100 protein-coding genes, 1 tRNA gene and 3 pseudogenes (2 of these 104 cut by a window edge) are annotated in these 111,583 nt (G+C 70.4%); 59 read left to right on the top strand and 45 right to left on the bottom strand.

All coding sequences use genetic code 11. The features are described 5' to 3' along the window. The 6 genes from paaC to ENE75_RS07220 all read left to right on the top strand — a co-directional run. A protein-coding gene (paaC, locus tag ENE75_RS07245) for a 1,2-phenylacetyl-CoA epoxidase subunit PaaC (protein ID WP_128197326.1) crosses the window boundary here: on the top strand, nucleotides 1-717 show its 3' portion. The gene continues 57 nt to the left of window position 1, outside the view; 717 of the gene's 774 nt are visible here — the last part of the coding sequence; its start codon lies off the left edge, out of view; its stop codon occupies nucleotides 715-717. A 5-nt stretch (nucleotides 718-722) separates the two neighbouring features. Next, nucleotides 723-1,235 carry a 1,2-phenylacetyl-CoA epoxidase subunit PaaD gene (gene paaD / locus ENE75_RS07240; RefSeq protein WP_128197323.1) on the top strand — a complete coding sequence of 171 codons (513 nt, stop codon included), beginning with the start codon at nucleotides 723-725 and terminating at the stop codon, nucleotides 1,233-1,235. Nucleotides 1,236-1,242: 7 nt separating this feature from the next. Beyond that, nucleotides 1,243-2,322 (top strand): 1,2-phenylacetyl-CoA epoxidase subunit PaaE, encoded by a 1,080-nt coding sequence (gene paaE, locus ENE75_RS07235; protein WP_128197321.1) that lies wholly within the window; start codon nucleotides 1,243-1,245, stop codon nucleotides 2,320-2,322. Between the two features lie 502 nt (nucleotides 2,323-2,824). Beyond that, on the top strand, nucleotides 2,825-3,439 hold the full coding sequence (locus ENE75_RS07230) for a TetR/AcrR family transcriptional regulator (protein ID WP_128197319.1): 615 nt from the start codon (nucleotides 2,825-2,827) through the stop codon (nucleotides 3,437-3,439). Then, entirely contained in the window at nucleotides 3,436-5,475 is a 2,040-nt protein-coding gene (gene paaZ, locus ENE75_RS07225) for a phenylacetic acid degradation bifunctional protein PaaZ (protein WP_128197317.1), read from the top strand. Before ENE75_RS07230 ends, paaZ begins: the two co-directional genes overlap by 4 nt. Before the next feature lie 98 nt (nucleotides 5,476-5,573). Further along, a complete protein-coding gene (locus ENE75_RS07220; RefSeq protein WP_233258974.1) occupies nucleotides 5,574-7,103 on the top strand; it encodes a methyl-accepting chemotaxis protein in 1,530 nt (509 codons plus the stop codon). 9 nt (nucleotides 7,104-7,112) lie between these two features. Here ENE75_RS07220 and ENE75_RS07215 read toward each other — a convergent pair whose 3' ends face one another. The 4 genes from ENE75_RS07215 to ENE75_RS07200 form a co-directional block, all read right to left on the bottom strand. Beyond that, nucleotides 7,113-8,036 (bottom strand): DMT family transporter, encoded by a 924-nt coding sequence (locus ENE75_RS07215; protein ID WP_128197314.1) that lies wholly within the window; start codon nucleotides 8,034-8,036, stop codon nucleotides 7,113-7,115. 56 nt (nucleotides 8,037-8,092) lie between these two features. Beyond that, entirely contained in the window at nucleotides 8,093-11,470 is a 3,378-nt protein-coding gene (locus ENE75_RS07210) for a BTAD domain-containing putative transcriptional regulator (RefSeq protein WP_128197312.1), read from the bottom strand. A gap of 113 nt (nucleotides 11,471-11,583) precedes the next feature. Next, entirely contained in the window at nucleotides 11,584-12,435 is an 852-nt protein-coding gene (locus ENE75_RS07205) for a PEP-CTERM sorting domain-containing protein (protein ID WP_128197310.1), read from the bottom strand. 122 nt (nucleotides 12,436-12,557) lie between these two features. Next, a complete protein-coding gene (locus tag ENE75_RS07200) occupies nucleotides 12,558-13,037 on the bottom strand; it encodes a hypothetical protein (RefSeq protein ID WP_128197307.1) in 480 nt (159 codons plus the stop codon). Nucleotides 13,038-13,289: 252 nt separating this feature from the next. Here ENE75_RS07200 and ENE75_RS07195 point away from each other — a divergent pair, with 252 nt between their 5' ends. The 5 genes and pseudogenes from ENE75_RS07195 to ENE75_RS07175 form a co-directional block, all read left to right on the top strand. After that, on the top strand, nucleotides 13,290-13,544 hold the full coding sequence (locus ENE75_RS07195; protein ID WP_128197305.1) for a DUF4212 domain-containing protein: 255 nt from the start codon (nucleotides 13,290-13,292) through the stop codon (nucleotides 13,542-13,544). A 4-nt stretch (nucleotides 13,545-13,548) separates the two neighbouring features. Then, nucleotides 13,549-15,357 carry a sodium:solute symporter family protein gene (locus ENE75_RS07190; protein WP_128197303.1) on the top strand — a complete coding sequence of 603 codons (1,809 nt, stop codon included), beginning with the start codon at nucleotides 13,549-13,551 and terminating at the stop codon, nucleotides 15,355-15,357. Nucleotides 15,358-15,466: 109 nt separating this feature from the next. Next, nucleotides 15,467-15,868, top strand: coding sequence for a hypothetical protein (locus ENE75_RS07185; RefSeq protein ID WP_128197301.1), 402 nt, complete (start codon nucleotides 15,467-15,469; stop codon nucleotides 15,866-15,868). Nucleotides 15,869-15,870: 2 nt separating this feature from the next. Beyond that, entirely contained in the window at nucleotides 15,871-16,065 is a 195-nt protein-coding gene (locus ENE75_RS07180; protein WP_128197298.1) for a hypothetical protein, read from the top strand. A gap of 22 nt (nucleotides 16,066-16,087) precedes the next feature. Further along, a pseudogene (locus ENE75_RS07175) lies at nucleotides 16,088-18,763 on the top strand (ATP-binding protein); the annotation flags it as partial. Nucleotides 18,764-18,817: 54 nt separating this feature from the next. Here the strand turns inward: ENE75_RS07175 and ENE75_RS25790 are convergent. Continuing rightward, nucleotides 18,818-18,877: pseudogene (locus tag ENE75_RS25790) on the bottom strand (hypothetical protein); the annotation flags it as partial. Nucleotides 18,878-18,990: 113 nt separating this feature from the next. Here ENE75_RS25790 and ENE75_RS07170 point away from each other — a divergent pair. After that, nucleotides 18,991-19,362 (top strand): response regulator transcription factor, encoded by a 372-nt coding sequence (locus tag ENE75_RS07170; RefSeq protein ID WP_128197293.1) that lies wholly within the window; start codon nucleotides 18,991-18,993, stop codon nucleotides 19,360-19,362. Between the two features lie 13 nt (nucleotides 19,363-19,375). Continuing rightward, nucleotides 19,376-21,571, top strand: coding sequence for a 3'-5' exonuclease (locus tag ENE75_RS07165; protein WP_128197290.1), 2,196 nt, complete (start codon nucleotides 19,376-19,378; stop codon nucleotides 21,569-21,571). Nucleotides 21,572-21,644: 73 nt separating this feature from the next. On the opposite strand, the gene infA is transcribed toward ENE75_RS07165, so the two are convergent. Then, entirely contained in the window at nucleotides 21,645-21,872 is a 228-nt protein-coding gene (gene infA / locus ENE75_RS07160) for a translation initiation factor IF-1 (protein ID WP_128197288.1), read from the bottom strand. 614 nt (nucleotides 21,873-22,486) lie between these two features. Between infA and ENE75_RS07155 the strand changes: the two genes are divergently transcribed. Both ENE75_RS07155 and ENE75_RS07150 read left to right on the top strand, forming a co-directional pair. Continuing rightward, on the top strand, nucleotides 22,487-23,065 hold the full coding sequence (locus tag ENE75_RS07155; RefSeq protein ID WP_233258973.1) for a spondin domain-containing protein: 579 nt from the start codon (nucleotides 22,487-22,489) through the stop codon (nucleotides 23,063-23,065). 56 nt (nucleotides 23,066-23,121) lie between these two features. Beyond that, nucleotides 23,122-23,832, top strand: a complete 711-nt coding sequence (locus tag ENE75_RS07150) for a response regulator transcription factor (protein WP_128197285.1) — start codon at nucleotides 23,122-23,124, stop codon at nucleotides 23,830-23,832. Between the two features lie 19 nt (nucleotides 23,833-23,851). On the opposite strand, the gene ENE75_RS07145 is transcribed toward ENE75_RS07150, so the two are convergent. After that, nucleotides 23,852-24,664, bottom strand: coding sequence for an AraC family transcriptional regulator (locus ENE75_RS07145; RefSeq protein ID WP_128197282.1), 813 nt, complete (start codon nucleotides 24,662-24,664; stop codon nucleotides 23,852-23,854). Nucleotides 24,665-24,753: 89 nt separating this feature from the next. Here ENE75_RS07145 and ENE75_RS07140 point away from each other — a divergent pair, with 89 nt between their 5' ends. Together ENE75_RS07140 and ENE75_RS07135 are read left to right on the top strand one after the other, a co-directional pair. Then, nucleotides 24,754-25,290 carry a peroxiredoxin-like family protein gene (locus ENE75_RS07140; RefSeq protein ID WP_128197280.1) on the top strand — a complete coding sequence of 179 codons (537 nt, stop codon included), beginning with the start codon at nucleotides 24,754-24,756 and terminating at the stop codon, nucleotides 25,288-25,290. 1 nt (nucleotide 25,291) lies between these two features. After that, nucleotides 25,292-25,768, top strand: coding sequence for a DM13 domain-containing protein (locus ENE75_RS07135; protein WP_128197278.1), 477 nt, complete (start codon nucleotides 25,292-25,294; stop codon nucleotides 25,766-25,768). An 18-nt stretch (nucleotides 25,769-25,786) separates the two neighbouring features. Here the strand turns inward: ENE75_RS07135 and ENE75_RS07130 are convergent, their stop codons facing one another. Genes ENE75_RS07130 through ENE75_RS07110 form a run of 5 tightly spaced genes read right to left on the bottom strand, consistent with a single transcriptional unit; the run spans nucleotide 25,787 to nucleotide 29,789 of the window. Next, a complete protein-coding gene (locus tag ENE75_RS07130; protein WP_128197275.1) occupies nucleotides 25,787-26,431 on the bottom strand; it encodes a TRAP transporter TatT component family protein in 645 nt (214 codons plus the stop codon). Beyond that, nucleotides 26,428-27,186 (bottom strand): SDR family oxidoreductase, encoded by a 759-nt coding sequence (locus ENE75_RS07125; protein ID WP_128197273.1) that lies wholly within the window; start codon nucleotides 27,184-27,186, stop codon nucleotides 26,428-26,430. Before ENE75_RS07125 ends, ENE75_RS07130 begins: the two co-directional genes overlap by 4 nt. Further along, on the bottom strand, nucleotides 27,183-27,872 hold the full coding sequence (locus tag ENE75_RS07120) for an iron-containing redox enzyme family protein (RefSeq protein WP_128197271.1): 690 nt from the start codon (nucleotides 27,870-27,872) through the stop codon (nucleotides 27,183-27,185). The genes ENE75_RS07125 and ENE75_RS07120 overlap by 4 nt, the downstream gene beginning before the upstream one ends. Nucleotides 27,873-27,903: 31 nt before the next feature. Further along, nucleotides 27,904-29,193: an AMP-binding protein gene (locus ENE75_RS07115; RefSeq protein ID WP_128197268.1), complete on the bottom strand. Its 1,290-nt coding sequence runs from the start codon at nucleotides 29,191-29,193 to the stop codon at nucleotides 27,904-27,906. Continuing rightward, nucleotides 29,190-29,789: a thermostable hemolysin gene (locus tag ENE75_RS07110; RefSeq protein ID WP_128197266.1), complete on the bottom strand. Its 600-nt coding sequence runs from the start codon at nucleotides 29,787-29,789 to the stop codon at nucleotides 29,190-29,192. The genes ENE75_RS07115 and ENE75_RS07110 overlap by 4 nt, the downstream gene beginning before the upstream one ends. Nucleotides 29,790-29,926: 137 nt before the next feature. Here ENE75_RS07110 and ENE75_RS07105 point away from each other — a divergent pair, with 137 nt between their 5' ends. Next, the gene (locus ENE75_RS07105) at nucleotides 29,927-30,862 is read left to right on the top strand and encodes a transglycosylase SLT domain-containing protein (protein ID WP_233258972.1); all 936 of its coding nucleotides are present in this window, start codon (nucleotides 29,927-29,929) and stop codon (nucleotides 30,860-30,862) included. A 13-nt stretch (nucleotides 30,863-30,875) separates the two neighbouring features. On the opposite strand, the gene ENE75_RS07100 is transcribed toward ENE75_RS07105, so the two are convergent. Next, complete coding sequence (locus tag ENE75_RS07100; protein ID WP_128197261.1) at nucleotides 30,876-31,754, bottom strand: endo alpha-1,4 polygalactosaminidase; 879 nt, start codon at nucleotides 31,752-31,754, stop codon at nucleotides 30,876-30,878. Nucleotides 31,755-31,864: 110 nt separating this feature from the next. Beyond that, nucleotides 31,865-32,398: a fasciclin domain-containing protein gene (locus tag ENE75_RS07095; protein WP_128197259.1), complete on the bottom strand. Its 534-nt coding sequence runs from the start codon at nucleotides 32,396-32,398 to the stop codon at nucleotides 31,865-31,867. A gap of 324 nt (nucleotides 32,399-32,722) precedes the next feature. On the opposite strand from ENE75_RS07095, the gene ENE75_RS07090 reads away from it, so the two are divergent. From ENE75_RS07090 to ENE75_RS07080, 3 genes are read left to right on the top strand one after another with little or no spacing between them, the layout of a single operon-like run. Continuing rightward, nucleotides 32,723-33,811 carry an extracellular solute-binding protein gene (locus ENE75_RS07090; RefSeq protein WP_158288878.1) on the top strand — a complete coding sequence of 363 codons (1,089 nt, stop codon included), beginning with the start codon at nucleotides 32,723-32,725 and terminating at the stop codon, nucleotides 33,809-33,811. 15 nt (nucleotides 33,812-33,826) lie between these two features. Next, complete coding sequence (locus tag ENE75_RS07085; RefSeq protein WP_128197253.1) at nucleotides 33,827-35,383, top strand: ABC transporter permease; 1,557 nt, start codon at nucleotides 33,827-33,829, stop codon at nucleotides 35,381-35,383. A 10-nt stretch (nucleotides 35,384-35,393) separates the two neighbouring features. Beyond that, nucleotides 35,394-36,131 carry an ATP-binding cassette domain-containing protein gene (locus ENE75_RS07080; RefSeq protein WP_158288877.1) on the top strand — a complete coding sequence of 246 codons (738 nt, stop codon included), beginning with the start codon at nucleotides 35,394-35,396 and terminating at the stop codon, nucleotides 36,129-36,131. 22 nt (nucleotides 36,132-36,153) lie between these two features. Here the strand turns inward: ENE75_RS07080 and ENE75_RS07075 are convergent, their stop codons facing one another. Next, a complete protein-coding gene (locus ENE75_RS07075; protein WP_128197248.1) occupies nucleotides 36,154-38,049 on the bottom strand; it encodes a putative nucleotidyltransferase substrate binding domain-containing protein in 1,896 nt (631 codons plus the stop codon). A 71-nt stretch (nucleotides 38,050-38,120) separates the two neighbouring features. On the opposite strand from ENE75_RS07075, the gene ENE75_RS07070 reads away from it, so the two are divergent. Continuing rightward, on the top strand, nucleotides 38,121-38,903 hold the full coding sequence (locus ENE75_RS07070) for an SDR family oxidoreductase (RefSeq protein ID WP_199232263.1): 783 nt from the start codon (nucleotides 38,121-38,123) through the stop codon (nucleotides 38,901-38,903). Between the two features lie 88 nt (nucleotides 38,904-38,991). Here ENE75_RS07070 and ENE75_RS07065 read toward each other — a convergent pair whose 3' ends face one another. From ENE75_RS07065 to dctP, 6 genes are all read right to left on the bottom strand, one after another. Next, nucleotides 38,992-39,387: an iron-sulfur cluster assembly protein gene (locus ENE75_RS07065; RefSeq protein WP_128197244.1), complete on the bottom strand. Its 396-nt coding sequence runs from the start codon at nucleotides 39,385-39,387 to the stop codon at nucleotides 38,992-38,994. A 64-nt stretch (nucleotides 39,388-39,451) separates the two neighbouring features. Next, nucleotides 39,452-41,002, bottom strand: coding sequence for a malonate--CoA ligase (locus ENE75_RS07060; RefSeq protein ID WP_128197242.1), 1,551 nt, complete (start codon nucleotides 41,000-41,002; stop codon nucleotides 39,452-39,454). 7 nt (nucleotides 41,003-41,009) lie between these two features. Beyond that, a complete protein-coding gene (locus ENE75_RS07055; protein ID WP_233258971.1) occupies nucleotides 41,010-42,314 on the bottom strand; it encodes a malonyl-CoA decarboxylase in 1,305 nt (434 codons plus the stop codon). A gap of 4 nt (nucleotides 42,315-42,318) precedes the next feature. Further along, nucleotides 42,319-43,626 (bottom strand): TRAP transporter large permease, encoded by a 1,308-nt coding sequence (locus ENE75_RS07050; RefSeq protein WP_128197240.1) that lies wholly within the window; start codon nucleotides 43,624-43,626, stop codon nucleotides 42,319-42,321. A gap of 19 nt (nucleotides 43,627-43,645) precedes the next feature. Next, nucleotides 43,646-44,194, bottom strand: coding sequence for a TRAP transporter small permease (locus ENE75_RS07045; protein WP_128197238.1), 549 nt, complete (start codon nucleotides 44,192-44,194; stop codon nucleotides 43,646-43,648). Nucleotides 44,195-44,232: 38 nt separating this feature from the next. Further along, nucleotides 44,233-45,237 carry a TRAP transporter substrate-binding protein DctP gene (gene dctP, locus ENE75_RS07040; protein WP_128197235.1) on the bottom strand — a complete coding sequence of 335 codons (1,005 nt, stop codon included), beginning with the start codon at nucleotides 45,235-45,237 and terminating at the stop codon, nucleotides 44,233-44,235. Between the two features lie 162 nt (nucleotides 45,238-45,399). On the opposite strand from dctP, the gene ENE75_RS07035 reads away from it, so the two are divergent. The 11 genes from ENE75_RS07035 (at nucleotide 45,400) to ENE75_RS06985 (ending at nucleotide 56,671) form a co-directional block, all read left to right on the top strand. Then, complete coding sequence (locus ENE75_RS07035; protein ID WP_128197233.1) at nucleotides 45,400-46,044, top strand: GntR family transcriptional regulator; 645 nt, start codon at nucleotides 45,400-45,402, stop codon at nucleotides 46,042-46,044. After that, a complete protein-coding gene (locus tag ENE75_RS07030; RefSeq protein WP_128197231.1) occupies nucleotides 46,034-47,608 on the top strand; it encodes a sigma-54 interaction domain-containing protein in 1,575 nt (524 codons plus the stop codon). The genes ENE75_RS07035 and ENE75_RS07030 overlap by 11 nt, the downstream gene beginning before the upstream one ends. After that, nucleotides 47,605-48,336, top strand: a complete 732-nt coding sequence (locus ENE75_RS07025) for an alpha/beta fold hydrolase (RefSeq protein ID WP_128197229.1) — start codon at nucleotides 47,605-47,607, stop codon at nucleotides 48,334-48,336. Before ENE75_RS07030 ends, ENE75_RS07025 begins: the two co-directional genes overlap by 4 nt. Before the next feature lie 171 nt (nucleotides 48,337-48,507). Beyond that, a complete protein-coding gene (locus ENE75_RS07020) occupies nucleotides 48,508-49,704 on the top strand; it encodes a substrate-binding domain-containing protein (RefSeq protein WP_128197227.1) in 1,197 nt (398 codons plus the stop codon). Between the two features lie 163 nt (nucleotides 49,705-49,867). Then, entirely contained in the window at nucleotides 49,868-50,632 is a 765-nt protein-coding gene (locus ENE75_RS07015; protein ID WP_128197225.1) for an ABC transporter ATP-binding protein, read from the top strand. Next, entirely contained in the window at nucleotides 50,629-51,363 is a 735-nt protein-coding gene (locus tag ENE75_RS07010) for an ABC transporter ATP-binding protein (RefSeq protein ID WP_128197223.1), read from the top strand. The genes ENE75_RS07015 and ENE75_RS07010 overlap by 4 nt, the downstream gene beginning before the upstream one ends. Then, nucleotides 51,360-52,376, top strand: a complete 1,017-nt coding sequence (locus ENE75_RS07005) for a branched-chain amino acid ABC transporter permease (protein ID WP_199232238.1) — start codon at nucleotides 51,360-51,362, stop codon at nucleotides 52,374-52,376. Before ENE75_RS07010 ends, ENE75_RS07005 begins: the two co-directional genes overlap by 4 nt. A gap of 5 nt (nucleotides 52,377-52,381) precedes the next feature. Further along, the gene (locus tag ENE75_RS07000; RefSeq protein ID WP_128197221.1) at nucleotides 52,382-53,467 is read left to right on the top strand and encodes a branched-chain amino acid ABC transporter permease; all 1,086 of its coding nucleotides are present in this window, start codon (nucleotides 52,382-52,384) and stop codon (nucleotides 53,465-53,467) included. Beyond that, on the top strand, nucleotides 53,464-54,306 hold the full coding sequence (locus ENE75_RS06995) for an alpha/beta fold hydrolase (protein ID WP_128197219.1): 843 nt from the start codon (nucleotides 53,464-53,466) through the stop codon (nucleotides 54,304-54,306). Before ENE75_RS07000 ends, ENE75_RS06995 begins: the two co-directional genes overlap by 4 nt. Before the next feature lie 32 nt (nucleotides 54,307-54,338). Then, nucleotides 54,339-55,298: an esterase/lipase family protein gene (locus ENE75_RS06990; RefSeq protein ID WP_128197217.1), complete on the top strand. Its 960-nt coding sequence runs from the start codon at nucleotides 54,339-54,341 to the stop codon at nucleotides 55,296-55,298. 125 nt (nucleotides 55,299-55,423) lie between these two features. Beyond that, nucleotides 55,424-56,671 carry a hypothetical protein gene (locus tag ENE75_RS06985; protein ID WP_128197214.1) on the top strand — a complete coding sequence of 416 codons (1,248 nt, stop codon included), beginning with the start codon at nucleotides 55,424-55,426 and terminating at the stop codon, nucleotides 56,669-56,671. Here ENE75_RS06985 and ENE75_RS06980 read toward each other — a convergent pair. From ENE75_RS06980 to ENE75_RS06970, 3 genes are all read right to left on the bottom strand, one after another. Beyond that, nucleotides 56,668-57,786, bottom strand: a complete 1,119-nt coding sequence (locus ENE75_RS06980; protein WP_128197212.1) for an ABC transporter substrate-binding protein — start codon at nucleotides 57,784-57,786, stop codon at nucleotides 56,668-56,670. The two genes, ENE75_RS06985 and ENE75_RS06980, sit on opposite strands and share 4 nt — an antisense overlap. Before the next feature lie 142 nt (nucleotides 57,787-57,928). After that, nucleotides 57,929-59,119, bottom strand: coding sequence for a CaiB/BaiF CoA transferase family protein (locus ENE75_RS06975; protein WP_128197210.1), 1,191 nt, complete (start codon nucleotides 59,117-59,119; stop codon nucleotides 57,929-57,931). Then, nucleotides 59,116-60,042 (bottom strand): hydroxymethylglutaryl-CoA lyase, encoded by a 927-nt coding sequence (locus tag ENE75_RS06970; protein WP_128197208.1) that lies wholly within the window; start codon nucleotides 60,040-60,042, stop codon nucleotides 59,116-59,118. The genes ENE75_RS06975 and ENE75_RS06970 overlap by 4 nt, the downstream gene beginning before the upstream one ends. Here ENE75_RS06970 and ENE75_RS25265 point away from each other — a divergent pair. The 6 genes and pseudogenes from ENE75_RS25265 to uvrA all read left to right on the top strand — a co-directional run bounded on the left by ENE75_RS25265 (nucleotide 59,969) and on the right by uvrA (nucleotide 71,448). Next, a pseudogene (locus ENE75_RS25265) lies at nucleotides 59,969-61,021 on the top strand (LysR family transcriptional regulator). The gene ENE75_RS06970 and the pseudogene ENE75_RS25265 overlap by 74 nt on opposite strands. A 154-nt stretch (nucleotides 61,022-61,175) precedes the next feature. Then, nucleotides 61,176-62,204, top strand: a complete 1,029-nt coding sequence (locus ENE75_RS06955; protein ID WP_128197202.1) for a sensor histidine kinase — start codon at nucleotides 61,176-61,178, stop codon at nucleotides 62,202-62,204. 768 nt (nucleotides 62,205-62,972) lie between these two features. Further along, nucleotides 62,973-63,344 (top strand): response regulator transcription factor, encoded by a 372-nt coding sequence (locus tag ENE75_RS06950; RefSeq protein ID WP_128197200.1) that lies wholly within the window; start codon nucleotides 62,973-62,975, stop codon nucleotides 63,342-63,344. Nucleotides 63,345-63,614: 270 nt separating this feature from the next. Next, nucleotides 63,615-64,166, top strand: coding sequence for a heme NO-binding domain-containing protein (locus ENE75_RS06945; RefSeq protein ID WP_128197198.1), 552 nt, complete (start codon nucleotides 63,615-63,617; stop codon nucleotides 64,164-64,166). A gap of 11 nt (nucleotides 64,167-64,177) precedes the next feature. Next, entirely contained in the window at nucleotides 64,178-65,692 is a 1,515-nt protein-coding gene (locus ENE75_RS06940; protein ID WP_128197196.1) for an ATP-binding protein, read from the top strand. 53 nt (nucleotides 65,693-65,745) lie between these two features. Beyond that, entirely contained in the window at nucleotides 65,746-71,448 is a 5,703-nt protein-coding gene (gene uvrA / locus ENE75_RS06935) for an excinuclease ABC subunit UvrA (RefSeq protein WP_128197194.1), read from the top strand. Between the two features lie 12 nt (nucleotides 71,449-71,460). Here the strand turns inward: uvrA and ENE75_RS06930 are convergent, their stop codons facing one another. From ENE75_RS06930 to ENE75_RS06895, 8 genes are all read right to left on the bottom strand, one after another. After that, a complete protein-coding gene (locus ENE75_RS06930) occupies nucleotides 71,461-72,666 on the bottom strand; it encodes an FG-GAP repeat domain-containing protein (RefSeq protein ID WP_128197192.1) in 1,206 nt (401 codons plus the stop codon). 118 nt (nucleotides 72,667-72,784) lie between these two features. Further along, entirely contained in the window at nucleotides 72,785-73,333 is a 549-nt protein-coding gene (locus ENE75_RS06925; RefSeq protein WP_158288875.1) for a hypothetical protein, read from the bottom strand. A gap of 94 nt (nucleotides 73,334-73,427) precedes the next feature. Then, nucleotides 73,428-74,720 carry a TRAP transporter large permease gene (locus ENE75_RS06920; protein ID WP_128197187.1) on the bottom strand — a complete coding sequence of 431 codons (1,293 nt, stop codon included), beginning with the start codon at nucleotides 74,718-74,720 and terminating at the stop codon, nucleotides 73,428-73,430. After that, nucleotides 74,717-75,217: a TRAP transporter small permease gene (locus tag ENE75_RS06915; protein WP_128197185.1), complete on the bottom strand. Its 501-nt coding sequence runs from the start codon at nucleotides 75,215-75,217 to the stop codon at nucleotides 74,717-74,719. The genes ENE75_RS06920 and ENE75_RS06915 overlap by 4 nt, the downstream gene beginning before the upstream one ends. A gap of 84 nt (nucleotides 75,218-75,301) precedes the next feature. Further along, nucleotides 75,302-76,324 carry a TRAP transporter substrate-binding protein gene (locus ENE75_RS06910; RefSeq protein WP_128197182.1) on the bottom strand — a complete coding sequence of 341 codons (1,023 nt, stop codon included), beginning with the start codon at nucleotides 76,322-76,324 and terminating at the stop codon, nucleotides 75,302-75,304. Nucleotides 76,325-76,410: 86 nt separating this feature from the next. Next, a complete protein-coding gene (gene msrQ / locus ENE75_RS06905; protein ID WP_128197180.1) occupies nucleotides 76,411-77,049 on the bottom strand; it encodes a protein-methionine-sulfoxide reductase heme-binding subunit MsrQ in 639 nt (212 codons plus the stop codon). Between the two features lie 13 nt (nucleotides 77,050-77,062). Beyond that, a complete protein-coding gene (gene msrP, locus ENE75_RS06900; protein WP_128197178.1) occupies nucleotides 77,063-78,058 on the bottom strand; it encodes a protein-methionine-sulfoxide reductase catalytic subunit MsrP in 996 nt (331 codons plus the stop codon). Between the two features lie 113 nt (nucleotides 78,059-78,171). After that, nucleotides 78,172-78,804: a c-type cytochrome gene (locus tag ENE75_RS06895; RefSeq protein ID WP_128197176.1), complete on the bottom strand. Its 633-nt coding sequence runs from the start codon at nucleotides 78,802-78,804 to the stop codon at nucleotides 78,172-78,174. An 82-nt stretch (nucleotides 78,805-78,886) separates the two neighbouring features. Here ENE75_RS06895 and yihA point away from each other — a divergent pair, with 82 nt between their 5' ends. Next, on the top strand, nucleotides 78,887-79,576 hold the full coding sequence (yihA, locus tag ENE75_RS06890; RefSeq protein WP_199232237.1) for a ribosome biogenesis GTP-binding protein YihA/YsxC: 690 nt from the start codon (nucleotides 78,887-78,889) through the stop codon (nucleotides 79,574-79,576). 28 nt (nucleotides 79,577-79,604) lie between these two features. Here the strand turns inward: yihA and ENE75_RS06885 are convergent, their stop codons facing one another. The 11 genes from ENE75_RS06885 to ENE75_RS06835 form a co-directional block, all read right to left on the bottom strand. Next, entirely contained in the window at nucleotides 79,605-81,293 is a 1,689-nt protein-coding gene (locus tag ENE75_RS06885; protein ID WP_128197171.1) for a DUF1631 family protein, read from the bottom strand. A 118-nt stretch (nucleotides 81,294-81,411) separates the two neighbouring features. Beyond that, on the bottom strand, nucleotides 81,412-83,064 hold the full coding sequence (groL, locus tag ENE75_RS06880; RefSeq protein ID WP_128197169.1) for a chaperonin GroEL: 1,653 nt from the start codon (nucleotides 83,062-83,064) through the stop codon (nucleotides 81,412-81,414). 129 nt (nucleotides 83,065-83,193) lie between these two features. Beyond that, a complete protein-coding gene (gene groES, locus ENE75_RS06875) occupies nucleotides 83,194-83,484 on the bottom strand; it encodes a co-chaperone GroES (RefSeq protein WP_128197167.1) in 291 nt (96 codons plus the stop codon). A gap of 210 nt (nucleotides 83,485-83,694) precedes the next feature. Further along, a complete protein-coding gene (locus ENE75_RS06870) occupies nucleotides 83,695-83,913 on the bottom strand; it encodes a DNA gyrase inhibitor YacG (RefSeq protein WP_128197164.1) in 219 nt (72 codons plus the stop codon). Nucleotides 83,914-83,962: 49 nt separating this feature from the next. Further along, nucleotides 83,963-84,724 (bottom strand): cell division protein ZapD, encoded by a 762-nt coding sequence (gene zapD / locus ENE75_RS06865; protein ID WP_259371703.1) that lies wholly within the window; start codon nucleotides 84,722-84,724, stop codon nucleotides 83,963-83,965. 5 nt (nucleotides 84,725-84,729) lie between these two features. Further along, entirely contained in the window at nucleotides 84,730-85,350 is a 621-nt protein-coding gene (gene coaE, locus ENE75_RS06860) for a dephospho-CoA kinase (RefSeq protein ID WP_233258970.1), read from the bottom strand. A gap of 13 nt (nucleotides 85,351-85,363) precedes the next feature. Continuing rightward, the gene (locus ENE75_RS06855; protein ID WP_128198215.1) at nucleotides 85,364-86,275 is read right to left on the bottom strand and encodes a prepilin peptidase; all 912 of its coding nucleotides are present in this window, start codon (nucleotides 86,273-86,275) and stop codon (nucleotides 85,364-85,366) included. A gap of 13 nt (nucleotides 86,276-86,288) precedes the next feature. Further along, the gene (locus tag ENE75_RS06850) at nucleotides 86,289-87,512 is read right to left on the bottom strand and encodes a type II secretion system F family protein (protein ID WP_128197162.1); all 1,224 of its coding nucleotides are present in this window, start codon (nucleotides 87,510-87,512) and stop codon (nucleotides 86,289-86,291) included. Between the two features lie 6 nt (nucleotides 87,513-87,518). Continuing rightward, nucleotides 87,519-89,246, bottom strand: coding sequence for a type IV-A pilus assembly ATPase PilB (gene pilB, locus ENE75_RS06845; protein ID WP_128197159.1), 1,728 nt, complete (start codon nucleotides 89,244-89,246; stop codon nucleotides 87,519-87,521). A 111-nt stretch (nucleotides 89,247-89,357) separates the two neighbouring features. Continuing rightward, a tRNA-Pro gene (locus ENE75_RS06840) sits at nucleotides 89,358-89,434 on the bottom strand. A 19-nt stretch (nucleotides 89,435-89,453) separates the two neighbouring features. Continuing rightward, the gene (locus tag ENE75_RS06835) at nucleotides 89,454-90,395 is read right to left on the bottom strand and encodes a polyprenyl synthetase family protein (RefSeq protein ID WP_128198214.1); all 942 of its coding nucleotides are present in this window, start codon (nucleotides 90,393-90,395) and stop codon (nucleotides 89,454-89,456) included. Between the two features lie 229 nt (nucleotides 90,396-90,624). Between ENE75_RS06835 and rplU the strand changes: the two genes are divergently transcribed. From rplU to proB, 4 genes are all read left to right on the top strand, one after another. Beyond that, the gene (rplU, locus tag ENE75_RS06830) at nucleotides 90,625-90,936 is read left to right on the top strand and encodes a 50S ribosomal protein L21 (protein WP_128197157.1); all 312 of its coding nucleotides are present in this window, start codon (nucleotides 90,625-90,627) and stop codon (nucleotides 90,934-90,936) included. A 14-nt stretch (nucleotides 90,937-90,950) separates the two neighbouring features. Further along, complete coding sequence (gene rpmA / locus ENE75_RS06825) at nucleotides 90,951-91,208, top strand: 50S ribosomal protein L27 (protein WP_128197155.1); 258 nt, start codon at nucleotides 90,951-90,953, stop codon at nucleotides 91,206-91,208. A 69-nt stretch (nucleotides 91,209-91,277) separates the two neighbouring features. Next, complete coding sequence (cgtA, locus tag ENE75_RS06820) at nucleotides 91,278-92,339, top strand: Obg family GTPase CgtA (RefSeq protein WP_128197152.1); 1,062 nt, start codon at nucleotides 91,278-91,280, stop codon at nucleotides 92,337-92,339. Further along, complete coding sequence (gene proB, locus ENE75_RS06815; RefSeq protein ID WP_128197150.1) at nucleotides 92,336-93,451, top strand: glutamate 5-kinase; 1,116 nt, start codon at nucleotides 92,336-92,338, stop codon at nucleotides 93,449-93,451. The genes cgtA and proB overlap by 4 nt, the downstream gene beginning before the upstream one ends. Before the next feature lie 18 nt (nucleotides 93,452-93,469). Here the strand turns inward: proB and ENE75_RS06810 are convergent, their stop codons facing one another. Continuing rightward, nucleotides 93,470-94,051: an RNA pyrophosphohydrolase gene (locus ENE75_RS06810; protein ID WP_128197148.1), complete on the bottom strand. Its 582-nt coding sequence runs from the start codon at nucleotides 94,049-94,051 to the stop codon at nucleotides 93,470-93,472. A gap of 134 nt (nucleotides 94,052-94,185) precedes the next feature. Between ENE75_RS06810 and ENE75_RS06805 the strand changes: the two genes are divergently transcribed. Genes ENE75_RS06805 through mpl form a run of 3 tightly spaced genes read left to right on the top strand, consistent with a single transcriptional unit; the run spans nucleotide 94,186 to nucleotide 97,960 of the window. After that, the gene (locus ENE75_RS06805; protein WP_128197146.1) at nucleotides 94,186-95,931 is read left to right on the top strand and encodes a proline--tRNA ligase; all 1,746 of its coding nucleotides are present in this window, start codon (nucleotides 94,186-94,188) and stop codon (nucleotides 95,929-95,931) included. Beyond that, the gene (locus tag ENE75_RS06800; RefSeq protein ID WP_128197144.1) at nucleotides 95,928-96,539 is read left to right on the top strand and encodes a lytic transglycosylase domain-containing protein; all 612 of its coding nucleotides are present in this window, start codon (nucleotides 95,928-95,930) and stop codon (nucleotides 96,537-96,539) included. The genes ENE75_RS06805 and ENE75_RS06800 overlap by 4 nt, the downstream gene beginning before the upstream one ends. A gap of 41 nt (nucleotides 96,540-96,580) precedes the next feature. Then, nucleotides 96,581-97,960, top strand: coding sequence for a UDP-N-acetylmuramate:L-alanyl-gamma-D-glutamyl-meso-diaminopimelate ligase (gene mpl, locus ENE75_RS06795; protein ID WP_128197141.1), 1,380 nt, complete (start codon nucleotides 96,581-96,583; stop codon nucleotides 97,958-97,960). Nucleotides 97,961-98,026: 66 nt separating this feature from the next. Here the strand turns inward: mpl and ENE75_RS06790 are convergent, their stop codons facing one another. Beyond that, the gene (locus ENE75_RS06790) at nucleotides 98,027-100,744 is read right to left on the bottom strand and encodes a zinc-dependent metalloprotease (RefSeq protein WP_128197139.1); all 2,718 of its coding nucleotides are present in this window, start codon (nucleotides 100,742-100,744) and stop codon (nucleotides 98,027-98,029) included. An 81-nt stretch (nucleotides 100,745-100,825) separates the two neighbouring features. On the opposite strand from ENE75_RS06790, the gene ENE75_RS06785 reads away from it, so the two are divergent. The 12 genes from ENE75_RS06785 to prmA all read left to right on the top strand — a co-directional run. Next, the gene (locus ENE75_RS06785) at nucleotides 100,826-101,428 is read left to right on the top strand and encodes a YqiA/YcfP family alpha/beta fold hydrolase (RefSeq protein WP_128197137.1); all 603 of its coding nucleotides are present in this window, start codon (nucleotides 100,826-100,828) and stop codon (nucleotides 101,426-101,428) included. After that, on the top strand, nucleotides 101,419-102,129 hold the full coding sequence (locus ENE75_RS06780) for a beta-ketoacyl-ACP reductase (RefSeq protein WP_128197135.1): 711 nt from the start codon (nucleotides 101,419-101,421) through the stop codon (nucleotides 102,127-102,129). Before ENE75_RS06785 ends, ENE75_RS06780 begins: the two co-directional genes overlap by 10 nt. Before the next feature lie 105 nt (nucleotides 102,130-102,234). Next, the gene (locus ENE75_RS06775; RefSeq protein ID WP_128197132.1) at nucleotides 102,235-103,686 is read left to right on the top strand and encodes a hypothetical protein; all 1,452 of its coding nucleotides are present in this window, start codon (nucleotides 102,235-102,237) and stop codon (nucleotides 103,684-103,686) included. 66 nt (nucleotides 103,687-103,752) lie between these two features. Beyond that, nucleotides 103,753-105,765, top strand: coding sequence for a ribonuclease catalytic domain-containing protein (locus ENE75_RS06770; protein ID WP_128198213.1), 2,013 nt, complete (start codon nucleotides 103,753-103,755; stop codon nucleotides 105,763-105,765). A gap of 41 nt (nucleotides 105,766-105,806) precedes the next feature. After that, on the top strand, nucleotides 105,807-106,658 hold the full coding sequence (locus tag ENE75_RS06765; protein ID WP_128198212.1) for an energy transducer TonB: 852 nt from the start codon (nucleotides 105,807-105,809) through the stop codon (nucleotides 106,656-106,658). Between the two features lie 19 nt (nucleotides 106,659-106,677). After that, on the top strand, nucleotides 106,678-107,541 hold the full coding sequence (aroE, locus tag ENE75_RS06760; protein WP_128197131.1) for a shikimate dehydrogenase: 864 nt from the start codon (nucleotides 106,678-106,680) through the stop codon (nucleotides 107,539-107,541). A 35-nt stretch (nucleotides 107,542-107,576) separates the two neighbouring features. After that, nucleotides 107,577-108,284 (top strand): monofunctional biosynthetic peptidoglycan transglycosylase, encoded by a 708-nt coding sequence (gene mtgA / locus ENE75_RS06755; RefSeq protein ID WP_128198211.1) that lies wholly within the window; start codon nucleotides 107,577-107,579, stop codon nucleotides 108,282-108,284. 84 nt (nucleotides 108,285-108,368) lie between these two features. After that, nucleotides 108,369-108,962, top strand: coding sequence for a hypothetical protein (locus ENE75_RS06750; protein WP_128197129.1), 594 nt, complete (start codon nucleotides 108,369-108,371; stop codon nucleotides 108,960-108,962). After that, on the top strand, nucleotides 108,959-109,468 hold the full coding sequence (locus ENE75_RS06745; protein ID WP_233258969.1) for a TlpA family protein disulfide reductase: 510 nt from the start codon (nucleotides 108,959-108,961) through the stop codon (nucleotides 109,466-109,468). Before ENE75_RS06750 ends, ENE75_RS06745 begins: the two co-directional genes overlap by 4 nt. Before the next feature lie 175 nt (nucleotides 109,469-109,643). Further along, complete coding sequence (accB, locus tag ENE75_RS06740; RefSeq protein ID WP_128197126.1) at nucleotides 109,644-110,099, top strand: acetyl-CoA carboxylase biotin carboxyl carrier protein; 456 nt, start codon at nucleotides 109,644-109,646, stop codon at nucleotides 110,097-110,099. A 9-nt stretch (nucleotides 110,100-110,108) separates the two neighbouring features. Next, entirely contained in the window at nucleotides 110,109-111,458 is a 1,350-nt protein-coding gene (accC, locus tag ENE75_RS06735) for an acetyl-CoA carboxylase biotin carboxylase subunit (protein ID WP_128197124.1), read from the top strand. Then, nucleotides 111,455-111,583, top strand: partial view of a 50S ribosomal protein L11 methyltransferase gene (prmA, locus tag ENE75_RS06730; protein WP_128197121.1) — the 5' portion only. It continues 774 nt past the right edge of the window; only the first 129 of its 903 coding nucleotides appear in the window; it begins with the start codon at nucleotides 111,455-111,457; its stop codon lies off the right edge, out of view. The genes accC and prmA overlap by 4 nt, the downstream gene beginning before the upstream one ends.

Here is a 111,583-nt window from a genome sequence, read left to right as displayed (position 1 = left end):
GGTGACACCACGCTGATCCTGGGCCAGCGCCTGGGCGAGTGGTGCGGCCATGCGCCTATCCTGGAAGAGGACATCGCGCTGGCCAACGTGGCGCTGGACCTGATCGGCCAGACGCGCGCCGTGCTCACGCGGGCCGGCGAGATGGAAGACCAGGGTTTCGATGAAGACCAGCTGGCCTACCTCCGCGAGGAGCGTGACTACCGCAACCTGACGATGGTGGAGCTCCCGCGCGGCGACTTCGCCTTCACCGTGCTGCGCAACCTGTTCGTCTCGACCTGGCTGAAGCTGCACTGGGAGCGCCTGCAGGACTCGGCCGACGCCGAACTGCCCGGCATCGCCGGCAAGGCGCTGAAGGAGGCGCGCTACCACCAGCAGCACGCTGCCGACTGGGTGCTGCGCCTGGCCGACGGCACCGACGAGAGCCGCGCCCGCATCGACACGGCGCTGGCCGAGCTGGCGCGCTACGTGCCCGAGATGTTCACCGCCGATGCCGTGGACGCCGCGGCCGAGGCGGGCAAGCTCGGCCCGTCGCGCGCCGCGCTGCGCGAGGCCTGGGAGGCCGAGATCGCGTCCGTCTTCGGCGAGTGCGGCCTGACGCTGCCGGCTGCCGGCGCCTTCGTCAGCACCGGCACGCAGGGCGTGCACACCGAGCACCTGGGCCGCATCCTGGCCGAGATGCAGTACCTGCAGCGCGCCTACCCCGGCGGCGTCTGGTAACGGCCATGTGCGGCGCCGAAGTGGTCGATCGCGAGCGCGCCGCCTGGCGTGTGCTGGAGACCGTGCTCGACCCGGAGGTGCCGGCGCTGTCGCTGGTGGACCTGGGCATCGTGCGCGAGGTGCACGCGCTGGAGGACGGCCTGCAGGTGGTGCTGACGCCCACCTACAGTGGCTGCCCGGCCACCGAGGTCATCGAGCAGAGCGTGGTCGACGCGCTGGCCGAGGCCGGCTTCGGCCCAGTGACCGTGGTCACCCGCCGCGCACCGGCCTGGACCACCGACTGGATCAGCGACGACGGCCGGCGAAAGCTGCGCGAGTACGGCATCGCGCCGCCGGGCCCGGTGCAGGCCAGTGAAGGCGTGGCGATCCGCATCGTGCGCAAGACGGCCGCCGTGGCCTGCCCGCGCTGCGGCAGCACGAACACCGAGCGCCTGTCGGCCTTCGGCTCCACCGCCTGCAAGTCGCTCTACCGCTGCGTGGCCTGCCGCGAACCCTTCGAACACTTCAAACCCATCTGAGCTGCGCATGAGCACTCCGCTGTTCCACGACCTGACGGTGCGCGCCATCGAACCCGACACCGCCGAGGCGGTGATCGTCAGCTTCGACGTGCCGCCGCCGCTGCGCGAGACGTACGCCTTCACGCAGGGCCAGTACCTCACGCTGCGCAAGACCATCGACGGCGAGGACCTGCGCCGCAGCTACAGCATCTGCGCCGGCGTGGACGACGGCGAGCTGCGCGTGGGCGTGCGCAAGGTCGCCGGCGGGCGCTTCTCGAACTGGATCAACGAGAGCCTGAAGCCCGGCGACAGCATCGCGGTGATGGCGCCGCAGGGCCGCTTCTTCGTGCCGCTGGACGCGAGCGCGCGGCGGCATCACGTGGGCATCGCCGGTGGCAGCGGCATCACGCCCATCCTGTCGATCATGAAGACGGTGCTGGCGCGTGAGCCGCAGTCGCGCTTCACGCTGCTCTACGCCAACCGCAAGCTGGCCTCCACCATGTTCAAGGAAGAGCTGGAGGACCTGAAGAACCGCTACATGACGCGGCTGGTGCTGCACCACGTGTTCAGCGACGAACCCACCGACGCCGACCTGAACCACGGCCTGATGAACCGCGACAAGCTGGCGCAGTTCCTGTCCGGCCCGGTGCCTGCGGCCGGCATCGCCCACGCCTACATCTGCGGCCCGTTCCAGATGAACGACGAGGCCGAGGCCGCGCTGCTGGCCGCCGGCGTGCCGGAGGACCGTGTGCACATCGAGCGCTTCGGTGTGGCGCCGCAGGCCGGCGGTGCGGTGGTGCACGAAGCCAGGCCGGGCGATGCCGAGCAGGCCAAGGTGGTCATCATCCGCGACGGCCTGAAGCGCGAGATCGACTTCCACAAGGACCAGCCGAGCATCCTCGACGCCGCCAGCGCCGCCGGCCTGGAAGTGCCCTTCAGCTGCACCAGCGGCGTCTGCGGCACCTGCCGCGCCAAGCTGATCGAAGGCCAGGTGCGCATGGAGCGCAACTTCGCGCTCGACAAGGCCGAGGTGGCGGGCGGTTTCGTGCTCACCTGCCAGGCGCACCCGACGACCGAGCGGGTGGTGCTGTCGTTCGACGAGCGTTGATGGTGTGACGGCTATCGACCCGGAGCGGACGTTGGACCTTTGTCCCTTTGCATTGGCGCGGGCCTCGGAGGGCGGGCCTGGCCTGGCGCTCCTGTCCCCCGGCTCTCGCAGGGCGCTCGCCTCCTCCTTGACCTCGCGCCAGGCCAGACCCGCCCTCCGAGGCCGGACACAGCGGCGGTCCCTTCGCGTGGCGCCTGTGCCGTTCTGCAAGGCGGCGGCGGGTTGGCCTGTGGCGCGCATGAGAGCGCCGAGCATCGCAGGGCTCATGGCCGCGCGCGCCAGCGCGCTTCGTGAACTGACTCGCGGACGCCGTCCGAACGCAGCGAACGCAGTGAGCGAAGTGAGTTCGGCCGCGGGCCATGAGACCGAGAAGCGCAGGGGAGTCGGAGCGCAGCGGAGACCGCTCGACCTAAGCGCCACAGGCCAACCCGTCGTCGCCTTGCCGCCTCGGCCGTCGAGCGCGGCATCCAACGTCCGCTCCGGGTCGACAGGCGCCTGACCCTTGGCCCGAGGACGCGCCGCCACCTACGACGACCAGCGCAGCCTGATCCTGCAGCGGGCTGCGGAGCTGTTCGCGCGCCAGGGCTATGCCGCCACGTCGATGAACGCCGTGGCCGAGGCCTGCGGCTTCACCAAGCCCACGCTCTACCACTACTTCCGCGACAAGGATGCCCTGCTGGCCAGCATTTGCGACGAGCACGTGCTGCGCCTGCATGCCATGGCCACCGAGACGCTGGCGCTGAAGCTGCCGCCGGCCGACCTGCTGCGCGAACTCATCCACCGCATCCTGGCCGAGTACGCCGACGCCCAGCACGCCCACCGCGTGCTCACCGAGGACGTGCGCTTCCTCGGCCCCGACGACCAGGCCCGCATCCTGGGCCGGGAACGCGAGGTGGTGAAATGTTTTGCAGATGTGGTCGGCAAGTTACGGCCAGATATGCATAATAGTGCATTGTCCAAGCCCCTGACCATGCTGCTGTTCGGCATGATCAACTGGATGTTCACCTGGATGAAACCGGGTGGCGGCCTTGATCACGCCACGATGGCGCCCATCGTGGCCGACCTGTTCATCGGCGGCCTGGCGGCCGTCCACGTCCCGGAAAAGACCCTCGCATGAAGACCCTGCAGAGCTACATCGGCGGCCGCTGGCTCGGCGCCACGCCCGCCCAGACCCTGGCCAGCGCGCTTGACGGCAAGCCGGTGGCGGCCACGCACCTCGAGGCGCTGGACTTCGCCGAGGCCGTGGACCACGCCCGCCGCGTCGGCGTGCCGGCGCTGATGAAGACCGACTTCCAGCAGCGTGCCGCCATCCTCAAGGCGGTGGCCAAGCTGCTCATCGAGCGCAAGGAAGAGCTCTACGCCATCTCCGCCCACACCGGGGCCACGCGCACCGACAGCTGGATCGACATCGAAGGCGGCAGCGGCACGCTGTTCGCGTACGCCGGCGTGGGCAGCAACGAGCTGCCGTCGGGCAACCTGGTGCACGAGGGCCCGGCCATCCCGCTGGGCAAGCAGGGCCGCTTTGCCGGCACCCACGTGCTGGTGCCGCGCGGCGGCGTGGCGGTGCACATCAACGCCTTCAACTTCCCGGTCTGGGGGCTGCTGGAAAAGTTCGCGCCCACCTTCCTGGCCGGCATGCCCTGCATCGGCAAGCCCGCCACCGCCACCAGCTACCTCACCGAGGCGGCCGTGCGCATCATGCTCGACAGCGGCCTGCTGCCCGAGGGTGCGCTGCAGCTGGTCATCGGCGGCACTGGCGACCTGCTGGACCGCCTGGGCGGGCCCGACGTCGTCACCTTCACCGGCAGCGCTGACACGGCCGCCAAGCTGCGCGTGCACCCCAACCTGGTGAAGCACTCGGTGCCCTTCAACGCCGAGGCCGACAGCCTGAACTGCGCCATCCTGGCGCCCGACGTGACGCCGGACTCGCCCGAGTTCGATCTCTTCGTCAAGGAAGTGGCGCGCGAGATGACGGTCAAGGCAGGCCAGAAGTGCACCGCCATCCGCCGCGCCATCGTGCCGCGCCAGCACCTGGACGCCGTGGCGCAGGCGCTGCGCGCGCGCCTGGCCAAGACCACCGTGGGCAACCCGGCGATCGAGGGCGTGAAGATGGGCGCGCTGGCGCACCGCGGCCAGCAGGCCGACGTGGCCGAGAAGGTGGCCGCGCTGATGCAGGGCGCTGAGCTGGTCTACGGCGAGCGTGACGGTTTCAGCCCGGTGGGCGAGGGCGCGGCCGATGGCGCCTTCTTCTGCCCCACGCTGCTGCTGGCGCGCGACCCGATGGCCAGCGCCGCGCACGACGTGGAGGCCTTCGGCCCGGTCAGCACGCTGATGCCCTACGACGACCTGGACGAGGCGCTGGCGCTGGCCGCGCGCGGCCAGGGCAGCCTGGTGGGCACCCTGGTCACGCACGACCCGGCCACCGCCGCGCGGGCCATTCCGGTGGCCGCGGCGCACCACGGCCGGATGCTGGTGCTGGACCGCGAGGCGGCGCCGGAGTCCACCGGCCACGGCAGCCCGTTGCCGCTGCTCAAGCACGGCGGCCCGGGCCGCGCTGGCGGCGGCGAGGAACTCGGCGGCCTGCGCGCCGTGAAGCACTTCCTGCAGCGCTGCGCGGTGCAGGGCTCGCCGACGATGCTGGCCGCCGTCACTGGCGAGTACGTGCGCGGTGCAGCCCGCATCGAGACCGAGGTGCACCCCTTCCGCCGCCACTTCGAGGACCTGCGCATCGGCGAGAGCCTGACCACGCACCGGCGCACCGTCACCGAGGCCGACATCGTCGCCTTCGGCGGCATCAGCGGCGACTACTTCTACATGCACTTCGACGAGGTGGCGGCCAAGGACTCGGCCTTCGGCCAGCGCATCGCGCACGGCTACTTCGTGCTGTCGGCCGCCGCAGGGCTGTTCGTCTCGCCGGCACCGGGCCCGGTGCTGGCCAACTACGGGCTGGACACGCTGCGCTTCGTCAAGCCGGTGGCCATCGGCGACACCATCCAGGCCCGGCTGACGGCCAAGCGCAAGGTGGACCGGCAGAAGAAGGGCGCGGACGGTGTCGGCCAGGGCGTGGTGGCCTGGGACGTGGAGGTCAGCAACCAGCACGGCGAGCTGGTGGCGAGCTACGACATCCTCACGCTGGTGGAAAAGCGCGGCTGACTCCGGCGCGTGGCGTAGCGTTTGCCGCACCCGGCGCTCAAGTTCGCCGACGAGCGGGTCGATACGCTGAGACAACTGTCTCGGCTGGAGTGCGACCCATGCGTCTGCTACAACAAATCTTGGCCCTGGGCATCGTCGGTGCCGTGCTGACCGGCGTGGCCGGTGCCATCGGCATCGTGGCCTCCAGCCACATGGGCGATGCCCTGGGCGATGCCCTGGGCGCCGGCCATGCGCTGCAGGCCAGCCAAGCGGCAGACATGATGCACGACGCCATCCGTGGCGACGCGCAACTGGCGCTGCTGGGTTCCATTCAGAACCAGCCCGACGATGTGGCCGCCGCACGCGATGGCCTGAAGGACCACGCCGAGACGATGCGCAGTCAGCTGGATCGCCTGGCCTCGCTGCCCATCGACGGCACCGTCCGGGAGATCCTGGACAAGACCCGGCCGGCGGTCGAGGACTACGTGCAGACGGCGCAGTCGATGATCGACGCCGCCGGCTCCGGTGGCCCGGAGGCCGTCATCCTGATGCAGCCCCGCATGCAGGCGAGCTTCGAGGTGCTGGAGGAGGACCTCGAGGCCCTGTCCGACGCGCTGGTGGCCACCGGCACCGCGATGTCCGCGGCGGCGCAGGCCAGCGTGGACCGCACGCGCCTGGCCATCGGCGTGGCGATGGCGGTGTCCACGCTGGCACTGCTGGGCGCGGCGATGTGGCTGGCAGGCCTGCTGGTGCGCCCGATGCGGCATGCGGTGGACGCCGCCGAGCGACTGGCCCAGGGTGACCTGACCGCGCCCATCCAGCCACAGGGCAATGACGAGACGAAGGCGCTGCTGACGGCCTTCGCCCGCATGCAGGCCCAACTGGCCGGCATCGTGCGCGAGGTCCAGGGCAACGCCGACCAGGTGGCTGGCGCCAGCACGCAGATCGCGCAGGGCAACATGGACCTGTCCAACCGCACCGAAAGCCAGGCCAGCGCGCTGCAGCAGACCGCGGCCACGATGAGCCAGCTGGGTGACACGGTGCGCCACAACGCCGAGAACGCCGAGCAGGCGCGGCAACTGGCCGACGGTGCCGTCGAGGTCGCCGACCGCGGCGGTGCCGTGATGGCACGCGTGGTGGAGACCATGTCCGGCATCGACCAGAGCTCGCGCCGCATCGCCGACATCATCGGCACCATCGACGGCATCGCCTTCCAGACGAATATCCTGGCGCTGAACGCCGCGGTGGAAGCCGCGCGTGCCGGCGAGCAGGGCCGCGGCTTCGCGGTCGTGGCCGGCGAGGTACGCCAACTGGCGCAGCGCAGCGCAGAGGCGGCTCGCGAGATCAAGAGCCTGGTCACCGCTAGCGTCGAGCGCGTACAGGCTGGCACCGGTCAGGTCGACGAGGCGGGCCGCACCGTCAGCGACATCGTCACGGCGATCAAGCGCGTCAACGACCTGGTCGGCGAGATCAGCGCCGCCAGCCGTTCGCAGAGCGGCAGTGTGTCGGAGGTCGGCGCGGCAGTGGCCGAGATGGACCGCGGCACGCAGCAAAGCGCGGCGCTGGTGGAGGAAACCGCCGCGGCGGCCGCGGCGCTGAAGAATCAGGCCGAGTCGCTGGTGCGGGCGGTGGGTGCCTTCCGCGTCTGAAGCCGAGTCTCAGCCGCGGCGCGTGAGCAGCACGCGCACCGCGCCGAAGGCCACGCCCAGCCCCAGCACCACGGCCAGGATCCCGGCCACCTGAAGCCCACTGGGGATCTCGCCCAGCACCGGAATCCCCAGCACCGACGCCGCCGCCGGCACCATGGCGCCGAAGAAGCCGGCGCGTCCGCTGCCCAGCAGCGCCGCGGCGCGGCTGTAGGCCAGCAGCGCCACCAGCCCGGCGCCGAAGCCCTGCGCCAGCAGCTGCACGACGAGCAAGCCCGGGTCGGCCTCGCGCAGGCGCGACAGGTCGGCCAGCAGCAGGTAGGGTGGCGCGAACAGCGCCAGCGACAGCACGGCCACCACCGCGGTGACCTGCATCGGCTCCACCTGCCAGCGCCGTGACAGCGCCCCGAACAGGCCCCAGGACGTGCCGGCCAGCAGGAACATGACGTCGCCCAGCAGCGTGGCCCCGCCGCCGCCGTGCAGCAGGCCGTCGCCGCCGACGAAGACTAGGCCCAGGGTGACCATCGCCGCACCGATGGCGCTCTCGCGGCTCCAGCGCTGGCCCGCCAGCCACCAGCCCAGCGCCAGGCTGGCCAGCATCTGGCAGGCCGGTGCGATGACCACGCCATGCACCAGCGGCGCATGCACGAAGCCGCCCATGATCAAGAGGCTGAACCCCGGGCCGGCGAGCATGGTCAGCACCAGGCCGCGCTGCCAACCGAGCCCGCCCAGGTCGCGCCAGCCGCGGCGCCAGAGCCAGGGCAGCAGCAGCACGCCGCCCGGCAGGAAGCGCAGCAGCGTGAGATCGGTGGGGCTCAGCCCGGCCTTGACCGCAAAGCGTGCCAGCACGCTGTAGGCCGACCAGATCACCGCCGCCAGCAGGCCCCAGGCCAGCCCGGCAACGAAGGCCGGGCGGGCCGGGGTGTCGACGTTCATGCCCCGAGGCTATCAGCCGGCGCCAGCCGCCGCAGCGGCCCGCGCCTCGCCCGCGCTCAGGCCAGGCGGCGGTGGACCGGATGCGCGGCCATGAAGGCCAACCGGGCCTCGGCGCTGTCCAACGGCAGGCGAGCGGCCACCACCCAGGCCCGCCCCTGGGCACGCGCCGCGTCGGCCGCCGCCGCGTCGCCGGCCCGTCGCAGCGCCTCGGCCACCGCGGCCCAGGCCTCGCTCGGCAATTGCCCGGGGTGCAGGCCCAGGGCCAGCACCGGCTGCAGGGCCCGCGCGCGGGCCGGTGCCTGCGGATCGTCGAGCGCCAGCGCCACCTGCAGGGCCGCGACGGCCAGGGAGCGCGCCATGCCTGCGGCACCCGCCTCGTGCTCGCGGGCCGCCAGCCGGTCCAGCCGCGCCAGCGCGTCGGCCGGCGGGTCGAACGGCGCCCAGGCACGGTAGTAGTGGGCGTCGTCGCGCAGCGCCGGGTGCGTGCGGCCGATGGCGTCCAGCGCCGCGCGCTCGGCGCGGTCGTCCGCTCCGGTCCAGGCGCACCAGCGCAGGCGTGCCAACAGGCCGGTCAGGCGCACGCTCAGCGGTGCGTCGTCGTCCAGCGGCGGCAGCAGTGCGGCGGCCGCGTCGAACTGGCCCTGCCACAGGACCACGGTGGCCATCGTGTTGCGCAGGTTGCGCCGCACCGGGCTGTCCGGACCGTCCAGCAGCGGCATCGCCGCGGCATGGGCCAGGTCGAAGCGGCCGTGATGGGCGGCCGAGATCGCGTACACGCCAGCGCACATCAGCCGGTTGACGTGTGCGATGCCCATGGTGTCGAAGGCATCCAGCGCCTGCCCGGACGCCGACAGCGCGCCTCCGGCATCGCCCGTGAGCAGGGCGTAGACGGCCAGGTTGGAGGCGGCGACGGCGAGTTCGAAGCGGTCACCGAGGCGGCGCGCCAGCGTCAGCGTGCGCGCCTGCACCGCCGCGCTCTCCACACGCCGCCCGGCAGCGGCCAGCACATCGGCGAGCGTGCCCTGGGCGTGGATGCGGCGGCGCAGGTCGCCGTCGGCTTCCGCGCGCTCGCAGGCGGCCTGCAGCAGGTGCACACCGGCATGGGTGCGGCCCGTCCAGGCCAGGGTGCGGCCGTGCATCAGGGTCGCATCGGCGAGCAGCAGCGCGTCGTCGTCATCGATGCCGCCATCACCCCCGTCGTCACCCGCGCCGGCGCTGCCCTCGGCGAGGGCGTCGCACAGCGCTAGCGCCTCGGCGGCGGCGGCATCGGCAGCCTCGGCCCGCATCCGGCTCATCTCGAGCTCCGCCAGCAGCAGCAGAAGCCGCGCGCGCTGGGCCGGTGCGTGCACCTGCGCCAGCAAGGGCTGCAGGCCCGCTGCCACGGTGTCGGGGCCCTGGCGCAGCAGGCGCGTGGGCTGCGCGGCCACCATGACCGCCACATGCAGGCCTGGGTCGCCGGCGGACTCGGCGGCCGCCTGTGCGCGGTCGAAGAGTGCCAGCGCTTCGGTCAGCCGCCCGGTGCGCACCGCCGCCCGCGCGGCCTGCTGCCAGGCGCCGGCGGCCTCGTGCGCGGCGCCGGCCGCGTCCCAGTGCGGCGCCAGGCGGGTGGCGTCGACGCCCGGCTGCGTGGCCAGGGCGCGCGCCAGCGCCAGGTGCAGGGCCTGGCGTGCCGGCTGCGGCAGGCCCGTGAGCACGGCCTCGCGCACCAGGTCGTGGGCCAGGCCATCGTCGCGTACCAGCTGCGCCGCGGCCAGGGCCTCCCAGTCGGCGGCCAGGTCGACCAGCCCGCGGTCGAGTGCGCTGCAGGCCAGGGGCAGCGGCGCCGGGCCGCCGGCCACGGCCAGCAGCTGCAGCAGCCGACGCGCCGGCTCGGCCAGGCGCGCGATGCGCCGGGCCACCATGGCGTCGACGGCGGGCGCCGGCGCGGGGGCCGCGCCCGTGGCCTGGGCCATCGCCAGCGTCTTCAGCGTCTCCAGCACGAAGAAGGGCTGGCCGCCGGTGTGGCGGAGCAGGTGCGTCGGCAGCGAGGCGTCGGCCGCCAGGGCCGGCGGCAGGTCCAGCGTGGGCAGCAGGCAGCGCAGGTCGTCTTCGCGCCAGGCGTCCAGGCGCAGCGGCTGTACACGCAGGGAGTCACCCAGCCACCGCGGCAGCGCGCTGTCCGCCGGCGTGCCTTCGTCGGGCCGGGCCGCGAACACCTGGCGCAGCGCCGCCAACGCCGGGTCGGCCAGCTGTGCATGCAGGAGCTCCAGCGTGGCCGGGTCAGCCCAGTGCAGGTCGTCCCACACGAGGGCCGCCAGGCCGCGTTCCATGGCGGCCCGCCAGGCTGCGCCGACCGCAGCGTGCAGGGCCGGTTCGTGGGCCGGCGCGGCGGTCGGCGGGCCCAGGCGCGGGAGCATGCGGGCCAGCTCGGACTGGGTCTCGGCCGCCAGCGTCGGGGCAAAGCGCGTCAGCGCGTCGTCGAGCGCATGCGCCAGCGTGGCGTAGGGCCGCGTGGCATCACCGGGCCGGGCCCGCACCCGCAGCACGCCGGCGCGGCCGGCCACGAAGGCGTCCAGCAGGCGCGTCTTGCCCATGCCGCCCGCTGCCAGCAGCAGGCTGGCGCGGCCGTCGGCCCAGGCGGCGGCCAGCGCGGCCAGCGCCGCCTCGCGGCCGATCAGCACCGGCGGGTCCAGCAGGCTGGGCGGCAACGCGGGTGGCGGTCCGCCGGTCGGCGCGGTGCCACGGGTGTCGTGCCGGGCGTCGTCCCGTTCGATACGGGCGAGCAGGGCGAGGGTCTCGGCCGAGGGGCGCAACCCCCACTCATGGCAAACCTGCTGCTCGAAACGCTCGAACGTGGCCACCGCCGCCGCGCGGTCGGCACGCTGCCAGTGCAGCCGCATCAGGCGCCGCCAGGCGTGTTCGGTGGCGGGCCAGGTGGCGACCAGGCGCTCGGTCAGGTCGATGGCCTCGGCGACGGCGCCACGCTCCTCCAGCGCCTCGGCCTGGCCGGACAAGGCCTCCGCCTGGCGTGCACCGAGCGCGGCGCGCGCCTGGCGCAGCCAGTCGTCGAAGGCCTCGAAGGCGCTGAAGTCGGTGCCGGCCAGCAGCACGCCTTCGGCCGCCAGCGGTTGTGCATGCACGTCCACGCGCACACCGGGCTGCAGGGACAGCGTCTGGCCGGCCTCCACCAGGGCATGCCCGCATTCACGCCGCAGCCGGAACAGGCGCTGGCGCAGGCTGAGGTTGGCATGCGCCTGGCTCACCGCATCGGGCCACAGCCAGGCCGCGGCCCGGTCGCGCGCCACGCTGCCGTCGATGGCCAGCAGGGCCAGCAGCGCTGCATCCCGCGGGGCCAGCGGCCGGGGCGGGCCGTCGTCGCGCGCCCACTGCGGGGTGCCGAGCAGGGTGATCCGTATCTCGTCCGAAGGAGGCGGCGCCGTGGGTGACCCGGGCATGCCGGGATGATCCCACGGGCTCCGCGGGCCGCCGTTGTTGCGCCGCGTGTCAGGTCGACCCGGCGCGGCGGCGCGTGCTGCCTGTCACGGCCAGACCCGGGCCTGGCCGGCGGTCAGGCCTCTCGGCGGCGCGCGCGTGCGCGCAACGCGACCAGCCCCAGCGTCATCAGGACCAGCGCCTCCGGTTCCGGCACCGCGGCCACGGTGTCGTGGAAGCGCATCGTGTAGGCCCAGCCGTAGGCGTAGCTGTCCTGAAAGTCGCTCTGCACGAAGTCGAAGTTGCTCAGGCGGTAGCGGCCGGCGGCGAGCACGCCACCGAAGCTGTACGGCGAGAGCGCCGTGATGCCGGGCAGACCGACCCCGACGTAGACGCCGGTGCCGTCGTCCCGCGCCAGGGTCAGCGGCATGTACTCGCCAAAGCTCGAGCCCGACAGGGTGTAGGCCGTGGTCTGGTCGAGCGTGAAGAAGACGTTCTGCAGGTTCCAGACGCGGACCTCGCGGGTGCCCGGCGTGCCCGGCGCGATGGCCGGGCCATAGACCTCGGACCAGAGCGTCGAGCCGTGCCCGCCGGCACCCGTCAGCACGGCGTCCCCGGAGTCGTTGGCGACGCCGTGTTCCTGCCAAGTGTGCCAGTCCAGCATGAGGGCGGCGGCCCACTGGCTTTCCGCCGCGTCGGCGCGGCCGCTCCCGGCGATCTCGAGCCGGCCCGGCGTCAGCGCCACCTGCACCGTCGCCGGGTCGCCCAGGCTGCCATCGAAGCTGCATTGCTCGAAAGTGTCGGGAAACGGCAGGCCGGCGCAGGGCAGGTTGGCGTCGACGACGGCAACGCCGGCGTAGGCCGTCACGGCCAGCGTGGCCGTGCGCTGCTCGACCTGCAGCGTGCTGGCGGCCCACGCCGGCATGGCGGCCAGTGCAAGGGCGGCGGTGAGTGTGGTGGCGAAGGCCGGAGAGCGTTGCGCGGGCATAGGGCTCCGAAGCTGGGGCAGACGATGGCCGCGTTGTACGGCCGGGCCGGTTAGATCCCGGTTAGATCCGGCCTCGCCCGGTCGCGCCTGCCAGGGTGCCGAACCTGCCGCGCCCTGACGCTTCAGCGCACCGCCAACGCCTTCACCTGCTCGCCCGGGGCCAGCGTGCCGCTCAGCGTCTCGGCCACGCCGGGCTCGGACAGGCGGGACGCCTGCAGCTCGAACTGCCCGGTCTGGCGCAGGTCGGTCCGGTAGGCCACGCTGCGCCCATCACTGGCGACGGCAAAATCGGCCTGCACGGTGGCGCCGGCGATGTCTGGCGAGCGCGCGCTCACCCCCGGCGTGGCGGCCTGGAGGACCTGGCCGAGGTTGGCGGTCTGCAGGTCGCCACGGAAAGCGACCGTGACGCCGTCCGGCGACAGCACCATGGGGTCGACGCCCTGGGGGCCGGCCGGTCCATCCGGGCTCAGGCGATCGCGGGTGGTGGGTGTGTCGACCTCGACGCCGAACAGCGTCGACGGGCTCGCCGGGTCGTCGCCGGCCAGCACCAGCACGCGCGTGGCGTCAGGCGCCAGCCAACGGGCGCCGATGAAGGAGGTCAAAGCAGGAAACGCAGGTGCAGGCCCCGATCGCCGAGGTGGTCACGCGATCGGCAGCCCCACCGTTTCAGGCTCAGGAAAACCCGCCCCGCCCGCCGAATGCCGCATGGCGGAATCAAAACCAAGGGTTTTGATCTAGTTTGTCAGTATTTGTTGGGAATCAGTCAGAAGTCGGTCAGACGTGCTCCCCACAGTCGCGCCCCAAGGCTGCCGCAATCCGGCGGTGGCCTCACGCATCTCGCGAGGAGGCACTTCATGCAACACGACAGCAATGGCTACTGGAAGGCCACGCTGGGGCTGCTGACCAAGATCCTGGTGATCTGGTTCGTCGTCAGCTTCGGCGCCGGCATCATGTTTGCCGACGCCCTGAACGGCATCAAGCTCGGCGGCTACCCGCTGGGCTTCTGGTTCGCCCAACAGGGTTCCATCTACATCTTCATCGCGCTGATCTTCTACTACGCGAAGAAGATGGGCGACATCGACCGTCAGTTCGACGTGCACGAGGATTGACGCCATGAGCCTTCAAGCAACCATCTACCTCGTCGTCGGCCTGAGCTTCGCGCTCTACATCGGCATCGCCATCTGGGCGCGTGCCGGGTCGACGAGCGAGTTCTACGCCGCCGGCGGCCAGGTCAACCCGGTCATGAACGGCATGGCGACGGCCGCGGACTGGATGTCTGCCGCGTCCTTCATCTCCATGGCCGGCCTGATCAGCAACATGGGCTACGGCGGTGGCCTGTTCCTGATGGGCTGGACCGGTGGCTACGTGCTGCTGGCCATGCTGCTGGCCCCGTACCTGCGCAAGTTCGGCAAGTTCACGGTGCCGCAGTTCATCGGTGACCGCTTCTACTCGAAGTCGGCCTCCACCGTGGCCGTGGTCTGCCTGCTGGTGGCGTCGCTGACGTACATCATCGGCCAGATGACGGGCGTGGGCGTGGCCTTCAGCCGCTTCCTGGGCGTGTCCAGCGACATGGGTATCTACATCGGCATGGGCATCGTGTTCGCCTACGCCGTGTTCGGTGGCATGAAGGGCATCACCTACACCCAGGTGGCGCAGTACATCGTGCTGATCCTGGCCTACACGGTGCCGGCGATCTTCATCTCGCTGCAGCTCACCGGCATGCCGCTGCCGCAGCTGGGCCTGGGCGCCGACCTCAAGGGCACGGACGTCTCGCTGCTGATGAAGCTCGACCAGATCGTCACCGACCTGGGCTTCGGCAAGTACACGACGTCGGTTCCCGGCAGCACGCTCAACATGTTCGTCTACACGATGAGCCTGATGATCGGCACCGCCGGCCTGCCGCACGTGATCATGCGATTCTTCACCGTGCCGAAGGTCAAGGACGCGCGTTCGTCCGCCGGTTGGGCGCTGGTCTTCATCGCCATCCTGTACACCACGGCCCCCGCCGTGGCTGCGATGGCCAAGACCAACCTGATCAAGACGATCACGCCGGGCGTGGTGATGCAGAACGCCGACCCGTACGGTGCCGAGTCGCAGATCAAGTACGAAGAGCGTCCGGACTGGATGAAGCGCTGGGAAGCCACCGGCCTGCTGAAGTTCGCCGACAAGAACGGTGACGGCCGCATTCAGTACTACAACGATGCGACCAAGAACGCCGAGACCAAGGCCAAGTTCGACGCGGCCGGCTGGAAGGGCAACGAGCTGACGGTGAACGCCGACATCATCGTGCTGGCCAACCCGGAGATCGCGCTGCTGCCCGACTGGGTGATCGCGCTGGTCGCCGCGGGTGGTCTGGCAGCGGCGCTGTCGACGGCTGCGGGCCTGCTGATGGCGATCTCCTCGGCCGTCTCGCACGACCTGATCAAGAACGTCTTCGTGCCGGACATCTCCGAGAAGGGTGAACTGCTGGCCGGCAAGATCTCGATGGCGATCGCGATCGTGGTGGCCGGCTGGCTGGGCCTGAACCCGCCGGGCTTCGCGGCCGGTACCGTGGCGCTGGCCTTCGGTATCGCGGCCTCCTCGCTGTTCCCGGCGATCATGATGGGCATCTTCAGCAAGAAGATGAACAAGGAAGGTGCCATCGCCGGCATGCTGGCAGGCTTGGCGGTGACGCTGTTCTACGTGTTCGCGCACAAGGGCATCTTCTTCATCAAGGGCACCGAGTACCTGGACGTGATCGGTGGCGCCAACAGCTTCTTCGGCATCACGCCGGAAGCCTTCGGTGCGATCGGCGCGCTGGTGAACTTCGTCGTCGCGTTCGCGGTGGACAAGGTCACGGCCGCCCCGCCGCAGCACATCCAGAACATGGTCGAGGCCGTGCGCATCCCGCGCGGTTCGAAGGCCGTGGACGGCGCGCACTGAGTCCAGGCGCAACGCAAGCCCAGCCCGGGCCAATACCGGGCTTGTCTTTCCGGGGCCCGGCCTGCACGATGCGGGCCGGGCCCCTTCTCATTGCCTGCGGACCTCCTCCATGGCCTTCGACATCAGCACCGCGCTGAACATCATCCTGTTCCTCGCGCTCATCCCGATCTCCTTCTTCTGGCTGCGCCGCGCCTGGCGCATCCTGTTCCAGCGCGACTTCTCCGAAGTGGCGCTCAAGCACGGCGAGGCGCCGCCCAACGCCGAACGGTTCGCGCCCTGGGTGGGCCTGCTGAACCTGGTGGCTGGGGGCATCACCGCCACCGTGGTCGTGCTCGTGGTCGCGGTGCAGCTGCCGTTCGACACCTGGACGGCCATCGCCGGCTCCACCATCTGGTGCAAGTTCATGATGGACTTCGGCATCAGCCGGCACGCTCACGGTCAGGCCAAGCGCGACGCGAAGCGGGCCGAGAAGGCCGCCCGGGCAGCGCAGGCCGGCACCACGAGGCCCTAGCCATGCGCACCCGCCTGGCCCGCCAGCGTCTGCTGGCGCTGTTCGTGGCCGGGCTGCTGGGGCTGAACTTTCCGCTGCTGGCGCTGTGGGACCGCGACCTGCTCGTCGCCGGCCTGCCGCTGTTCCCGCTGGCGCTGTTCGTCATCTGGGGTGCCCTGATCGCGGCATTGGCATGGCTGGGGGCGTCTGCCGATTGACGGTGCCGCAGACGATGCCGTCATGCTGAGCCCGGCCCTCGTCCTCGGCGCCTCGGCCGCCTACCTGCTGCTGCTGTTCGGCGTGGCCGCCTGGGGTGACCGCCGGGCCCTGGCCGGCCGCTCGGTGGTGGCCAACCCCTGGGCCTACGCGCTGTCGATGGCGGTGTACTGCACCGCCTGGACCTACTTCGGCAGCGTGGGCCGCGCGGCGACCACCGGCGTGTGGTTCCTGCCCATCTACCTGGGGCCAACGCTGGCCATGGTGCTGGCGCTGCTGCTGCTGCGCAAGATGATCCGCATCGCGCGGCGCGGGCGCATCACGTCGATCGCCGACTTCATCGCCAGCCGCCACGGCCACAGCCCGCTGCTGGCGGGGCTGGTGACGCTGATCACAGTGGTCGGCATCGTCCCCTACATCGCGCTGCAGCTCAAGGCCATCGACACCGGCTACGCGCTGCTGGTCGGCACGCCGGCGGCCAGCACCTGGTGGCACGACGGCACCTTCTGGGCCACGCTGCTGCTGGCCGGTTTCACGATGATGTTCGGCACCCGCCAGCCCGGCGGCGCGGAACGCCACGAAGGCATGGTGGCCGCCATCGTCTTCGAGTCGGTGGTCAAGCTGCTGGCCTTCCTGGCTGTGGGCGTGTTCGCCACCTGGGTGCTGCACGACGGGCCGGCGGCGCTGTTCGCCCGCGCGCTGGCCCACCCCGAGTGGCGTCATCTCCTGAGCCTCGGTGGGGCCGAAGGCGGTGGCGCATTCGCCTGGAGCCAGTGGTTCGCGCTGACGCTGCTGGCCGGGCTGTCGGTGGTCTTCCTGCCGCGGCAGTTCCAGGTCATCGTGGTCGAGAACGTCGACGAGCGTCACCTGAAGCAGGCGGCCTGGCTGTTCCCCGCCTACCTGTGGCTGATCAACCTCTTCGTCCTGCCCATCGCACTGGCCGGGCTGCTGCACTTCGGCAGCGCCGACGGCGCCGACGCCTTCGTGCTGTCGTTGCCACTGGCGCACGAGGCCCGGGCACTGGCGCTGCTGGTGTTCATCGGCGGGCTGTCGGCGGCCACCGGGATGATCGTGGTCGAGACCATCGCCGTGTCCACCATGGTGTGCAACGACCTGGTGATGCCGCTGCTGCTGCGCACGCGGCGGCTGCGCGCGCGCCTGGACAGCAACCGCGGCGACCTGACGCCACTGCTGCTGGCCGTGCGCCGGGCCGCCATCGTCGGCGTGCTGCTGCTGGGCTACCTGTACTTCCACCTCGCCGGCGAGGCCTATGCGCTGGTCAGCATCGGGTTGATCAGCTTTGCCGCGGTGGCGCAGTTCGCGCCGGCGGCACTGCTGGGCATGGTGTGGAAGGGCGGCACCCAGCGCGGCGCGCTGGCCGGGCTGAGCGCCGGCTTCGTGCTCTGGGCCTACACGCTGATGCTGCCGTCGATCGCCAAGTCAGGCTGGTGGCCGGACGCCTTCCTGCAGCACGGCCCCTGGGGCATCGGCTGGCTCAAGCCCGAGGCGCTGTTCGGCCTGACCGGCTTCGACGGCCTGACGCACGCGCTGTTCTGGAGCCTGCTGGCCAACATCGGGCTGTACGTGGGCGTGTCGCTGTGGCGCGCGCCGACGCCGCGCGAGGCCAGCCAGGCGGCGCTGTTCGTCGACGTGGGCGACGCCACGCAGGCCGGCCCGGCCTTCTGGCGCGGCGAGGCCTCGGTGGCCGAGCTGCTGCCGCTGGCCTCACGCTTCCTGGGCGCGGCGCGTGCGCGCGCCCTGTTCGCCGACTGGGCACGCCGCCAGGGCGTGGCCCGGTTGGAGGACATCCGCGCCGACGCGCCCTTCGTGCAGTTCGTCGAGACCCAGCTGGCCGGCGCCATCGGCAGCGCGTCGGCGCGCGCGCTGGTGGCCTCCAGCGTGCGCGAGGAGCCGCTGGGCATGGACGACGTGATGCGCATCCTCGACGAGGCCACGCAACTGCGCGCCTACTCGCGGCTGCTGGAGGACCAGCGCGCCTCGCTGCAGCGCGCCAGCGCCGAGCTGCGCGCGGCCAACCAGCGGCTGGAGAGCCTGGACCGGCTGAAGGACGACTTCATGTCCAGCGTCACCCACGAGCTTCGCACGCCACTGACGTCCATCCGCGCGCTGGCGGAGCTGATGGCCGATGACCCCGACATGGCGCGCGACCAGCGCCAGCAGTTCGTGGGCATCATCGTCAGCGAGACCGAGCGGCTCAGCCGGCTGGTCAACCAGGTGCTCGACCTGGCCAAGATCGAGTCGGGCCATGCCGAGTGGCACCCCAGCGCCGTGGACATGGCGGCGCTGATCCGCCAGGCCGCCGGCTCGATGGCCGAATTGCTGCGCGAGCAGGGCACGGCGCTGGTGCTCGACCTGCAGGAGCCGGTGCCCACGCTGCAGGCCGATGCCGACCGCCTGACGCAGGTGCTGCTGAACCTGCTGGGCAACGCGGCGAAGTTCGTGCCTCGACGTGGCGGCGAGATCCGTGTCACGCTGCGCCACGACAAGCAGGGCCTGACCGTTTGCGTGCAGGACAACGGCCCCGGCGTGCCCGAGGCGCACCGCGCACACGTGTTCGACCGCTTCCACCAGGCCGGCGACGCCAGCAACCGCAGCGCCGGCACCGGCCTGGGCCTGCCGATCAGCCGCCAGATCGTCGAGCACTACGGTGGTCGCATCACGCTTGATCAGAATGACGCCGGTGGAACCAGGACTGACCGGCATGACGCCGGTGGACCCGGGACTGACCGGCATGACGCCGGTGGACCCGGGGCTGACCGGCATGACGCCGGTGGAACCAGGGCTGACCGGCATGACGCCGGTGGAACCAGGACTGACCGGCATGACGCCGGTCAAGGCGCCTCGTTCAGCTTCTGGCTACCGTGGCAGGCTGCGGGGACCACCCACCCGACACAAGGAGACAACACATGACGGTGGCCATCCTCATCGCCGACGACGAGCCCAACATCCTGATGTCGCTCGAGTACCTGATGAAGCGCGAGGGCTACACGGTTCACCTGGCGCGCGACGGCGACGAGACGCTGGCCGTGCTGCGACGCGAGCGCCCGCGGCTGGTGCTGCTGGACGTGATGATGCCTGGCAAGACCGGCTTCGAGGTCTGCCAGGAGGTGCGCCACGACGATGCGATCAAGGACACGCTGATCCTGATGCTCACCGCCAAGGGCCGCGAGACCGACGTCGTCAAGGGCCTGGCCCTGGGCGCGAACGCCTACATGACCAAGCCCTTCTCCACCCGCGAGCTGGTGGACAAGGTGCGCGAGCTGCTCGGCGCGGCGTGATCGGGGGGTGGGCATGGCGGTGAGGCGCGACAAGCGGCTGCTGCGCTGGGTGGGTGTCTCGGCACTGGCGCTGGCGGTGGTGCTGGTGCTGTGGCTGGGCGTCAGCGCGGCGCTGATCGGCTCCACGATGGCGGCCGACGAGCGCGCCGCGCTGTGGGACCTGCTGGGCCCGCGCCTGCCGCTGCTGGTGCTCTCCGGCGCGCTGCTGGTGGCCGGCGGTGCGGCGCTGGTGCAGACGGCCTACCAACGCTGGATCGCCGCGCCGGCACGCCTGCTGGAGCAGGCCAAGGCGCAGATGACGGTGGACCGGCCGGCGCCGCTGAAGCCGCTGGGTCAGGGCCTGGGCGACCCGACGCTGCGCGAGCTGGGCATCCTCGTCGACGCCCTGCTGCAGAACCGGCGCCGCCTGCGCGATGACGTGGCGGCGCAGGTGGCCGAAGGCAGCCGGCGCGTCGAACAGGAGCGCGCGCGCCTGGCGGCGCTGATGTCCGAACTCACGCAGAGCGTGGTCGTGTGCAACCTCGACGGCCGCGTGCTGCTCTACAACAACCGCGCGCGGCTGCAGTTCAAGACGCTGTCGGACGCGCCCCAGCTGGCCGGCGGTGCCGAGCTGATCGGCTTGGGCCGCAGCATCTACGCCGTGTTCGACCGCCAGCTCGTGGCCCATGCGCTGGACAACATCCGCCAGCGCCTGGCGCGCGGCGCGCAGTCGCCGTCGGCGCAGTTCGTCACCGTCACCAAGAGCGGCCAGCTGCTGCGCGCGCAGATGGCCGCGGTGCGCGACCCCGGTGACAACCAGACCCCGTTGGGCGGTTTCGTGCTGCTGCTCGACAACATCACGCGCGACTACGAACGTGATGCCGCGCAGGACACGCTGCTGCTGGGCCTGACCGAAGGCCAGCGCGCGTCGCTGGGCAACCTGCAGGCCGCGGTGGAGATCCTGGACGACGACACGCTGGAGCCCGCGGCGCGCGAGCGCTTCCTGCGGGTGGTGCGCGACGAGGCGGCCCGGATGAGCGCGCAGTTGCAGGCCCTGGCCACGCGCAGTGCCGAGGGCCTGAAGACGCGCTGGCCGCTGGAGGACATGCTGGGCAGCGACTTCGTGGCCGCGGCCCTGCGCCGCATCGGCCCGCTGGGCGTGCGCACCGGCACGCTGGACGTGGACCCGGCGCTTTGGCTGAAGGTGGACAGCTTCGCACTGCTGCAGGCCGTGGCCACGCTGGCACAGCGGCTGATCGACGAGTTCGAGGTCAAGGCGCTGCAGCTGCGCCTGCAGCCGCACACCGGAGCCCGTGGGCGGGCGCAGCTGGACCTCGTCTGGAGCGGCCAGGTCATGAGCACCGAGACCGTGATGGCCTGGGAGAGCGAGCCGATGAAGGCCGCCGGCAGCGCCAGCGCGCTGAGCGTGCGCGACGTGATGCAGCGCCACGGCGGCGAGTTCTGGTTCGAGCGCGACCGCGCTCGCCACCAGGCGTTCTTCCGCTTCCTGCTGCCGCTGGCCGACGTGGATACCGAACCGGACGCCGAGGCCGACCTGCACGCCGAGAGCCGGCCCGAGTACTACGACTTCGACCTCTTCGCCGCCGCCGAGAGCCAGCACGCGCTGGACGACCGCCGGCTGGTGGAACTGGCCTACACGGTGTTCGACACCGAGACCACCGGCCTGCAGCCGGCCGAGGGAGACGAGATCATCCAGATCGGCGCGGCGCGCATCGTCAACGGCAAGCTGCTGCGCCAGGAGTCCTTCGAGCAGCTGGTGGACCCGCAGCGCAGCATCCCCGAGGCCGGCATCCCGATCCACGGCATCCGCCCGGAGATGGTAAAGGGCCAGCCCACCATCACCGAGGTGTTGCCGGCCTTCCATACCTACGCGCGCGACACCGTGCTGGTGGCGCACAACGCCGCCTTCGACATGCGCTTCCTGCAGCTCAAGGAACAGGCCACCGGCCTGCGCTTCGACCAGCCGGTGCTCGACACGCTGCTGCTGTCGGCCGTGGTGCACCCGAACCAGGAGAGCCACCGCCTGGAGCACATCGCCGAGCGTTTCGGCATCACCGTGGTCGGCCGCCACACGGCGCTGGGGGATGCGATGGTGACGGCCGAGGTGTTCCTGAAGCTGATCCCGCTGCTGGCCGACCAGGGCATCCATACCCTGGGGCAGGCGCGCGAGGCGGCGCAGAAGACCTGGTTCGCGCGGCTGAAGTACTGAAGCACCGCAGAACGGCGAAGGGGCCCAACGGGCCCCTTCGATGCATTGCGGCGCCAGGCGCCCGCAAGTGAGGCTACTGCCGACCCAGGTGGCGGAAGGTGATGCGGCCCTTGCTGAGATCGTAGGGCGACATCTCGAGCGAGACGCTGTCCCCCGCGATGATCCGGATACGGAACTTCTTCATCCGGCCGGCGCTGTACGCAACCAGCTGGTGGCCGTTTTCCAGCGTCACCTTGTAGCGGGAGTCGGGCAGCACCTCGTCGACGGTGCCGCGCATCTCGATCAGTTCTTCCTTGGCCATGAAGGGGGTCGTTTCCTTTCGTGTGAAGGGAATGCCGCCCGTGGAAATGCACCGAGGAGCGGCCGGGGTCGCCTGGAGGGCCTGCCGTGGCGGACACCGTGTGGTGCGCGGGCAGGGGCCGAAGAGGCGGTCTGCAAAGCTTTCGGAGTTTAGCACATTTCATGGGCTATTGATACGGATCCATCAATAGGCAAAGCCATGCCGCGATGTTCACCGCGCCGTGAGCAAACGGGGAGGTTCCGGCGAGGGGGGCTGCCTAGCATGGGCTGAACGGTCGGTCCGGGGCCTGCGGTGCGCAGGCCGGCCTCCGTTGCATCGAACCCGTCACACCGGAACCAGGAAGGAGCCTCCATGTCCACTGAAACCCGATCGGCTGCGGCCAGCGCCGTCACCGCCACGTCGTTGCCCCGTGCCCGCCGGAAGATCGGCGCCCTGGGCTGCCTGGCCGTGGCCGGCGCCTTTGCCTCGCCGGCTTCGGCCCTGGGCATCGACATCACGGTCGAGAACCTCGCCGCGGTCAACGGCATCGCCTTCGCGCCGCTGCACGTGGGCTTCCACAGCGGCGGCTTCGACGCCTTCGACATCGGGGCCGTGGCCCGCACGCCATCATCTCGGTGGCCGAAGGCGGTGCCGGCGGCGCCTGGCAGGCGGCCTTTGCGGCGGCCGACCCGGGCGCCAACCGCGGCACCGTGGGCGGCCTGCTGCTGCCCGGGCAGACGGCGACGCTGCGCCTCGACGTCGACCCGCTGGCCAACCCGTACTTCACCTTTGCCGCGATGGTGGTCCCGAGCAACGACTTCTTCATCGGCAACGACAGCCCGACGCGCTACCAGGTCTTCGATGCCGGCGGCCAACTGCAACTCGGCAGCATCTCGCAGTTCGCGCAGCAGATCTGGGACGCCGGCAGCGAGGTCTTCGACCCCGCCGCCGCGGCCTTCGTGGGCGACAACGGCCTGCGTAGCCCGCAGAACTCGGTGGTCGCCTTCAACTTCGCTGAACTGGCGGCCTTCAACGGCCTGACCACTGGCGCCGGCTATGTGTTCGACAGCGGCCTGGCCGCCGGCACTGAGGTCTACCGCATCAGCTTCGCCGTCGCCGCGGTGCCGGAGCCGGAGAGCTACGCGATGATGCTGGCCGGCCTGGCCGCGGTGGGCGGCCTGGCGCGCCGCCGGCAGCGCCGGCAGGCGATGTGATCGCAACGTGACCTGTACGTGAGGTCGGCGGCCGCTGGCGCTGCTGCAATGCCCGCATGGCCGCCGAGTTGCTGCTCGTCGAGGACGACGATGCCACCGCCGATGCGCTGCGCCACCACCTGACGCAGGCCGGGTGGCGGCTGCACCGCGTGGCCGACGTGCCGCAGGCGCGTGCAGCGCTGGCCGCCCGGGCCTGGGCCGTGGTGCTGCTGGACCTGTCGCTGCCCGACGGCGACGGTCTGGCGCTGTGCCGCGAGCTGCGGATGCGATACCCCGCGCTGTCGCTGATCGCGCTCGGCGGCGCGGGGCCGCTGGACGCGGCCGCGCAGCGTGTGCTGGGCCTCGAACTCGGTGCCGACGACGTGATGGCCAAGCCGGCACCGCTGCACGAACCCTCTTCGCTGCGCGAGCTGGTGGCGCGTGTGCGGGCCTTGCTGCGCCGCGCGCAGGTGGTCGACACGGCCGACTGGCACTGCGGCCCCTACCGGATCGACCTGGTGCACCGGCGCCTGGAACGCGACGGCCAGGCGCTGGCGCTGTCGGGGCGCGAGTTCGAGTTGCTGGCCTGCCTGCTGCGCCACCGCGGCCAGGCCATCCGCCGCAGCGAGCTGCTGCGCGAGGTGTGGGGCCAGGGGTTCGCCGGCCTGACCCACACCGTCGACGCCCACGTGCACCGGCTGCGGGCCAAGCTCGAGCCCGACCCGAGGCGGCCCAGACACCTCGTGACGGTGCGCGGTATCGGCTACCGATTCGAGGTGCCAGACTGATCGCTCACGGCGTTGGCGCTCAGCCCGCAGCCTGCAACGGCGTCGTACCCAGCCGCTGGCGGAACACCCGTGCCAGTGCGCTGGCGCTCCCATAGCCCACCTCGGCCGCCACCCGCTTCACCGGTTCGCCCCGTTGCAGCAAGGTGCGCGCCAGGCCCAGACGCCACTGGGTCAGGTACTCCCCTGGCGGCAGACCCACGGTGGTGGTGAAGCGCTCGGCAAATCGCGCGCGCGACATGCCGGCGGCAGCGGCCATCCGCGTCAGTGTCCAGCCGTGTGCGGGGTCGGCGTGCACCGCGGCCAGCGCGCGTGCCAGGCGCTCGTCGGACAGGCCGGCCACCAGACCACCGTCGACCAGCCGCGTGGCGATCACGTGGCGCAGCAGCTGCACCATCAGCACCTCGGCGAGCCGGTCCACCACGTTGGCGTGGCCGCACCGGCGGGCCGTGGCCTCGTCGAACAGCAGATGCAGCGTGGCATCCAGCGCCGGCAGGTCGGCCAGCGGCACCACCAGGCGCGGCGGCAGGTGGCGCAGCAGCGGGTTGTCGTCGCCGGTGCCGAAGCGCACGTGCGCGCAGACCAGGTCGGCCGAGGCGTCGGCCCGCAGCTGGTGCGCCAGCGGGCGCGGGTAGAACACGGCCGCAGGTGCGTCCACGGTGACCGGCGGCCCGCTGGCGTCGGCCAGCACCACCTGGCCGGCGCGCAGCACGTGCAGCTCGGCGCTGGGCGTGTCCAGCAGGTGGTGGCCGCAGACGGGGCCGGCCAGGAACACCTCGGCGCGCAACTCGAAGCGGCGCAGCAGCGCCGACAGGCGGTCGGGGCGGGGCAACATGAGACGAATGGTCTCATGAACGAGACGATCCGTGTCCTTTCGTCCTGATTCGTTGGTTACAGTGCCTCATCCCGCCACCGGAGAACCGCATGCTGATCCCCCGCCAGCCCGTCCCCGCGCTGCAGGTGCCCACCCTGGCCCACGGCGCCTACGACCTCGCCGCCGAGACACCGGCGCGCTTCTCGCTCGTCGTCTTCTACCGCGGCCTGCACTGCCCGATCTGCCTGAAGTACCTGCTTGAACTGGGCAGGCTGCTGCCGGAGTTCACGGCCCGCGGCGTCAAAGTGATCGCGCTGTCCAGCGACACCGCCGAGCGCGCGCAGGCCATGGCCGACAAGCTCAAGGCGCCCGACCTGCGCATGGGCCACAGCCTGCCGCTGCCGGTGGCCCGGGCCTGGGGGCTGTACGTCAGCACCTCGCGCGGTACCACGTCCATCGGCATCGAGGAGCCGGCGCTGTTCTCGGAGCCCGGGGTGTTCCTGGTCAGGCCCGACGGCAGCCTCTACTATGGCGCCGTGCAGACCATGCCCTTCGCCCGCCCGCATTTCGACGAACTGCTGGCAGCCATCGACTTCGCCGTCGCCAAGGACTACCCGGCACGCGGCGAGTACACGGGCGTCGTGTGAGATGAGGCGGCGCGCCTGGCTGGGACTGGCGGCCTCGCATGCCGTGGTCGGTGCGGCAGGTTTCGCCGGTGGCATCTATGTGCTGCCAATCCTGACCGCGCCGCCGCCGCCCCCGGCGGCCGAGCTGGCGGCGCTGCAGCAGGCCGCCACCTTTCGCGGCGCCTTCCGGCGCGACCTGCCTGGCAGCGACCGCCTGCACTGGGGCGAGGGCGACGTCGCGGTCGGCCCGTCCAGCGTGGCCCATACCGGGCGCCTGGCGCCGGGGCCCGATTACCAGCTCTACCTGTCCCCGGGCTTCGTCGACACCGAGGCGGCCTTCCACGCGCTGAAGCCGCGCATGCGCCACGTGGGTCCGGTCAAGGGCTTCGAGGGCTTCGTGCTGCCGCTGCCGGCCGACGTGGACCTGGCCGCCTTCGACACCGTGGTGGTCTGGTGCGAGAGCTTCGGCGAGTTCATCACGGCGGCGAAGTACCGCTGAGCGACCCCGAAGAGGCCTTCAGGCGCCACGCAGCTTCGCCAGCAGCGCCTTGACCTCCTCGCGCCGCCCGGCGTCGGCCTTCTCGCGACCCGGCCTCGGCGGTGCCTTCAGTGCCTGCTCCAGGTGGCTCACTGCCTCGGCCGTGCGGTTCTGGTCCGCCAGGTACTCGGCATAGAAGAAGTGCGGGTCGATGCCCTGCGGGTTGACGGCCAGGGCCTGCCGGAACAGTGCCTCGGCCTTGCCGCCGTCGCCGAAGCCCAGCGGCCAGCCGGGCACCTTGGCGTAGAGCACGCCCAGGCTGGCATAGGCCGAGCCGTGGAGCGCCTGGCCGTCGAGCTCGATCGCGCGTTCGTACAGCGCCTTGGCCTGCTTGACCAGGCCCAGCGCGCCCAGACCGCCCTTCTCGCCGGCCCAGGAACTCAGCACGATGCCTTCCCAGACCAGCGGTTCGCTGCGGCCGGCGAACTGCGCGCTGACCTCGTGCGCGGCCTTGGCCAGGGCCTCGAAGCGCTGTTCGCGCTGCGCCGCGGGCAGGTCGTAGCGGATGGTCTCCCAGTCGCGCTGCACACGGGCGACGGCGTCGTCCACGGGGGCGGCGTGCAGCGACAGCGGCAGCAGCGCCAGGCTGGTCAGGATGGGGGAGAGGCGGTGGATCAGACTCATGCGGGAACTCCGGTGTCGGGGGTGGAAAGGCTGCGCCGGTGGCGCGCGAAGCTGCCGTCCATGCGGGCGCCGAGCACGCCGTTCAGGCGCACGCCCAGGCGTTCGGGAAAGCCGATGAAACGCTCTGCCGCTTCGCTCTCCAGCAGCGCGAGCAGCGCAGCGGCCACCACCTGAGGCGTGTCCATCGCGGTGCCGGTGGCGCGGTTGTAGGCCTCGACGGCGGCGTCGTTGAAGCCGGTGCGTGTGCTGCGCGGGCCCAGGATCTGCACGCGCACGCTGGTGTCGGCCAGCTCGCGCCTTAGCGCCTCGGCGAAGCCGTGCAGGCCGGCCTTGCTGGCGCCGTAGGCGCTGAAGCCCGGCAGGCCGATGCGGCCCAGCGCCGAGCCGACGAAGACCAGCTGCGCGCGTGGCTGCGCCAGCAACTGCGGCAGCAGCGCCTGCGTCAGCTGCATCGGCGCCAGCAGGTTGAGTTGCAGCACCTGCTGCAGCTGCGCCGGGCTCAGCGCGGTCAGCGCGCCGAAGGCCGGCACGCCGGCGGCATGCACGACCACGTTGGCGCCGAAGGCCGACGCCGCACCGGCCACGGTGGCGATGCCGTCCACCGTGGCCAGGTCGGCCTGCACCCAGGGGCCCAGCCCCGGCCGGCGGCCGACGCCGAGCACGGCGGCACCGGCGCCCCGTAGGGCTTCGGCCATCGCGCTGCCGATGCCGCCGCCGGCACCAGTGAGCAGCACGCGTGCGTCGGCGGCCTTCATGCCAGGGCCTCCTCGGTGCGCGCGGCGGTGGCCACCGGCATCGGCAGGCCGCGGAACACGTCGCCGTAGAGGCGGAAGAAGGCGCGCGCCGCGTGCACGATGGCGGCCTGGTCGGCCGGGTCGTCGATGCGGTCCATCAGCAGTTCGAAGTGGGCCGTGTGTTCCTGGTCCAGCGTGCCGTGCGAACGCAGGTAGGTGAAGGCGGCGTCGGGCAGGCCCAGCGGCCGCTGGATGGCGTCGGCCGCCTGCAGCGCCAGGGCCACGCTGGTGCCCTCGAGCACGTGCACCATGCCGAAGAAGCCCAGCGGGTTGCCGCGGGCGATGGTGTCGTAGGCGTAGGCCACCATCACCTCGGTGGCGTGGCCCGGGCGGCCGTGGCGCACCGCCTCGGCGTCGGCCCCGGTGGCGGCGATGTCGCCGAGGATCCACTCGTCGTGGCCGGCTTCCTCGTCGATGTACTCGTCCAGTGCCGGTGCCAGCCAGGCGTGGTGTGCCGGCAGCGCGTCGCGCGTGGCGCGCAGCAGCGGCACCGTGTGCTTCACGTGGTGGTACGCCTCGGTGAGGAACGCGCGGTAGCTGGGCAGCGAGACCTCGCCGCGCAGCAGCACACCCTGGATGATGGGTGCGCTCAGCAGCGTGGCGCGGGCGGCGGTGGTGTCCGCCAGCAGGCGGGCGTGGAAGGCCATGGGGGCTCCTTGAAGCGGGGTCGAATCGGGGTCAGGTGGCCAGCGCGTCGGCGTGCAGGCTGGCGATGGCGGGGCGCTGCGGCCGCCCGTTGGCGGTGGCCAGGCCGGTGCTGGGGTCGAACGCGGCGCGGCCGCGCGTCCAGCGGGCGATGCGGGCGTAGTCGGGCAGGGTGGCGTTGGCGGCGTCCACCGCGGCCTGCAGGTCGGCGCGTGCGTTGGTGGGCCAGAGCACGGCACTGAGTGCGGGTTCGCCGTCACCGAACACCACCGCCTGCGCCACCGCCGGGTGGCTGCGCAGGGCCGTCTCGATCCACTCCGGGCTGACGTTGCGGCCGTAGGCGGTGATCAGCACGTTGCGGCGTCGGCCGTCGATCCAGACGTAGCCGTCAGCGTCGATGCGGCCCAGGTCGCCGGTGGGCCACCAGGCGGGCACGGGCTCCGGGCTGCCCAGGTAGCCGGCGAACAGACTGCCGGCGACCTCGATCTCGCCGTCGCCGTTCACGCGCAGCCGGGCATGCGGCAGGGCGCGGCCGGCGCTGCCGGGGCGCTGCGCGCCAGGCAGGTTCAGCGTCTGCACCGAAGCGCCTTCGGACAGCCCGTAGCCCTCGCAGGCCGGGATGCCCAGCGCCTGCGCGGCCTCGATCAGCGGCGCCCCCACCGCGGCGCCGCCCACGGCCACCAGCTTCAGCGACGCCGGCGCACGCTGGCCGGTGGCGGCCAGCCAGGCCACCCAGGCGCGCAGCATCTGCGGCAGCAGGATCAGGCTCTCGGCGCCGTGCGCCTCGACAGCGGCGTGCAGCCGTGCCGGGTCGAACTGCGAGGAGCCGATCAGGCCCACCTCGCGCAACGGCAGCGCCACCACGTCCACGCCATGCCGGCGCGGCGCCAGCAGGCCTGCGATGTTCTCCAGCAGCACGGCATAGGGCAGGGCGTTGAGGTGGCGCGTGATGCCCAGCGGTGCCATCGCGGCGATCAGGCCGTCGGCCACGGCGTCCATGGCCGCCGCGGTGAGGCACACGCCCTTGGGCGCGCCGGTGGTGCCGGAGGTGAAGGTGATCTTGGCCGTGCCCGGCGGCAGCGCCACCGGCGCGAACGGCAGGCGCTGCACGCCGTCGGCGGTCACCAGCGTGTCGGCGCCGGCGGCCTGCAGTGCATGCGCCACCTGTGCCGGGGTGAAGAACAGCGGCAGCGGCACGTGCACGATGCCCTCGGCCGCAGCGGCTTCGTCCAGCGCGATGAAGCCGGGGCCGTTGTCCAGCATCGTCGCCATCATGCGGGTGCCTTCCGGAAGGGTCGGCAGGGTGGGTGTCGATGCGCTCATGCCGACCCCTCGCCGCGGCGGGCCAGCATCTGCAATGCGGGGCCAATGGCGCCGGCGCCCACCACCGGCCGATGGTCGTAGTAGCGGCCCCAGGCGGCGGCTTCGTCACCCAGCAGCGCCGGGTCGGCCACGCCCAAGGCCTGTGGCGCGATGCCCAGGCGCACGAACAGGTGGCGCAGTTCCTCGGTCAACGTGCTCACCACCCACTGGTGGCCCTGCGCTGCCAGCAGCGGGGCCATGCGGGCGATCAGCCGGCGGCCGGCGCCGGGCTGCGAGGCGGCCAGGTGGCCGACCTCCACGACATGTCGGCGCGGCACGCCCAGGCATTGCTCCACCGGGGCGCCCAGGTAGCGCTCCAGGAACAGCGGGCCGTCCGTGGCACAGCGGTAGCCCACGGCCGCGGTGAGCCGGCCGGCGGAGTCGTGCAGGCTCACCAGGGTCGGCGTGAAGTGGCGCACTTCGGCGCCGAAGCGCTCGCGGTAGACCGTGGCGATGAAGGCCTCGACCGCGTGCCGGTGGGCACTGGCCTCGGTGTGGATCGTCAGCGCCGGTGATGGCGCCGGTGTGTCGTCGGGGGGAGCAGACAGGGCAAGCATGGGGTTCCTGGGTGGCGGATTCCATGCTCGACAGCGGGGCTGAAGCAAAGATGAAGGCCGCTGGCCTATGCTTCGCAGGCATGCAAAGGCGATGCAAAGATCTGTTGCTGGCGGTCTGGATCGGGGCATTTGCCCCGATGGCGACGGCCCAGACCCTGACCCTGGAAGACCTGCCGCGCTACACCGTGCCGCCGCCGGAGACCGGGCCGGTGCTCGACGTGCAGGTGGAGCACTGGCGGCGCGAGGGGCTGGCGCTGGAGCACGGCGATGGCGTCGAGCGGGACCCGGTGCGCGCTGCCGAGCTGTACTGCCGTGCCGCACGCTACGGCGATGCCGAGGCGCAGTTCAACCTGGCCTGGATGCTGACCAACGGCCGCGGCATCCAGCGCGACGATGCGCAGGCAGCGCACCTGTTCGCCGCCGCCGCCGAGCAGGGCGTGGCGCAGGCGCAGAACATGCTGCGCGCGATGGGCACGCCGCGTGGTGCGCCGCCGCCCTGCCTGCGGCCGCCGGAGGCCGACGAGGTGGCCGCGGCGCCGCTGCCGGCCGCGCCGAACCCCGCGCCGGGCCGGGTGACGGTCGAACCGCCCTGGCCACCGCCGCCGGCGCACGCACCAGCACCGATCGTCAACTTCGTCAGCCTGGTGGCGCCGGACTTCCAGCTGGCGCCGGCGCTGGTGCTGGCGGTGATGGCCACCGAGTCCAACTTCAACGCATCGGCGGTGTCGCCGAAGAACGCCCAGGGCCTGATGCAGCTGATCCCCGACACGGCGCGCCGCTTCGGCGTGCGCGATGCGCTGGACCCGGCGCAGAACATCCGCGGCGGCATGGCCTACCTGCGCTGGCTGCTCGCCCGCTTCGAGGGCGACGTGGTGCTGGCCACGGCGGCCTACAACGCCGGCGAGGGCGCGGTGGAGCGCTACCGCGGCGTGCCGCCGTTTGCCGAGACCCGGCTGTACGTGCGCAAGATCCTGGCCCACCTGGGCGGGCGCCGCACGCACCCTTTCGACGCCACGGTGACGCCGCCGTCGGACCTGCTGCCGCTGATGCGCGGGCCGGGGCGCTGGCGCTGAACCGGCGGGAGGCTCAGCTGTCGCAGGACCAGCGGAAGCTGCCGTCCAGGTCCAGCGGCAGCACCAGGGTGAGCAGGTTCATGGCCTGCGCCGCGGCGCAGAGCCGCGCGCGTTCGCCAGCGTCGTTGACCCAGCGGGCGGCGTACTCGGCGTTGAAGACCGGCTTGCCGCGCGCCGTGAACACCGCATAGCCGCCGCACTCGTCGTACTCGTGGCACTGCTCGTTGACGGCGAAGTCGAAGTCATCGACCAGCGCGTCGAGCTGGTCAACGTCGTTCTTCAGGCCCACGGCCAGGCCACGCGCCCGGGCCTGGGCGGCGATCCAGCGGTTGAAGTCCAGCTGCGTCTGCGCCGTCAGCGGAAAGCCCGGGGCGTTCTGCCAGGCGTCCATGTTGTCCGGCTCCACGCCCTGGCAACCGCGCGCCACCGCCAGGTCCAGCCGGTCGGCGAGGATGGCGCGCACATTGGACGAACGCGTGTCCAGCCAGCGCTCGCCGGGCCAGCCGTCCAGCGGTGCCCCCATGTCGGCGGTGGCGAAGCGGGCGAAGTCGGGCCGCCAGTCCTCGCTGCTGCCGGCGGAGAAGTAGCAGACCACCCGGCGGCCCTGGGTACGCAGGGCGTCCAGCGTGGCCTGCGGGGTGTCGAAAAGGTCGACGTCGTAGACATCGGCTTCGACCGAGGTGTCCAGTGTGCCCAGCAGCTGCCAGTGCCACGTGTCGTCCACGGCCGGAGTCCAGCGGTCGGCGACCGGGACGACGGCGCCTGGCACCGGGTTCGGGAGCACGACGGCCTGACCGTCGTCGTCGGTTCCCGAGCCTGAGCCGCCACCGCAGGCTGCCAGGAGCGCGACGAGGCAGCCCAAGGTGGCGCAGCGCAGGCGGGTTGGGGTCATGGCGGTCTCCAGGCGTGGGGGTGTCGACCACCACAGCAGGATTCTTCCCCGCATTCCCCACCCGCCGCGCCAACCCGCCGAAGAGCGGCTGCGGCGGGCGCCGCGCCGGATCAGCGGAACTGCGGCAGCAGCACGCTGTCGATGATCCAGACGGTGCCATTGGTGGTGCGCACCGCGGTGCAATCCACCGTGGACTGGTTGACGCTGGCGCCCGTGCCCTTCTCGAAGCCCGCCAGCAGGCTCTGGCCCTGCAGCGTGGTCACCTCGCGCTTGACGGCGCGCCGCGGGTCGGCGGCGCCCGGCACCACGTGGTAGGTCAGCACCGCGGTGAGCACGGCCGGGTCGCTGCCGATGGCGCCCAGCACACCGGCCGGGATCTTGGCGAAGGCGTCGTCGGTGGGCGCGAACACGGTCAGGTCACCCGGCGCCGAAAGCGCATCGGCCAGACCGGCCGCGACCACGAGCGAGGTCAGCGTCGACAGCGCCGGGGTCGCGATGGCGGCGTCGACGATGGTGCCGGGGAATTCCACGGCCTGCGTGCGGCGGCATTCGGCGAAGCTGGGGGCGGCCACGGCAGCCGAGGTGACGGCGGACAGAGCGGCGGCGATGGCACCGGCGCGGGCTACACGGGAAAGCTTGAACATGGATCGGCCTCCTGGCGAACGTCGTTGAAGAAGAAGGTGACCGATTGACGGTCACCGCGAGACCATACAGTCACATTGTGACCATGTTGTCTCCATGGTAACCTGTGTCGTTTGCGAACGGCCAAGTCACAAGGGTAAACCCCGACACGAGCCGTGATGGGGGCCTTTGGCCGCCGTGCCCCTTGGCCTGCTACCGAAGGAAGTGCGCCATGGCAGGAGGCCGTACCGCGGAGCCCGCAACTGCCCCCGAAGACGTGGGGGTCAACCCTCGAATCGACGGTGCTCGTCGGCCATCGTTGCCTGGTACGACCTAGAGTCGACGCGATGTCCAACCATGTCGAGGTCACCATGTCGTTGCGTTCGCCTTCCCGTGGCAAGCTGATCACCCTGCTCCTGGCTGCAGCGCTCACCGCGGCGCTCCCTGCGGCCGCCCAGCAGCAGCGTGTGCTGCGTCTGATCTCCGACCGCACCGACCAGGGCACGCTGCGGCCGATCCTCGATGCGTTCGAGCAGGCCAGCGGCGCGAAGGTCGAGGGCGTGTTCATGGACCAAGGGCTGGTCAACCGCCTCGAGTCGCGGCCGACGGAAGCCGACGTCGTGATCACCAAGGACGCCGAGCTGATGGAGATCGCCGCCGAACGCGGTCTGCTGGCCCGGTTGGAGTCGCCCCGCATCAAGGCCGCGGTGCCCGCGCAGTTCGTGGGCACCAACGACATGTTCTACGTGGATGCGTACCGGGCGCGGGTGATCTTCTATTCACGCGAGCGGGTGAAGCCGTCCGAACTCTCCACCTACGCCGACCTGGCCAGCCCCAAGTGGAAGGGCCGGATTTGCATCCGCTCAGGCAGCCACGACTACAACCTGGCCTTGTTCGGCCAGTTCATCGCGTCCTACGGCGAGGACGAGGCGCGTCGTGTCATAGGTGGCATCGCCGCCAACCTGGCGCGCAAGCCGCAGGGCAACGACCGCGAACAGGCGCGTGGCATCCACGAAGGCAAGTGCGACGTGGCGCTGATGAACACCTACTACCACCCGCTGATGCAGGGCAACCCGGCGCAGAAGGCCTGGGCCGACTCGGTGGGTGTGTTCTTCCCCGACCAGGCTGGCAAGGGCACGTTCATCATGCGCTCGGCCGTCGGCGTCACCAAGGCCAAGGGCAACCGCGACCTGGCCCTGCAACTGGCGGAGTTCATGGTCTCGCGCGAGGCCCAGGAACTCATGGTCAACCGCACCCGCCAGTATTCGGTGCTGCCCGATGTGCCGGTGCACCCGCAGATGGTGAGCCTGGGCGCCGAGCAAGGCCTCACGGATGGCCGGTTCAAGATGGACTTCGTGCCGCTGGCCGCGCTGGCCGGCAAACGCGAGGTGGCCATCCGGCTGGTCGACAGCGTCGGCTTCGACAGCGGCTTCTGAGTCCGCGACGATCCGGTGACCTCGTTGGCACGTGCAGTGCTGGCGCTCGCGCTGGGGGGCCTGGCGCTGCTTCCCGCGCTGGTCCTGCTGGGGCAGGCCCTGCCCGTGCTGGGCCAGGGCGGCTGGCTGGCCCACTTTGCCTCGACCACGCTGCCGCACCAGGCACTGGCCAGCCTGGCGGTCGCCGCCGAGGCCGTCGCCGTGGCGCTGGCGGCCGGCGCGGTGCCGGCCGTGGCCGTGGCGCGCTACGAGTTCTCTGGCCGGCGAGTGGTCACTGCGCTGGCGTTGTTGCCGCTGCTGCTGTCCCCGTCGGTGGCGGCCACGACATGGACCGTGGTCTACGCGCACGAGTTCTTCGTCAGCGGGCACGCGTTGGCGCTGCAGCACGGGCTCAGTGCGTCGCCGTACGTCTTCGTGATCTTCCGCGTCGCCGCAACGCGCATGCCGAGGGCATTCGGCGAACTGGCGGCGTCACTGGGCCTGGGCATCCTGGGCCGGATCTGGCGCGTGCACCTGCCGCTGCTGGCCGTGCCCGCGGCGGCCAGCGCAGTGATCGTCGGTGCGCTGGCCGTGGGCGACTATGCTGCGGCCGAGCGGTTGGGCGTGCCCACGTTGAGTGTCGGCATCCTGAACCTGTGGCTGAGCACGCAGAGCGTGACGGTCGCGGCCATCGTCTCCACCGTCGTGGCCGTGCCGGCGGTGTTGGCGGTGGCGGTGGCCGCCTGGGCCGCCACGTCGCTGATGAGCCAGAACCCGGTGACGGCGGCCGCGGCCGCGGCCGGGCGTCGGCGGATCGCCCCGCTCTGGGGCGCCGGCATCGTGGCCTGGACGCTGTTGGCGGCCATGCCCGGTTTCTTCGCGCCGGAGGCCCAGCTCGTGCGTTGGGCGATCGAGCGCTGGTCGCGCACGCGCTTCGAGGCGATCCCCGGGGACGTGGCCAACACCCTGGTCACGGCCCTGGGCACCACCGCGCTCGTGGCCCTGGCCATCGCGCTGGTGGTGCTGGTGATGCGCAGCGGCCATCGGTCGCGCTGGGCCGAGCGGCTGCCGTGGCTGTTCCTGACCAACTTCTTCCTGCCGACCCTGGTGCTGGCGCTGGCCTTCGTGATGATGACCAGCGACGCGTCGTGGCTCGGCCGCTGGCTGGGTGACTGGCGCGACACGCGCTGGATGATCGCGGTGCCCGAAGCGCTGCGGCTGATGCCGTTCGCCATGCTGCCCGTGCTCGATGCGATGCGGCGCACGCCGCCGGCCATGGTCGAGGCCGCCCGTGCCTTCGGGGCAGGCCCGGTCGCTGCTCGTCTGACGGCCTATGCCGGGCACGTGGCACCGGCATGGTTGCTGGGTTGTGCGCTGGTGTTCATGGAGGCTATCAAGGCGCTGGACGCCGCGCTGACGCTGCAGCCGTTCGGCTTCTCGTCGCTGGCGTTGAAGATCTACGCCTTCTCCCGCCACCAGAACATGGACCGTGCGGCAATCTGGGTGCTGCTGTCGCAGGCGCTGATGCTGTTGCCTTGGCTGCTGCTGTGGTGGCGGCTGGACCGGCTGGATGCCCGGCGGGGCCCGGCGTGATCAAAAGGACATGAACGTGCTGAGCCTGAAGGGTGTGAAGCGTGTCGCCGCCGGCCGGACGATCGTCGGCGGCGTCGACCTGGCCATGGGCCCGACCGACGTCGTGGCGCTGCTCGGTCCTTCGGGCTCCGGCAAGACCTCATTGCTGCGCATGATTGCCGGCTTCGACGCGCCCGACGACGGCCGTGTCGAACTGGACGGCAGTATCGTGTCCGCCGCTGGTCGCGTGCTGTGTCCGCCCGAGCGGCGACGGGTGGCCGTGGCATTCCAGGATGCCACCCTGTTCCCGCACCTCGATGCCATTGGCAACGCGGCCTTCGGCATACGCACGGGATCACGGGCGCAGCGGCGCGAAGCGGCAAGCGCGGCGCTGGCCGGCATGGGCCTGGCGGCCGTGGACGGGCGGGACGTGGCCACGCTATCCGGCGGCGAGGCGCAACGGGTGTCGCTGGCGCGTGCGCTGGCTTCGGACGCTCGGCTGCTGCTGCTCGACGAGCCCTTCGGCAATGTCGACCGACTCACCCGGGCCGATCTCGTGCAGCGTCTCAGGGCGAGCCTGGCCGCCGGTCGTGCCGCGATCATCGTCACCCATGACCCGGCCGACGCGCTGGAGCTTGATGCGCGCGTGCTGGTGATGCGCGACGGGAAGCTCGTCTACGACGGATCGGCGCAGGCCCTGTTGAGCGGCACGGACGACAACTGGGCGGCGCGCTTCTTCCGCAGCGGTCAGGCTGGCGTGGCACGCTGACCTGCGCTGCCCGTGAGTTTGCTCAGCGCCGCAGCCCCTGGTAGCGCTGCCCCAGCACCTCCTGCAGCTGCTTGACCACGCCGAAGGCGTCCTTGAGCTGTTCGCGCTCGAAGTTGGACAGCTCGTCGGGGCGCAGGTAATTGTCGGCCGGCTGGCCGGCGGCGATCTGCCGCGCCTGGTGGCGGATGCGCAGGGCCGACAGGAACTCCAGCGCGTCGCGCAGGTCGTGCACGCTCTGCGGACTGATCTCGCCACTCTCGGCCGCATGGGCGAGGCGGTCGTGCGTGTTCACCGCGTCGTGGCCGGCGGCCAGGGCGTAGACGCGGGCGAGGTCGATGACCGGCACGATGCCGTTGTGCTTGAGGTCGATGGTGCCCTTGTGCTCGCCGCTGCGGATGGTGGACAGGCCGCCGAACAGGCCGCCGAACATGCCCAGCGGAGGCTGGTGCGTCAGGGCGTTGCCCACCATGTGGGCCAGGAAAAGCTTGGCGTCCTTCGTGCGTCGGAGCACGTCGGTCCGCAGGCCGTCGAGCAGCGCGGCCTGGCCGGCGATGGTGCGCACGTCGAAGAACACACAGGTCAGCATCAGCGCCATCGGCTCGGGGGTGTCCACCCACTTGCGGAAGTACTCGGCCCAGACGCGACGTGGCTGCCGCCATTTGTCGGTCATGGCCATCATCTCGCCCGGGCAGTGGATGTAGCCGCAGGCGGCCAGGCCGTCGCAGACGAAGGTGGCCAGGGCCTTGAAGTAGGCGCCGTGCGTGACCTCGTCGTAGGCGTCGTCCAGGATCATGCAGTTGTCCTGGTCGCTCTTGGCCGTCTGCTCGCTGCGCGCCTGCGAGCCGGCCGCCACCCACGCGTAGTCCACCGGTGCCGGCCCCAGCTGCGCCTCGCCCAGTTGCAGCAGCCGGGTGGTCAGCGCGTCGGTGATGGCGGTGACGATGTGGCCGGTGGCGTAGGCGCTGGCGCCGGCGGCGGCCAGGTGCCGCTGCAGGCCGCGCACCTTGGCGGCGCAGGCCACCAGGCCGTCGAGCGTGGTCTGCTTGTGGATGTCCCCGGCCAGGAAGACGGCCGAGGTGCTGTGCTGCTCGGTGACGTCGGTGGCGGTGATCATGCCGGCCACCGCGTCGCCATCCATCACCGGCACGTGGTGGATGTTGTGGCGCGCCATCATCAGCAGCGCCTCGAAACCCGGTTGCGTGATCTGCATCGTCAGCGGCGCCACGGTGGCGATGTCGATCACCGGCCGTGTGGTGTCCAGGCCTTCGGCGACGGCGCGGTTGCGCAGGTCGCGGTCGGTGACCAGGCCGTAGAGGTGACCGCCTTCGACCAGCAGCACCGAGGACACACGCTGCTCGCGCATCAGCTGCGCTGCGGCACGGATGGTGGTGGACGGCGGCAGCGTGATCGGCGCGCGCTTGATGAGCGCGCGCACCGGGGTGCGCATCAGGTTCAGGTGCGGGTCGGCGGCTCCTGTGCCGGCGTTCTCCGCAGACCCCGAACCTTCCGCGGACGTCGCCGCGGGCAGAAACAGCTGCAGCCAGGGCTGGCGCTCGATCAGTGCAGCCAGCGTGGCCGCATCGGCCCAGGCCACCAGGGCGCCGTTGTCGACCTGTCCATCGGCCTGCAGCATCCATCCATCGGCAGGCGTGTGGACGCCGGCACCGATCCACGCTGGCGCTGCCAGGGCCGGGCCCGGCGAGCCGTCGGCGGCGTGCCAGACCAGACGACCCCGGACGACGAGGCCGAGGTGCCGGGCCAGCGTGTCGGCATCGCCCACCGGGGCGCCCGCCGGGACATGGTCCAGCCTCAGTTGCGCAGGCAGTGCCGCCAGGATCTCGTCGTCGAGTTGCGACAGCACGGGGTGCTGGCGCAGGGCATGTGTCACGGCTTCGGTGTCGGCGGGGGCGTGGGGCATCGGCAGGTCCGGTGGCAGCAGGGCTTCAGGTGGCAGACTGGACGCCACGCTACCGTCAGCAAGGGAGTCGCATCTTGACCAACGACAAGCCGCACGACAAGGTCGCGCTGGTCACCGGCGCCGGCAGTGGCATTGGTCGCGCCACCGCGACGGCCCTGCTGGCCGACGGCTGGCGGGTGGTCTACAGCGGCCGGCGCCTGGACACCCTGCGCGAGAGCATCGCGCTGGCCGGCGACCCCTGGGGCGACATCGGCAGCCGGGCGCTGGCGGCACCGGCCGACGTGACGCAGCCCGACCAGGTGGCCGACCTGTTCGCCCTGGTGCGGGCGCGGTTCGGCCGGCTGGACCTGCTGTTCAACAACGCCGGCATCTTCAGCCCCGGCACGCCGCTGGAGGAATTCCCGTTCGCGCAATGGCAGGCGGCGGTGGACACCAACCTCACCGGTGCCTTCCTGTGCACGCAGCAGGCCTTCCGGCTGATGAAGGCGCAGAACCCGCGCGGCGGGCGCATCATCAACAACGGGTCGATCTCGGCCCATGCGCCACGGCCGAACTCGGCCGCCTACACGGCCACCAAGCACGCGATCACCGGGCTGACCAAGGCGTCGTCGCTGGACGGGCGAAAGCATGGCATCGCCGTGGGCCAGATCGACATCGGCAACGCGGCGTCGGACATGACCGACGCCATGCGCAAAGGCGTGCCGCAGGCCGACGGCAGCGTGCGGCCGGAGCCGGTGATGGACGTGGGCCATGCCGCGCGCGCCGTGGTGCAGATGGCGGCGCTGCCGCTGGACGCCAACGTGCTGTTCATGACCGTGATGGCCACCGGCATGCCGTTCGTCGGGCGGGGGTGAGGCCGAACCAGCCTCTGTGCTGCCAGGCTTCGGCCCTCGTGCCGGGCCAGCCAGACGCCGCTCGGCCGTGCAGTCAGCCGCGCGGCGTTCAGCCGGCCAGCCGCACGTAGACGTCGGTGTCCGGCAGCGCGCGGCGCAGGGCCTGGAAGGCGTCCTCGGCGAGCACGCGGGTGGGGCTGCAGTTCCTGGGGAAGGTGAGGGTCAGCTCCACCTCGTCGTCATCGATGCGCAATGCGCTGAAGCGCTGGGTGTCGACGAGGTTGCCTTCGTCATCGGCCACCTCGCGCAGCGCCTGCAGCACACGTTCGACACGCTCGGCCTGACCCTCCACCCGGGGCTGGGCGCACGGGGCGCCGTAGCCGCCCACGCAGACCGGGCCTTGCGACGCGCTCACGCAGTGCCCGCAACCGCTCTGGACGGACAGACCGGACGGGCCGTCGCCGGCCTCGGCCTGCAGCCACACGGTCTTGTCGAGAACACCCATGGGTGCAGTGTGGCACCGATGGCTGACCTTGGGTTGACGCGCATCAACCTCGGCTTGACCTGCGTCAAGCGGCAAACAGGCCCTGGTGCCGATCGCGCAGCAGGTTCTTCTGCACCTTGCCCATGGCATTTCGCGGCAGTTCGGTCTCGACGAACACCTGCTTGGGCACCTTGAAGTTGGCGATGCGGCCCTTGAGCGCGGCGATCACGGCGGCCGGCTCGGGCGCCGGTTCGCCGGGCCGGGGCACCAGCACCGCCACCACGGCCTCGCCGAAATCCGGGTGCGGCACGCCGATCACCGCCGACTCGGCCACGCCGGGCATCTCGTTGAGCACGCCTTCGATCTCGGCCGGGTAGACGTTGTAGCCGCCGGAGATGATCAGGTCCTTGCTGCGGCCGACGATGCTCAGGTAGCCGTCGGCGTCGAAGCGGCCGACGTCGCCGGTCTTGAACCAGGCGTCGTCGGTGAACTCGTCGGCGGTCTTCTCCGGCATGCGCCAGTAGCCCTTGAAGACGTTCGGGCCCTTGACCTGGATGTTGCCGATCTCGCCGGGGGGCAGCGGCAGGTTGCGCTCGTCGACGATGCGCACGCCCACGCCCGGCAGCGGAAAGCCCACGGTGCCGCCGCGGCGCTCGCCGTCGGCCGCCTTGCAGGGGTTGCTGGTGAGCATCACCGTCTCGCTCATGCCATAGCGCTCGAGGATGGTGTGGCCGGTGCGCTGCTGCCAGTCGGTGAAGGTCTCGATCAGCAGCGGCGCCGAGCCGCTGATGAACAGCCGCATGTTGCGGCAGGCCTGCCGGTCCAGGCCCGGCTCGCCCAGCAGGCGCACGTAAAGCGTGGGCACGCCCATGAACACGGTCGCTTCGGGCAGGCGCGCGAGCACGGCCTTGGGGTCGTACTTCGCGAACCAGATCATCCTGCTGCCGTTGAGCAGCGCGCCGTGGCTGGCCACGAACAGGCCATGCACGTGGAAGATGGGCAGCGCGTGGATCAGCACGTCGCCCGGCTTCCAGTCCCAGTAGTCCTTGAGCACCCGCGCGTTGCTCAGCAGGTTGCCGTGCGTGAGCATCGCGCCCTTGCTGCGCCCGGTGGTGCCGCTGGTGTAGAGGATGGCGGCCAGGTCGTCGGCGCGGCGCGCCACCGGGTCCTGAACGTCGCCGTGGAAGCTGGCCCGATCCAGCAGCGTGCCGCTGCGGTCGTCGCCCAGGGTGAAGACGTGCGGCGTCCCCGCCTGGAAGGCGATCTTGCTGACCCAGCCAAAGGCCTTGGGCGCACACACCACCACCGCCGGCTCCGCGTTGCCGACGAAGTACTCGATCTCCGCCGCCTGGTAGGCGTTGTTCAGCGGCAGGTAGACGTGGCCGGCGCGCAGCACCGCCAGGTACAGCATCAGGGCCTCGACGCTCTTGTCCACCTGCACCGCCACGCGGCTGGCCGGCGGCAGGGCCAGGCTGGCCAGCAGGTTGGCGATCATGGCGCTGCCACGCTCCAGATCGCGCCACGTGTAGTGCAGCGGGGCGCCGGGGCCGTCGCCGGTCTCGATGGCGGTCAGGTCCAGGTCGGCCGGGAAGGCGGCGCGCAGCGCGGCGTAGAGGTTCTGGTTCAGCGAGGGCATGGCAGGTTCAGAGCAGGGCGGCCACCGGGCGCGAGCAGGCCACTTCACCGTCGACGAACTGCTCGTGGTGGCGCTCGACCCGGTTCAGGTCGTAGAGGTAGTTGACCATCATGCCGTGCGACTGTTTCAGGCCCTTGGCCGACAGGTCGCCCAGCGGATTCAGGCGTTCCAGGCGCGCGCCGTTGTCGAGGTGGAAGCGTGCCACCGGATCGCCGGCCCTCGTGGGCGTGGCCCAGGCCAGGTACATGGCGGCCAGCTGCTGCAGCGCGGCGGCGGCCTCGGCCGGCAGCCGCTTCATGCCGGCGGCGGTGTCGGGCAGGGCCAGGTCGGCGCCGGCGTGGGCCTGCAACGCGGCGCGGGCGGCCTGCAGGCGTTGTGCACGCGAACCGCTCAAGCCCGGCACCTCGGCCCCGGCGCGCAGCCAGCGTGCCAGGCCGGGCATGGGCGACAGCGTGCAGAAGGTCTTGAGCTGCGGCAGTTCACGGCTGAGCTCGCGCGCCACGCGCTTGATCAGGAAGTTGCCCAGGTTCACGCCCTTCAGGCCGGGCTGACAGTTGCTGATGGAGTAGAAGGCCGCGACCTTGAAGGTTTCCGGTGGCGCCGGCTTGTCGCTCTTGGCGATCAGCGGTGCGATCGCCGAGGGCATCTCCGGCAGCAGCGCCACCTCGACGAAGATCAGCGGTTCGTCGGGCAGCTGCGGGTGGAAGAAGGCGAAGCAGCGGCGGTCGGGCTGCAGGCGGCGACGCAGGTCGTCCCAGCCGTCGATGGCGTGCACCGCCTCGTGACGGATGATCTGCTCCAGCAGCTGCGCCGGGGAGTTCCAGTCCACGCGCCGCAGCTGCAGGAAGCCAGGGTTGAACCAGCTCGACAGCAGGTGCAGGAAGTCCGCCTCCACGGCCGCGAGCTCCGGCAGCGCGCGCAGCTCGGCCAGCAGCGTGCGTCGCATGGCCACGATGTGCGCGGTGCCGCCCGGCAAACGGTTGAGGCGGCGCAGCAGTTCCTGCCGCGGCGGCTCGGCGGCTTCCACCAGCGGTGCCAGCGTGGCTGCACCCGGGGCGGCGGCGTAGGCTTTCGCGGCCGTCTCCACGGCCTTCGGGTCGGGATTGAAGTCGGCCGCCAGGTGGCCGAAGAACAGCCGCCGTGTGCCTTCGTCGAGCGCGTCGTACCCGGCCAGCAGATCGCGCGCGATGGCCACGCTGTTGGCCTCGCCGCGCACCGACAGCAAACGGCGGCAGGTGCTCAGCACCGCGCGCAGCCGGCGTTGCGAACCGACGCGCAGCGCCGCCTGGCGAACCTCTTCGAGCATCGTCATGCGGTCAGCCCATCAGCGTCTGCGGCAGCCAGGTTGCCAGCTCCGGGAAGATGCACAGGATCACGATGGCCAGCACCATGCAGCCCATGAACGGCAGCGAGCCCTTCAGGATGGTGGGCAGCTTGATGTCCGGCGTGATGCCGTTGATCACGAACAGGTTCAGGCCCACCGGCGGCGTGATCAGGCCGAGTTCCATGTTGATGGTGAGGATGACGCCGAACCAGATCGGGTCGAAGCCGAAGGCCAGGATCACCGGCATCAGGATCGGCGTCGTCATCAGGATGATGGCCGCCGGCGGCAGGAACATGCCGGCCACCAGCAGCATCGCGTTGATGGCGCCCAGCACCACCCACTTGTTGACCTGCATCTCCGCGATGGCCTCCGCCACCGACTGCGTCACCAGCAGCGACGACATCATGTAGCCGAAGAGGATGGACGCGCCGATGATCAGCATCAGCATGCCCGACTCGCGCAGGCCGTCGCGCATGATGTGCCACAGCGCGGTGGGGGTCCACACGCGGTAGATCACGATCACCATCACCAGGCACAGCATGGCGCCGACGCCGGCGGCCTCCGACGGCGTGGCGATGCCGCCGTACAGCGCGTAGATGACGCCGACGATGACGACGATGAAGGGCAGCAGCTTGGGCAGCAGTTCCAGCTTCTCCTTCATCGAGTAGATGCGGTCGGCGTCCACCAGCTTGGTGCCGCGCTTCCAGCTCAGGAACAGCGCCCAGGCCATGAACAGGCCGGTCAGCAGCAGGCCCGGGATCACGCCGGCCAGGAACAGCCGGCCGATGGAGGTCTCCGACGCGATGCCGTAGAGGATCATCGTGATCGACGGCGGGATCAGGATGCCCAGCGTGCCGCCGGCAGCGATGGCGCCGGTGGCCAGGTCGGCGTCGTAGCCGCGCTTGCGCATCTCGGGGATGCCCATCTTGCCGATGGCCGCGCAGGTGGCCGGTGACGAGCCGGTGAGCGCCGAGAACAGCGCGCAGGCGCCGATGTTGCTGATGACCAGCGAACCCGGCACGCGGTGCAGCCAGCGCGCGAGGGCCTCGTAGAGGTCGCTGCCGGCGCGCGAGGAGGCCACGGCCGCGCCCATGATGATGAACATCGGCAGCGACACCAGCGTGAAGTCGTCGAGGCCGGCGAACACCGTCTCGGGCACGAAGTGGATCGCGTTCCAGCCGTCGAACACGATCATGAAGCCCAGCGCCGTCATGCCCAGCGCGAAGGCGATGGGCATGCCGGTGGCCAGCAGCGCGATGGTGACGACGAAGATCAGCAGGCCGATGGCCAGGGGCGACATGGCAGGGGCCTCGGTGAAGTCAGAGACGCTCGTCGGGCGGCAGGCCGAACGGGTGGTTGCGGCGGGTGATCACCAGCCACAGGTCGGCCAGCAGCTGCAGGCACAGCAGACCCATGCCGACCGGCACCGCCAGGTAGGGGATCCACAGCGCCACGCGCCAGATCGACGGCGTGGTGGAGCCGCTGGTCCAGGCCTCGTGCCACCAGGGCACGGCGGCCTTGAAGAAGATCGCGCAGAAGACCAGCGAGATCAGCATGCCCACGATGTAGAGCACCCGGCGCAGGCCGGGCGCGGCCATCAGCGGCACCACGTCCACGTTGACGTGGCCGCGCGTGAGCAGGATGTACGGCGCGCCCAGGAAGGTGGCGCCGATCAGGCAGAAGGTGACGAACTCCGTCTGCCAGATCGACGACTGGTTGAGCACGGCGCGCACGAACACCATGTGGCAGATCACGCCCACCGACAGCGCGATCATGCCGGCGGAGAACACGCCCAGCGCGCGCGAGGCGGCGTGCACGGCGCGCACCCACAGCGGCAGCGGGGCGGGGTTGAGGGCAAGGCTGCTCATGGTCGTGCGCGCCGGGTCATTGGGCCGTCACCCAGCCGTCACTTGACGGCCAGGGCCTTCTCGATCAGTTCCTTGCCACCGGGCACCTTGTCGGCGAAGTTCTTGTACGAGGTCTTGGCGGCCACGTCGCGCCACATCTGGACTTCGGCGTCGCTGAGTTCCACCACCTGCACGCCGGCCTTCTTGAAGGCGTCGACCAGCTTGTCGTCCAGCCCCTTGGACTCGCGGGCGAAGTAGTCCTCGGCCTTCTTGCTGGCGTCCATCAGCGCCTTCTGCTGCGCCGCATTGAGCTTGTCCCAGCTCTTCTTGCCGATCAGCACCGGCTCGTACATGAACCACAGCGCGTTGTCGCCAGGCGCGGTCAGGCACTTGATCTGCTCGTAAAGGCGGAACGACACGAAGCTGCCCGACGAGGTGTCGGTGCCCTGGGCCACGCCCTGCTGCAGCGCGTTGTAGACCTCGTTGGACGGGATCGAGACGATGGACGCGCCGGCACCGGCCCACATTTCGGCGAAGGTGGACCCGGCCGAACGCACCTTCAGGCCTGCCGCGTCGGCCGGCACCTTGATGCACTTGTCCTTGCCGCCGAAGGCGCCGGCCAGCCAGGCGTCGGCCAGCACCTTGACGCCGCCGTCCTCGATGATCTTCTTGATGTCGGCCATGAAGGGGCTGGCGTTGATGCGCTTGGCGTGATCGTGGCCCTTGACCAGGCCCGGCATCAGCGTGGCGCCGAACTGCGGGTGGAAGCCGGCGGCGTAGTCCAGCGGGAACGAGGTCATGTCGATCTGGCCCGTGAGCATGGCCTTCCACTGCTCCTTGGGCTTGACCAGGCTGGAGCCTGGGAACACCTTGATCTCCAGGCCGACGTTGGCCGCGGCAACCTCGCGCGCGATCATCTGGACCATCTCGTCGCGCACGTCACCCTTGCCACCCGGGAACTGGTGCGAGGCCTTGAGCGTGATGGTCTGCGCCACGGCGGCGCTCAGCGGCAGGGCAGCAAACAGCAGGCCGGACAGGGCCTTGACGAGAGGACGGCGGTTCATGGCGGTGTCTCCGTGGAAGTGAAAAACGTCACGCCCACGCCGGGGTGGCGCGGCTTGCGTATACAAGACTCTAGTGAAATTACGCAGACACTTTCCTAGTGGATACCATAACGTCGGTGTCCGAGCCGGCGCGCCGCCGGCCTGCCGAGGTTCCCCGTGAAGATGTCCGACCGGCTCCGCGAGCAGATCGAGGAGCAGATCGCCACCGGCCAGTTGCCCCCGGGCAGTGCGCTCGACGAGGTGGCGCTGGCCACGCAATTCGGCGTCTCGCGCACGCCGGTGCGCGAGGCCCTGATCCAGCTCACCGCCGAAGGGCTGGTGGAACTGCGCCCGCGCCGGGGTGCGGTGGTGGCCAGCGTGGGCCCGGCGCGGCTGCTGGAGATGTTCGAGGTCATGGCCGAACTCGAAGCCATGTGCGCGCGCCTGGCGGCGCGCCGCATGAGCGAGTCGGAACAGGCCGAATTGCTGGCTGCGCACCGCGCCTGCGAGGCCGCGCGCGGCGACCCCGACGCCTACTTCTACTGCAACGAACGCTTCCACAACGCCATCTACGCCGGCAGCCACAACGGCTTCCTGGCCGAGGAGGCGGCTGCGCTGCAGCGCCGGTTGCGCCCCTACCGGCGGCTGCAGCTGCGCGTGCGTGACCGCATGGCCAACTCCTTTGCCGAGCACGAGGCGGTGGTGGCCGCGCTGCAGGCCGGCGACGCTGCTGCGGCCGCCAATGCGCTGCGCCGGCACGTCAGCGTGCAGGGCGAGCGCTTCGGCGACCTGGTGGCGTCGCTGCAGGCGCTGGACCATGCCGCTTGATGCGGCGGCCGGCGGCGGCCCGCTGTCCGCGGACGACGGCAGCCGGGCAGCCTCGGCCGATAGCGACGGCCGGCAGCTCCCCGCCGACGCCGACAGCCTGCTGAAGCTGGCTGCGCGCAGCCTGTTCGAGCTGTTTGCCAACAGCGCGATGGGCACCTTCGTGATCGACCGCGACCACCGCATCGTCTGGATCAGCGAGGGCTACAAGCAGTTCCTGCCGGCGCTGGGCCACGACGAGGCGCACTTCGTCGGCCGGCGTGTGGAGGAGGTCGTGCCCAACACGCTGATGGCGCAGGTCATCGACACCGGCCAGCCCATCCTGGTGGACCTGCTGACCAACAAGGCCGGCACCTTCGTCGTCAGCAGGCTGCCGCTGCGCGACGAGCGCGGCGAGGTCATCGGCGCCATCGGCATGGTGCTACTGGACCACCCGGAATCGACGATGCAGCCGCTGATCGCCAAGTTCGGGCGCCTGCAGCGCGAGCTCGACGCGGCCCATGCGCGCATCGCCGAACATCAGGCGGCGCAGCGCCGGCCCCGGTACACGATCGCCGGCTTCATCGGCAGCAGCGACGCCGCCCTGGCCGTCAAGCGCCAGGCCCGGCGCGTGGCCGCCACCGACACCACGGTGCTGCTGCTGGGCGAGACCGGCACCGGCAAGGAGGTGCTGGCGCAGGCCATCCACGCCGCCAGCGCGCGCGCGGCCCTGCCGTTCGTGGGTGTCAACATCGCCGCGGTGCCGGAGACGCTGCTGGAGGCGGAATTTTTCGGCGTCGCGCCCGGCGCCTACACCGGCGCCGACCGCAAGGGCCGCGACGGCAAGTTCAAGCTGGCGCACGGCGGCACGCTGTTCCTCGACGAGATCGGCGACATGCCGCTGGCGCTGCAGGCCAAGCTGCTGCGCGTGCTGCAGGAGCAGGAGGTGGAGCCGCTGGGCAGCAACCGGGTGGAGCGGGTGGACGTGCGCGTGATCGCCGCCACCAGCCGCGACCTGTCGGCGATGGTGGCGGACGGCCGTTTCCGGGCCGACCTCTACTACCGTCTGAACGTGCTGCCCATCCGTCTGCCGCCGCTGCGCAAGCGGCTGTCGGACCTGGAGGCGCTGGCCGAGGTGCTGATGGAGGACATCGCCCGCCGCAGCGGCCTGGCCGCGCGCAGCCTCGCGCCCGACGCGCTGGACTGGCTGGCGCACCAGGCCTGGCCGGGCAACATCCGCGAGCTGCGCAACGTGCTGGAGCAGGCGGCGCTGATGAGCGACGAGCGGGTGCTGCACGCGCGGCATTTCGGCGCGCCGGCCGCGACTTCGGGGCCGGTCGAGGGCATGCCTGCCGCCGCGGTGCCAGCCCGGGCGCCCGCGGTGTCGGTGTTCCGCCTGCCCGACCTGCCCCAGCCGCCGCCCCGCACGCTGGCCGAGCAGGTGGCCGAGGTCGAGCGCCGCGCGATCGCCGAGGCGCTGGCGGCCACCGGAGGCAACCGTGCCGCCGCGGCCAAGCGCCTGGGCATGCCGCGTTCGGTGCTGTACGAACGCCTGACCCGCTACCCTGAACTCTTGCAGAGCCCATGACCCCGAACCTGCCTCCGATCGTCCTCGTGCACGGCGCCTGGGCTGGTGCCTGGGCCTGGCAGCGCGTGCTGGCACCGCTGCGCGCCGCCGGCCATGCGGTGTTCGCCGTCACCCTCAGCGGTTGCGGCGAGCGCCGCCACGGGCTGCGGCGTGACATCACGCTGCAGACCCACATCGCCGACGTGACCGGCCTGGTCGAGGCCGAGGAGCTGAACGGCGTGGTGCTGGTGGGGCACAGCTACGGCGGGCTGGTCGTCACCGGCGCGGCCAATGCGCTGCTGGCACGTGATACCGGTGCCGTGCGGCAGGTCGTCTACGTGGACGCCATGGTGCCGCTGCCCGGTGAGAGCTGGAGCAGCCGCCACGACGAGGCCACGCGCACCGCCCGCACCGCCGCGGCCCGCGCCAGCGGCCTGAATGCACTTCCGCCGCCGGACCCGTCGGGCTTCGGGCTGTCCGGGCCTGACCGCGAGTGGCTGATGCGCCGGCAAGGACCGCATCCGTTCAATGCCTACCAGGAGCCGCTGTTCTTCGATGCCGACCGTGTCGCGGCGGTGCCGCGGACCTTCATCGACTGTGTCTCGCCTGCCTACCCGACGATCGCCCCGATCCGTGTGCGCGTGCGGCAGACGCCAGGGTTCGCCGTCGTCGAGATGCCGACGGGGCACTACCCGCAGATCCAGGCGCCGGAGGCCTTCGTGGCAACGCTGCGCCAAGCCATCGTCTGATATCCAGACAAATGATTCGTCCGAAAATCAGACATATTTGACCCGAATGTGTCTGAAGTTCAGGCGTGCATCGTGGATTCCGTGATGCTTTTTCAGGGTTTGCACTGATCCGGTGCGCCTGGCACGCGGGTTGCGGAAGGGCGTGGCATCCATCCGACCGGAGACACCCGCATGCAACGTCGCCAGACCCTGACCCATCTTGCCGCCGCCACAGTCGCCGCGCTGGCGCTGCCCCTGGCCGCCCAGGCCGCCGGCGAGATCCGCATCGCCCACGTGCATAGCCTGACCGGCCCGCTCGAGGCCTACGGCAAGCAGACCACCACCGGCTTCATGATGGGCCTGGACTACGCCACCGGCGGCACGATGATGGTGGCCGGCAAGAAGCTGGTGGTCATCGAGAAGGACGACCAGGGCAAGCCCGACCTGGGCAAGAGCCTGCTGGCGGCGGCCTATGCCGACGACAAGGCCGACATCGCGGTGGGGCCCACCAGTTCCGGCGTGGCGCTGGCCATGCTGCCGGTGGCCGAGGAGTACAAGAAGATCCTGCTCGTGGAGCCGGCCGTGGCCGACAGCATCACTGGCGAGAAGTGGAACAAGTACATCTTCCGCACCGGCCGCAACAGCAGCCAGGACGCGATCGCCAACGCCGCGGCGCTGGACCAGGCGGGCATCAGCATCGCCACGCTGGCGCAGGACTACGCCTTCGGCCGTGACGGCGTAAAGGCCTTCAAGGAGGCGGTGAAGAAGGCCAAGATCGTCCACGAGGAATACCTGCCGACCACGACCACCGATTTCACCGCCGGTGCGCAGCGCATCATCGACGCGCTCAAGGACAAGCCCGGCCGCAAGATCATCTGGATCATCTGGGCCGGCGGCGGCGGCAACCCGTTCAAGATCGCCGACCTGGACCTCAAGCGCTACGGCATCGAGATCGCCACCGGCGGCAACATCCTGCCCGCCATGGCCGCCTACAAGCAGTTCCCGGGCATGGAGGGCGCCACGTACTACTACTTCGGCATCCCGAAGAACCCGGTCAACGAGTGGCTGGTGTCCAACCACTACAGCAAGTTCAAGAGCCCGCCGGACTTCTTCACCGCCGGCGGCATGAGCGCGGCCATTGCGGTGGTGGAGGCGCTGAAGAAGACCGGCGGCGACACGAACACCAACAAGCTGATCAAGACCATGGAGGGCATGTCCTTCATGACGCCCAAGGGCCAGATGACCTTCCGCAAGGAGGACCACCAGGCCATGCAGGACATGTACCACTTCAGGATCAAGGTGGACCCGGCGTTCCCGTGGGGCGTGCCGGAACTCGTTCGCGAGATCAAGGCGTCGGAGATGAATATTCCGATCCGCAACCAGCGCTGACGCGCCTGCGGCGCGTCAGCGCTAGGCGCCGTCCGCGGGCTCCCCCGAGCCCCCTCCGGGAGGGGGCTCCAGTCGGGGCCTGAGCACCCCCTGCCCCCGCCGGGCGGGGGTTCCAGTCGGAAGTTGGATGGGCCGGCGCCTTTGGCGCGGCCTGGGATGCCTCATGCTCGAGACCCTTGACCTGACGATCCGGTTCGGCGGCCACGTGGCCGTCGACGCGGTGTCGTGCCGGTTCGAACCCGGCACGCTGACCGCCATCGTCGGGCCCAACGGGGCCGGCAAGACCACCTACTTCAACCTCATCAGCGGGCAGCTGCCGGCCAGCGCCGGCCGGGTGCGGCTGGATGGCGAGGACATCACCACGCTGCCGGCGCCGCTGCGCACGCGGCGCGGCATCGGCCGCGCGTTCCAGCTCACGCAGTTGTTCCCCAACCTCAGCGTGCTGGAGAACGTGCGGCTGGCCGTGCAGGCGCGCTGCGGTGGCGGGCTCGAGCTCTTCCGGGTCTGGCTGGACCGCAAGGCGTGGCTGGACGAGGCCGCCGATCTGGCGCGGCAGGTGGCGCTGGGCGACAAGCTCGACCAGCCTGCTGCGGCGCTGCCGCATGGCGACCAGCGCAAGCTGGAGGTGGCGGTGCTGATGGCGCTGGACCCGAAGGTCTACATGTTCGACGAACCAACCGCCGGCATGAGCGTGGACGACGTGCCGGTGATCCTGGACCTCATCCGCGCACTGAAGGCGCGGCGCGACCGAACGATCCTGCTGGTGGAGCACAAGATGGACGTCGTGCGCGAACTGTCGGACCGCATCATCGTGCTGCACAACGGCCGCCTGGTGGCCGATGGCGAGCCGGCGGCGGTGATCGCGAGCCCCGTGGTGCAGCAGGCCTACCTGGGCATGGCGGCCGACGAAGAAGAGGCGGCTGCATGAGCGACGTGCTGACCTTGAGCGGCGTGCACACGCACATCGGCGCGTACCACATCCTGCATGGCGTGGACCTGGTGGTGCCCGAGGGCAAGGTGACGATGCTGCTGGGCCGCAACGGCGCCGGCAAGACGACCACGCTGCGCACCATCATGGGCCTGTACCGCGCCGGCCCGGGCGAGATCCGCTTCCGTGGCGAGCCCATCCATGCGCTGGCCACGCCCGACATCGCGCAGCGCGGCATCGCCTACGTGCCCGAGAGCATGGGCATCTTCAGCGACCTGACGGTGCAGGAGAACATGGTGCTGGCCGCCCGCGGCGCCGCGCACGCCGGTGCGCTGGACACGGCGCGGCTGGACTGGATCTTCGGCCTCTTCCCGGCGCTGAAGAAGTTCTGGCTCTACCCGGCCGGCAAGCTCAGCGGCGGGCAGAAGCAGATGCTGTCGGTGGCGCGGGCCATCGTCGAGCCGCGCGCGCTGATCCTGATCGACGAGCCCAGCAAGGGCCTGGCGCCGTCCATCGTGCAGAACCTGATCGGCGCCTTCCGCGAGCTGAAGGCGCAGCAGACCACGATCCTGCTCGTCGAGCAGAACTTCCAGATGGCCCGCGCGCTGGGCGACACGGTGGCGGTGATGGACGACGGCCGCGTCGTGCACCACGGCGCGATGGCTGAACTGGCCGAGGACCAAACCCTGCAGCAACGCCTGCTGGGGCTGTCGCTGGGAGCCCACGCATGAATGCCACCGTGATGCCGCGCGCCGCCGAGGCCATACCGAAGGCCAGCTTCGACCTCAAGCCGATCTTCCTGCTGCTGGCCGTGCTGGCGGTGTCGCTGCCGCTGGTGGGCAGCCCCAGCACCTGGCTGACGCTGACGGTGGCCGGCCTGGCGATGGGCCTGATCGTCTTCGTCATCGCCTCCGGCCTGACCCTGGTCTTCGGCCTCATGGACGTGCTGAACTTCGGCCACGGCGTGTTCATCGCGCTGGGCGCCTTCGTGGCCACCAGCGTGATGGGCTTCGGCGCCGCGGCGGGCTGGCCGGGCGTGGCCAGCGTGTTCGCCGCCATCGCTGCGGCCATGCTGCTCGCCGGCGCCGTGGGCTGGGCCTTCGAGCGCGTCATCGTGCGGCCCGTGTATGGCCTGCACCTCAAGCAGATCCTGATCACGATGGGCGGGATGATCGTTGGCGAGGAGATCATCAAGGTCATCTGGGGGCCGCTGCAGATCCCGCTGCCGCTGCCCGAGGTGCTGCGCGGTGCCTGGATCGTGCCCATCGGTGCCGATGGCGCGGCGGTGGAGAGGTACCGCGTACTGGCCGCGGCGATCGGCCTGGTGGTCTTCGCCGCGCTGGTGTTCACGCTCAACCGCACCAAGATCGGCCTGCTCATCCGCGCCGGCGTGCAGGACCGCGAGATGGTGGAGGCCCTGGGCTACCGCATCCGCCGCCTGTTCGTGGGCGTGTTCGTCGCTGGCTCGGCGCTGGCCGGCATGGGCGGCGTGCTCTGGGGCCTCTACCAGCAGAGTGTGGTGCCGCAGATCGGCGCGCAGGTCAACGTGCTGATCTTCATCGTCATCATCATCGGCGGCCTGGGCAGCACCTTCGGCTGTTTCGTCGGCGCGCTGCTGGTGGGACTGATGGCCAACTACACCGGCTTCCTGGCGCCCAAGGTGGCGCTGTTCTCCAACATCGCGCTGATGGTGGCCATCCTGCTGTGGCGGCCCCAGGGGCTGTACCCGGTGGCCAACCGCTGACCGCCATGCTCAACCGCCTGCTCTCCCACGACCTCCCGCGCAGCCGCTGGCTGGCGGCGGCACTGATCGTCATCCTCGTCGCCCTGGCCTTCGCGCCCTTCCTGTTCCCCGGGGCGAAGTCGATGTCGGTGGCGGCCAAGATCCTGGTCTTCATCCTGCTGGTGGCCAGCTACGACCTGCTGCTGGGCTACACCGGCATCGTCAGCTTCGCGCACACGATGTTCTTCGGCATCGGTGCCTACGGCGTGGCCATCGCCAGCGAGAAGCTCGGCGCTGGCTTCGCTGCGCTGGCGGTCGGGTTGGGCGGTGCCATCGTCGTGTCGGTGATCGTGTCGCTGGCCGTGGGCCTGTTCAGCCTGCGCGTGAAGGCCATCTTCTTCGCGATGATCACGCTGGCGGTGGCCTCGGCCTTCCAGACCCTGGCCTCGCAGCTCAGCGACTTCACCGGCGGCGAGGACGGCCTGACCTTCCGCAACCCCGAGTGGCTCAGCCCCAGCTTCGAGCCCTTCGAGAACGAGATCTTCGGCGTGCTGATCGACGGCAAGACGATCACCTACTGGCTGATGTTCGTCGCCGTGCTGGTGCTGTTCGGGCTCATCCTGCGCATCGTCAACAGCCCCTTCGGGCGCGTGCTGCAGGCCATCCGCGAGAACGACTTCCGCGCCGAGGCCATCGGCTACCGCACGGTGGTCTACCGCACGCTGAGCAACGTGCTGGCCGCGCTGTTCGCCACCCTGGCCGGTTCGCTGCTGGCGCTGTGGCTGCGCTACGTGGGGCCCGACACCACGCTGAGCTTCGAGATCATGCTCGACATCCTGCTCATCGTGGTCATCGGCGGCATGGGCACGCTGTACGGCGCCGTGGTGGGCAGCGTGCTCTTCGTGCTGGCGCAGAACTACCTGCAGGACCTGCTGAAACTCGGCGCCGTGGCGGTGGAAGGCGTGCCCGTGCTGCAGGCCGTGGTGGCGCCCGACCGCTGGCTGCTGTGGATGGGCCTGCTGTTCGTGCTGTCGGTCTACCACTTCCCCACCGGCATCGTCGGCCGGCTGCGCGCGATCAGCCTGAAGCAGGCTTGGAAGGGACCACGATGACCGAACCCCGCTCCGCCTACCACACCTGCGAAGGCCGCGAGATCCACGTCACGGGCTGGGGCGACCCGGCCGCGCCGGCCGTCATCGCCTGGCATGGCCTGGCCCGCACCGGGCGCGACATGGACCCCATCGCCACGGTGCTGGCCCGGCGCTTCCACGTGATCTGCCCCGACACCATCGGCCGCGGCTTCAGCCAGTGGAGCCCCGACCCCGCGGCCGAATACTGCCTGGCCTTCTACGAGAAGCTGGCCGTGTCGCTGCTCGACCAGCTCGGCGTGGCCGAGTGCGCGTGGCTGGGCACGTCCATGGGTGGCGCCATTGGCCTGAAGGCCGCGGCCGGCGCGCTGCGCGGGCGAATCCTGCGCCTGGTGCTCAACGACATTGGCCCGGAACTCGCTGCGCCGGCCGTGGCGCGGATCCGTGCCTATGCCGGCAACCCGCCCGCGTTCGCCACGATGACGGAACTGGAGTCGTTCTTCCGCACCGTCTACGCCCCCTACGGCTGGCTGCCCGATGTGCAGTGGCGCCAGCTCACCGAGACCTCGGCGCGCCGTCTGCCCGACGGCCGCTGGACGCCGCACTACGACCCGGCCATGGTGCAGCAGTTCGAACACCACCCGCAGGACTACGACCAGTGGCCGGCCTGGGACAGCCTGAGCCTGCCCGTGCTGTGCCTGCGCGGCGAGACCTCCGACCTGCTGCTGCCCGACGTGGCCGAGGCCATGCGCACGCGCGGCCCGCGCGCGGTGGTGGCCACCATCCCCGGCTGCGGGCATGCGCCGGCGCTGAACACCGAGGCCCAGATCGGCCTCGTCGAGCGGTTCCTGGCAGGCGACTGACGCCAGCCTTTGTCCACCAACGAGGAGAGTCGATGAAACGCTGGATCTGCACCCTGGCCGCGCTGGCCACCACCGCGCTGGCCCACGCGGCCGGCACCGTCGGCACCACGTTCCCCGATGGCTTCCCGGTGATCGAGGACGCCACGCTGCAGCAGCCGGTGATCGGCTTCGGCGCGGCCGGCACGGCCACCCGCACGCCGGTGATCTTCCTGCACGGCAACAACGACACGCCGTTCCCCACCGCCTGCAGCCCCTACGGCAATGCGCGTGCCTTTGCCCAGCACCTGGCCGACAACGGCTGGCAGCCGCAGGAACTGTGGGGCCTGGGCTACCAGGGCGACCAGTGCAACCTGGTGGAGAGCCAGACCTTCCGCTCCCGCATCGGCCACACGAACCAGGCCAACGTGCCCGACCTGCGGCGCTTCGTGGCCGCGGTGCTGGCGTCCACCGGCGCCACGCAGGTGGACATCGTGGCCCACAGCCTGGGCGTGACGCTGGCGCGCGAGTGGATGCGTCAGGACCGCGCCTTCGCCACCGTGCGCAAGCTGGTGGCGGTGGACGGCCCCAACCACGGCATCATCAACTGCAGCCCCGACCCGGCCAACTACTTCCAGGCCCCCGAGGCCGGCGGCTTCACGCCCGACAGTGCCGTGTGCGAAGAGCTGGGTTCGCCGAACACGCCGTTCCTGCAGCGCCTGAACGGGCCGGGCGGCAGCGGTGAACTCGCCGGCCCGACCAAGGTGCTGGTGGTGCGCAACACCGACGCCAGCTTCGTCTACCTGCCGGTGCAGGACGGCGCCATCTTCCCGGTGCCGGCCATCGACAGCTACGGCGTGCCCACCGACTTCAGCGGCAGCGCGCTGCTCAAGGGCGCGCGGCGGCTGGACCTGACAGGGCAGGGCGCCTACGACCCCATCCTCGGCACCGGCCACATCGGCATCTTCAACTCGCCGCAGACCTGGGCGGCCACGGTGGACTTCCTGCGCCGCTGAGCGTCGCGCCCATGGCCATACGTTTGATGTATGGCGGTGGGCGCTGACTGCTATTTGACGCTCTGGTCGTTCGTCTCCAGCATGGGTCCCGGGCCTCACGCCCGACCACCACGAGGAGACACGCCATGCCCGCCTGGAAGAACCTGGTGGCCGCCGCCGCGACGGCTGCGGCCTGCGCCGGCGCCGCTGCCGCGGCCACCGAACCGCTGAAGGTGCTGTTCGTCGGCAACAGCTACACCTTCGGCCGGGTCGACCCGGTGATGAGCTACCGCACCGGCGACGTCACCGACATGACCTGGGCGATGTGGCTGGCCAACCCCGCCGGCAGCAACGCCTTCGAGCCGCACCCCTGGGGCGGCGTGCCGGCGATCTTCAGCGTGCTGGCCGGGCAGGCAGGCATCGCGGTGGAGGTCTCGCTGTCCACGCGCAACGCGGCGTCGCTGCGCGGTCACCTGCTGAACACCAACTCTGCTGGCTGGGACCTGCGCGGCAACATCGACGCCCAGGGCTGGGACAAGGTGGTGCTGCAGGAGCAGAGCGACGAGGTGCTGCCCCGGATGGACGGCCTGGGCTCGCGCCCCGAATACACGCAGGTCTATGCCGACCTGATCGAGGACTGGGTGCATCAGGGCAATGCACTCACCTACCGCGAGCGCGACTTCATCGGCGGCAGCCAGGAGGCCTGCGTGGCCCTGGGCTATTCCAGCGGGTCGTGCAGCTCGGTGCGCAACCTGCCGGCCAATGCCAACGCGCGCGCCGACACCGAGGTCTACCTCTACCAGACCTGGGCCCGGCCCAACCTGGTGGACGGCGCCTTCGTCACCGTCACCGACGAACTCACCGGCGAAGTGACGCGCACCGACACGCCGGCCACCACCTTCTACGCGTCGCTGGACGCGATGACCGCCGACCTCGTGGCCGGCTACCAGACCACGGTGGACCTGGCTGGCGCCGACGGCAGCGGTGGTTTCGCCGGCATCGCGCCGGTGGGCCAGAGCTTCCTGCGCGCGGTGACCGAGGGTGTGGCCACGCGTGACATGTGGGCCCCGGACGCTGGCACCGACGGCCTGATCGACCTCTGGTTCGACGATGGCACGCACGCCAGCAAGTTCGGTTCGTACCTCAGCGGGCTGACGCTGTTCGGCACGCTCACCGGGCTGGATCCGGCGATGTTCGGCGCCGGCGAGACCGTGGCCGTGGAACTGGGCATCGCGCCGGCCGACGCGCTGGCCCTGCAGCGCATCGCCAGCCTGCAGCTGGGCTTCACGCCGCCGGTGCCCGATGCCCCGACCAGCGCGACGATGCTGCTGGGCCTGGCGGCGCTGGCCGCTTGGCGGCGGCGGCACCGCACTGCGGCTCCGGCAGACGCCTAACGCACGAAGCGGCCGCCGGCGCCGATGATGGACAGGTCCACGAAGTCCAGGCCGGTGTGGTCGGTGGCCGAGTAGCCGAGCTCCAGACCACCCAGGTCCAGCCGGCCGATGCCTTCCAGCGCGCGGCGCAGGCCGTCGCGCGTCACCGGTTTGGGCGCGCGGCGCAGGCCGGCCACCAGCACACGCGCCGCGGCCACGCCCTCCAGCATGGCCGGTGTCAGCGACACGTTCTTCGCTTTGGCCAGCGCCATCGCGTCCTTGACGAAGCCGGTGGCGATGGAGCGTTCGAACGGAAACACCTGCGTCACGATGACGCCGCGCGCGTTGGCGCCGAGACCCTCGACGAAGCCGCCGGAGGCGTTGTTCGAGAACGTGACCACCTGCGCCGTGACGCTTTGGGCGCGCAGGGCCTTCACCCCGTCTGCCACCGCGGTGCCGGAGCCGATGAAGAGCACCGCCTGCGGGTCGGCCTTCACCGCGGCCGCCACCACCGGGCCGAAGTCGGGCTTGGCGCGGTCGAAGGTGGACACGAAGGCCGGCTCCAGCTTGGCTTCGGTGAAGCCGCGCTGGGCGCCGGTGAACATGTCGGCGCCGAAGCTGTCCTTGACGTGGATGACGCCGATGCGCTGCACGCCGATCAGGTTGAGGTGGGCCACGGCACGCTCGGCCTCGCGCTGGTAGGTGGCGCGCACGTTGAACAGCCAGGGGTGCACCGGTTCGTGCAGCACCATGGCGCCGGTGGACGGGCCCACCAGCGGCACGCCGAACTCGGTGAGCAGCGGCATGATGGCCTGCGTGTGCGGCGTGCCGCGGGTCAGGAACAGCGCCGTGACCTTGCGCTCGGTGATCAGCGTGCGGGCGTTCTCGCCGGCCTTCTTGGGCTGGAAGGCGTCGTCCAGCGAGATGAGCTCGATCTTCTCACCGTCGATGCCGCCACCGGCGTTGACGGCGTCGATGACGAGCTTGGCGCCAGCCGTGGTCTCGTTCACCCCGGCGGCCACGGGGCCGCTGAATCCGGCGGTCTGGCCGATGAGGATCTGGGCACGGGCAGGGGTCGTGGTGGTCAGGGCCAGGGCGAAGAGCGGCGCCAGGAGCAGGGGGATCGCACGGGTCATGGCGCGGGAGTGTGGCGACCTGACGTTTCGTGTGCCTCCGGGTTTCCACCGATCGGTCACCACCGCTTACGGTAACCGGCGCGACGATATTCGCAATGTCTGCGTCTGCCGCCGACAGGCCCCGTCACCGCGCCCGCACCCATCACGCAACCACGCCACCTCGGCGCAGGGCGTCGATTTCGGCGGCACCGTAGCCCAGGTCGGCCAGCACGGCGTCGGTGTCGGCGCCGAAGCGCGGCGGACTACGCGTGACTCCCGGGCGTTCGCCGCCCAGCGTGAACGGCAGCAGTGTGGTGTTCACCGTGTCGCCGGCGTGGGGGCCATCGGGCAGCACCACGTCGGCGAGGCCGCCCGTGGCGGTCAGATGCGGGTCGTCGAACAGTTGCTCCGGCTTGCGGATCGGCGCAAAGGGCAGGCCGGCCTGTTCGAAGATCGCGGCCAGTTCGGCCGCGCTGCGCGATGCCAGGCGCGCGCGCAGGATGGGCATCAGTTCCGGCCGCGCCTGCACGCGCTGGTTGTTGGTGGCCCAGTCGGTCCGGGCCAGCAGGTCGGGCAAGCCCAGCACCTCGCAGAAGCTGCGCCACTGGGCGTCGCTCACCGCGGCCAGGAAGATCTGCTCGCCGTCCTTGACCGTGAAGACGTCGTACACCGCCCAGGCGGAGATGCGGTCGGGCATCGGCGATGGCGCCTGCCCGGTGATGGCCGCCTGCAGCATGTGCTGGCCGACGAGGAACACGTTGTTCTCGTAGAGCGCGCTCTGCACCTCCATGCCGCGGCCGGTGATGCCGCGCTGGATCAGCGCGCCCAGGGCGCCGATGGCGCCGAACATGCCGCCCATGATGTCGTTGACGCTGGTGCCGGCGCGCAGCGGGTCGCCGGGGCGGCCGGTCATGTAGGCCAGGCCGCCCATCATCTGCACCACCTCGTCCAGCGCCGTCCGGTGCTCGTAGGGGCCGGGCAGGAAGCCCTTGTGACTGACGTAGATCAGCCGCGGGTGGGTGGCGCTGAGGCTGGCGTAGTCCAGCCCGAACTTGGCCAGCGCGCCGGGCTTGAAGTTCTCCGCCACGATGTCGGCGCCGGCCGCCAGGCGCCGGGCCACCGCGGCGCCGTCGGGGTGCTTCAGGTCGATGCCGATGCTCTTCTTGTTGCGGTTGAACATCGGGAAGAAGCCGGCGCCGGCGCCCAGCAGGTGGCGCGTGCGGTCGCCCTCCACCGGTTCGACCTTGATCACCTCGGCGCCCAGGTCGGCCAGCACCAGGCCGCAGGTGGGGCCCATCACCATGTGGGTGAACTCGACCACCCGCACGCCAGCCAGCGGGCGCGGCGCGGTCATGAAGCGGCCTTCAGTGTCTTCGGCAGGCCGGCACGGGCGATCGTGCCGTGCAGCGCCTCGCCGTCCAGCCAGCCGGCCAGCTGCCCGCGCAGCGCGATAAGGGCGTCGAAGTCCACGCCGGTGGGCACGCCCATGCTGGCGAACAGGTACGCGCAGTCCTCCAGCGCCACGTTGCCGCTGGCGCCGGGGGCGTGCGGGCAGCCGCCGATGCCGCCCACGCAGGCGTCGAAGCGGCGGATGCCGGTCTGCCAGGCGGCGAACACGTTGGCCAGGCCCAGCCCGCGGGTGTCGTGGAAGTGGCCGCAGTGCAGGCGCTCGCCGGCGATGGCGCGCGCCGCCGTGAACAGCCGCGTCACCTGCAGCGGGTCGGCATAACCCACGGTGTCGGCCAGGCCGACGGCCTCGGCACCGGCGTCCAGCGCGCCCTGCACCAGGCGCAGCACCTCGTCTTCCGGTACGGCGCCCTGGATCGTGCAGCCGAAGGCCGTGGACAGGCCGATCTCGATGCGGCAGGCAGAGCCTGCGGCGTCGCGTGCGTCGCGGATACGCGCCAGTTCGGCCAGCGCCTCGTCGGGTGTGCGCTTCAGGTTGGCCAGGCTGTGCGCATGGCTGGCCGACAGCGGCAGCAGCATGGAGGCGGCGCCGCATTCGATGGCGCGCAGCGCGCCTTTCAGGTTGGGCACCAGCACCGACGCCACCATGCCGGGCAGGTCGCGGGCGGCGGCCACCATCTCGGCGGTGTCGGCCAGCTGCGGCATCAGCCTGGGCGGCACGAAGGAGCCGACCTCGACTTCGCGCAGGCCGGCGGCATGGGCCGCGCGCAGCCATTGCAGCTTCTGCGCCGTGGGCATGACCCGCGGCAGGATCTGCAGGCCGTCGCGCAGGCCGACTTCGCGGAGGATGACGGGGGCGGTGTTGTCCATGGCCGCGCACTGTAGACGTGCCCTGCCGCAATCACGAAGGCCTTTCATCACCCATGACGTTCCAATCCGGAATGTCATGATCCGCCCGCTCGACCCGGTGTCGCTGCAGCTGTTCGTCGCGGTGTGCGAGGAAGGCAGCCTGGCCGCCGCTGCCGCCCGGGAGTCGCTGGTGCCCTCGGCGCTGAGCAAGCGCATCGCGGCACTCGAGGCCGAGGTCGGTCTGCCGTTGCTGCAGCGTCGGCACCGCGGTGTGGTGCCTACAGCCGCCGGCGACGCGCTGCTGACCCGCGCGCGAGAGGTGCTGCGGGCGCTGGACGCCACGCGCGCCGAACTCGGGGCCTTCGTCGAGGGGGCGCAGGGCAGTGTGCGCCTGCTGGCCAGCCCGTCGGCCATGGCCGAGGCGCTGCCGGACGACCTGGCGCAGTTCATGGCCCGTCACCCGCGGCTGAAGGTCAGCGTCGAGGAGATGGTCAGCCCGCAGATCGTGCGCAGCCTGCGCGACGGTGCGGCCGACCTGGGCGTGCTGTGGGATGTGGGCGACCTGTCGGGCCTGCACTTGTAGCCCTACCGCAGCGACCGGCTGTGCGTGGCCATGGTGCCGGCCCATCCGCTGGCCCGTCGGCCTTCGCTGCGCTACGCCGGCACGCTGGCCTTCGACGTGGTGGGTGTGGCCGTGGGCGGGCTGATGGACCAGATGCTGCGCCGTCAGGCCGCGTTGCTGGGCACGGTGCCTGTCTACCGCATGCAAGTGTCGAACATGGACGCCGCCTGCCGCGTGGTGGCCGCGGGCCTGGGCCTGGCCATCCTGCCGCGCGAGGTGGCGGTGCCGCACGCGGGTGCCGGGCGGCTGGCCCTGGTGCCGCTGGACGAACCCTGGGCCGAGCGCCGGCTCGTGATCGCCAGCCGGCCCGAGCCGCTGCGTTCCGCCAGCGCGCGGCTGTTGACGCAGCACCTGCGTCAGGCTGCTGCCGTCGCCTGACGGGACCGCGGTCTGCGTCCCCCACCCCCCCTTGTGCTCCCAAGGGGCGCCTGGGTGGCCGCACGGCTGGAGGGTGTAAGCACTGCTCGATTCGTGACGAAGTACGAAACGATAAAAAAGACATTTGTGTATTCTCCGAGCCAGGAGATCACCAATGACGCCTTCCCACCTGACAGAACTGTTCGAACGTGTGGCCGGCGGCCTGCTCTGGGTCCAGGCCGACGGCCGGATCCGGCATGCCAGCTCGCACGCGCGCCGACGGACAGCACTGCGTGCAGGTGACAGGCTGGACGACGCAGCCCTGCTGCGTGCCGTGCAGTTTGCCGCCCGTGGGCAGCAGTCGCGCTCCACGCTGTACACGCATGGAGATGTTCTGGTCACCTGCCGCGTCGTGCCCGGGTTCGGCGAGGACGATGCGCTGGTGATGCTCAACGAGGCCAGCGGCGGAGAGTCGGCGGCAGAGAGCGGTGAAGTGCTGATGCGCGCGGTGGACACACAACTTCGCCTGCCCCTGGTGCGCGCCCAGGAGGCGCTGGCCATGTGCTACGAGGAGCGCGATGCCCACGCCCTGGCGAGCCTGTCGAACGAAGTGGACGGCCTGCTACGGCGGCTGGAGCGCCTGTGCGACCTCAGCCGCCTGTGGGCGGGCACCGAGCCGCTGCTGGAGGAAAGGATCGACCTGTGGGCGCTGCTGCAACAGGCCTGGGGCGTCGTCGAACCGATGGCGCTGGACCGCGATGTAGGCCTGCACTTCCGCTGCGACGGCGAGCGTGCCGCCCAGGTGATCGTCTATGGGCACCGTGACTGGCTGCTGCGTGTGCTTGTGGAGTGCCTGCAGGCAGCGGTCCAGGCATGCGCGAGGGGCGGCCAGCTCAACGTCAACCAGCGTCAGGCCGGCACGCGAAGCGTGGTGCATTTCAGCCAGGCAGGCATGTTCATCGATGCCGAGTTCGGGGGGCGCGACACGGTGGTCCTGGCCCTGTGCCGCCAGATCCTGGCGCTGCATGGCGGCACGCTTCGGGCGGGGAAGGAGGAGGCCGGGTGGTCGGTGGAACTGCCCACCGGCGCGCCTGCGCGACCGGAGGACAGTGCGCTGGCCGTTGCTCAGGCGCAGGTCTATGCCCGAGATCTGGCCGCCTTGAGGAATCGTTCATGGCCGCGATCGAATTCGACCAGTGCATAAAATGATATTTTTGCCCTTCCTTTCGCCCGTCGGTGATGACGATCTTCCAGATGTGCCATTTGTGCTCTGGACACCGAACTCCTCGAGAACTTCGCGTTCGGCCTGCTCAGGGTCCAGGCGGGTCGCAGGGTGTGGTGCGGTGTCTTGGACGTGGCGATCCTGTTCAGCCAGGCTTGCGACGCTGCACTCGTGCCCTCGTCCAGCCATGGCGGCCCGAAGCCGTCTTCATTCGACAACTGGACGGCTGTCGTGCGCATCGGCCTTCGCGACCCGCTGCGCCAGGCGGGCGATGCGATGTGGCGGGGCGCCTCCCGCCGCCGGCGTGACACCGACCGTGCCCCACCTGCTCGAAGAGCAGGTGGGCCCCGCCGACCAGTGGGCCAGCGCGGCGTGGCTCGCCGGAGACCACAGCGAGCCCTTGCCCTTGCTGCGGCAAGTCTGGCCCCAACTCGGCCCGTCGAACCGGGCGCCACACGGCCATGCCGTTGCCGAGGCTCGACGCCCACACGACCGGCGGCCTCGAGCTTGGCCGGGACGCCGTAGCCCTACATGGTGGGCGGCTTTGCGCGGAGATGGGGGATGTCCTACGCAACGTCCTTGTCCACCTGTACACCGGTGCTGCGTACAGCAACGGCGCGGCAAAGCCAGACATTGCGCAGGCGAAGCGCCGCGCACACGAGCCGGCGGCGCTGAGGATGCGCGCCCTTCGATCGCCCAGCCCCGTCTGACCCCATCCACTCCCCCGATCGTCCCCATCGGAGACTCTTCATGAAACGCGTACTCATCGTCGAAGACCAGCCCGACATCCGCAAGCTCATCCGCCTGACCCTCGAGTTCGAAGACTACGAGATCCACGAGGCGGCCGACGGTGCCTTCGGCCTGAGCATGGCCCAGGCCGTGCGACCGGACCTTGTGCTGTTGGACGTCATGATGCCCGGCGAGCTCGACGGTTTGCAGGTCTGCCAGCGCATCAAGTCCGACCCGGCTCTGCGGCATGTCAAGGTCGTGCTGCTCACGGCTCGTGGACAGGCTCGGGATCGCGAGGCCGGCGTGGCGATGCGCGCCGACGAGTACCTGGTCAAGCCGTTCAGTCCGCTGCAGCTGATCGAAACCATCGAGCGACTGATGGCCGCCGCCTGAGCCAGCCATGCATCTGGGCTCCCGGGTATGGCCGAGACGTTGCTCACGGGCGCTGCTGTTGGCTCGGAGGCCCGTCGCGGTGATTTCCGCACCGGACGTGCCTCGGGTGAGCACTGGCTACCGACGGGTTGGATGCTGGCGGTCTGACCGAGGTCCTCAGCGCACCATCCAATGGCCCAACCCTCACCTTGGGGTTCCCGCAGGCACCAGTCGCCCCACCCTCAACCGTAGCCGCCACCAAGGCCTAATCCACGGCCCGAAGGACCCTGCATGTACGGACTCGTGAACCGCGCCATCGAACAACTCGTGGTCAGTACCAAGGGCGAACCGGCTTGGCAGCTGGTCTGCGCCCGTGCCGGCGTGGCTCCAGGTGGCTTCGTGGCCATGTGCCCGTACGACGACAGTCTCACCTATGCCCTCGTGCATGCCGTCAGCGAAGAACTTGGCATGCCGCCGGAGCAGGTGCTGGAGGCCTTTGGCGAGTACTGGATCCTGTACACCGCTGACGAGGGCTACGCCGAGCTCATGCAGTCAGCCGGAAACGACATGCGCAGCTTCCTGGGCAATCTGGATGACATGCATGGGCGTGTCGAGTCCATCTTTCCCCAGATGAAGCTGCCGCGGTTCCGCGTCGAGATCCTTGAAGGCGACGTGCTGCGGGTGCTCTATGGCTCGGACCGCGAGGGTCTGGCGCCCATGGTCACCGGCTTGCTGCGAGGGGTGGCGCTTCGCTTCAGGCAGAGGGTCGTCGTGCGCCACATCGTGACACGAGGACCAGATGCGTCCGAGGATGTCTTCCTCGTCGAGCCGTTGACTGCCTGAGGACGAACGGGATGGCGCATTCCGCAGGACTGGACGCGGCGGCCTTTGGGCGCGCGTTTCCTTTCCACCTGCGGCTGGACCGCGCACTGCGCATCTGTTCGCTGGGGAGTTCGCTGGCCGAGGCGATGCCGGACATCGCACCGTTCTCCCCATTGCTCCGGCACTTCGAGGTCCGGCGGCCGCTGGAGGCCGACTCCGTCGAGCAATTCCGCCTCCATGGAACACGACTCGTGACGGTACGTGCCCGGGCGAAACATCTTCTGCAACTGCGTGGCAGCGCCGAGATGCTGGACGACGGCGGCGTGCTGCTCGTGGTCTCGCCAGTGCTGCCGTCGCTCGAGGCCATGCAGGCGCTGGGCCTGCGGTTCGACCACTTCGCTCGCCACGACGGCGTGGCCGACATGCTGCTGATGGCGCGCACCACACAGGCGTCGCTGGCCGACGCGCAGCGCCTGGCGGCGTGCCTCGCGGCCCGCACCGCGCAGCTCGACACCATCCTGGAACTGGGCCAGAACGGCGTGGCCGCCTTCGACGTTGCAGGAATGCTGGCCCACACCAACCAGGCGCTGCGCACGATGCTGCAGCTGTCGACGACCGAGGCCATCGGCCTGAGCCTGGCCGACATGGAGCGGCGCCTGCAGCGCCTGCGCGACCCCGCCGTGGCGGGCGGCCCGGTCTTCGTCGACAGCGTCAGCGACGACGATCCCCCGCGCGAGCTGGTGCTGGCCGTGCCCAGACCAGCGTTCCTGCGCGTGACCTCGCGCCGGGCCCAGGATGGCGGCCTGGTGTTCTACCTGCAGGACGTGACGGCCGAGACCGAGATCGACCGCATGAAGACTGAGTTCCTGACCACGGCGGCGCACGAGCTGCGCACGCCGCTGGTCAGCGTGTTCGGGTTCACCGAACTGCTGCTGAACCGGCCGGTGGGCGAGGAGCGTCGCCGCGAGATGCTGCAGACCGTTCACCGCCAGAGCGGCCTGATGATCACGATGATCAACGAACTGCTGGACCTGGCACGCATCGAGGCCCGACAGGGCAAGGACCTGAACCGCGAGACCCAGCCCCTGGGCCCGCTGTTGCACTTGGCGGTGGATGGCATGGCCGGCCGCGGCGAGGTGCGCTCCGTCGAGATCGAATGCCGGCACGGCGATGCCCTGGTGTGCGTGGACGCCGCGAAATTCCACCGGGCGCTGACGAACGTGTTGTCCAACGCCTTCAAGTTCTCCCCGGAGGCGGGCGACGTTCATGTCCAGACCCTGTCTGGTCATGCCGACGGCACACCCGCCGTTGGCGTGCGCGTGGCCGACCAGGGCATCGGCATGACGCCGACCCAGGTCGCGCGCATCTTCGACCGCTTCTACCGCGCCGACCCGTCCGGCCACATCCCGGGCACCGGCCTGGGCATGAGCCTGGTGCGCGAGATCGTCGGCCTGCACGGCGGCACGGTGGAGGTCGACAGCCAGCTCGGCGTTGGCACGGCCGTGACGCTGTGGTGGCCGCTTTCCGAGTCGCAGCAGGCGGCCTAGGCGACTCCTAGAATGATCGATTGCCCTCCGGCTTCGACCCTTCTCCCGTCGCCATGTCCCAAGGTGTCATCCGCATCCGCGGCGCCCGCCAGCACAACCTGAAGAACCTGGACCTGGACATCCGCACCGGCGAGATGACCGTGGTCACGGGGCCCAGCGGTTCGGGCAAGAGCAGCCTGGTGTTCGACACGCTGTACGCGGAAGGGCAGCGCCGCTACGTCGAGACCTTCAGCGCCTATGCGCGCCAGTTCCTGGACCGCATGGACAGACCGGCGGTGGACCAGGTGGACGGCGTGCCGCCGGCGATCGCCATCGACCAGACCAACCCGGTGCGCACCAGCCGCAGCACGGTCGGCACGATGACCGAGCTGAACGACCACCTGAAGCTGCTGTTCGCGCGGGCGGCGAACCTGTTCGACCGCAGGACGGCACTGCCGGTGCGGCACGACACGCCGGAGACGATCTACGCCGACCTGCAGCAGCGTGCGGCAGCGGCCGGTGACCCGCGGCTGGTGTTCACCTTTCCGGCCGAACTGCCGGCCGACACCAGCGCCGAGCAGCAGGAGCAGTGGCTGGCGGCCAGCGGCTTCACGCGCGTGCAGGCCGAACGTGTCGAAGGACAGAGCAAGATCCTCGACGTGGTGGCCGACCGCTTCCGTTTCGGCAGCGCCGAGCGCGTGCGCGTGATGGAGGGGATCGAACTCGCGCTCAAGCGCGGCGGCGGCCGACTCACCGTGTTCGTCGTGGATCCGGGCCCCGAGGCGTCTGCTTCGCGGCCGCCGCCCCCCGAGGGGGAGGGGTCGCCCGGCAGAGCCGGTTCGACCCCTGACGGCACCGCGTGGAAGTACAGCACCGGCCTGCATTGCCCCGAGAGCGACCTGCGCTACGCCGACCCGCAGCCGGCCCTCTTCAGCTTCAACAGTGCCTACGGCGCCTGCGAGACCTGCCGCGGCTTCGGCCGCGTGATCGGTGTCGACTGGGGGCTGGTCATCCCCGACGAGCGCAAGACGCTGCGCAACGGGGCCATCAAGCCGCTGCAGACCCCGGCCTGGGCCGAGTGCCAGGACGACCTGCTGAAGTACGCCGGCGAGGCCGGCATCCCGCGCGACACCGACTGGAAGCACCTGACCCCGGCGCAGCGCGAATGGGTGCTGGAGGGCACGCCGAACTGGAACGGCAACTGGAACAAGCAGTGGTATGGCATCCGCCGCTTCTTCGGCTACCTGGAGAGCAAGGCCTACAAGATGCACATCCGCGTGCTCTTGTCCAAGTACCGCAGCTACACCCCCTGCACCGCCTGCGGCGGCGCGCGGCTGAAGACCGAGGCGCTGCTCTGGCGCATCGGGTCGAAGGTGGAAGCCGATGCGGTGCTGGCGGCCGAGCGGCGCTTCCTGCCGATGGGCGTGGACTGGTCACGCGACCAGCTGGAGGCGCTGCCGGGCCTGGCCCTGCACGACCTGATGCAGCTGCCCATCGAACGCCTGCGCCGGTTCTTCGACGGCCTTCAACTGCCGCTGGATGAAGCCCTGAGCCTGCTGCTGGACGAGATCCGCACGCGCCTGAAGTACCTCTGCGACGTCGGTCTCGGCTACCTGACGCTGGACCGCCAGAGCCGCACCCTCAGCGGCGGCGAGGTGCAGCGCATCAACCTGACCACGGCGCTGGGCACCAGCCTGGTCAACACCATGTTCGTGCTCGACGAGCCCAGCATCGGCCTGCACCCGCGCGACATGGACCGCATCGTCACCGCGATGCACCGGCTGCGCGACGCCGGCAACACGCTGGTCGTCGTCGAGCACGACCCGGCGGTGATGCTGGCCGCCGACCGCCTGATCGACATGGGCCCCGGCCCCGGCGAGCGCGGCGGGCAGATCGTCTTCGACGGCGCGCCCGACGACGCCAAGCGCGCCGCCACGCTCACCGGCGCCTACCTGGGCGCGCGCAAGCAGGTCTCCGCGGGCTTCCGGCGGCTGGTGGAGCCGGGCACGCCCAAGCTGATCCTGGAAGGTGCGCGCGAGCACAACCTGCAGGGCGTGACGGTGGAGTTTCCGCTGCAGCGCCTGGTGGTCGTCACCGGGGTCAGCGGCTCGGGCAAGAGCACGCTGGTGCAGGACGTGCTGTACCCGGCGCTGGCGCGCCACTTCGGCAAGCCCACCGAAACTCCCGGCATGCACGAACGCCTGCTGGGCGCGGAGCAGCTGGCCGACGCCGTCTTCGTCGACCAGAGCCCCATCGGCAAGACCGCGCGTTCCAACCCGGCCAGCTACGTCGGCGCCTTCGACGAATTCCGCAAGCTCTTTGCCGACACGCCGCTGGCGCGCGAGCGCGGCTACACCGCCGGCACCTTCAGCTTCAACGCCGGCGACGGCCGCTGCCCCACCTGCACCGGCTCGGGCTTCGAGCATGTGGAGATGCAGTTCCTCTCCGACGTGTACCTGCGCTGCCCCGACTGCGATGGCCGCCGCTACCGCGCCGAGATCCTGGACGTGAAGCTGGTGCGCGGCCCGCACCAGTTCTCGGTGGCCGACGTGCTGGACCTCACCGTGGCCGAGGCGGCGCACTGGTTCCAGACCGACCGCGAGGTCGTCGCACGGCTGCAGCCCATCGTCGACGTCGGCCTGGACTACGTGCGCCTGGGCCAGCCAGTGCCCACGCTCTCGGGCGGCGAGGCCCAGCGCCTGAAGCTCGCGGGCTTCCTGGCCGAAGCGGCGGCCGGCCCGCGCCAGCCGGCGGCCAAACGCGGCACGCTGTTCCTGTTCGACGAGCCCACCACCGGCCTGCACTTCGACGACATTGCCAAGCTGATGCACGCGCTGCGCAAGCTGATGGACGCCGGGCACTCGCTGCTGGTGATCGAGCACAACCTCGACGTGATCCGCAGTGCCGACTGGATCGTCGACCTCGGCCCCGAAGGCGGCGACGCCGGTGGGCAGGTGGTCTGCACCGGCACGCCGGAGGACGTGATGGCGCACGCCACGTCGCACACCGGCGCGGCGCTGCGCGATTACGCGAAGGCGCTGGGGCAGGGCGGTCACGCCGTGGAAGAGGGCGCGCCGCTGCAACAGGTGATCCGCCGTGCCCGCGCTGAAGCCGAGGAGGCGATCCGCATCGTCAACGCCCACGAGCACAACCTCAAGGGCCTGTCGGTGGACATCCCGCGCGGCAAGTTCAACGTCATCACCGGCGTCAGCGGCTCGGGCAAGAGCACGCTGGCCTTCGACATCCTGTTCAACGAGGGCCAGCGCCGCTACCTGGAGAGCCTGAACGCCTACGCCCGCAGCATCGTGCAGCCGGCCGGCCGGCCGGAGGTGGATGCCGTGTGGGGCATCCCGCCCACGGTGGCCATCGAGCAGCGGCTGAGTCGTGGCGGGCGCAAGAGCACCGTGGCCACCACCACCGAGGTCTGGCACTTCCTGCGCCTGCTGTGGGTCAAGCTCGGCCTGCAGCACTGCATCCGCGACGGTTCGCCGGTGAAGGCGCAGAGCGCCGAGAGCATCGCTGCGCAGCTGCTGCGCGACCACAAGGGCCAGCACGTGGGGCTGATGGCGCCTTTGGTGGTGAACCGCAAGGGCGTCTACACCGACCTGGCCAAGTGGGCCAAGGCGCGCGGCCACACGCACCTGCGCGTGGACGGTCAGTTCCTGAAGACCGACCCCTTCCCGCGCATCGACCGCTTCAAGGAGCACACGCTGGAACTGCCGGTGGCCGATGTCGTGGTCGATCCGGCCCACGAGGCGGAGCTGCGCGAGGCGCTGTCGCGCACGCTGGAGCTGGGCAAGGGCGTGCTGCACCTGCTGGCGCCGCTGGACGGTCTGGCGGCCGACCTGGACGCCGGCGGTCAAGGTGCGGGCATCGGCAGCGTGAAGGTGTTCTCCACCAAGCGCGCCTGCCCCACCTGCGGCACCAGCTACCCGGAGCTGGACCCGCGCATGTTCAGCTACAACAGCAAGCACGGCTGGTGCCCCGGCTGCGTGGGCACCGGTCTGGCGCTCAGCCGCGAGCAGCGCAAGGCGCTGGACGACTCGGTGCGCGACGACGACCGCGGCCGCGAGCAGCGCTTCCCGTCGGAGGAGACCGAGGTCGAGGGCCTGACCGACGCGCCCTGCCCGGAGTGCCATGGCACGCGGCTGAACCCCACGGCCCGTGCGGTGCAGTTCGACGGCCTGCCCATCGGCGACGTGGCGCGGCTGTCGGTGGCCGAGGCCGCCGCCTGGATCGGCCGGCTGCAGGCCGAAGGGCGGTTGAGCGAACGCGAGACCGGCATTGCGCGCGACGTCATCGTCGAGATCGCCAACCGCCTGCAGTTCCTGCAGGACGTGGGCCTGGGCTACCTGACACTGGACCGCGCCGCGCCCACGCTCAGCGGCGGCGAGGCGCAGCGCATCCGCCTGGCCGCGCAGCTGGGCAGCCACCTGCAGGGCGTGTGCTACGTGCTGGACGAACCCACCATCGGCCTGCACCCGCGCGACAACGGCATCCTGCTGGGTGCGCTGGCGAAGCTGGGCGACGCCGGCAACACCCTGGTGGTGGTGGAGCATGACGAGGACACCATCCGCCGCGCCGACCACATCATCGACATCGGCCCGGGTGCCGGGCGCCGCGGCGGCACGGTGGTGGCCCAGGGTACGGCGCAGGACCTGGCGAAGGCGCCAGATTCCGTCACCGGCCGTTTCCTGGCGCGGCCGCTGACCCACCCGCTGCAGCCGCGCCGGCCCGTCGACGCTGCCGCGCCGGCGCTGGGGGTGCACGGCGCCGCCTTGCACAACCTGCAGCGGCTGGACGTGAGGGTGCCGCTGCACCGGCTGGTGGCCGTCACCGGCGTCAGTGGCTCGGGCAAGAGCACGCTGGCGCGCGACGTGCTGCTGGCCAGCGTCAGTGCCGCCGTGTCGTCGCGCGGCAAGTCGGCGGCCACCGGCTGCGACGCCATCGACGGCTGGCAGGCCGTGGACCGCGTGCTGGAGGTGGACCAGACGCCCATCGGCAAGACCCCGCGGTCCTGCCCGGCCACCTACATCGGCTTCTGGGACGCCATCCGCAAGCTCTTCGCCGGCACGCTGGAGGCCAAGGCGCGCGGCTACGGACCGGCGCGCTTTTCCTTCAACACCGGTGAAGGCCGCTGCCCCGGCTGCGAAGGCCAGGGCATGCGCACCATCGAGATGAGCTTCCTGCCCGACGTGAAGGTGCCCTGCGACACCTGCCACGGCCAGCGCTTCAACCCGGAGACGCTGGCCGTCACCTGGCGCGGCAAGCACATCGGCGAGGTGCTGCTGATGCCCGTGGACGAGGCGGTGGACTTCTTCGCCAGCATGCCCGCCATCGCGCACCCGCTGCAACTGCTGAAGGACGTGGGCCTGGGCTACCTGACGCTGGGCCAGCCGTCACCCACGCTCAGCGGCGGTGAAGCGCAGCGCATCAAGCTCGTGACGGAACTCAGCAAGGTGCGCGACGACGTCACGCGGCGCGGTCAGAAGCCGCCGCACACGCTCTACGTGCTCGACGAGCCCACCGTGGGCCTGCACATGGCCGACGTCGAACGCCTGATCCGCGTGCTGCACCGGCTGGTCGACGGCGGCCACAGCGTGGTCGTGATCGAGCACGACCTGGACGTGATCGCGGAGGCCGACTGGGTCATCGATCTCGGGCCTGAGGGCGGCAGCGGCGGCGGGCGCATCGCCGCGGCGGGCACGCCCGAGGCGGTGGTGGCGGCCAGCACGCACACCGGCGTTGCACTGACGCCGGTGCTGGCGCGGACCTGATGGGCGTGGCGTTCAGCGCGGGACGCTGAACGCCGCCGGCAGCTGCGGCGTGGTGATCACGGGCACGCCGTCGATCGTGGCGGCCACCATCATCTGCGACCAGGCGACGTCGCGGCTGGCCAGCATCGTCTCCGAGGCCCGGTCGCGCCAGCGGATGCGCTGCACGGCCGTCCCGTTGTAGAAGTTCTGGTTGTTGGTCTCGCCGCCGGTGCGCAGCACCCAGAGGTATCGCTCGCCGCCATCCAACGTGGCCAGGAAGTCCAGCACCACGCCGTAGCCGGCGACAGCCGGCAGGTCGATGGGCGTGACGCCGCTGAAGTCGTTGTTGCCTGGGTTCAGCAGCACGCGGGTGCGGCTGTCGCGGTCCCACTCGTGGCCGCCAACGGCGATGTCGGAGCGTCCGTCGCCGTCGACGTCCAGGATCTCGGCAGTGAAGTAGGCACGGCCCGACAGGACCGACGGCAGGGTGAACCGGCTGTCGCGGGCGAAGCGCCCGCTGCCGTCGTTGCGCAGGACGTAGAGCGAAGTCCGCGCCGTGCTGTTGACCACCGGCGCATCGGGCGCGCCATCGGCGTCGAAGTCGAACAGCGCGCCGCCGTGGAAGAAGCCGACGTCGTCACCGGCGTTCGCGACGCGGTAGGCATAGGGGCCGCTCGACTGGCTGAGCACGACCTGGTTGTGTTCGCCAGGGAAGGGCGAGGCGTCGTAGCCGTGGCAGGCGATGAACGCGTCCTGCCGTCCGTCGCCGTTGAGGTCGGCCGCGCGCACCGCTCGCGGGTGGATGCACGGCGGCTGCCCGGCGGGGTCGAGCAGCGTCGTCGATTCTTCGAGCGCGCCGCCGCCGTTGCGCACGAAGAACCGGTACAGCGCCGGCGTGGCCTCGCCGATCGGGCGGGCCATGTCGTAGGTCAGCTGGGTCGAGAGGATGTCGACCCGGCTGTTGCCGGCGAAGTCGCCCCAGGCGATCGGGTTGTACCAGGCCACACCACCGGGAAAGGCCTCCGGCACGAACCCGCTGTCGACCCGGTTGCGGTACGACGAGGCCGTGGCCACCTCGGGGCCGACCGATGTCGGCGGCGGGGTGCTGCTGCCCCCGCCATCGGCGCTGCCACCACCGCCGCCACAGGCGGTGATCAGCGCCGCTGCGCTGCAGGCGAGCAGCGTGTGGCGGCGGGGCGTGGTGGTGCGGGCGGCGCCAGGCGTGTTCTGGTGGAGCATCGTCGGCTTCCCTTGGGGATGGAGGCGACGATCCTAGGAAACGCCATGCGCATGTGGCCGCCGGATGTGGGCGGGCAATCCGGCGCAGTTCGCCGGCGCGGGCCAGGCGGAAAGAGAGTCAGTGCGCGCGGGACGCGGCCGCATCGACCGCACGCGGTGTCGTCACCGGCGTCTCGCCCACGGTCCGCTGCAGGGCACGCATCTGGAGCTGCGTGGCGTCGTCGCGGTCGCCGAAGCGGTCCAGCACATCGGACAGCCGCAGCAGGACGCCGACCTCCCGTTGTGCATCGGCCACGCGCGCCAGCTCCTGCGCCGTGTCGAAGACCACGTCGCGCGCCTGTTCGCGCAGGGGCCGGCCGCCGCCGCGCTGCTGGTGTTCGGCCGCGTCGGCAGCACCGGCCAGGGTCTCCACCAGGGTGCAGGCGATGTCGATGTCGAGGTCGCGGGCGCCGCCGGCCTGGGCCCAGCGCCGGGCCGCCTGCAGGTTGGCCAGCGCCGACGGCCAGGCGCCGAGCTCGCGATAGGCGCCGGCCACGGTATGGTGGGCTTCGGCCAAGGCCCAGTGCCGGCCGCCGGCCTGCACGGCCTCGAGGTGGCGCAGCGAGGTGCGCAGCCTCTCGCGCGAGTCGACAAGCGGCGTGTTCGGCATGTGGTGCTGCATGGTCATGGGCATCGCTGGAATGCCGATGATCCTAGGCAGCGCCTGACGTGCGTGGTTCCCGCACTCGCGGGGGCGTCCCCGCGAACGGGCGCTCACGATGTCACAGGTTCAGCCACTTCGGCAGCCACAGGCTCAGCGCCGGGAAGGCGATCAGCACCGCCATGCGCATCACGTCCGCCGCCACGAAGGGCATCACGCCGCGCCAGATGGCGGTGGTGGGGATCGATGGCACGACGCTGGAGAGCACGAAGATGTTCATGCCCACCGGCGGCGTGATCAGGCTGATCTCGATGACGCAGACGACGATGATGCCGAACCACACCGGGTCGAAGCCCAGCGAGGTGACCAGCGGGAAGAAGATGGGCACCGTCAGCAGCATCATCGACAGGCTCTCCATCGCCATGCCGAGCACCACGTAGACGAAGCAGATGGCCACGATGACGGCGACGGGGTGCACGTCCATCGCCTCGACGAAGCTGCGCAGCGCCGTGGGCAGGTCGGTGAAGTTCAGGTAGTTGGCGAACAGCGAGGCGCCGATGACGATGGTGAACAGCATCGCCGAGGTGCGGGCCGATTCGCCCAGCACCTCCATCAGCGCGCGCCAGGTCAGCGCCCGGCGAGCGAGCGCGAAGACGAAGCCACCCATGGCGCCTACACCTGCGGCCTCGGTGGGCGTGAAGAAGCCACCGTACATGCCACCCATCACCAAGGCGAACAGCGCCAGCACGCCCCAGATGCGGCCCAGCGCCTTGCGGCGCACGGCCCAGGACGCCTTCTCGCCCGGCGGGCCCCAGTCGGGGTGGCGGCGCGTGATCCACGATGCGGCCAGCAGGTAGAAGCCCGCCGCCACCAGCCCCGGGATCACGCCGGCGGCGAAGAGGGCGCCGATGCTCTGCTCGGTCATGATCCCGTAGATCACCAGGATGACCGACGGCGGGATCAGGATGCCCAGCGTGGCGCCGGCGCACACCGAACCGGCGGCGAACGACGGCGCGTAGTGGAAGCGCTGCATCTCCGGCATCGCCACGCGCGCCATCGTGGCGGTGGTGGCGATCGACGAGCCGCAGATGGCGCCGAAGCCGGCGCAGGCGGCGATGGTGGACGAGGCCAGACCTCCACGACGGTGCCCGATCAGCGCATAGGCCGCCTGGTAGAGGTCGCGCGACATGCCGGCGCGGGTGACGAAGTTGCCCATCAGCACGAACAGCGGCACGACCGACAGCGTGTAGCTGCCGATGTCCACGAACTCCTGTGCCGCCGAGGACAGCGCCGCCGGCCAGGAGCGCATCAGGCCCAGGCCGACGACGCCGACCAGGCCCATGGCCACCGCGATGGGCACGCGAAGCGCCATCAGCGCGAACATCGCGCCGAAGCCGAGCAGGCCTTCGATCATGACGCCTCCCTGGCGGCGGTCTCGTCGTGCTGCGGCAGGTCCGCACCGCGCGCGGCCCGCCAGGCGAGCACCCCGTGCACCAGGGCCGTGACCACCAGCATCACCGAGGCCAGGGTCTGGAACGGCGCGATCTTGATCTCCAGGGCCGAGGTGGTGTCGCCGTATTCGGCCGTGCGCTGCGCGCGTTCCCAGACCACCCAGGCGGCACCGCCGAAGATGGCCGTCGTCAGGCCGTGCGACAGCGTCTGCTGCCAGCGCAGCAGCATGCGGGGCAGGGCCTTGTCCAGCAGGTCGAAGACGATGTGCTCGCCGGCCATCGAGGCCAGTGGCAGCGCGAAGAAGATCATCACCAGCATGAACAGCTCGGTGAGTTCCACCGCGCCGGTGATCGAGTTGGTGAGAAACTTGCGGCTGAAGACGTCGGCAAAGGTCAGCAGCATCATCGCGAACAGGGCGATGGCGGCGACCGCGGTGAACAGCGTCGTGAGGCGTTTCATGGCGCGGGGTGCTGTCGGCAGGATCAATGCGAAAAGGCCGCCCCGGCCCGCGCCGGGACCGGGACGGCCGTGATCATCGCAGGCTTACTTGACCTTCGCGATCTCGGCGCGCAGTTCCTGCAGCACGGCGGCGGCGTTCGCCAGACCCTTGCCCTCGGCCTCCTTGACCCAGGCATCCTCGATGCCGGCAGTCTTGGCCTTGAAGTCGGCGACGAACTTGGCGTCGGCAGTGATGCTCTGCACGCCGGCTTCCTTCTGCACCTGGCGGCTCTTTTCGTCGGTCTCGTCCCAGTACTTGCCGATGAAGCGCGCGGCCCACTCGCCCGACATCTTGTTGATGATGTCCTGGTCGGCCTTCGGGATCTTCTTCCAGGTGGCCTCGTTCATCACCAGTGCAAAGCTGGTGTTGTAGAGGCCGCCGGGCACTGCAGTGCGGTACTTGACCAGCTTGTCGAGCTTGAAGGAGACGATGGACTCGTCGGGGAACCAGACGCCGTCGACGACGCCCGAGGACATCAGCTCGTAGGACTGCGGCGCCGGCTTCAGCGTCATGTTGGCGCCGATGGCCTTGCCCACGTCGTTGACCACGCCGCCGCCGACGCGGAACTTGATGCCGTCCATGTCGGCCAGCGTGGCGATGGCCTTCTTGTTGTTGAAGATGACGCCCGGACCGTGCGTGAACACGGTGATCACGTGCATGCCCTTGTGCTCGTCGAGCTTGGCCAGATGCTTCTCGTAGATGCGCTGGTAGGCCACACTGGTGGCCACGGCCGAGTCACCCAGGAAGGGCATCTCGGCGACCTTGCCCATCGTGAATCGGCCCGGCGTGTAGCCGTGCACGCTGAAGGACAGGTCCACCAGGCCGTCGCGCACGGCGTCGAAGGTGGCCGGCGCCGGCGCCACCGGCTTGGGCAGCAGGTTGCACTGGATGCGGCCGGAGGTGGCCTTGCTGACCTCGCCGCACCAGTCGGACTGGGCGCGCGTGAGCAGGTGCGCCGGCGGCACCCAGGAGGACAGGGTCAGCGTGATCTGGGCCGAGGCGCTGCCGGCAAAGCCGAGCAGCACGCTGGCGGCAGCGAGGGCGAGGGGGGTCTTGAGGCTGCGCATGGCGGTCTCCATGAGGGTGATGGCCAGGTCCCGGTCGACGCCGGGTCGAACCTGCCGATGGTACCCACCACAGATGCGTGCCGGGATCATCCTTTTCCCGGGGCTGCCCGGTGCAGTGCCGGGGCTCGGTGCCGCTGTCGCCAGGCGTGCAGCCGTGCACCGAACAGCACGGCCAGCAACCCGCCGTAGACCGCCACCTCGCCGAACAGCTGCTTGCCGGCGCGCATCCACAGGAAGTGCAGCAGCGCGAGCAGCGCCACCGCATACACGACGCGGTGCAGCGCCTGCCAGCGCCGGCCACCCATGGCGCGCACGGCGCGGTTGAACGATGTGGCGGCCAGCGGCAGCATGGCCAGCAGCGCCGCCGTGCCGACGAGGATGAACGGCCGCTTGGCGATGTCGCGCAGGATGGCCTCGAGCGCGAAGCCCTGGTCCAGCCAGGCGTAGGCGGTGAAGTGCAGCAGCGCGTAGAAGAACGTGAACAGACCCAACATGCGGCGCAGGCGCAGCAGCGCAGTCCAGCCGAACCACAGACGCAGCGGCGTTACCGCCAGCGTCAGCCACAGGCAGCGCAGCGCCCATTCACCGGTGCCGCGGATCAGCGCCTCGGCCGGGTTGGCGCCCAGCGAGTCCGTCAGCGCGCCGCCCAGCAGCGTCGCGAACGGCAACAGGGCCAGCAGGAACACGACCGGCTTGGCCGCCGGGTGGAGCAGCCACCGGTTCATCGACGGCCCGCGGTCAGTAGAACTTCTTCAGGTCCATGCCCGCGTAGAGCTGACCGACCTGGGCTTCGTAGCCGTTGAACATCAGCGTCTGCCGCTTCTTGGCGAACAGACCATCCTCGCCGATGCGGCGCTCGGTGGCCTGGCTCCAGCGCGGGTGGTCGACCTTCGGGTTGACGTTCGAATAGAAGCCGTATTCCTGCGGGATCGCCGCCTGCCAGCTGGTGGTGGGCTGCTTCTCGACGAAGCGGATCTTCATGATCGACTTGCCGGACTTGAAGCCGTACTTCCACGGCACCATCAGCCGCACCGGGGCGCCGTTCTGGTTCGGCAGGATCTCGCCGTAGACGCCGAAGACCAGCATCGCCAGCGGGTGCATGGCCTCGTCCATGCGCAGCGCCTCGACATACGGCCAATCCAGCACGCGCGAGCGCAGGCCCGGCATCTGCCGCGGGTCGTCCAGGGTCACGAACTCCACGAACTTCGCATTGCCCGTGGGCTCGACACGGCGGACCAGTTCGGCCAGCGACCAGCCCAGCCACGGCACCACCATCGACCAGCCTTCGACACAGCGCAGGCGATAGATGCGTTCCTCCATCGGCGCGAGCTTCATCAGCGCGTCGATGTCCCAGGTGCCGGGCTTCTTGACCTCGCCCTCGATCTGCACCGTCCACGGGCGCGGCTTGAGCGTGCCGGCATTGGCCGCCGGGTCGGACTTGTCGGTGCCGAACTCGTAGAAGTTGTTGTAGCCGGTGACGTGGGCGTAGGTGGTGAGCTTTTCCATCGTCACCGCCCCGGCCACGCTGCTGCGCACTGCCGGCAGCGCAGCCAGCTTGCCCGGTCGCGCCACGGCGGGTGCCGCCGCCCGTGCGTCGCGTGCCGCCCACAGGCCCAGGGCGCCACCGCCGGCCGCCAGCGCCTGCAGCCAGGTGCGGCGGTTCAGGTAGGCCCGTTGCGGCGTGATCTCCGACGGGACGGGATGGTCGAAACCTCGGTCGGGAAGGTAGTTCATGGGGATTCGGTCGGATCGGACCCGGTCAGCTTACAGGCGCATGGGCGGACGGAAACGACGAAGGCCGGTCTCTCGACCGGCCTTCAGGGTCTTTGCGCCTGTGGCGCTGCGGGTCAGCGCAGGCCGGCGATGTAGTCGGCCACGGCCTTGATCTCCGCGTCGTTCATTTTTGCGGCCACGCCCGTCATCTGGGCGTTGTTGGCGCGGGCGCCGGAGCGGAAGGCCAGCAGCTGCGCTTCGGTGTACTCGGCATGTTGGCCGGCCAGTGCCGGGTACTGGATCGGCAGGCCCGCGCCAGCCGGGCCATGGCAGCCCGAGCAGGCCGGGATCTTGCGGTCGGCGATGCCGCCACGCCAGATGCGCTCGCCCAGCAGCACAGTGTCCTTGTTCCGCGCTGCGCCCGGCTTGGCCTGCTTGCTCGCGTAGAAGGCGGCGATGTTGACGATGTCCTCTTCGCTCAGCGCGGCGGCCATGCCCTGCATGATGGCGTTCTGGCGCTTGCCCGACTTGAAGTCGTGCAGCTGCTTGGCCAGGTACTCGGGAAACTGGCCGGCCAGGATGGGGTTGGCCGAGGCACCGCGCGAGCCGTCCGCCGTGTGGCAGGCCTGGCACACGGCCGAGGCGGCCTGCCCCTTGGCGAGGTCGGGCTTGGCGGCGGGAGCGCCGGCGCCGGCGGCCAGCGCCGGGAGGGTGGCCAGGGCGAGGGCGGCGAGCGACCAGGCGGAACGCAGGGCGGTGGATGTCATGCTCGGGTCAGGCGGGTGAGTGACACGCCGCCGCACGGGGCGAGGGCGCATGGGTTCAAACCCGAAGATTTTACAATGTCCCATGACGTTCGCTTCGCCGCCTGCCGTGGCGCCCCTGGATCCCCATGCGCGCGCGCTGGCCTGGGCGCATGGCGCACGCTTCCTGACCACCGCCAGCCGGCTGCCGGAACTGCCGGTCGACGAGTTGCCGGAGCTGGCGTTCGTCGGCCGCAGCAATGCCGGCAAGTCGACCGCGATCAACACGCTGGCGCAACAGCGTCGCCTGGCTTTCGCATCGCGCACCCCGGGGCGGACTCAGCACATCAACCTGTTCGACATCGGTCCGAAGGATGCGCCCGACGCTCGTCTGGCCGACCTGCCGGGCTATGGTTACGCGGCGGTCGACCGCGGGGCCAAGCTGCGCTGGCAGGAGGTGATGGCGTCGTACCTGCAGTACCGGCGCAACCTCGCGGGGGTGGTGATGATGGTCGACTCGCGGCAGGGCTTCACGCCGCTGGACCAGCGCCTGCTGGCCCTCATCGCGCCCCGCGTCCTCAGCGGTGAAGTGCGTCTGCTCGTGCTGCTGACCAAGGCCGACAAGCTGTCGCGGCGTGATGCGCAGAAATCACTGGCCGCGGCCCAGGTCGTGCTGGCCGACGTGGCCAGCGACGAGGCCGACGTTGGTCTGCTGCTCTTCTCTGCCTTGTCCAAGCAGGGTCTGGGCGACGCGGCGGCCCACCTCTGGGGGTGGGTGCACCCGGCGGCCGACTGACCTGGCGCGAACGCTGGGCCCGGGCCGCTCAGGTCTTCTCGGCGTTGCGCAGCACCTGGACGGCGGCGGAGCGCAGCATCGAGCGGATGCGCAGCACCTTCAGCAGCCCCTCGGCGCGCAGGCGCAGCAGCGCGGCGCGGCGCAGGGCGACGGTGTCGTCGGCCTGGCCGCGGCCGAACAGGTAGGCCTCGCCGTGGCGGCCGATGTGCAGCAGTTGCACGCGCTGCCACTGGCCCTGGATGAAGATGCGCAGCCAGTCGCCCACCCGCCGCTGGCGCAGCCATTCGGGCGGGTCGGCCTCCTGCTTTCCAGCGCCGGGCAGGTTGTCCAGCAGATCCGCGGGCACGGTGTCGAGCTGACCTTCGTCGAGCGGGCCGGCACCGGTGGGCGGTGGCGCGCCGCCGACCAGGCTGTCCTCCTTCTGCTGCAAGGCCTCGATGTCGGCGCTTGCCCGCTGCAGGCGCGCTTCGAACCTTGCGCGGTCCTCGGCCAGCAGGCGGTCGAGGCCGCGGCGGTAGAGCGAGGCCTCGGGCACGGGTTCGCGCGCCATGGTGTCGATGAGCTGCTCGGCCAGCTGGAGCACGGCCTCGCGTTCGGCACTGCCTTCGGCGTGCAGCGCGGCCTGGTGAGCCGTCATGTCCATGAACCGCCAGATAGGGTGCGTGTAGTCGTCGAGCGCGCTGTCGTCGCGCAGCACCAGGCGCAGGGCCGATGGCTGCAGGCGGGCCAGCACGGCGCGGATGTCGCGCGCGATCCGCGGGTCGGACAGCATGGCCTCGAACAGCCGCGAGAGCATCTCGATGACCTGCTGGTCGACCGAGGACCGCGCATGGCGCACCATGCGGGCCCGCTGGGACTCCAGCAGCTGGGCACGCACGGTGGGCGGCGCATCCGCGGGCAGCGCGCGCAGTGCTTGGTCGACGTCGGCGATCACGCGCTCCAGCGGCACCTGGCTGGTCGCCGGGTCCTGGGCCGCTTCGATCGGCGCTGGCAGCTTCTGGCGCACCATGTGCAGCGTGGGCGATCCTTCGCCCTGCCACGATTCCGACGGGCGCGTGCTGCGCTTGCCCCCGGGCAGGATGAGTGTGCGGTAGGTGGCCGGTTCGATGCCCTGCGATTCCAGCCGCGCACAGGCACCGGCATAGGCCTTGCGCAGCACCTGGGCCAGGGGCTGCGCCGCATGGCGCATCAGGCGGGTCTGGTAGGCGCGCCCCAGGGGCAGGGCCTGGGCCGCCTCCCACAGGGCCTGTGCATAGGTTTCGGCGCGGAAGGGGTTGTGGTCGCGCGAGACGTCCGGGTCACCGGCCAGGGCCGAGACGTAGGCCGACAGCTCCCGCAGTTCGTGTTCGGCCACGCTGCGGATGGCCTCGATGGCATGCGAGGTCTCGACGTCGGCGGCGATCTCGGTCTCGTCCAGCAGCGAAAGGCCAAGGGCCGGCGCTGCGGCCGGCGCCGCCTGCGCAGGCGCCTGGCCGGCAGCCTCGGCACGCACGTGGCGGCGGACGGCGTCGACGAAGCGCTCCACCAGCCGCCCGCGGTGGGCCGGCCCGGACTGCAGCAGTTCGGCCACGATGCCGCGCTCGTGGTGGTCGAGCCCCGGCACGTTGTCGGTCATGGCGCGCCAGGTGACGTCGAAGACCTGGTCGGCGACCATGGGCAGCCGCATCAACTCGTCGTCGATGAACTGCAGGCGGGCGTTGGCGAGGCGGCCGTTCATTGCGCCTGATTATCGACGCACGGAGAAATCGTCCAAGCCACGAAAAAGGGCCCGCGCCGTTGCCGGCGTGGGCCCCTCGCGACACGGCCTTGCGGCCGTTGGCGACTGGCAAGGCTGCTTACATGTCCATGCCCATGCCGCCCATGCCGCCCATGCCGCCGGGCATGCCGCCGCCGGCCGGGGCATCTTCCTTGGGCATCTCGGCGACCATGCACTCGGTGGTCAGCATCAGGCCGGCCACGGAGGCGGCGTTCTGCAGCGCGGTGCGGGTGACCTTGGTGGGATCCAGGATGCCCATCTCGATCATGTCGCCGTAGGTGTCGTTGGCGGCGTTGTAGCCGTAGTTGCCCTTGCCCTCGAGCACCTTGTTGATGACGACGCTGGGCTCGCCACCGGCGTTGGCCACGATCTCGCGCAGCGGCTGCTCGACGGCGCGCAGCACGATCTTGATGCCGGCGTCCTGGTCGTGGTTGTCGCCCTTGAGCGAACCGGCCACGGCAGCGCGGGCGCGCAGCAGCGCGACGCCACCACCGGCGACGATGCCTTCCTCGACGGCGGCACGGGTGGCGTGCAGCGCGTCTTCCACGCGGGCCTTCTTCTCCTTCATCTCGACCTCGGTGGCGGCACCGACCTTGATCACCGCCACGCCGCCGGCCAGCTTGGCCACGCGCTCCTGGAGCTTCTCGCGGTCGTAGTCGCTGGTGGCTTCCTCGATCTGGATGCGGATCTGCTTGACGCGGGCCTCGATGTCGTCGGCCTTGCCGGCGCCGTCGATGATCGTGGTGTTCTCCTTGCCCACCTCGACGCGCGCGGCCGAGCCCAGGTCGGCCAGCGTGGCCTTCTCGAGCGTCAGGCCCACTTCCTCAGCGATCACCTTGCCGCCGGTCAGGATGGCGATGTCCTCCAGCATGGCCTTGCGGCGGTCACCGAAGCCCGGGGCCTTGACGGCGACGACCTTCAGGATGCCGCGGATGGTGTTGACCACCAGGGTTGCCAGCGCCTCGCCTTCGACTTCCTCGGCGATGATCAGCAGCGGGCGGCCGGCCTTGGCCACCTGCTCGAGCACCGGCAGCAGGTCGCGGATGTTGCTGATCTTCTTGTCGAACAGCAGCACGAACGGGCTCTCGAGGATCGCGCTCTGCTTCTCGGGGTTGTTGATGAAGTAGGGCGACAGGTAGCCGCGGTCGAATTGCATGCCTTCGACGACGTCGAGCTCGTTGTCCAGGCTCTTGCCGTCCTCGACGGTGATCACGCCTTCCTTGCCGACCTTGTCCATCGCGTCGGCGATGATCTTGCCGATCGACTCGTCGCTGTTGGCGGAGATGCTGCCGACCTGGCCGATCTCCTTGCTGGTGGTCGTGGGCTTGCTGGCCTTCTTGAGCTCCTCGACCAGGGCCGTGACAGCCTTGTCGATGCCGCGCTTGAGGTCCATCGGGTTCATGCCGGCGGCCACGAACTTCATGCCTTCGCGCACGACCGACTGGGCCAGCACCGTGGCGGTGGTGGTGCCGTCACCGGCGTTGTCGCTGGTCTTGGAAGCGACTTCCTTGACCATCTGCGCGCCCATGTTCTGCAGCTTGTCCTTGAGCTCGATCTCCTTGGCGACCGACACACCGTCCTTGGTGACGGTGGGGGCGCCGAACGAGCGCTCGAGCACGACGTTGCGGCCCTTGGGGCCCAGGGTGACCTTGACCGCGTTGGCCAGGATGTTCACGCCCTCGACCATGCGGTGACGGGCGTCGGAACCGAAGACGACGTCTTTGGCAGCCATGTGATGTTTCTCCGAAAACGATGAAAGTGGTTCAGGGAGGCCCCGACCGCGATCCGGAGCACCGGATCCGGGCAGGCCCCCATGAGGTTGGCGACGGCCGCGGCGGCACCGCGGCCCGGGCCGGGGGCTTTACTTCTCGACGACCGCGAAGAGGTCGTCTTCCTTCATGACCAGCAGTTCTTCGCCATCGACCTTGACGGTCTGGCCGCTGTACTTGCCAAACAGCACACGGTCGCCGACCTTGATGTTCAGGGCCACGAAATCGCCCTTGTCGTTGCGCTTGCCCGGGCCCACGGCCAGGACTTCGCCCTGGTCGGGCTTCTCGGCGGCGTTGTCGGGGATCACGATGCCGGAGGCCGTCTTGGTCTCGTTTTCCAGGCGCTTGACGATCACGCGATCGTGCAACGGACGCAGCTTCATGGAGGACTCCTGTCGAAAGTCTGTCGTTGAATGGATCTACCGCTCGAAGTGAGCAATAACTGAACTTTGACGGAACACACGCCGGAGGACCGGCGGTTCGTCATCAGCACTCGCGAGCCGCGAGTGCTAACAAGCTGATTATAGGGACGGCGCGTGGCGCTTCAAGGAGTGCCCGCAAAGGCCAGGAGGGTGTGCGTTACCGCGCGCCGTTCAGCGGTCGCGATCGCCTTCGCGGTCGATGGGCGAGCGCGGCGCGTCGGGATCCGCGTCGGCTGGTGGCGTGGTGGCCACGCGGTAATCCTCGCTGGCCCAGGCGCCGAGGTCCATGCCACGGCATCGGGCGCTGCAGAACGGCCGCCAGGGGTTGTCGGCCGCATAGACCGTCAGCTGCCGGCATGTGGGGCAGTGGACCTCGCGGACGCCGTTCATGCGCTGGCGCCGGGGCCTGGTCGGTGCCAGCTGGCGGTGATCGGCCTCGTCATGCGCAAAGGGTCAGCTCGAAGCTGGTGTCGGTGTTGCAGGGGCGCAGCCGCGCGTCACCGTCCGGACGCATGAAGCGCACCGACACCATCAGGCGGTGGCCGGTGATCTCGGGCACGACGGCGGTGCCATCGTCCAGACGCACGCGCAGCAGGTGGTAGCTGCGGCCCTGGGGCAGACTCTGCTGGAACTGGCCGCCGGGCGCGGCCACGCGCTGCGGCGTGCCGCTGTCGCGCAGCAGGCCCAGCAGCACGCGCAAGGCGTGGTCCACCGGCAGGACGGTGGCCACCCAGCGCTGGAGGTCGCCACGCCGCTGCTCCGGCGGCAGCTGCTGCCAGGCGAAGTACGCTGGCAGGTCGAATTCGCAGGTGCCGCCCGGGATGCTGATCCGGCTGCGGATGCTGGTGAGCCATTCGTTGCCGGCCAGGGTCTGGCCAGCCTTGCCGGCCAGCTGGTTCAGCCCGGTGTGCGCGGCCTCGATGCGCCCGATGACCTCGTCGAGCGCCGACTCGGCCACGTGCGGATTGCCGCGGTAGGCCTGGAACTGCGTGCGGTGGCGCTCCAGCTCCTTCAGCAGGTCGGACTTCAGGTCAGCCCGCGACGCGACTTCGACGATCTCGAACAGCGTGGCCAGGGCAAAGTGGTGATCGATGGCTTCGTCGCGCGCGACCAGCCGGTGCAGGCGGTCGAAGAGATGCTCGAGCCGCAGCATCGTGCGGATGCTCTCGTTGAACGGATACTCGTACAGGACCGACGCCACGCGGACTATTGTTCCACAGGGGGTGCGGAGGCTCGCGTCCAGGCCTGCCAGAGCCGCCGGGCCACCGAGCGGAGGTCTGGCAACGACATCGACTCGTCGTTGTGGATCACGGCGTCGGCGATGGCGCGTCGCCGCTCGCGCGTGGCCTGTTGCGCGATGACGCGTCGCACGGCCTCCTCGGTCCAGCCGGAGCGTGCCACCACGCGACGGACCTGGGTGGTCTCCGGGCAGTCGACCACGACGATGCGGTCGACGCGCGCCCGCCAGTGCGCACTCTCGGCCAGCAGGGGCACGTCGAACACCACGGGAAGCCCCGGCGACTGCGCCGCCCGAGCGTCGGCCACGCGGCCGATCAGCGGGTGCAGCAGCGCCTCCAGGCGCCGTTTGGCATCAGGGTCGGCGAAGACCAAGGCGCGCATGCGATCGCGGTCGAGCGCCCCGCGCGCATCGATGACGTCGTCACCAAAGGATGCCGCCACTGCCGGGATGGCGGCACCGCCCGGCTCTGTCAAGGCGCGCGCGATGGCATCGGTATCCACCAGCCAGGCGCCGCAGGCCACGAATTCGGCGGCGACCGTGCTCTTGCCGCTGCCGATGCCGCCAGTCAGGCCGATGCGGGTGATCACACGAGGCCGTTGCTCACCAGCCGATCCAACCCAGCACCGTGGGCAGGCCGAACAACAGCACGCCCACCCCGCCGCCGGCGAGGAACGGCCCGAACGGCACGTAGCGGCCCTCGCGAAGCGCGCCACTGAACTTCATCCCGATGCCGATGATGGCGCCCAGCACCGACGCGAACAGGATGATGGGCAGGATGGCCTGCCACGACAGCCAGGCTCCAAGCGCGGCGAGCAGCTTGAAGTCGCCGTAGCCCATGCCTTCCTTGCCGGTGGTGAGCTTGAACAGCCAGTACACCGACCACAACGACAGGTAGCCCGCCACCGCGCCCCAGACGGCCTGGTCCAGCGGCAGCGACCAGCCCAGCGCCGCCGCCACGAGGGCACCCCACAGCAGTGGCAGGGTCAGCGCATCGGGCAGCACCGTGGTGTCCCAGTCGATCAGCGTCAGCGCCAGCAGCACGGCCACGACGGCGCACCACATCAACGCCAGCGGCTGCGGGCCGAAGCGCCAGGCCACGGCGGCGAAGAGCGCCGCGGTGAGCAGTTCGACAAACGGGTAACGCAGGCCGATGGGCGTCTTGCAGGCCGAGCAGCGACCACGCAGCGCCAGCCACGACACGACGGGAATGTTCTCGTACCAGCGGATCCGGTGGCCGCAGGCGGGGCAGCGCGACGCCGGCCTTGCCAAGCCCAGGGCCGGCAGGCTGCCGAGCGACCCTTCCAGCGCCTTGGCAACCTGCTCCACCGGCGCAGGCGGCTTGCGCGAGAAGACGCGCTCGAACGAGGCGGCATCCGCCAGATGCCCGGCCACGTCGGCCCACCACTGCCGCTCCAGCATCAGCGGCATGCGGTGCGCCACCACGTTGAGGAAACTGCCGACCAGCAGGCCGAGCAGGCCCAGACCCCAGGGGGTCAGCAGCAGGTCCAGCATGCCGGCCGCCGCGTCAGACCACGGCACCGAGCTTGAAGATCGGCAGGTACATCGACACCACGATGCCGCCGATCAGCACGCCCAGGATCACGATGATGAAGGGCTCCATCAGGCTGGACAGGCCCTTGACCATCTCGTCGACCTCGTCCTCGTAGAACTCGGCCGCCTTGCCCAGCATGTGGTCCAGCGAACCGGATTCCTCGCCGATGGCCGCCATCTGCAGCACCATGTTCGGAAACACGCCGGTGGCGGTCATCGACGTGGTCAGTGCCGAGCCGGTGGAGACGTCCTTCTGGATCTGCTCGGTGGCCTCGGCATAGACGGCGTTGCCCGAGGCACCCCCGACGGAGTCCAGCGCCTCCACCAGCGGCACGCCGGCGGCGAACATCGTCGACAGCGTGCGCGTCCAGCGCGCAATGATGGACTTGTTGATCAGGTCGCCGAAGATCGGGATGCGCAGCAGCAACCGGTCCATCGCCTTCTGCATCTTCTCCGAGCGTTTCCACGATTCGAAGAAGAAGTAGATGCCGCCGAACAGCAGCGGGAAGATCACGTACCACCAGCTGACGAAGAACTCCGACATCGCGATCACGGCCAGCGTGGGCGCGGGCAGTTCGCCGCCAAAGGACGAGAACACCTGCTTGAAGGCCGGGATCACGAAGATCATGATCACGGTCAGCACCACGAAGGCGACCACGATCACGGAGATCGGGTACATCAGCGCCGACTTGATCTTGGCCTTGATGGCCATCGTCTTTTCCTGGTACAGCGCCAGCCGGTCGAGCAGCGCTTCCAGGATGCCGCCTGCCTCACCTGCCTCGACGAGGTTGCAGTACAGCGCGTCGAAGTACATCGGGTGCTTGCGGAACGCCGAGCTCAGGCTGGTGCCGGTCTCCACGTCGTTGCGGATCTCGTTGAGCAGCTTGGTCAGGCGCGGGTTGGTGCTGCCGCGCGCGACGATGTCGAACGACTGCAGCAGCGGCACGCCGGCCTTCATCATCGTGGCCAGCTGGCGCGTGAAGATCGCGATGTCCTTCTGCTTGATCGCCTTGCCACCGCTGGTGCGGCGCTTGCGGATCTTGCTGACGAGGATGCCCTGGCGCCGCAGGCTGGCGCTGACCACCGCTTCGCCGCCGGCGCGGATCTCGCCACGCACGACCTTGCCGTTCTTGTCCTTGCCCTCCCATTCGAAGACCAGTTCCTTCGGGGAGCGGGCGGCTGCGCTTGCTGTGGCCATGCAGGATTACTCGTTCGTGACGGTGATGACTTCCTCGAGCGTCGTGACGCCCGCACGCACCTTCACCAGACCGGATTGACGGAGGTCGCGCACGCCTTCGGCCTGGGCCTGCTTGGCGATGTCGAGCGCCGTGCCTTCCGACAGGATGATGCGCTGGATCGATTCCGTTATCGGCATGACTTGGTACAAACCAACACGCCCTTTGTAACCGTTGTTGCAGGCGGAGCAGCCGACGGCGCGGTACGGCTTCCAGTTGCCGTCCAGTTCCTCCGGCTGGAAACCGGCCTTCAGCAACGCTTCCCGAGGGTAGTCGGCCGGCTTCTTGCAGTTCTCGCACAGGCGGCGCGCCAGGCGCTGAGCCGTGATCAACAGCACGCTCGACGCGATGTTGAACGGCGCCACGCCCATGTTCATCAGGCGGGTCAGCGTGGTCGGCCCGTCGTTGGTGTGCAGCGTGCTCATCACCATGTGGCCGGTCTGCGCGGCCTTGATGGCGATGTCGGCCGTTTCCAGGTCGCGGATCTCGCCGACCATGATGATGTCCGGGTCCTGGCGCAGGAAGGACTTCAGGGCAGCGGCAAAGGTGAGCCCGGCCTTGTCGTTGACGTTGACCTGGTTGATGCCGGGCAGGTTGATTTCCGCCGGGTCTTCCACCGTCGCGATGTTCACGCCCGGCTGGTTGAGCAGGTTCAGGCAGGTGTAGAGCGAAACCGTCTTGCCCGAGCCGGTGGGGCCGGTCACGAGCACCATGCCGTAGGGGCGCTGGATCGCGGCCAGCAGGCGGTCTTTCTCCGCCTTCTCGTAGCCCAGGGCCTCGATGCCGAGCTTGGCGCTGGATGGGTCCAGGATCCGGATCACCACCTTCTCGCCAAACAGCGTGGGCAGCGTGCTGACGCGGAAGTCGATGGCCTTGCTGCCGAACTTCAGCTTCATCCGGCCGTCCTGAGGCACCCGCTTCTCGGAGATGTCCATCCGGCTGATGACCTTGATGCGCGAGGCCAGCTTGTCCTTGATCGCGATCGGCGGCTGCGTGATCTCGCGCAGTTCCCCGTCGACGCGGAAGCGCACGCGGTAGTGGTACTCGTAGGGCTCGAAGTGCAGGTCCGACGCGCGCATGTTGATGGCGTCGATCAGCATCTTCTGCAGGAAGCGCACGACCGGCGCATCCTCGACCTCGGTGGTGACGTCCTGCGCCTCCGCGGTCGCGGTGGTGTCCTCCTCGGTGACGTCGAACTCGAAGTCGCCGCCAGCCAGCGTATTGATGGCCTCGTTGGCGCTGGTGCTCTGCGCCTCCAGGATCTTGGCCAGCTTGTCGTACTCGACGACCACCCATTCCGGCGTGAGCTGGGTGGCGAACTTGATGCGCTCGACGACTTCTTGGTCGGTGGGGTCGGCACCGCCGATGAACAGGCGATTGCCGCGCTTGCCCAGAGCGATGACCTGGAACTGCTGCGCGATCTTGCGGTCGATGGCGTTGGCCGGGAGCTTCTGCAGGTCGACGGCCGCCAGATCCAGCAAGGGCAGCGCCAGCGAGGCCGACAAGGTGTGCGCCATGTCGGCCGACTGCAGGGCCCCGGCACCGATGGCGGCCGAGACGAAGCCCACCTTGCGCTCGCGAGCCGACTTCAGGATGTCTTCCGCCGCCTTGGCGTTGAGCTTGCCGGCATGCACCAGCACGCGGGCCACGCCCGACAGGGCGCTTGCGGGGGGTTCGACCGTCGTTTCCAGGGCCATCGGCTTCCGTTCAGCACATGTGACTGCCGACGATCATCGCCGATGAGCCCGGCAGATGTAAATCGACCGCCCGGGTCCATACCGTGGGGCGGTCGACGACAACGTGAATCCTGGTCGGGGTGAGAGGATTCGAACCTCCGGCCTCTACGTCCCGAACGTAGCGCTCTACCAGGCTAAGCTACACCCCGCTGGGCACGGTGATCGCGGTCACGAAGACCGGTTCACCGCCCGAACACATAATTCTAGCAGAGCCGCGCGAGCCGTTGACGGTGGCAGGTCGGCCAGGCACGCGCGGGCGCTGGCGGCCTCGGCCTCGGCCGCGTCGCGCGTGGCGTCCAGCGCACCCGTGCGCCGCACGATGGCCACGATGTCGGCCAGGCGTGCCACCTCGCCGTGCTCGATGGCGCCGCGAATGACTTGGCGCTCCTCTGGGGTGCCGCGTTCCATGGCCAGCAACAGCGGCAACGTGGGCTTGCCTTCGCGCAGGTCGTCGCCGATGTTCTTGCCCAGCGACCGGGCATCGCCCTCGTAGTCGAGCAGGTCGTCCACCAACTGGAAGGCGGTGCCCAGGGAACGACCATAGTCGGCGCAGCGCTCCTCGACCTCCGCTGGGGCGTCGGCCAGCACCGCCCCGAGCCGCGCACTCGCCTCGAACAGCTTGGCCGTCTTGAAGCGGATGACGCGCAGGTACTCGTCCACGGCCAGGTCGGGGTCGTGCATGTTCATCAATTGCAGGACCTCGCCTTCGGCGATCACGTTGGTCGCATCGGCGAGCACCTGCAGCACGCGCATGCGGTCCACCGACACCATCATCTGGAAGGCGCGTGAGTAGAGGAAATCGCCCACCAGCACGCTGGCGGCGTTGCCGAACACGGCATTGGCCGTGGCGTTGCCGCGCCGCAACGACGACTCATCGACGACGTCATCGTGCAGCAGCGTGGCGGTGTGGATGAACTCGACGATGGCGGCCAGTTCATGCCGGGCCGGGCCTTCGAATCCCAGGGCCTGCGAGAACAGCAGCACCAGCCGCGGCCTGATGCGCTTGCCGCCGGCGCCGATGATGTAGTGCGAGATCTGGTCGATCAACGCCACGCGCGACGCCAGCCGATCGCGAATCACCGCATCCACGCGCGACATGTCGGCTTCCATCGGGTCCGCGGCGAGGGGGAGGGCGGTAGCGTCGAGCACGAAGATGATCCAGATCGGAGACCGATTATATGAATGGTGCGCAGACGTGCCGGCCCGATCGCCTGCACCTCTCGCGCGGGTCGGCCTGGATGTGGTATGCTGGAGGGCTTGTCTATTTGGGTTCGCCTTCCACTGGGAGGCTTGCCCGGACGGGCAGGTATTCCACCTTCCTTCAACGAGGATCCCATCCATGTACGCGGTCATAAAAACCGGTGGCAAGCAATACAAGGTTGCAGCCGGCGAAAAGATCAAGGTAGAACAGATTGCTGCGGACGTTGGCCAGGAGATCGTGATCGACCAGGTGCTCGCTGTCGGCAACGGCGCGGAGCTCAAGGTCGGTTCGCCCCTGGTGGACGGCGCCACCGTCAGCGCCACCGTGGTCGCCCACGGCCGGCACGACAAGGTGCGCATCTTCAAGATGCGTCGCCGCAAGCACTACCAGAAGCACGGCGGTCACCGCCAGAACTACACCGAGCTGCAGATCGGCGCGGTCAACGCCTGAAGGAGCACTGATCCATGGCACAGAAAAAGGGCGGCGGCTCAACCCGCAACGGCCGTGATTCAAAGCCGAAGATGCTCGGCGTGAAGGTCTTCGGCGGCCAGGCCATCTCGGCCGGCTCGATCATCGTGCGCCAGCGCGGCACCAAGTTCCACGCCGGCACCGGTGTGGGCATGGGCCGCGACCACACGCTGTTCGCGCTCGTCGACGGTACGGTGTCGTTCAAGGTCAAGGGCCCGGACAACAACCAGACGGTGTTCGTCACGCCGGTCTGACGCCGGTTCGAGCCGAACACCGAAGCCCCGGCCCGCCGGGGCTTTGTCATTTGCGCGCGGAGGTCCAGCATGAAGTTCGTCGACGAGGCGGTGATCGACATCGCCGCCGGCCACGGTGGCGCCGGCTGCGTGAGCTTCCGGCGCGAGAAGTTCATCCCGTTCGGCGGGCCCAACGGCGGTGACGGTGGCCGCGGCGGGAGCGTCTGGATGGTCGCCGACCCCAACATCAACACGCTGATCGACTACCGCTACACGCGTCGCTTCGAGGCGAAGAACGGTGAGCCCGGTCGCGGGTCGGACCAGTTCGGCGCGGCCGGCGACGACATCGTGCTGCGCGTGCCGGTGGGCACGGTGGTCACCGACGTCGACACCGGCGAGCAGGTGGTGGAACTGCTGGTGCCGCACGAGCAGGTCCTGGTGCTCAAGGGCGGCGACGGCGGCTTCGGCAACCTGCACTTCAAGACCAGCACCAACCGCGCGCCACGCCAGAAGACACCCGGGTGGCCGGGCGAGGCAAAGAAGGTGCGTCTGGAACTGCGCGTGCTGGCCGACGTCGGCCTGCTGGGCATGCCCAACGCCGGCAAGAGCACCCTGATCGCGGCCGTGTCCAATGCGCGGCCGAAGATCGCCGACTACCCGTTCACCACGCTGCACCCGAACCTCGGCGTCGTGCGCCTGGGCCCGGAGCGCAGCTTCGTCATCGCCGACATCCCCGGCCTGATCGAAGGCGCGGCCGAGGGCGCCGGTCTCGGCCACCAGTTCCTGCGCCACCTGCAGCGCACGCGGCTGTTGCTGCACATCGTGGACCTGGCGCCCTTCGACGATGCCGACCCGGTGAAGCAGGCACGTGCCATCGTGGCGGAGCTCAAGAAGTACGACCCGAAGCTGCACGCCAAGCCGCGCTGGCTGGTACTCAACAAGCTGGACATGGTGCCGGACGACGACCGCGCCACGCGGGTGTCGGAGTTCGTGCGCCGCTTCCGCTGGAAGGGCCCGGTGTTCGAGATCTCCGCGCTGACCCGCGAAGGTCTGCAGCCGCTGATGGACGCGATCTGGCAGCACGTGGCCGCCGGTCAGGTCAAGGTGGCCGAAGCCGACCTGCGCTTCGATCGTGACGAGGGCGCACCGTGAGTGTCGTTGCCCGCGCGCGCCGCATCGTCGTCAAGGTCGGCTCCAGCCTGGTCACCAACGAGGGCCGGGGCGTCGACGCCGAGGCCATCGGCAACTGGTCGCGCCAGCTGGCCGCGCTGGCGCGCCAGGGGCGCGAACTGGTGATGGTCTCCAGCGGTGCCATCGCCGAAGGCATGAAGCGCCTGGGCTGGACGACACGCCCGCGCGAACTGCACGAGCTGCAGGCCGCCGCGGCCGTGGGCCAGATGGGGCTGGTGCAGATGTACGAGACCCTGCTGCGCGAGCAGGGCATGGCCAGCGCCCAGGTGCTGCTGACGCACGCCGACCTGGCCGACCGGGAACGCTATCTCAATGCGCGCTCCACGTTGCTGACGCTGCTGGGGCTGCACGTGATCCCGGTCATCAACGAGAACGACACCGTCGTCAACGACGAGATCAAGTTCGGCGACAACGACACGCTGGGGGCCCTGGTCGCCAACCTGGTGGAGGCCGACGTGCTGGTGATCCTGACCGACCAGCCCGGGCTGTATTCGGCCGATCCGCGCAAGGACACGGCGGCCACACTGATCACCGAAGCGCGTGCAGGTGACCCGGCGCTGGAACGTATGGCCGGCGGTGCCGGCAGCGCCATCGGCCGTGGCGGCATGCTGACCAAGGTGCTGGCGGCCAAGCGCGCCGCCGGCAGCGGCGCCAGCACCGTGATCGCCAGCGGGCGCGAGCCCGACGTGCTGCTGCGCCTGGCCGGCGGCGAGCCCATCGGCAGCGCGCTGCTGGCCGCCACACCGAAGCAGACGGCGCGCAAGCGCTGGATGCTGGACCACCTGCAGCTGCGCGGTGCCGTCACCGTGGACGACGGCGCGGCCGCCAAGGTGCGCGACGAGGGCAAGAGCCTGCTGCCCGTCGGCGTGACGGCCGTGGCGGGCGACTTCGAGCGCGGCGACGTGATCGCCGTGCGCATGGCCGACGGCACCGAGATCGCGCGCGGCCTGAGCAACTATGCCGCCAGCGAGGCGCGCCGAATCGCCCGTCAGCCCTCGGCGCGCATCGCCGAGATCCTGGGCTATGTCAACGAACTGGAAATGATCCACCGCACGAACCTCGTGCGGCTGTAGCAGGCGGCCGGTGACAGGTCAGCTGCCGGTCTGTTCGGCCGCAGGCCCGTCGCCGTGCGGCGGTTCGCCGCGGGGATCGTGCCGGCGGTCGCGCATGCCAGCCCGCAGGTAGCGGTTGTGATGGGTGGTTCGCGGCAGGAAGCGCGCCAGTTCCGTCAGCGCCATTTCATACACGCCGCGCTTGAACTCGATGACCACGTCCAGCGGCACCCAGTAGTCGTTCCAGCGCCAGGCGTCGAACTCCGGGTGGTTGGTGGCGCGCAGGTTCATGTCACTGTCACGCCCGACCAGCCTGAGCAGGAACCAGATCTGCTTCTGGCCCCGGTAGTGGCCGCGCGCGTCCTTGCGGATGAAGTGGTCCGGCACCTCGTATCGCAGCCAGTCGCGTGTGCGCGCCAGGATCTGCACGTGCTCGGGCCGCAGGCCCACCTCTTCATGCAGTTCCCGGAACATCGCCTGCTCCGGCGTCTCGCCGTGCTTGATCCCGCCCTGCGGGAACTGCCACGAGTGGGTCCGCAGGCGCTTGCCCCAGAACACCTGGTTGCGCGCGTTGAGCAGGATGATGCCGACGTTGGGCCTGAAGCCTTCCCTGTCGAGCATAATCTGACCCCAATTCTTGATTGAAATCATTATGGCACCGCCCTGGTGCCGCGCGGCAACCCACGCTTACCCGCACTCGCCGCCCCTGCCATGCGCTTTCACGCGCGGCCTTTTCACCTGATCGCCATCGCCCGATGAAAGCCTCCCGATTCTTCGTCAGCACCCTGAAGGAAGCGCCCGCCGATGCCGAGGTGGTCAGCCACAAGCTGATGATGCGCGCGGGCCTGATCAAGCGCCTGTCGGCCGGCATCTACAACTACATGCCGATGGGCCTGCGCGTGATCCGCAAGGTCGAGGCCATCATCCGCGAGGAGATGAACCGTGCCGGGGCTGTCGAGCTGCTGATGCCGGTGGTGCAGCCGGCGGAGCTGTGGCAGGAGACCGGCCGCTTCGACAAGATGGGCCCAGAGCTGCTGCGCGTGAAGGACCGCCACGACCGCGACTTCATCATCCAGCCCACCAGCGAAGAGGTCATCACCGACATCGCGCGCCAGGAACTGCGCAGCTACAAGCAGTTGCCGCGGAACTTCTATCACATCCAGACCAAGTTCCGCGACGAGCGCCGCCCACGCTTCGGCGTGATGCGCGGGCGCGAATTCACGATGAAGGACGCGTATTCCTTCGATCGCGACAAGGACGGCGCGGCGAAGAGCTACGACGCGATGTTCGGCGCCTACCGCGCGATCTTCGACCGCTTCGGCCTGCAGTACCGCGCGGTGGCGGCCGACACCGGCGCCATCGGCGGCGACCTGTCGCACGAGTTCCAGGTCATCGCCGACACCGGCGAGGACGCCATCGTCTACTGCCCCGACAGCGACTACGCGGCCAACATCGAACTGGCCGAGGCGGTGGCCCCGGCAGCGCCCCGAGCCGCGGCGGGCGCCGCGCTGGCGAAGACGCCGACGCCGGGCAAGAGCACATGCGAGGACGTGGCCGATCTGCTGGGCGTGCCGCTGCAGACCACGGTGAAGTCGCTGGTGCTCGCCACCGACGAGCGCAACGAGGCCGGCGACATCACCGGCACCACCGTGTGGCTGCTGCTGGTGCGCGGCGACCACAGCCTCAACGAGGTCAAGACCGGCAAGCTGCCGGGGCTGAAGGCCGGCTGGCGCTTCGCCACGGTGGGCGAGATCGAGGAGCACTTCGGCTGCAAGCCGGGCTACCTGGGGCCGATCGGCACGCGCAAGCCGGTGAAGGTGATCGCCGACCGCACGGTGGCGGCGATGAGCGACTTCATCTGTGGCGCCAATGCCGTGGACTTCCACTACACCGGTGCCAACTGGGGCCGCGACCTGCCGGAGCCCGACCTGGTGGCCGACATCCGCAACGTGCTGCCCGGCGACCCTTCTCCCGACGGCAAGGGCACGCTCGCCATCCAGCGCGGCATCGAGGTCGGTCATGTGTTCTACCTGGGCACCAAGTACAGCGCGGCGATGAGCGCGGTGTACCTGGACGAGAACGGCAAGCCTCAGCCGATGGAGATGGGCTGCTACGGCATCGGCGTCACGCGCATCCTGGGTGCGGCCATCGAGCAGAACCACGATGAGCGTGGCATCGTCTGGCCGGCCGCGATCGCACCCTTCGAGGCCGTGATCTGCCCCATCGGCTACGACCGCAGCGACGACGTGCGTGCGGCGGCCGACCAGTTGCACGACGCGCTGGCCGCCGCGGGCATCGACGTGATCCTGGACGACCGCGGCGAACGCCCGGGCGCGATGTTCGCCGACTGGGAACTGATCGGGGTGCCCTGGCGCGTGGTGATTTCCGACCGCGGCCTGAAGGCCGGCACGGTGGAGGTGCAGGGCCGGCGCGAGGCCGAGGCCACCGCGCTGCCCGTGGCCGCGGCGGCCGACACGCTGAAGGCCCGCCTGCGCGGATGACGCCCCGGCGCGCGCTGCTCGCGCTGCCGCTGGGCCTGGCCTGGCCGGCCGTGCAGGCCGGGCGGCAGATCGAGGAGCCGCTGGCCGACAGCGTGCGTGGCGCGTTGGCCGCGGCCATCGCACAGACGGCACCGCCCAAGCCGAGCTTCGAGCGCATCGAGGACCGCCTGGTGCACCTGCGTTGGCTGGGCGCGATGAGCGAGCGGCTCAAGCGCCGCATGGCCGAGCACCACACGCGGGTGGAGTTCCTGCAGACGCTCTGGTACGAGAGCCGCCGCGCCGGCCTGGAAACGGCGCTGGTGCTGGGGCTGATCCAGGTCGAGAGCGGCTTCCGCAAGTACGCCATCAGCAGCGCCGGTGCGCGCGGCTACATGCAGGTGATGCCGTTCTGGGCCCGCCTGATCGGTGACGGCAACGACCGCGCGCTCTTCCACGCCCAGACCAACCTGCGCTTCGGCTGTGTGATCCTGCGCCACTACCTGGACATCGAGCGCGGCGACCTGTTCATGGCGCTGGGCCGCTACAACGGCAGCCGCGGCAAGCGCGACTACCCGGACAAGGTGTTCGCTGCGCGCACGCGCTGGCAGTGGGCCGATCCAGGCGCCTGACGACCGCCCGGCGCCTGCACGCCGGCAGCGACAATCCGATCATGCACATCCACATCCTGGGCATCTGCGGCACCTTCATGGGGTCGCTGGCCGCGCTGGCACGCGAGGCCGGTCACCGCGTCACTGGTTGCGATGCGGGCGTCTACCCGCCGATGAGCGACCAGCTGCGCGCGCTCGGCATCGACCTGATCGAGGGCTGGTCGGCCGACCAGCTGGCGCTGAAGCCCGACGTCTTCGTCGTCGGCAACGTGGTCTCGCGCGGCAATGCGCTGATGGAGGCCATCCTCGACGCCGGGCTGCCGTACACGAGTGGGCCGCAGTGGCTGGCCGAGCACGTGCTGCCGGGCCGCCATGTGCTGGCCGTGGCGGGCACGCACGGCAAGACCACCACCACCGCGATGCTGGCCTGGATCCTGGACAGGGCCGGGCTCGAGCCGGGCTTCCTGGTGGGCGGCGTGCCGGTGAACTTCGGCGTCTCGGCCCGGCTGGGTAACGTCGAAGCGGCCCTGCCGGGCCGCGGGGGCAGGCCGTTCGTGATCGAGGCCGACGAGTACGACACCGCCTTCTTCGACAAGCGCAGCAAGTTCGTGCACTACCGGCCGCGCACGGCGATCCTCAACAACCTGGAGTTCGACCACGCCGACATCTTCCCGGACCTGGCGGCCATCGAGACCCAGTTCCACCACCTGGTGCGCACCGTGCCGGCCAGTGGCCGTCTCGTGGTCAATGCCCGCGAGGACTCACTGGCGCGGGTGCTGGCCCGCGGCTGCTGGAGCGAGGTGCAGCACTTCGGCGCGCGCAAGGAAGAGCCCGGCGTGCTGCGCGCGCGCGGCGAGCCGCACGACTTCGACGTGCTGCGCGGCGGCCTGAAGCTGGCCCACGTGGACTGGCCGCTGCTGGGTGAGCACAACCAGCTCAACGCGCTGGCGGCCATCGCCGCGGCAGAGCACGTGGGCGTGGCCCCCGAGGCGGCCGCCGCCGCGCTGGCGACCTTCGAGAACGTGAAGCGCCGACTGGAGCTGCGCGGCACCGCCGGCGGTGTCAGCGTCTACGACGACTTTGCCCACCACCCCACGGCCATCCGCACCACGCTCGACGGGCTGCGGCGCAAGGTGGGCGACGCACGCATCCTGGCGGTGTTCGAGCCGCGGTCCAACACCATGAAGCGCGGCGACATGGCGGCGCTGCTGCCGTGGGCGCTGGAAGAGGCCGACCTGTCGTTCTGTCACGCGGCCCACCTGGGCTGGGACGCGGCCGCCGCGCTGGCGCCCCTGGGCGAGCAGGCGCGTGTGCTCGACGACATCGACAGCCTGGTCGCGGCCGTCGTGCGCAGCGCGCGGCCGGGCGACCACGTGCTGTGCATGAGCAACGGCGGCTTCGGCGGCGTGCACGGCAAACTGCTGACGCGGCTGGCCGGCTGAAACGCCGGGTCGATCCTGTGGCCGGGTGGGCCGGACAGCCCGGTGGCCTGCCCGGCCGCTGCCCGGTCAGACCGCCCGCTGCATCGTCGCGCGCAAGGCCTCGGTCAGCGTGCCCAGGCTGTCCTGCAGGTGGGCCCGCGTTTCCACCGACAGCCCGCCCCGCGATGCCGCCTTGCGCAGCTGCGCCTGCAGTTCTGTGGCGTTCAGGCGCACCAGGCTCAGCGCATCGGCCGGCAGGCCGGGCGCGCCGCGGGTGAGCATGGCCTGCAGGCGCCTGAGGTGCTCGCGCTGCAGGTTGCGGCGCAGCGGGTCGATCTCGCGGCCGGACTTCAGTTCGCTCCACACCGCCGATTGCAGCGTGGTGTAGACCTCCTGCAGCGAGAACGCGCCTTTGCGCTGTTCCGCCGGCAGGTAGTAGGGTAGTTCCAGCACGCGCTGCGCCGTGCCCGCCGACAGCAGCCGGTCCAGCGCCTGCTTCTGCACCGCCAGCACGGCCTGGGGCACGGACACCGGCGCGGCGCGCCGCCACTCCACGTAGTCCACGCCCACGCTGGTCAGGAACTCTGGCTTGAACTGAAAGCTGTCCACGCTGAACAGGCCCGTCGTCAGGAACTGCAGGGCTTCGCGCTGGCGCGCCGGCTCCACCGGGCGGTAGGCCGGGCGCGCGCCCGGGCCTGGCAGGTCGCGCTCGGTGTACATGCCGCCCACGTACTTGGCGGCGATCTCCGGTGCACGGCCCAACTGGCGGAAGCCGGCCAGCAGGCTGCGGCGCAGGCGCTGCGGGTCGTCACCGGCGCGGGGGCCGCGTTCCTGCAGCCGCTGCCAGAGCTCGCGCGACAGCGCCAGGCGCTTCTGCGTCCAGGCCAGCGGGTCGTCGCCGAGGTCGAAGCGGTTGTCGCGTGGGTCCAGGCCCACCACGCCGCCGAAGCCGCCGGCGTCGGCGTCGTCGGCAAAGGCGAGCAGTGGGTCGGTATGGCGCGCCAGGATTTTCGCCAGCCCGGCGGCCTCGTCCTTGGCGTCGAGCGGCGCGTAGGCGTACTCGATGGCCCAGTAGTCGTACGGGCCCAGCGTGACCACGTTCAGGTTGGCCTTGGGCTCACCTGCCAGCGGGATGTTGTACGCGTTGTAGTCCATCACCGAGCCGGTGATCGCGTTCGTTTCGGTGAAGGCCTTGTCCTTCAGCTGATCGCGCGTGATCACGGTCGACGAGCGGAAGTTGTGCTTCAGCCCCAGCGTGTGGCCCACCTCGTGCATGATGGTGTCCTTGATCTGCGCCTGCACGAAGGCCTCGGCTGCCGGGCTGTCGGGCTCGAGTTCGCCGCGTGCCTCCAGCAGGTCGAAGGCGAAGCTGCGCTCCACGGCGGCGTCCACTGCATAGGTGCAGTAGGCGGCGTCTTCGGGCCGCGTGCTGCCCCACAGGGCCTGCAGCACCGGGCGCTGCGCGAAGCTGGAGAAGCCCACGTCCTCGGTGATGAAACGGCGCGCGCCGCGGCCGAAGACGTCGCTCATCGCGATGTCGGCGTCCAGGATCTCGCCAGTGCGCGGGTCGACGATGCTGGGGCCGCGGGCGAAGCCCACGTCGGCGCCGGTGAACCAGCGGATGGTGGCGTGTTCGGCGTCGAGGGTGTCGAAGTCGGCGTCGTCGGGCTGCTGCTTCGCCACGACCGCATTCTTGAAGCCGATGCGCTCGAAGGCCTTGTTCCATTCCAGGATGCCGGCTGTCACCGAGGCACGGTAGCGCTGCGGGATGTTGCGGTCCAGCCAGAAGGTGATGGGCTTGACCGGCTCCGACAGCGCCGCCGCGGGGTCCTTCTTCTCCAGCCGCCAGCGGCGCACCATGTGCTGGCGCGGGTTGGGGGTCAGGTCGTTGCCGAGCTCGGTGTACGACTCGGTGAAGTAGCCCACGCGGGCGTCCGCCTTGCGCACGGCCATCGGCTGCTCGGGCAGGCCGGTCAGGTTGATCGCCACGCCGATGAAGAAGCTGCGTGGGTCCGGCGTGGTCGTCGGCGGCATGGGTCGCGGCGCCGTGGGCGGCAGCGGCGTGGCCGGCGGCGCCGGGATGCGCGGCGTGGCGAAGTGCAGTTGCGTGGTCACGGCCAGGCTCTGCGCGGTGGAGCGGGCCCGCTCGATGCTCGAATTCTTGCCGTCCAGCCCGTAGGGCATGCGGAAGGCGGCTTCCAGCGCGGTGCTGATGCCCGGCAGGTCGCCGATGAAAAGGGTCGAGGCGTCGACCAGCACCGCCTTGCTGTCCTTGTGCGGCGCGCTGAGCACCGGGGCCGCAGCCAGCAGGCTGTCGGAGAACGATTCGGCCACGGTGCGCGCCATCGCCGGGTCACCGTTGGCGCGGAAGGCGGTGTTCAGCGCGCGCAGCTGCAGCACGCGCCCGACGATGCGCAGCTCGACCTTGTTGTCGCTGACCATCTGGTTGGCGTAGAGGCCACGCTCACCGACGGCGTTGGCGATGCTCAGGCTCAGGATCATCGGCTTGCCCAGGCGCTCGGGCGCGATCTCCAGCCAGGTCTTCTCGTCCTTGCGCCAGACCGGGATGAAGCCGGCGCTGCGCTCGGCGTCCTTGATCACTTCGTCGAAGGGCTTGGGCGCGCTCGGGTCGGGCCGCGACGGGGGCTTGGGTGCGCTGGCGGCACTGGCCGGCGCGCTGGCGACGGTGGCCTTGTCAGGGGCGGGCGCGGCCGACGTGGCGGCCGGGCCGCTCACGGTGGCGCAGGCCGACAGCAGCACGACGGCAGCCGAGATGGGTGCCAGGCGCAGGAAGGGGTGGGACATGGTGTGCACGGAAGGGGCAAAGGGGCGATTCTGGCGTCGTTGCGGGCCGGGCCGCATCGGGGCGACCGATAGACTGCCGGCATGACGAGGATTCCTGCGCCGCCGACGCACCTGCTGTACCTGCACGGCTTCCGGTCGTCGCCGCAGTCGTTCAAGGCGCAGCGTCTGAAGGCCTGGCTGGACCACCACCAGCCCGATCTGCACTGGTGGTGCCCTCAACTGCCGCCATCGCCGCGCGAGGCCATGGCGACGATCGATGCCGGCATCGCCGCATGGCCGAAGCACGCCATGGCCGTCTGCGGCAGTTCACTGGGCGGCTTCTACGCCACGGCCGAGGCCGAGCGCCACGGTTGCCCGGCGGTGGTGATCAACCCGGCCGTGGACCCGGCCCGCGACTTGGCGGCCTACATCGGCGAGCAGACGGCCTGGCACGACCCGGAGCAGCACTTCTTCTTTCGCCCCGAATACGTCGACGAGCTGCGCGCGCTGACCGTGCCGGCCGTCACCCGGCCGGAGCGCACCCTGGCCATCATCGCCAAGGGCGACGAACTGCTGGACTGGCGCGAGATGTCGGTCCGTTATGCCGGCGCGCGGCAGCACCTGATCGACGGCAGCGACCACGCGCTGTCCGACTTCGACCACCACCTTCCCATCCTGCTGGAGTTCCTGAACCTATGCGACTGAAAGACCGGATCTGCATCGTCACCGGTGCGGCACAGGGCATCGGCGCGGCCACCGTGGCGCGCCTGGCCGAAGAGGGCGCGCACGTGATCGGCTGCGACCGCCGGGCCGACCCCATGGCCGGCGCGGCCGAGACCTTCGCCGTGGACGTCACCGACCGAACGCAGGTCGACGCGATGGTGGCCGCCGTGCTCGCGAAGCGCGGCCGCATCGACGTGCTCGTCAACAACGCCGGCATCACGAAGGATGCGCGCCTGGTGAAGATGTCGCAGGAGCAGTTCGACGCCGTCATCGACGTCAACCTGCGCGGCGTCTTCCACTGCGCCCAGGCCGTGGCGCCGGCGATGATCGAGCAGGGCCGCGGCGTCATCCTCAACGCCAGCAGCGTGGTTGGCCTCTACGGCAACTACGGCCAGACCAACTACGCGGCCAGCAAGTTCGGTGTCATCGGCTTCACCAAGACCTGGAGTCGCGAACTCGGGCCCAAGGGCATCCGTGTCAATGCCGTGGCGCCGGGTTTCGTCGAGACCCCGATCCTGCAGACCGTGCCCGACAAGGTGCTGCAGCACATGCGCGAGCAGGTGCCGCTGCACCGCCTGGGCCGGCCGGAGGAGATCGCAGCCGTGTACGCGTTCCTGGCCAGCGACGATGCCAGCTACGTCAATGGCGCAGTGATCGAGGTCAGTGGCGGCATGACGGTCTGACCCAGGTCAAGCGGCCCAATCAGGGCCGGGGTCGGCAGGCCAGGAAGGCTTTTCGTTGGGATATTTTTCCCGTACCGTCGAATCTTCGATGACGGGAGAACGAAGATGTCGACCGGACGGATGCGGGTGCGGCGTGGTGTGCGTGGGCTGGCGCGCTGGCTGACACTGGGCGGGCTGAGCTTGGCTGGCGCCGTGCAGGCGCAGACCTATGCCATCGACTACATCGCCTCCGTCGCCAGCGGGGTGGCGATGGACCGGCTCGGTCGCGTCGTGGTCGGCAGCACCAGCCTGCCGCCGCCCTGCGTTGGCTGCCCGCCGATCTTCAACGTCCCGGCCATCTGGGTCGAGGGGCGCCGACAGTTGCTCACGGTGCCCGAAGGTGCTGCTTATCTGAGCTTCAGCGGCGTCAACGCCAGCGGCTGGATCGCCGGCACGGCGATGCGCCTGGACGCCACTGGCGGGGCCGGCCACGTGTGGGTGCCGCGCGCCGACGGCAGCGGGCACGACGCCACGCCGATCGGCCAGCTGGCGGGCTTCGCAGACGCGATCCCGGCCGGCATCGACGACAGCAACCGCGTGATCGGTCTGGCCCGCACCTGGTTCGTCGCGCAGGATCCGTTCACGTGGACGGCAGCAGAAGGCATCCAGAGCCTGACGGCGATGGGCTACCCGGCCGACGAACCCGTGGCCGTCAGCCCGGGCGGCACCGTCGCCACGCGCACGTTGACCTACCGCTTCGGCGAGCCGGGCAGCGCCACGGCGGCCGCGCCGCCTCCGGCCGGGTTTTACGGCAACACCTCGACCTTGACCGGCGCCGTCAACGACGACGGCATGCGGGCCAGCTTCCTGCTTTCCACCTCGGGCACCAGCCAGGGCTACCGCTACCTGGCACGTTACAGCGACGCCGGAGGCTGGCAGGTGCTCGCGGGGCCGGCGGCCTCGTCGGTGCCCTATGGGGTTGGGGGCGTGCAAAGCAGCGGCACCATCACGGGCCACATCCTGAGCTCGGGGCTGATCTCCTTCGGGCCGGATGGTCCGGCACAGAGCCTGACCAGCTTCGTGTCCGCCGCGTATCCCGAGGCCGGCGTGGGGGCCCCCGGCGAGATGGCCGACGACGGCAGCATCCTGGCCCAGGTGCTCATCGGCCGCAGCCACCGCCTGGCCAAGCTGGTGCCGGTACAGCCCTGCGCCGAGAACTGCCTGCGCGTGAGCGCGATTGCGATGAAGGGCCGCATGGTCTCCGAGCCGGGGCAGCCGCCCGGCCAGTGCACCCCCGGTGCGCGCAACGAGGTGTCGGCACGCATCACCGTCGTCGGCGGTGACGGTCTGCCGGTGGCCGGTGCCACCTTGCGCGGCCGTTTCCTGGACGATTACTACCTCGACCAGGTCGTCACGCTGCGCACCAATCGCAAGGGCCAGGCGCTGGCCCGGCACAGCGGCGAGGCCTGCGTCGGTGCCGTGGCCTTCCTCGTCGACGGCGTGACCAAGACGGGCCTGGCGCTGGACCGCACGACGGGCCAGCTGTCGGCCTACACGATTGCCCAGCCACGGCGCTAGGCCACAATCCGGGGCGTGACCTACGCCCTGTTCGATGACGCCGGCAAGTTCCTGGCCGGCCGCGTGATGTCCGAGGCGGAGAGCTCGATGCAGGTCGAGCTCGACTCCGGCAAGCGCGTGAAGGTGAAGGCAGCCAACGTGCTGCTGCGTTTCGAGAAGCCGGCACCGGCCGACCTGCTGGCCGAGGCGGCGCAGCAGGCGGCCGACATCGACCTCGACCTGGCCTGGGAATTCGCCCCGGAGGCCGACTTCGGTTTCGCCGACCTGGCGCGCGACTACTTCGACGCGTCGGCCGGGCCGGTGCAGCAGGCCGCCGCGCTGCTGCGCCTGCACGATGCGCCGCACTACTTCCGCCGGGCCGGCAAGGGGCAGTACCGCAAGGCACCGGAGGAGACGGTCAAGGCGGCCCTGTTGGCCATCGAGCGCAAGAAGCAGGTGGCGCAGCAGATCGATGCCTGGGCCAGCGATCTGGTCGAGGGGCGTTGCCCGGACGCGGTGCGCGAACAGCTCTACCGCATCCTGTTCAAGCCGGACAAGAACGGCCCGGAATACAAGGCCGTGGTGCAGGCGGCCAAGGCGGCGCAGCGCGCGCCGCTGGACCTGCTGCAGGCCGCCGGTGCCATCGACAGCCCCTACCAGTTCCACTGGCGGCGTTTCCTCTTCGACCAGTTTCCGCGCGGCACCGGGTTTCCCGACCTGCCGGTGCCGGAGATCACGGACGACCTGCCGCTGGCACCCGTGCAGGCCTTTTCCATCGACGATTCGGCCACCACCGAGATCGACGATGCCCTGTCGGTGACCGGCCTGGGCCAGGGCACGGTCATCTTCGGCATCCACATCGCCGCGCCGGGCCTGGCCATCGCGCCCGATTCACCGCTGGACAAGATCGCACGCGAGCGGTTGTCCACCGTCTACATGCCGGGCTGGAAGCTGACGATGCTGCCCGACGCGGTGGTGCGCGCCTACACGCTGGACGAAGGCCGCGACTGCCCGGCGCTGAGCCTGTACCTGCACATCGACGAGGCGACGCTGGAGGTCCTGTCGGCCGAGACACGGGTCGAGCGGGTGCCGATCGTGGCCAATCTGCGCCATGACCAGCTCGACGAGGTGATCACCGAGGCCTCGCTCACCGGCGAGGCGCTGGCCGAGTACCCGTTCGCACCGGAGCTCGCCTTCGCCTTCCGGCTGGCGCGCCACTGCAAGGCCCGGCGCGAGCAGGTGCGCGGCCGGCCGGAGACCTTCAACCGGCCCGACTACAGCTTCCGCCTGGACAGCGACGGTTCGCGGGAGCCTGACGGCAGCGAGCCGGTGCTCATCGGCACCCGCCGACGCGGCGCGCCGCTGGACCTGGTGGTCGCCGAGGCCATGATCCTGGCCAACAGCCACTGGGGCGGCTGGTTGGCGGAATGCGGCGTGCCCGGCATCTACCGCAGCCAGGCCAGCCTGGCGCCAGGCGTGAAGGTGCGCATGGGCACCAAGCCGCTGCCGCATGCCGGCATGGGCGTGGCGCAGTACACCTGGGCCACGTCGCCGCTGCGCCGGTACACCGACCTGGTGAACCAGTGGCAGATCATCGCCTGCGTGTGCCACGGCCGCACCGCGGCGCTGGCGGCGCCATTCCGGCCCAAGGACGCGACGCTGTTCTCCATCATCTCGTCCTTCGACGCCACCTATGCCGCTTACAACGATTTCCAGCACGGCATCGAACGCTACTGGACCCTGCGCTGGCTCGAGCAGCAGGGTGTGGACACGCTGGACTGCGCGGCCATGAAGGACGGCCTGGTGCGCGCCGAGACGCTGCCGCTGGTGCTGCGCGTGGGTGGTACCGAGGGCCTGCCACGCGGGACCCGGGTGCGCGTGCGCGTGGCCCGCACCGACCTGCTGACGCTGGACGTGCACGGCACGCTGCTGGAGCAGCTGGACGCGCCACTGCCGCCGGACGCCGGGGCGGACGACGCCGGTGGCGAAGGGGAGGACGAGTCCGCGCTGGCGGCGGGCCTGTCGATCGCGGTCGAGGTCGACGAGCCCGGCGACTCTGACGCGTCAACCGCCGCCCCGGGAGGCACGGCGTCGTCGTGATCGGCCAGGTCATCCAGCGTGCCGGCGTGCTGCTGCGCCGGATGACGGTGCTGCAGTGGGCGCTGACGGTGTCGCTGGCGGTGCACGCCGGGTTGCTGGCCGTGCGCTTCGTCGACCCGGAGGGTTTCAACCGCGTGTTCCGCGACACGCCGCTGGAGGTCATCCTCGTCAACGCGCGGTCCGAGGAGCCGCCGCTCAAGGCCCAGGCCATCGCCCAGGCCAACCTGGCCGGCGGCGGCGATGCCGAGCGTGGCCGGGCGACGTCGCCCCTGCCGCCGTCGGATGCCTTCCAGCTGGGTGATGCGCCGGACCACGCACGCCGCCAGATGCAGCAGTTGCAGACCGAGCAACAGCAGCTGCTGGCGGCGCTGCGTCGCGAACTGGCGCTGCTGCCGCCGCCCGATCCGCGCCGCGAGGCCGGTACACCGAGCGAACGGGCGCAGCAGGAGAGGCACCGTCAGCTGGTGCGCCAGCTGGCCGAGATCGAGAAACGCATCAACGCCGAGAACGCGCGGCCCAAGAAGCGCTACATCAGCCCGGCCACGCAGGAGGCGGTCTACGCGCTGTACTACGACGGGCTGCGGCGGCGCATCGAGGAGCGTGGCACGCGCGACTTCCCCGAAGCCGGGGGCCGCAAGCTCTACGGCGAGCTGACGATGAACGTGACCATCGACGCCGGTGGCCGCGTCGTCGACGCGGAGATCGTGCGCCCGTCAAACTCGCGTCTGCTGGACCAGCGGGCGGTGGCCATCGTCTACGCCGCGGCGCCTTTCGGGCGCTTCAGCGAGGCCATGCGTCGCCAGGCCGACCAGATCGTCGTCACGTCCCGCTTCCGCTTCACGCGCGACGACGGGCTGGAGACCACTCTCAGTAGCAGCCTGCCCGGCAATTGAGACCCGAGACCCCGACCCCATGACCGTCGACGCGCACGAGCCTGGCCTGGACCGCTACGCCGTGCTGGGCAACCCGGTGGCGCACAGCCAGTCGCCCTTCATCCACGAGGCCTTCGCACGCCAGACGGGGCAGCGCCTGCGCTATGAGCGCGTGCTGGCGCCGATGGACGGGTTTGCCGAGACCGTGCGCGCCTTCGCAGCCGCAGGAGGGCGGGGCTGTAACGTCACGGTGCCGTTCAAGTTCGAGGTACCGGCCCTGGCGACGACCGTGAGCGTGCGGGCACAGCTCGCGGGTGCGGCGAACGTGCTGCGCTTCGACGCCGAGGGCTGGTGGGCCGACAACACCGATGGCATTGGCCTGGTGCGTGACATCGAGGCCGGCGCCGGTGTGCCGCTGCGCGGAAAGCGCGTGCTGCTGGTCGGCGCCGGTGGCGCCGGGGCCGGCGTGCTCGGCCCGCTGCTGGAGGCCGGGCCGGCTGTCGTGATGGTGGTCAACCGCACGCCCGATCGAGCGCACGCGCTGGCCGCGCGCCATGGCGATTGGGCCGCTCGTCACGGCGTGCGCTTGAAGGCCGGCGGCCTCGACGCGGCCACTGGCCGGTTCGACGTCGTCGTCAATGCCAGTGCCAGCAGCCTGGCCGGTGCGGCCGTGCCGGTGGCGGCGGAGCGGCTGGCCGAAGGCGCGCTGGCGGTGGACCTGATGTACGGTGCGCCGGCACGACCGTTCCTGGACTGGGCGAGCGCCCATGGCGCCGTGCCGCGCGACGGCCTGGGCATGCTGGTGGAACAGGCGGCCGAGGCCTTCTACGGCTGGCGTGGCTGCCGACCCGACACGGCACCGGTGCTGGCCGCCTTGCGCCAGCGCCTGGAGATGGGCACGTGAGCGCAGGCTGGCGTTCGCTGCGTCGCCTTGCGGCCATGCTGCTGGTGTGCGGGCTGGCGCTTCAAGGCGTCTTCGCGCTGCGCGTGGCCGCGGCGGCCTGGGTCGACCCGGCATCCACCAGCTTCCAGCGCAGCGAGGCCTGGCGGCTGTGGCGCAGCGGCGAACCCTGGACCTGGCGGCACGACTGGGTGCCGGCGGAGCGCATCGCGACGGCGCTGCCGCGCGCCGTGATCGCGAGCGAGGACGCCGGCTTCACCGAGCATGGCGGGATCGAATGGGACGCCATCGAGCGGGCCTGGGCGCGCAACCAGGCGCAGCAGGCGCGCGCCGAGCGGCGCGCTGCGGACCGACCTGGGCAGGTCGTGCGGCCTGCCAAGCTGGTGGGCGGGTCGACCATCACCCAGCAACTGGCGAAGAACATGCTGCTGTCCGGCGAACGCACCGTGCTGCGCAAGGCGCAGGAGGCGGTGCTCACGCTGTGGCTGGAGCTGTGGCTCGACAAGCCGCGGATCATGGAGGTCTACCTCAACCACGTGGAGTGGGGCGCCGGCGTGTTTGGCGCCCAGGCGGCGGCACAGCGCTACTTCCGCGTCGATGCGGCGCGCCTGAGCGAACGGCAGGCTGCGCGGCTGGCCGTGATGCTGCCGGCGCCCAAGCGCTTCGAGCGTCGGCCGGACTCGGCCTACCTGGCGGGGCGCACCGAGGTCATCCTGGGTCGCATGGGGGACGTGCAGTGGTCATGAGTCGGCGGATGCATGTGGCGGATGGATGCAGGGCCGGTCACCGGCCGACGCTGCCGCATGGGCAGCTGCGGAAGGGGCACCGGCATGCGTGATGTCGAATCCCTGCTGGCGGTGGCCGCGGGGCACGTGGTGGACGACGGTCTGGACTACGCCGGCGCGAAGCAGAAGGCGGCCAAGGCGCTGGGCTACCGTGGCAGCCTGCCGTCCAACGAGGCCCTGGAGGACGCGGTGCGTGAACACATCGCCGTCTTCCACGCGGACGAGCAACCGGGCGAGTTGCGTGCGCTGCGGGCCCTGGCGCTGGACTGGATGCAGCGCCTGCAGCCGCTGCGGCCGCACCTGTCGGGTGCCGTCTGGCGTGGCACGGCGACCCGGCGCTCCGCGGTGATGATCGACCTCTACTGCGACGACCCCAAGGCGGCCGAACTCCTGCTGCTGGACCAGGGTCTGGCATTCGAGGCCGGCCCGGCGGGGCCGGCCTCGCGGCACGGCGACACCTGCGATGTGCTCAGCCTGTGGGTGCCCTGCCGCCCCTTCGGCGAACGGGTGATGCTGCACCTGTGGGTGCACGATCTGGACGACCTGCGGGGTGCATTGAAACCCGATGCGCGCGGCCGCGCGTGGCGTGGCGACGCGGCGGCCGTGGCGCGCCTGCTGGCGCCCGAGGTGACGCCGTGACGGCGCGCCGGCGCATGGTGCTCGGCCTGGCGGCCGCCGGCGGTGCCGGCGCGCTCGGGCTCGGTGTGGCCCTCTGGCGCGAACGTGTCGCGCCGTCGCCGCACCCGGTGTTCATGGCGCGATTCGACCGCCCCGACGGCGGGGAACTGGTCATGGCCTCCTACCTGGGGCGCCCGCTGCTGCTGAATTTCTGGGCCACGTGGTGCCCGCCCTGCATCCGGGAGATGCCGCTGTTGGGCGAGTTCCACCGCCGGCAACCGGCGGTGGGCTGGCAGGTGGTGGGGCTGGCGGCAGATGCTGGCGCGCCCGTGCGAGAATTCATCCAGCGTCAGCCGGTGCCGTTCGCGATCGGCCTGGCGGGCTTCCAGGGGGTCGAGCTCAGCCGTCAACTCGGCAACGAGGGTGGTGGCCTGCCGTTTTCGGCGCTGTTCGACGCAGATGGCCGCCTGCTGCGCACACATGTCGGCGAACTGGATGCGCAAAGGCTGGCCGACTTCACGCGCTAACATCCACCAAGAGACGCGCTTTCGACCTCTTTTGCTGCCAAAAGTCGACTTCCCGCGGGTTCTAGACTACATTTCGCAACCTTGCGGGCCAGTCGCGTCGTCACGACGTTGCTGGTGCGCGGCCAGAGAACACTGACAGGGCGCCGCACCCGCGGGTGGCCCACCGAGGAAACGCATGGATCTGCGCAAGCTGAAAACACTCGTCGACCTGGTGTCCGAGTCGAACATCTCCGAACTCGAGATCACGGAAGCCGAAGGCAAGGTCCGCATCGTCAAGGGTGGCGGTGCGACCGGCATGGTGATGGCGCCAGCGCCGGTGATGATGGCGTCCGCCGCCCCTGCCCCTGTGGCCGCCTCGGCCACCGTGCCGCCGGCCGAGGCGCCTGCCGCGCCCGCCGGCAAGGTCATCAAGTCGCCGATGGTCGGCACCTATTACCGTGCCGCCAGCCCGGGCGCCAAGCCCTTCGTCGAGGTGGGCAGCAGCATCAAGGAAGGCGAGGCGGTCTGCATCATCGAGGCGATGAAAATCATGAACGAGATCGAGGCCGACTGCAGCGGCAAGATCGTCCAGATCCTGTGCGAGAACGGTCAGGCGGTCGAATTCGGCCAGCCGCTGTTCATCGTCGAGTAAGCGACCGCGGTGTTCAAGAAGATCCTGATCGCCAACCGGGGCGAAATTGCGCTGCGGGTCCAGCGCGCCTGCCGCGAGATGGGCATCCAGTCCGTCGTCGTCTACTCCGAGGCCGACCGCGAGGCCAAGTACGTCAAACTGGCCGACGAGGCGGTGTGCATTGGGCCGGCGCCGTCGGGGCAGAGCTACCTGAACATGCCGGCCATCATCGCCACGGCGGAGGTGACCGACGCCGAGGCGATTCATCCGGGCTATGGTTTCCTGTCGGAGAACGCGGACTTTGCCGAGCGGGTGGAGCGCAGCGGCTTCGCCTTCATCGGGCCGACGCCGGAGTCGATCCGCGTCATGGGCGACAAGGTGTCGGCCAAGCAGGCGATGATCCGGTCGGGCGTGCCCTGCGTGCCGGGGTCCGAGGGTGCGCTGCCGGAGGATCCGAAGGAGATCGTGAAGATCGCCCGTGCGGTGGGCTACCCGGTCATCATCAAGGCCGCCGGTGGCGGCGGCGGCCGTGGGATGCGTGTGGTGCACACCGAGGCGGCGCTGCTGAATGCCGTGCAGACTACGCGTGCCGAGGCCGGGGCAGCGTTCGGCAACCCGGCGGTCTACATGGAGAAGTTCCTGGAGAACCCGCGGCACATCGAGATCCAGGTGCTGGCCGACACCCACCGCAACGCGGTGTGGCTGGGTGAGCGAGACTGTTCCATGCAGCGCCGCCACCAGAAGATCATCGAGGAGGCGCCGGCGCCCGGGATTCCGCGGCGCGTGATCGAGCGCATCGGCGACCGCTGTGCGGCGGCCTGCAAGAAGATCGGGTACCGCGGTGCCGGCACCTTCGAGTTCCTGTTCGAGAACGGCGAGTTCTACTTCATCGAGATGAACACGCGGGTGCAGGTGGAGCACCCGGTGACGGAACTGGTGACGGGCATCGACATCGTGCAGATGCAGATCCGCATTGCCGCTGGCGAGAAGCTGCCCTTTGCCCAGCGCAACATCGCGATGCGCGGGCATGCGATCGAATGCCGGGTGAACGCCGAGGATCCTTATCGCTTCGTGCCGTCACCTGGGCGGATCACCATGTGGCATCCACCGGGCGGGCCGGGCGTGCGGGTCGATTCACACGCCTACACGAACTATTTCGTGCCACCGCACTACGACTCGATGATCGGCAAGATCATCGTGCACGGCGACACCCGGGATCAAGCGCTGGCCCGCATGCGCACGGCGCTGCAGGAAACGGTGGTCGAGGGCATCCAGACCAACGTGCCCCTGCACCGCGAGCTGATGGTCGACGCCAAGTTCGTCGAAGGCGGCACGAGCATTCATTACCTCGAGGGCTGGCTGCAGCAGCACCGCCGATGATCGAGTTGGTGCTGGGCTTGCCGCAGGCGCTGGTGGAGCCGGTGTCCGACGCGCTGTCCGACGAACTCGACGCCCTGTCGGTGTCCGTGGAGGACGCCGATGCCGGCACCGAGGCGGAGCAGGCC

Origin of the sequence: Rubrivivax albus, assembly GCF_004016515.1 — a bacterium.
Lineage (GTDB): Bacteria > Pseudomonadota > Gammaproteobacteria > Burkholderiales > Burkholderiaceae_C > Rubrivivax > Rubrivivax albus.
This window is presented reverse-complemented; position numbering and strand designations above follow the sequence as displayed.

What these genes read in the sequence shown, in the direction of transcription:
- ENE75_RS06805 (WP_128197146.1), top strand. Translation starts at nt 94,186, where the DNA reads ATGAAAGCCTCCCGATTCTTCGTCAGCACCCTGAAGGAAGCGCCCGCC.
- ENE75_RS07000 (WP_128197221.1), top strand. Translation starts at nt 52,382, where the DNA reads ATGCTCAACCGCCTGCTCTCCCACGACCTCCCGCGCAGCCGCTGGCTG.
- ENE75_RS07080 (WP_158288877.1), top strand. Translation starts at nt 35,394, where the DNA reads ATGAACGTGCTGAGCCTGAAGGGTGTGAAGCGTGTCGCCGCCGGCCGG.
- ENE75_RS06980 (WP_128197212.1), bottom strand. Translation starts at nt 57,786, where the DNA reads ATGACCCGTGCGATCCCCCTGCTCCTGGCGCCGCTCTTCGCCCTGGCC.
- ENE75_RS06915 (WP_128197185.1), bottom strand. Translation starts at nt 75,217, where the DNA reads ATGAAACGCCTCACGACGCTGTTCACCGCGGTCGCCGCCATCGCCCTG.
- ENE75_RS06790 (WP_128197139.1), bottom strand. Translation starts at nt 100,744, where the DNA reads ATGTCCCACCCCTTCCTGCGCCTGGCACCCATCTCGGCTGCCGTCGTG.
- ENE75_RS07185 (WP_128197301.1), top strand. Translation starts at nt 15,467, where the DNA reads ATGGCCTTCGACATCAGCACCGCGCTGAACATCATCCTGTTCCTCGCG.
- rpmA (WP_128197155.1), top strand. Translation starts at nt 90,951, where the DNA reads ATGGCACAGAAAAAGGGCGGCGGCTCAACCCGCAACGGCCGTGATTCA.
- yihA (WP_199232237.1), top strand. Translation starts at nt 78,887, where the DNA reads ATGACGTTCGCTTCGCCGCCTGCCGTGGCGCCCCTGGATCCCCATGCG.
- ENE75_RS07110 (WP_128197266.1), bottom strand. Translation starts at nt 29,789, where the DNA reads ATGCTTGCCCTGTCTGCTCCCCCCGACGACACACCGGCGCCATCACCG.
- ENE75_RS07195 (WP_128197305.1), top strand. Translation starts at nt 13,290, where the DNA reads ATGCAACACGACAGCAATGGCTACTGGAAGGCCACGCTGGGGCTGCTG.
- ENE75_RS06785 (WP_128197137.1), top strand. Translation starts at nt 100,826, where the DNA reads ATGACGAGGATTCCTGCGCCGCCGACGCACCTGCTGTACCTGCACGGC.
- ENE75_RS06750 (WP_128197129.1), top strand. Translation starts at nt 108,369, where the DNA reads ATGCGTGATGTCGAATCCCTGCTGGCGGTGGCCGCGGGGCACGTGGTG.
- ENE75_RS06855 (WP_128198215.1), bottom strand. Translation starts at nt 86,275, where the DNA reads ATGCTGGACCTGCTGCTGACCCCCTGGGGTCTGGGCCTGCTCGGCCTG.
- ENE75_RS07025 (WP_128197229.1), top strand. Translation starts at nt 47,605, where the DNA reads ATGACCCCGAACCTGCCTCCGATCGTCCTCGTGCACGGCGCCTGGGCT.
- ENE75_RS06910 (WP_128197182.1), bottom strand. Translation starts at nt 76,324, where the DNA reads ATGCGCAGCCTCAAGACCCCCCTCGCCCTCGCTGCCGCCAGCGTGCTG.
- ENE75_RS06990 (WP_128197217.1), top strand. Translation starts at nt 54,339, where the DNA reads ATGAAACGCTGGATCTGCACCCTGGCCGCGCTGGCCACCACCGCGCTG.
- ENE75_RS07215 (WP_128197314.1), bottom strand. Translation starts at nt 8,036, where the DNA reads ATGAACGTCGACACCCCGGCCCGCCCGGCCTTCGTTGCCGGGCTGGCC.
- ENE75_RS07120 (WP_128197271.1), bottom strand. Translation starts at nt 27,872, where the DNA reads ATGGCCTTCCACGCCCGCCTGCTGGCGGACACCACCGCCGCCCGCGCC.
- ENE75_RS07115 (WP_128197268.1), bottom strand. Translation starts at nt 29,193, where the DNA reads ATGAGCGCATCGACACCCACCCTGCCGACCCTTCCGGAAGGCACCCGC.
- mpl (WP_128197141.1), top strand. Translation starts at nt 96,581, where the DNA reads ATGCACATCCACATCCTGGGCATCTGCGGCACCTTCATGGGGTCGCTG.
- ENE75_RS07210 (WP_128197312.1), bottom strand. Translation starts at nt 11,470, where the DNA reads ATGCCCGGGTCACCCACGGCGCCGCCTCCTTCGGACGAGATACGGATC.
- ENE75_RS06945 (WP_128197198.1), top strand. Translation starts at nt 63,615, where the DNA reads ATGTACGGACTCGTGAACCGCGCCATCGAACAACTCGTGGTCAGTACC.
- ENE75_RS06895 (WP_128197176.1), bottom strand. Translation starts at nt 78,804, where the DNA reads ATGACATCCACCGCCCTGCGTTCCGCCTGGTCGCTCGCCGCCCTCGCC.
- msrP (WP_128197178.1), bottom strand. Translation starts at nt 78,058, where the DNA reads ATGAACTACCTTCCCGACCGAGGTTTCGACCATCCCGTCCCGTCGGAG.
- ENE75_RS07065 (WP_128197244.1), bottom strand. Translation starts at nt 39,387, where the DNA reads ATGGGTGTTCTCGACAAGACCGTGTGGCTGCAGGCCGAGGCCGGCGAC.
- ENE75_RS06985 (WP_128197214.1), top strand. Translation starts at nt 55,424, where the DNA reads ATGCCCGCCTGGAAGAACCTGGTGGCCGCCGCCGCGACGGCTGCGGCC.
- ENE75_RS07035 (WP_128197233.1), top strand. Translation starts at nt 45,400, where the DNA reads ATGTCCGACCGGCTCCGCGAGCAGATCGAGGAGCAGATCGCCACCGGC.
- ENE75_RS06940 (WP_128197196.1), top strand. Translation starts at nt 64,178, where the DNA reads ATGGCGCATTCCGCAGGACTGGACGCGGCGGCCTTTGGGCGCGCGTTT.
- ENE75_RS06870 (WP_128197164.1), bottom strand. Translation starts at nt 83,913, where the DNA reads ATGAACGGCGTCCGCGAGGTCCACTGCCCCACATGCCGGCAGCTGACG.
- ENE75_RS06975 (WP_128197210.1), bottom strand. Translation starts at nt 59,119, where the DNA reads ATGACCGCGCCGCGCCCGCTGGCTGGCGTGCGGGTGGTCGAGTTCACC.
- paaZ (WP_128197317.1), top strand. Translation starts at nt 3,436, where the DNA reads ATGAAGACCCTGCAGAGCTACATCGGCGGCCGCTGGCTCGGCGCCACG.
- ENE75_RS07005 (WP_199232238.1), top strand. Translation starts at nt 51,360, where the DNA reads ATGAATGCCACCGTGATGCCGCGCGCCGCCGAGGCCATACCGAAGGCC.
- ENE75_RS07180 (WP_128197298.1), top strand. Translation starts at nt 15,871, where the DNA reads ATGCGCACCCGCCTGGCCCGCCAGCGTCTGCTGGCGCTGTTCGTGGCC.
- ENE75_RS07170 (WP_128197293.1), top strand. Translation starts at nt 18,991, where the DNA reads ATGACGGTGGCCATCCTCATCGCCGACGACGAGCCCAACATCCTGATG.
- ENE75_RS07165 (WP_128197290.1), top strand. Translation starts at nt 19,376, where the DNA reads ATGGCGGTGAGGCGCGACAAGCGGCTGCTGCGCTGGGTGGGTGTCTCG.
- ENE75_RS06765 (WP_128198212.1), top strand. Translation starts at nt 105,807, where the DNA reads ATGACGGTGCTGCAGTGGGCGCTGACGGTGTCGCTGGCGGTGCACGCC.
- ENE75_RS07010 (WP_128197223.1), top strand. Translation starts at nt 50,629, where the DNA reads ATGAGCGACGTGCTGACCTTGAGCGGCGTGCACACGCACATCGGCGCG.
- msrQ (WP_128197180.1), bottom strand. Translation starts at nt 77,049, where the DNA reads ATGAACCGGTGGCTGCTCCACCCGGCGGCCAAGCCGGTCGTGTTCCTG.
- groL (WP_128197169.1), bottom strand. Translation starts at nt 83,064, where the DNA reads ATGGCTGCCAAAGACGTCGTCTTCGGTTCCGACGCCCGTCACCGCATG.
- ENE75_RS06995 (WP_128197219.1), top strand. Translation starts at nt 53,464, where the DNA reads ATGACCGAACCCCGCTCCGCCTACCACACCTGCGAAGGCCGCGAGATC.
- ENE75_RS06775 (WP_128197132.1), top strand. Translation starts at nt 102,235, where the DNA reads ATGTCGACCGGACGGATGCGGGTGCGGCGTGGTGTGCGTGGGCTGGCG.
- uvrA (WP_128197194.1), top strand. Translation starts at nt 65,746, where the DNA reads ATGTCCCAAGGTGTCATCCGCATCCGCGGCGCCCGCCAGCACAACCTG.
- ENE75_RS06925 (WP_158288875.1), bottom strand. Translation starts at nt 73,333, where the DNA reads ATGACCATGCAGCACCACATGCCGAACACGCCGCTTGTCGACTCGCGC.
- accB (WP_128197126.1), top strand. Translation starts at nt 109,644, where the DNA reads ATGGATCTGCGCAAGCTGAAAACACTCGTCGACCTGGTGTCCGAGTCG.
- ENE75_RS07060 (WP_128197242.1), bottom strand. Translation starts at nt 41,002, where the DNA reads ATGCCCTCGCTGAACCAGAACCTCTACGCCGCGCTGCGCGCCGCCTTC.
- ENE75_RS06885 (WP_128197171.1), bottom strand. Translation starts at nt 81,293, where the DNA reads ATGAACGGCCGCCTCGCCAACGCCCGCCTGCAGTTCATCGACGACGAG.
- ENE75_RS06955 (WP_128197202.1), top strand. Translation starts at nt 61,176, where the DNA reads ATGACGCCTTCCCACCTGACAGAACTGTTCGAACGTGTGGCCGGCGGC.
- ENE75_RS07045 (WP_128197238.1), bottom strand. Translation starts at nt 44,194, where the DNA reads ATGAGCAGCCTTGCCCTCAACCCCGCCCCGCTGCCGCTGTGGGTGCGC.
- ENE75_RS07220 (WP_233258974.1), top strand. Translation starts at nt 5,574, where the DNA reads ATGCGTCTGCTACAACAAATCTTGGCCCTGGGCATCGTCGGTGCCGTG.
- ENE75_RS07050 (WP_128197240.1), bottom strand. Translation starts at nt 43,626, where the DNA reads ATGTCGCCCCTGGCCATCGGCCTGCTGATCTTCGTCGTCACCATCGCG.
- mtgA (WP_128198211.1), top strand. Translation starts at nt 107,577, where the DNA reads ATGCTGCTGGTGTGCGGGCTGGCGCTTCAAGGCGTCTTCGCGCTGCGC.
- aroE (WP_128197131.1), top strand. Translation starts at nt 106,678, where the DNA reads ATGACCGTCGACGCGCACGAGCCTGGCCTGGACCGCTACGCCGTGCTG.
- ENE75_RS06835 (WP_128198214.1), bottom strand. Translation starts at nt 90,395, where the DNA reads ATGGAAGCCGACATGTCGCGCGTGGATGCGGTGATTCGCGATCGGCTG.
- ENE75_RS06800 (WP_128197144.1), top strand. Translation starts at nt 95,928, where the DNA reads ATGACGCCCCGGCGCGCGCTGCTCGCGCTGCCGCTGGGCCTGGCCTGG.
- ENE75_RS07055 (WP_233258971.1), bottom strand. Translation starts at nt 42,314, where the DNA reads ATGACGATGCTCGAAGAGGTTCGCCAGGCGGCGCTGCGCGTCGGTTCG.
- ENE75_RS07105 (WP_233258972.1), top strand. Translation starts at nt 29,927, where the DNA reads ATGGCGACGGCCCAGACCCTGACCCTGGAAGACCTGCCGCGCTACACC.
- dctP (WP_128197235.1), bottom strand. Translation starts at nt 45,237, where the DNA reads ATGAACCGCCGTCCTCTCGTCAAGGCCCTGTCCGGCCTGCTGTTTGCT.
- ENE75_RS07095 (WP_128197259.1), bottom strand. Translation starts at nt 32,398, where the DNA reads ATGTTCAAGCTTTCCCGTGTAGCCCGCGCCGGTGCCATCGCCGCCGCT.
- ENE75_RS06930 (WP_128197192.1), bottom strand. Translation starts at nt 72,666, where the DNA reads ATGCTCCACCAGAACACGCCTGGCGCCGCCCGCACCACCACGCCCCGC.
- ENE75_RS06920 (WP_128197187.1), bottom strand. Translation starts at nt 74,720, where the DNA reads ATGATCGAAGGCCTGCTCGGCTTCGGCGCGATGTTCGCGCTGATGGCG.
- paaD (WP_128197323.1), top strand. Translation starts at nt 723, where the DNA reads ATGTGCGGCGCCGAAGTGGTCGATCGCGAGCGCGCCGCCTGGCGTGTG.
- ENE75_RS07150 (WP_128197285.1), top strand. Translation starts at nt 23,122, where the DNA reads ATGGCCGCCGAGTTGCTGCTCGTCGAGGACGACGATGCCACCGCCGAT.
- ENE75_RS06780 (WP_128197135.1), top strand. Translation starts at nt 101,419, where the DNA reads ATGCGACTGAAAGACCGGATCTGCATCGTCACCGGTGCGGCACAGGGC.
- ENE75_RS06770 (WP_128198213.1), top strand. Translation starts at nt 103,753, where the DNA reads ATGTCCGAGGCGGAGAGCTCGATGCAGGTCGAGCTCGACTCCGGCAAG.
- ENE75_RS07140 (WP_128197280.1), top strand. Translation starts at nt 24,754, where the DNA reads ATGCTGATCCCCCGCCAGCCCGTCCCCGCGCTGCAGGTGCCCACCCTG.
- ENE75_RS06970 (WP_128197208.1), bottom strand. Translation starts at nt 60,042, where the DNA reads ATGGACAACACCGCCCCCGTCATCCTCCGCGAAGTCGGCCTGCGCGAC.
- ENE75_RS07030 (WP_128197231.1), top strand. Translation starts at nt 46,034, where the DNA reads ATGCCGCTTGATGCGGCGGCCGGCGGCGGCCCGCTGTCCGCGGACGAC.
- ENE75_RS07090 (WP_158288878.1), top strand. Translation starts at nt 32,723, where the DNA reads ATGTCCAACCATGTCGAGGTCACCATGTCGTTGCGTTCGCCTTCCCGT.
- cgtA (WP_128197152.1), top strand. Translation starts at nt 91,278, where the DNA reads ATGAAGTTCGTCGACGAGGCGGTGATCGACATCGCCGCCGGCCACGGT.
- ENE75_RS07205 (WP_128197310.1), bottom strand. Translation starts at nt 12,435, where the DNA reads ATGCCCGCGCAACGCTCTCCGGCCTTCGCCACCACACTCACCGCCGCC.
- rplU (WP_128197157.1), top strand. Translation starts at nt 90,625, where the DNA reads ATGTACGCGGTCATAAAAACCGGTGGCAAGCAATACAAGGTTGCAGCC.
- ENE75_RS07075 (WP_128197248.1), bottom strand. Translation starts at nt 38,049, where the DNA reads ATGCCCCACGCCCCCGCCGACACCGAAGCCGTGACACATGCCCTGCGC.
- ENE75_RS07125 (WP_128197273.1), bottom strand. Translation starts at nt 27,186, where the DNA reads ATGAAGGCCGCCGACGCACGCGTGCTGCTCACTGGTGCCGGCGGCGGC.
- ENE75_RS07130 (WP_128197275.1), bottom strand. Translation starts at nt 26,431, where the DNA reads ATGAGTCTGATCCACCGCCTCTCCCCCATCCTGACCAGCCTGGCGCTG.
- paaE (WP_128197321.1), top strand. Translation starts at nt 1,243, where the DNA reads ATGAGCACTCCGCTGTTCCACGACCTGACGGTGCGCGCCATCGAACCC.
- ENE75_RS07020 (WP_128197227.1), top strand. Translation starts at nt 48,508, where the DNA reads ATGCAACGTCGCCAGACCCTGACCCATCTTGCCGCCGCCACAGTCGCC.
- ENE75_RS07015 (WP_128197225.1), top strand. Translation starts at nt 49,868, where the DNA reads ATGCTCGAGACCCTTGACCTGACGATCCGGTTCGGCGGCCACGTGGCC.
- infA (WP_128197288.1), bottom strand. Translation starts at nt 21,872, where the DNA reads ATGGCCAAGGAAGAACTGATCGAGATGCGCGGCACCGTCGACGAGGTG.
- ENE75_RS06950 (WP_128197200.1), top strand. Translation starts at nt 62,973, where the DNA reads ATGAAACGCGTACTCATCGTCGAAGACCAGCCCGACATCCGCAAGCTC.
- pilB (WP_128197159.1), bottom strand. Translation starts at nt 89,246, where the DNA reads ATGGCCCTGGAAACGACGGTCGAACCCCCCGCAAGCGCCCTGTCGGGC.
- ENE75_RS06810 (WP_128197148.1), bottom strand. Translation starts at nt 94,051, where the DNA reads ATGCTCGACAGGGAAGGCTTCAGGCCCAACGTCGGCATCATCCTGCTC.
- ENE75_RS07135 (WP_128197278.1), top strand. Translation starts at nt 25,292, where the DNA reads ATGAGGCGGCGCGCCTGGCTGGGACTGGCGGCCTCGCATGCCGTGGTC.
- ENE75_RS07190 (WP_128197303.1), top strand. Translation starts at nt 13,549, where the DNA reads ATGAGCCTTCAAGCAACCATCTACCTCGTCGTCGGCCTGAGCTTCGCG.
- ENE75_RS06850 (WP_128197162.1), bottom strand. Translation starts at nt 87,512, where the DNA reads ATGGCCACAGCAAGCGCAGCCGCCCGCTCCCCGAAGGAACTGGTCTTC.
- ENE75_RS07145 (WP_128197282.1), bottom strand. Translation starts at nt 24,664, where the DNA reads ATGTTGCCCCGCCCCGACCGCCTGTCGGCGCTGCTGCGCCGCTTCGAG.
- groES (WP_128197167.1), bottom strand. Translation starts at nt 83,484, where the DNA reads ATGAAGCTGCGTCCGTTGCACGATCGCGTGATCGTCAAGCGCCTGGAA.
- ENE75_RS07100 (WP_128197261.1), bottom strand. Translation starts at nt 31,754, where the DNA reads ATGACCCCAACCCGCCTGCGCTGCGCCACCTTGGGCTGCCTCGTCGCG.